Origin of the sequence: Aquimarina sp. BL5 (genome assembly GCF_003443675.1) — a bacterium.
GTDB lineage: Bacteria > Bacteroidota > Bacteroidia > Flavobacteriales > Flavobacteriaceae > Aquimarina.
Genome location: NZ_CP031963.1, coordinates 5,542,917 through 5,658,259, shown reverse-complemented (window position 1 = coordinate 5,658,259; position 115,343 = coordinate 5,542,917). Strand labels below are relative to the sequence as shown.

The 115,343-nt window shown below is 34.8% G+C and carries 88 protein-coding genes, 1 other RNA gene and 1 riboswitch (2 of these 90 cut by a window edge); of the genes, 37 read left to right on the top strand and 52 right to left on the bottom strand.

What is annotated here, in order from left to right:
- On the top strand, positions 1 to 37 hold the 3' end of the coding sequence (locus tag D1818_RS23735; RefSeq protein WP_118462557.1) for a DUF1572 family protein. 536 nt of this gene lie to the left of the window's left edge; 37 of the gene's 573 nt are visible here — the last part of the coding sequence; the start codon falls outside the window, past its left edge; its stop codon occupies positions 35 to 37.
- 95 nt (positions 38 to 132) lie between these two features.
- On the opposite strand, the gene D1818_RS23730 is transcribed toward D1818_RS23735, so the two are convergent.
- The gene (locus tag D1818_RS23730) at positions 133 to 1,104 is read right to left on the bottom strand and encodes a VPGUxxT family thioredoxin-like (seleno)protein, type 2 (protein WP_118462555.1); all 972 of its coding nucleotides are present in this window, start codon (positions 1,102 to 1,104) and stop codon (positions 133 to 135) included.
- A 362-nt stretch (positions 1,105 to 1,466) separates the two neighbouring features.
- Between D1818_RS23730 and dnaN the strand changes: the two genes are divergently transcribed.
- From dnaN to D1818_RS23715, 3 genes are all read left to right on the top strand, one after another.
- Positions 1,467 to 2,585, top strand: coding sequence for a DNA polymerase III subunit beta (dnaN, locus tag D1818_RS23725; RefSeq protein WP_118462553.1), 1,119 nt, complete (start codon positions 1,467 to 1,469; stop codon positions 2,583 to 2,585).
- A gap of 165 nt (positions 2,586 to 2,750) precedes the next feature.
- Positions 2,751 to 3,320, top strand: coding sequence for a Crp/Fnr family transcriptional regulator (locus D1818_RS23720; protein WP_118462551.1), 570 nt, complete (start codon positions 2,751 to 2,753; stop codon positions 3,318 to 3,320).
- Positions 3,321 to 3,417: 97 nt separating this feature from the next.
- Positions 3,418 to 4,209, top strand: a complete 792-nt coding sequence (locus D1818_RS23715) for a type 1 glutamine amidotransferase domain-containing protein (protein WP_118462549.1) — start codon at positions 3,418 to 3,420, stop codon at positions 4,207 to 4,209.
- 113 nt (positions 4,210 to 4,322) lie between these two features.
- Here D1818_RS23715 and D1818_RS23710 read toward each other — a convergent pair whose 3' ends face one another.
- Complete coding sequence (locus D1818_RS23710; protein ID WP_118462547.1) at positions 4,323 to 6,533, bottom strand: endonuclease; 2,211 nt, start codon at positions 6,531 to 6,533, stop codon at positions 4,323 to 4,325.
- Positions 6,534 to 6,904: 371 nt separating this feature from the next.
- On the opposite strand from D1818_RS23710, the gene D1818_RS23705 reads away from it, so the two are divergent.
- Both D1818_RS23705 and D1818_RS23700 read left to right on the top strand, forming a co-directional pair.
- The gene (locus D1818_RS23705; RefSeq protein ID WP_118462545.1) at positions 6,905 to 7,108 is read left to right on the top strand and encodes a hypothetical protein; all 204 of its coding nucleotides are present in this window, start codon (positions 6,905 to 6,907) and stop codon (positions 7,106 to 7,108) included.
- Between the two features lie 182 nt (positions 7,109 to 7,290).
- Positions 7,291 to 7,479, top strand: coding sequence for a hypothetical protein (locus D1818_RS23700; RefSeq protein ID WP_118462543.1), 189 nt, complete (start codon positions 7,291 to 7,293; stop codon positions 7,477 to 7,479).
- A gap of 262 nt (positions 7,480 to 7,741) precedes the next feature.
- Here D1818_RS23700 and D1818_RS23695 read toward each other — a convergent pair whose 3' ends face one another.
- From D1818_RS23695 to D1818_RS23675, 5 genes are all read right to left on the bottom strand, one after another.
- The gene (locus D1818_RS23695; protein ID WP_118462541.1) at positions 7,742 to 8,926 is read right to left on the bottom strand and encodes an acetate/propionate family kinase; all 1,185 of its coding nucleotides are present in this window, start codon (positions 8,924 to 8,926) and stop codon (positions 7,742 to 7,744) included.
- A 19-nt stretch (positions 8,927 to 8,945) separates the two neighbouring features.
- Entirely contained in the window at positions 8,946 to 11,039 is a 2,094-nt protein-coding gene (pta, locus tag D1818_RS23690) for a phosphate acetyltransferase (RefSeq protein WP_118462539.1), read from the bottom strand.
- Positions 11,040 to 11,360: 321 nt separating this feature from the next.
- Positions 11,361 to 12,461 (bottom strand): DUF2911 domain-containing protein, encoded by a 1,101-nt coding sequence (locus D1818_RS23685; protein WP_233558666.1) that lies wholly within the window; start codon positions 12,459 to 12,461, stop codon positions 11,361 to 11,363.
- A gap of 232 nt (positions 12,462 to 12,693) precedes the next feature.
- On the bottom strand, positions 12,694 to 13,920 hold the full coding sequence (locus tag D1818_RS23680; RefSeq protein WP_118462537.1) for a peroxiredoxin: 1,227 nt from the start codon (positions 13,918 to 13,920) through the stop codon (positions 12,694 to 12,696).
- Between the two features lie 98 nt (positions 13,921 to 14,018).
- Positions 14,019 to 14,393: a hypothetical protein gene (locus tag D1818_RS23675; RefSeq protein ID WP_118462535.1), complete on the bottom strand. Its 375-nt coding sequence runs from the start codon at positions 14,391 to 14,393 to the stop codon at positions 14,019 to 14,021.
- 233 nt (positions 14,394 to 14,626) lie between these two features.
- Here D1818_RS23675 and pheT point away from each other — a divergent pair, with 233 nt between their 5' ends.
- From pheT to D1818_RS23650, 5 genes are all read left to right on the top strand, one after another.
- On the top strand, positions 14,627 to 17,053 hold the full coding sequence (gene pheT / locus D1818_RS23670; RefSeq protein WP_118462533.1) for a phenylalanine--tRNA ligase subunit beta: 2,427 nt from the start codon (positions 14,627 to 14,629) through the stop codon (positions 17,051 to 17,053).
- 191 nt (positions 17,054 to 17,244) lie between these two features.
- Complete coding sequence (locus tag D1818_RS23665) at positions 17,245 to 19,023, top strand: serine hydrolase (RefSeq protein ID WP_118462531.1); 1,779 nt, start codon at positions 17,245 to 17,247, stop codon at positions 19,021 to 19,023.
- 144 nt (positions 19,024 to 19,167) lie between these two features.
- Positions 19,168 to 19,887, top strand: a complete 720-nt coding sequence (locus D1818_RS23660; RefSeq protein WP_118462529.1) for a hypothetical protein — start codon at positions 19,168 to 19,170, stop codon at positions 19,885 to 19,887.
- Between the two features lie 9 nt (positions 19,888 to 19,896).
- Entirely contained in the window at positions 19,897 to 20,124 is a 228-nt protein-coding gene (locus tag D1818_RS23655; protein WP_118462527.1) for a putative signal transducing protein, read from the top strand.
- Between the two features lie 5 nt (positions 20,125 to 20,129).
- Positions 20,130 to 20,339 carry a hypothetical protein gene (locus D1818_RS23650; RefSeq protein WP_118462524.1) on the top strand — a complete coding sequence of 70 codons (210 nt, stop codon included), beginning with the start codon at positions 20,130 to 20,132 and terminating at the stop codon, positions 20,337 to 20,339.
- On the opposite strand, the gene D1818_RS23645 is transcribed toward D1818_RS23650, so the two are convergent.
- Both D1818_RS23645 and D1818_RS23640 read right to left on the bottom strand, forming a co-directional pair.
- Positions 20,336 to 21,895, bottom strand: coding sequence for a GMC oxidoreductase (locus D1818_RS23645; protein ID WP_118462522.1), 1,560 nt, complete (start codon positions 21,893 to 21,895; stop codon positions 20,336 to 20,338). The genes D1818_RS23650 and D1818_RS23645 overlap by 4 nt on opposite strands.
- Positions 21,892 to 23,745, bottom strand: a complete 1,854-nt coding sequence (locus D1818_RS23640) for a fatty acid desaturase (RefSeq protein WP_118462520.1) — start codon at positions 23,743 to 23,745, stop codon at positions 21,892 to 21,894. The genes D1818_RS23645 and D1818_RS23640 overlap by 4 nt, the downstream gene beginning before the upstream one ends.
- Positions 23,746 to 23,831: 86 nt before the next feature.
- Between D1818_RS23640 and D1818_RS23635 the strand changes: the two genes are divergently transcribed.
- A complete protein-coding gene (locus tag D1818_RS23635; RefSeq protein ID WP_118462517.1) occupies positions 23,832 to 24,434 on the top strand; it encodes a TetR/AcrR family transcriptional regulator in 603 nt (200 codons plus the stop codon).
- A 64-nt stretch (positions 24,435 to 24,498) separates the two neighbouring features.
- Here D1818_RS23635 and D1818_RS23630 read toward each other — a convergent pair whose 3' ends face one another.
- Positions 24,499 to 26,127, bottom strand: a complete 1,629-nt coding sequence (locus D1818_RS23630; RefSeq protein WP_118462515.1) for an ABC-F family ATP-binding cassette domain-containing protein — start codon at positions 26,125 to 26,127, stop codon at positions 24,499 to 24,501.
- 295 nt (positions 26,128 to 26,422) lie between these two features.
- Between D1818_RS23630 and D1818_RS23625 the strand changes: the two genes are divergently transcribed.
- Positions 26,423 to 27,838, top strand: coding sequence for a hypothetical protein (locus D1818_RS23625; RefSeq protein ID WP_118462513.1), 1,416 nt, complete (start codon positions 26,423 to 26,425; stop codon positions 27,836 to 27,838).
- Positions 27,839 to 27,872: 34 nt separating this feature from the next.
- On the opposite strand, the gene fsa is transcribed toward D1818_RS23625, so the two are convergent.
- From fsa to ffs, 3 genes are all read right to left on the bottom strand, one after another.
- A complete protein-coding gene (fsa, locus tag D1818_RS23620; protein WP_118462510.1) occupies positions 27,873 to 28,526 on the bottom strand; it encodes a fructose-6-phosphate aldolase in 654 nt (217 codons plus the stop codon).
- A gap of 76 nt (positions 28,527 to 28,602) precedes the next feature.
- Positions 28,603 to 29,424, bottom strand: a complete 822-nt coding sequence (locus D1818_RS23615) for an SDR family oxidoreductase (protein WP_118462508.1) — start codon at positions 29,422 to 29,424, stop codon at positions 28,603 to 28,605.
- A gap of 123 nt (positions 29,425 to 29,547) precedes the next feature.
- Positions 29,548 to 29,646, bottom strand: an RNA gene (gene ffs, locus D1818_RS23610) — signal recognition particle sRNA small type.
- Positions 29,647 to 29,733: 87 nt separating this feature from the next.
- On the opposite strand from ffs, the gene D1818_RS23605 reads away from it, so the two are divergent.
- The 3 genes from D1818_RS23605 to D1818_RS23595 all read left to right on the top strand — a co-directional run bounded on the left by D1818_RS23605 (position 29,734) and on the right by D1818_RS23595 (position 33,550).
- Entirely contained in the window at positions 29,734 to 30,783 is a 1,050-nt protein-coding gene (locus D1818_RS23605; RefSeq protein ID WP_118462506.1) for a glutaminyl-peptide cyclotransferase, read from the top strand.
- Between the two features lie 117 nt (positions 30,784 to 30,900).
- Entirely contained in the window at positions 30,901 to 32,670 is a 1,770-nt protein-coding gene (locus D1818_RS23600) for a DEAD/DEAH box helicase (RefSeq protein ID WP_118462504.1), read from the top strand.
- A gap of 115 nt (positions 32,671 to 32,785) precedes the next feature.
- Positions 32,786 to 33,550: a carboxypeptidase-like regulatory domain-containing protein gene (locus D1818_RS23595; protein WP_118462502.1), complete on the top strand. Its 765-nt coding sequence runs from the start codon at positions 32,786 to 32,788 to the stop codon at positions 33,548 to 33,550.
- Between the two features lie 50 nt (positions 33,551 to 33,600).
- Here D1818_RS23595 and D1818_RS23590 read toward each other — a convergent pair whose 3' ends face one another.
- Positions 33,601 to 33,942, bottom strand: a complete 342-nt coding sequence (locus tag D1818_RS23590; protein ID WP_118462500.1) for a VOC family protein — start codon at positions 33,940 to 33,942, stop codon at positions 33,601 to 33,603.
- A gap of 125 nt (positions 33,943 to 34,067) precedes the next feature.
- Here D1818_RS23590 and D1818_RS23585 point away from each other — a divergent pair, with 125 nt between their 5' ends.
- On the top strand, positions 34,068 to 34,769 hold the full coding sequence (locus tag D1818_RS23585; protein ID WP_118462498.1) for a hypothetical protein: 702 nt from the start codon (positions 34,068 to 34,070) through the stop codon (positions 34,767 to 34,769).
- A gap of 98 nt (positions 34,770 to 34,867) precedes the next feature.
- Here the strand turns inward: D1818_RS23585 and D1818_RS25555 are convergent, their stop codons facing one another.
- From D1818_RS25555 to D1818_RS23550, 9 genes are all read right to left on the bottom strand, one after another.
- Positions 34,868 to 35,011, bottom strand: a complete 144-nt coding sequence (locus D1818_RS25555; RefSeq protein ID WP_158597053.1) for a hypothetical protein — start codon at positions 35,009 to 35,011, stop codon at positions 34,868 to 34,870.
- Between the two features lie 199 nt (positions 35,012 to 35,210).
- Positions 35,211 to 35,870, bottom strand: coding sequence for an RNA methyltransferase (locus D1818_RS23580; protein WP_118462495.1), 660 nt, complete (start codon positions 35,868 to 35,870; stop codon positions 35,211 to 35,213).
- A gap of 411 nt (positions 35,871 to 36,281) precedes the next feature.
- The gene (locus D1818_RS23575; protein WP_118462493.1) at positions 36,282 to 38,240 is read right to left on the bottom strand and encodes an OmpA family protein; all 1,959 of its coding nucleotides are present in this window, start codon (positions 38,238 to 38,240) and stop codon (positions 36,282 to 36,284) included.
- Between the two features lie 19 nt (positions 38,241 to 38,259).
- Positions 38,260 to 39,222, bottom strand: coding sequence for a type IX secretion system membrane protein PorP/SprF (locus D1818_RS23570; protein WP_118462491.1), 963 nt, complete (start codon positions 39,220 to 39,222; stop codon positions 38,260 to 38,262).
- Positions 39,223 to 39,292: 70 nt separating this feature from the next.
- On the bottom strand, positions 39,293 to 61,507 hold the full coding sequence (locus D1818_RS23565; RefSeq protein WP_118462489.1) for a gliding motility-associated C-terminal domain-containing protein: 22,215 nt from the start codon (positions 61,505 to 61,507) through the stop codon (positions 39,293 to 39,295).
- A 665-nt stretch (positions 61,508 to 62,172) separates the two neighbouring features.
- Entirely contained in the window at positions 62,173 to 62,340 is a 168-nt protein-coding gene (locus D1818_RS25550) for a hypothetical protein (RefSeq protein WP_162897303.1), read from the bottom strand.
- A 495-nt stretch (positions 62,341 to 62,835) separates the two neighbouring features.
- Entirely contained in the window at positions 62,836 to 63,507 is a 672-nt protein-coding gene (locus D1818_RS23560; RefSeq protein WP_118462487.1) for a response regulator, read from the bottom strand.
- Positions 63,508 to 63,617: 110 nt separating this feature from the next.
- Positions 63,618 to 65,561, bottom strand: a complete 1,944-nt coding sequence (locus tag D1818_RS23555) for an ATP-binding protein (RefSeq protein WP_162897302.1) — start codon at positions 65,559 to 65,561, stop codon at positions 63,618 to 63,620.
- A 1,544-nt stretch (positions 65,562 to 67,105) separates the two neighbouring features.
- Positions 67,106 to 67,843: a LytTR family DNA-binding domain-containing protein gene (locus D1818_RS23550; RefSeq protein WP_118462483.1), complete on the bottom strand. Its 738-nt coding sequence runs from the start codon at positions 67,841 to 67,843 to the stop codon at positions 67,106 to 67,108.
- Between the two features lie 682 nt (positions 67,844 to 68,525).
- Between D1818_RS23550 and D1818_RS23545 the strand changes: the two genes are divergently transcribed.
- The 3 genes from D1818_RS23545 (at position 68,526) to purB (ending at position 71,398) form a co-directional block, all read left to right on the top strand.
- Positions 68,526 to 69,206 (top strand): NAD-dependent deacylase, encoded by a 681-nt coding sequence (locus D1818_RS23545; RefSeq protein WP_118462481.1) that lies wholly within the window; start codon positions 68,526 to 68,528, stop codon positions 69,204 to 69,206.
- Between the two features lie 70 nt (positions 69,207 to 69,276).
- Positions 69,277 to 69,828 (top strand): adenylosuccinate lyase, encoded by a 552-nt coding sequence (locus D1818_RS23540; protein WP_118462479.1) that lies wholly within the window; start codon positions 69,277 to 69,279, stop codon positions 69,826 to 69,828.
- A gap of 226 nt (positions 69,829 to 70,054) precedes the next feature.
- Positions 70,055 to 71,398 (top strand): adenylosuccinate lyase, encoded by a 1,344-nt coding sequence (gene purB, locus D1818_RS23535; RefSeq protein ID WP_118462477.1) that lies wholly within the window; start codon positions 70,055 to 70,057, stop codon positions 71,396 to 71,398.
- Between the two features lie 105 nt (positions 71,399 to 71,503).
- Here purB and D1818_RS23530 read toward each other — a convergent pair whose 3' ends face one another.
- From D1818_RS23530 to D1818_RS23515, 4 genes are all read right to left on the bottom strand, one after another.
- Positions 71,504 to 72,046, bottom strand: a complete 543-nt coding sequence (locus D1818_RS23530) for a DUF4252 domain-containing protein (protein ID WP_118462475.1) — start codon at positions 72,044 to 72,046, stop codon at positions 71,504 to 71,506.
- Between the two features lie 114 nt (positions 72,047 to 72,160).
- Positions 72,161 to 72,694: a DUF4252 domain-containing protein gene (locus tag D1818_RS23525; protein WP_118464072.1), complete on the bottom strand. Its 534-nt coding sequence runs from the start codon at positions 72,692 to 72,694 to the stop codon at positions 72,161 to 72,163.
- Positions 72,695 to 72,744: 50 nt separating this feature from the next.
- Entirely contained in the window at positions 72,745 to 73,227 is a 483-nt protein-coding gene (locus tag D1818_RS23520) for a hypothetical protein (protein WP_118462473.1), read from the bottom strand.
- Entirely contained in the window at positions 73,214 to 73,723 is a 510-nt protein-coding gene (locus D1818_RS23515; protein WP_118462471.1) for an RNA polymerase sigma factor, read from the bottom strand. Before D1818_RS23515 ends, D1818_RS23520 begins: the two co-directional genes overlap by 14 nt.
- 229 nt (positions 73,724 to 73,952) lie before the next feature.
- Here D1818_RS23515 and D1818_RS23510 point away from each other — a divergent pair, with 229 nt between their 5' ends.
- Positions 73,953 to 75,401 (top strand): S41 family peptidase, encoded by a 1,449-nt coding sequence (locus D1818_RS23510; RefSeq protein ID WP_118462469.1) that lies wholly within the window; start codon positions 73,953 to 73,955, stop codon positions 75,399 to 75,401.
- Between the two features lie 80 nt (positions 75,402 to 75,481).
- Here D1818_RS23510 and D1818_RS23505 read toward each other — a convergent pair whose 3' ends face one another.
- The gene (locus D1818_RS23505) at positions 75,482 to 77,413 is read right to left on the bottom strand and encodes a TonB-dependent siderophore receptor (protein ID WP_118462467.1); all 1,932 of its coding nucleotides are present in this window, start codon (positions 77,411 to 77,413) and stop codon (positions 75,482 to 75,484) included.
- Between the two features lie 75 nt (positions 77,414 to 77,488).
- Positions 77,489 to 77,731, bottom strand: a riboswitch (cobalamin riboswitch).
- Between the two features lie 83 nt (positions 77,732 to 77,814).
- Here D1818_RS23505 and D1818_RS23500 point away from each other — a divergent pair.
- From D1818_RS23500 to cobC, 5 genes are read left to right on the top strand one after another with little or no spacing between them, the layout of a single operon-like run.
- The gene (locus tag D1818_RS23500) at positions 77,815 to 78,318 is read left to right on the top strand and encodes a bifunctional adenosylcobinamide kinase/adenosylcobinamide-phosphate guanylyltransferase (RefSeq protein ID WP_118462465.1); all 504 of its coding nucleotides are present in this window, start codon (positions 77,815 to 77,817) and stop codon (positions 78,316 to 78,318) included.
- Positions 78,319 to 79,353 carry a nicotinate-nucleotide--dimethylbenzimidazole phosphoribosyltransferase gene (gene cobT, locus D1818_RS23495; RefSeq protein ID WP_118462463.1) on the top strand — a complete coding sequence of 345 codons (1,035 nt, stop codon included), beginning with the start codon at positions 78,319 to 78,321 and terminating at the stop codon, positions 79,351 to 79,353. It abuts the gene before it with no gap.
- Between the two features lie 12 nt (positions 79,354 to 79,365).
- Positions 79,366 to 79,704, top strand: coding sequence for a hypothetical protein (locus D1818_RS23490; RefSeq protein ID WP_118462461.1), 339 nt, complete (start codon positions 79,366 to 79,368; stop codon positions 79,702 to 79,704).
- Positions 79,705 to 79,725: 21 nt separating this feature from the next.
- Positions 79,726 to 80,490, top strand: coding sequence for an adenosylcobinamide-GDP ribazoletransferase (locus D1818_RS23485; RefSeq protein WP_118462459.1), 765 nt, complete (start codon positions 79,726 to 79,728; stop codon positions 80,488 to 80,490).
- On the top strand, positions 80,472 to 80,990 hold the full coding sequence (gene cobC / locus D1818_RS23480) for an alpha-ribazole phosphatase (RefSeq protein WP_118462457.1): 519 nt from the start codon (positions 80,472 to 80,474) through the stop codon (positions 80,988 to 80,990). Before D1818_RS23485 ends, cobC begins: the two co-directional genes overlap by 19 nt.
- Here cobC and D1818_RS23475 read toward each other — a convergent pair.
- Positions 80,987 to 81,634: a diphthine--ammonia ligase gene (locus tag D1818_RS23475; protein WP_118464069.1), complete on the bottom strand. Its 648-nt coding sequence runs from the start codon at positions 81,632 to 81,634 to the stop codon at positions 80,987 to 80,989. The two genes, cobC and D1818_RS23475, sit on opposite strands and share 4 nt — an antisense overlap.
- An 87-nt stretch (positions 81,635 to 81,721) precedes the next feature.
- Here D1818_RS23475 and D1818_RS23470 point away from each other — a divergent pair, with 87 nt between their 5' ends.
- From D1818_RS23470 to D1818_RS23420, 11 genes are all read left to right on the top strand, one after another.
- Positions 81,722 to 82,861 carry an ABC transporter substrate-binding protein gene (locus D1818_RS23470; RefSeq protein WP_118462455.1) on the top strand — a complete coding sequence of 380 codons (1,140 nt, stop codon included), beginning with the start codon at positions 81,722 to 81,724 and terminating at the stop codon, positions 82,859 to 82,861.
- On the top strand, positions 82,862 to 83,893 hold the full coding sequence (locus D1818_RS23465; RefSeq protein ID WP_118462453.1) for an iron ABC transporter permease: 1,032 nt from the start codon (positions 82,862 to 82,864) through the stop codon (positions 83,891 to 83,893). It abuts the gene before it with no gap.
- 28 nt (positions 83,894 to 83,921) lie between these two features.
- Positions 83,922 to 84,731: an ABC transporter ATP-binding protein gene (locus D1818_RS23460; protein ID WP_118462451.1), complete on the top strand. Its 810-nt coding sequence runs from the start codon at positions 83,922 to 83,924 to the stop codon at positions 84,729 to 84,731.
- Between the two features lie 12 nt (positions 84,732 to 84,743).
- Complete coding sequence (locus tag D1818_RS23455) at positions 84,744 to 85,208, top strand: DUF5063 domain-containing protein (RefSeq protein WP_118462449.1); 465 nt, start codon at positions 84,744 to 84,746, stop codon at positions 85,206 to 85,208.
- 167 nt (positions 85,209 to 85,375) lie between these two features.
- Positions 85,376 to 86,773, top strand: coding sequence for a DNA recombination protein RmuC (gene rmuC, locus D1818_RS23450; protein WP_118462447.1), 1,398 nt, complete (start codon positions 85,376 to 85,378; stop codon positions 86,771 to 86,773).
- An 11-nt stretch (positions 86,774 to 86,784) separates the two neighbouring features.
- Positions 86,785 to 87,165 (top strand): hypothetical protein, encoded by a 381-nt coding sequence (locus tag D1818_RS23445; protein ID WP_118462445.1) that lies wholly within the window; start codon positions 86,785 to 86,787, stop codon positions 87,163 to 87,165.
- Positions 87,166 to 87,189: 24 nt separating this feature from the next.
- Positions 87,190 to 87,537, top strand: a complete 348-nt coding sequence (locus D1818_RS23440; RefSeq protein ID WP_118462443.1) for a hypothetical protein — start codon at positions 87,190 to 87,192, stop codon at positions 87,535 to 87,537.
- Between the two features lie 4 nt (positions 87,538 to 87,541).
- A complete protein-coding gene (locus tag D1818_RS23435; RefSeq protein WP_118462441.1) occupies positions 87,542 to 88,702 on the top strand; it encodes a serine hydrolase in 1,161 nt (386 codons plus the stop codon).
- A gap of 19 nt (positions 88,703 to 88,721) precedes the next feature.
- Entirely contained in the window at positions 88,722 to 89,087 is a 366-nt protein-coding gene (locus tag D1818_RS23430; protein ID WP_118462439.1) for a 6-phosphogluconate dehydrogenase, read from the top strand.
- 12 nt (positions 89,088 to 89,099) lie between these two features.
- A complete protein-coding gene (locus tag D1818_RS23425) occupies positions 89,100 to 89,642 on the top strand; it encodes an acyl-CoA thioesterase (RefSeq protein WP_118462437.1) in 543 nt (180 codons plus the stop codon).
- An 89-nt stretch (positions 89,643 to 89,731) separates the two neighbouring features.
- A complete protein-coding gene (locus D1818_RS23420; protein ID WP_118462435.1) occupies positions 89,732 to 90,115 on the top strand; it encodes a hypothetical protein in 384 nt (127 codons plus the stop codon).
- 6 nt (positions 90,116 to 90,121) lie between these two features.
- Here D1818_RS23420 and ilvA read toward each other — a convergent pair whose 3' ends face one another.
- The 23 genes from ilvA to D1818_RS23300 form a co-directional block, all read right to left on the bottom strand.
- Positions 90,122 to 91,387, bottom strand: coding sequence for a threonine ammonia-lyase (ilvA, locus tag D1818_RS23415; protein WP_118462433.1), 1,266 nt, complete (start codon positions 91,385 to 91,387; stop codon positions 90,122 to 90,124).
- Between the two features lie 8 nt (positions 91,388 to 91,395).
- Entirely contained in the window at positions 91,396 to 91,974 is a 579-nt protein-coding gene (locus tag D1818_RS23410; protein ID WP_118462431.1) for an O-methyltransferase, read from the bottom strand.
- Positions 91,975 to 92,118: 144 nt separating this feature from the next.
- Positions 92,119 to 93,594 carry a ketol-acid reductoisomerase gene (gene ilvC / locus D1818_RS23405; RefSeq protein WP_118462429.1) on the bottom strand — a complete coding sequence of 492 codons (1,476 nt, stop codon included), beginning with the start codon at positions 93,592 to 93,594 and terminating at the stop codon, positions 92,119 to 92,121.
- Positions 93,595 to 93,788: 194 nt separating this feature from the next.
- Positions 93,789 to 94,322: an acetolactate synthase small subunit gene (gene ilvN / locus D1818_RS23400; RefSeq protein WP_118462427.1), complete on the bottom strand. Its 534-nt coding sequence runs from the start codon at positions 94,320 to 94,322 to the stop codon at positions 93,789 to 93,791.
- A gap of 51 nt (positions 94,323 to 94,373) precedes the next feature.
- Entirely contained in the window at positions 94,374 to 96,107 is a 1,734-nt protein-coding gene (gene ilvB / locus D1818_RS23395; RefSeq protein ID WP_118462425.1) for a biosynthetic-type acetolactate synthase large subunit, read from the bottom strand.
- A gap of 110 nt (positions 96,108 to 96,217) precedes the next feature.
- The gene (gene ilvD, locus D1818_RS23390; protein ID WP_118462423.1) at positions 96,218 to 97,894 is read right to left on the bottom strand and encodes a dihydroxy-acid dehydratase; all 1,677 of its coding nucleotides are present in this window, start codon (positions 97,892 to 97,894) and stop codon (positions 96,218 to 96,220) included.
- A 580-nt stretch (positions 97,895 to 98,474) separates the two neighbouring features.
- On the bottom strand, positions 98,475 to 99,131 hold the full coding sequence (locus D1818_RS23385) for a response regulator transcription factor (protein WP_118462421.1): 657 nt from the start codon (positions 99,129 to 99,131) through the stop codon (positions 98,475 to 98,477).
- 16 nt (positions 99,132 to 99,147) lie between these two features.
- On the bottom strand, positions 99,148 to 99,936 hold the full coding sequence (locus D1818_RS23380) for a sensor histidine kinase (protein ID WP_118462418.1): 789 nt from the start codon (positions 99,934 to 99,936) through the stop codon (positions 99,148 to 99,150).
- Positions 99,937 to 100,603: 667 nt separating this feature from the next.
- Positions 100,604 to 101,005 carry a hypothetical protein gene (locus D1818_RS23370; protein ID WP_118462414.1) on the bottom strand — a complete coding sequence of 134 codons (402 nt, stop codon included), beginning with the start codon at positions 101,003 to 101,005 and terminating at the stop codon, positions 100,604 to 100,606.
- A 375-nt stretch (positions 101,006 to 101,380) separates the two neighbouring features.
- Entirely contained in the window at positions 101,381 to 102,244 is an 864-nt protein-coding gene (locus tag D1818_RS23365) for a biotin-dependent carboxyltransferase family protein (protein ID WP_118462412.1), read from the bottom strand.
- Positions 102,241 to 102,975, bottom strand: a complete 735-nt coding sequence (gene pxpB, locus D1818_RS23360; protein WP_118462410.1) for a 5-oxoprolinase subunit PxpB — start codon at positions 102,973 to 102,975, stop codon at positions 102,241 to 102,243. Before pxpB ends, D1818_RS23365 begins: the two co-directional genes overlap by 4 nt.
- Positions 102,972 to 103,688 (bottom strand): 5-oxoprolinase subunit PxpA, encoded by a 717-nt coding sequence (pxpA, locus tag D1818_RS23355; protein ID WP_205487260.1) that lies wholly within the window; start codon positions 103,686 to 103,688, stop codon positions 102,972 to 102,974. The genes pxpB and pxpA overlap by 4 nt, the downstream gene beginning before the upstream one ends.
- Before the next feature lie 42 nt (positions 103,689 to 103,730).
- On the bottom strand, positions 103,731 to 104,951 hold the full coding sequence (locus D1818_RS23350; protein ID WP_118462406.1) for an Nramp family divalent metal transporter: 1,221 nt from the start codon (positions 104,949 to 104,951) through the stop codon (positions 103,731 to 103,733).
- Positions 104,952 to 105,008: 57 nt separating this feature from the next.
- Complete coding sequence (locus D1818_RS23345; RefSeq protein ID WP_118462404.1) at positions 105,009 to 106,142, bottom strand: DUF2891 domain-containing protein; 1,134 nt, start codon at positions 106,140 to 106,142, stop codon at positions 105,009 to 105,011.
- A gap of 167 nt (positions 106,143 to 106,309) precedes the next feature.
- Positions 106,310 to 106,954: a hypothetical protein gene (locus D1818_RS23340; RefSeq protein WP_118462402.1), complete on the bottom strand. Its 645-nt coding sequence runs from the start codon at positions 106,952 to 106,954 to the stop codon at positions 106,310 to 106,312.
- 176 nt (positions 106,955 to 107,130) lie between these two features.
- Positions 107,131 to 107,949, bottom strand: coding sequence for a peptidoglycan-binding protein (locus D1818_RS23335; RefSeq protein WP_118462400.1), 819 nt, complete (start codon positions 107,947 to 107,949; stop codon positions 107,131 to 107,133).
- A gap of 153 nt (positions 107,950 to 108,102) precedes the next feature.
- Positions 108,103 to 109,161 (bottom strand): hypothetical protein, encoded by a 1,059-nt coding sequence (locus D1818_RS23330; protein ID WP_118462398.1) that lies wholly within the window; start codon positions 109,159 to 109,161, stop codon positions 108,103 to 108,105.
- A 7-nt stretch (positions 109,162 to 109,168) separates the two neighbouring features.
- Complete coding sequence (locus tag D1818_RS23325; protein WP_118462396.1) at positions 109,169 to 110,155, bottom strand: hypothetical protein; 987 nt, start codon at positions 110,153 to 110,155, stop codon at positions 109,169 to 109,171.
- A gap of 80 nt (positions 110,156 to 110,235) precedes the next feature.
- Positions 110,236 to 110,571: a hypothetical protein gene (locus D1818_RS23320; RefSeq protein ID WP_118462394.1), complete on the bottom strand. Its 336-nt coding sequence runs from the start codon at positions 110,569 to 110,571 to the stop codon at positions 110,236 to 110,238.
- A gap of 71 nt (positions 110,572 to 110,642) precedes the next feature.
- Complete coding sequence (locus D1818_RS23315) at positions 110,643 to 112,208, bottom strand: DUF4157 domain-containing protein (RefSeq protein ID WP_118462392.1); 1,566 nt, start codon at positions 112,206 to 112,208, stop codon at positions 110,643 to 110,645.
- Between the two features lie 24 nt (positions 112,209 to 112,232).
- Positions 112,233 to 113,585 (bottom strand): ATP-binding protein, encoded by a 1,353-nt coding sequence (locus D1818_RS23310; RefSeq protein ID WP_118462390.1) that lies wholly within the window; start codon positions 113,583 to 113,585, stop codon positions 112,233 to 112,235.
- Entirely contained in the window at positions 113,579 to 115,090 is a 1,512-nt protein-coding gene (locus D1818_RS23305; protein ID WP_118462388.1) for a contractile injection system tape measure protein, read from the bottom strand. The genes D1818_RS23310 and D1818_RS23305 overlap by 7 nt, the downstream gene beginning before the upstream one ends.
- A gap of 3 nt (positions 115,091 to 115,093) precedes the next feature.
- A protein-coding gene (locus D1818_RS23300) for a hypothetical protein (RefSeq protein WP_118462386.1) crosses the window boundary here: on the bottom strand, positions 115,094 to 115,343 show its 3' end. The gene runs 3,491 nt beyond the window's last position; only the last 250 of its 3,741 coding nucleotides appear in the window; its start codon lies off the right edge, out of view; the stop codon is at positions 115,094 to 115,096.

The following is a 115,343-nucleotide window of genomic DNA, read 5'->3' as shown; positions in this document are numbered from 1 at the left end:
AGCGCATTATACTGATAAACTTATAAAGGGTAAATAAGCACTTCTATTTCCCAATATGCACAAATAAAAATGACCTGCCGTAAAAAAGGGAATGACATAAACATCCAATTTATAACGCAATAAATATGAAAACTAAATAGTCTCTAATTCTTTATTTTTTTTCGTCCAAGCTTTGGTGAAATCCGTATTAAACAAAACTTCACTATTCTTTTTTATTTTTTTTAACCATTTCTGTTGTTTAGGACTCAAAAAATGTTTTGTTGGTTGGCCATTACCCAAAGCACTATTAATTTTTGTTTTCTGAAGTTCTGTAAGCGGCAAGTATATAAACTTAGTCTGTTGTAAATAATAATGAACATCTTTTGGCGAAGGTATAAAAGATTGTTTATTATCAATCAAGCCCATGTCATTAGATTTTGCATAAGCATCTAATGCTGCTTTGGTCATTTCTTTAGGGTTATATGTAACTTCTACCACTTCACTATGGTTAATAAAACCTGATTCGGTATTTAGCACTGCTGGTAATTTTCCCAATTCTTTTTCTCCAGTCCAGAAACAAGACATTTTATAATAGGCCTTATTGGGATTCGTTCCTAACAATTCCTGCTCCAATAAATTAATATATTCAGGTACAATCTGTCCTTTTGCTATCAAAGCTTGCTGTATACTTTTGCATAAGCGTAGTGCTGAATAATCATTCCCAATGCGATTTACCACATCATCACCGTGGCTATTAACAATACGAATTACAGGGTTATTCCAACTAGGCTCATTATACTTACGAAGTATTTGTGCATCTTTACCACCTTTATTATTAAATATGGCTAATGGCACAAATGAATTTTCTATAGCCTCTACTATAAGAGGATGGCTTAAAACATTATGGCCATAATTACGACAAGTACTACAACCTGGAACTTCCTGAAATAAGATGAGTACATCTTTATTTTCTTTTTTGGCAAGCGTCATAACATCATCATAGTTGCGCAACCATCGTACTTTTCCTAATTCCTCACTTTGGTTATCAGGATCAGTAGTTTTTTGAGCCAAGAGTAGATTACTCATCAACAATATGAATAGTGTAAGTTGAAAATTTGATGACATAATATTTGAATAAGGATTTTTCTCCAAATAGGTCGTGATCTTTTACAAAAACTAACACCAGTTTAGGCTTAGAAGTTAATCAATAAACCAAGAATACTATAACCGGTATGGTTTTTTTACATTAGATATATACACTTAATTAGAAGACTTAGTATTTATAAATGATCTATTTAGTAACATATAATAATTACATGTTAATCCTTATCCCTATATCTAATCAACTATAGTCAATAACTCCTAGCCGTTTGTTAATAACTAACGTTTTTAGCATAACGAAATCCTTGTAGATTACAATTATATTTGCGTAAGCTATTAAACGATAGCTACTGTAAAAACAGTACTAATCTAAAAAAATTAAACGGGTGAAATTCATAGTTTCCAGTTCGTATTTATTAAAACAACTTCAGGTATTGGGTGGAGTTATCAATAACAGTAATACTTTACCGATTTTAGATAACTTTTTATTCGAATTAGATAATAACTCCTTAACTGTTTCAGCTTCTGACTTAGAGACTACTATGTCGGCTAAATTAGAGGTAGAATCTTCTGATGAAGGAATTATTGCTGTACCTGCAAAGTTATTATTAGAAACATTAAAAACGTTTCCTGAACAACCTCTTACGTTTGTAGCGGGAGACAATAATACTATAGAAATAAGCTCTAATCACGGTAAATATGCGCTTGCATATGCAGATGGAGAAGAATTTCCTAAAGCGGTAGAATTAGAAGATCCAAGTTCGACTACACTTTTGGGAGATATTTTAGCAACAGCAATTAGTAAGACGATTTTTGCCACAGGGAATGATGATCTTAGACCTGTGATGAGTGGTGTGTTTTTTCAGTTCTCTACTGAGAGTTTAACTTTTGTGGCTACCGATGCTCATAAATTAGTAAAGTATTCTCGTGAGGATGTACAAGCTTCTCAAGCTGCTGAATTTATTATGCCGAAGAAACCACTAAACCTTCTTAAAGGTATCCTAGCAGGTAGTGACACAGATGTATTGATTGAATATAATGAATCTAATGCGAAATTCACTTTTGATGAAACGCAGTTGATCTGTAGATTAATTGATGGTAAATACCCTAATTACGAAGCCGTAATCCCTAAAGAGAATCCAAATAAATTAACTATTGCACGTAATCAGTTTCTGAACTCGGTTCGTAGAGTTTCTATTTTCTCTAATAAAACTACGCATCAAATCCGTTTAAAAATCGCAGGTGCCGAATTGAACATCTCTGCAGAAGATATCGATTATTCTAATAAAGCAGAAGAACGTCTGACTTGTGATTACCAAGGCGATGATATGCAGATAGGTTTTAATTCTCGTTTCTTAAGTGAGATGTTAAACAATCTTAATGCAGATGATGTACAATTAGAGATGTCTCTACCAAATCGAGCTGGAATTCTTACGCCAACAGATGGATTGGATGAAGGAGAAACCGTTACAATGTTGGTTATGCCTGTAATGTTAAACAATTAAGCATATATATTTAATTTACAAGAATATTAGAATCCAATTACAGAAATGTAATTGGGTTTTTTGATTATAAGAAATTCTTTTTAATACTTTTATACAACAAAAAACAAGTCCTATCTAAACGACACAAAGGTTTGTATAAAACTGTTGCTAAGTAATTATATCCATATGAACTTCGAAGAAATTTTTAAAGGTTTACTGCTAAGCAAAGAAGATAAAAAAATAATTAGCAGCAAGCTGAAAGAAACAAAGGTTACAAAAGGAGAAATCTTACTATATCCTAATGACACTGCTAATTTTCAATACTACGTTCAGCAGGGATGTTTACGTTCATTTTTCACAGACAAATCTTCAAAAGAACATACGATACAATTTGCAATCACAGATTGGTGGATTGGTGATTACACAGCGTTTTTCAAAAAGGAAAAAGCAATTCTCCAGATTGAATGTATCCAAGATGCATCTCTTTTAAGGCTTTCTAGAGAAGATATGATCGAGATTTTTGATGAAATCCCCAATATAGAACGTTACTTTAGAATCAAAACCGAATCTTACATTGGTTCTTTTCAGAAAAGAATTATAGGTGATCTATCTAAAACAGCTAAAGAGCAGTATATTGATTTTGTAAATACTTACCCGAATATAGAGCAACTGGTTAAAAATTACCATATCGCTTCATATCTAGGAATCACATCAGAAAGCCTGAGTAGAGTACGAAAAGAAATTGCCAGAAATTAATTCCTTTCTTATCATAGATCATTTTTTTACGTTTAAAGTTGGCTTAATTTTGATCCTGTAAATAATATAATACAAAGAATTAATTAAAGGATTATTAATGAAAAAAATCATAGGAATAGCTGCGGCTATTATACTATTAACTTCGTGCGGAAAAAACACAGAAGCTAAAAAAACAGAAACCAAAGAAATAATTAAAAAAACAGAAATCGTGAAGAAAGTATTATTCGTATTAACTAGTCATAGTGATTTAGGGAATACAGGAGAAAAAACAGGATTTTGGATAGAAGAATTTGCTTCGCCTTATTATTTTTTAAAGGATAAAGGTGTAGAGATAACGATTGCTTCTCCAAAAGGCGGACGACCACCAATTGACCCAAAAAGTGAATTGCCAGATTTCCAGACACCGGCTACTAAAAGATTTAACGAAGATCAAGAAACACAAACTATTCTTGCTAATACTGCCAAACTAGCTAATGTGAATCCTGATGATTACGATGCTGTTTTCTACCCAGGTGGTCACGGTCCTTTATGGGATTTAGCCGAAGACAAGAACTCTATTGCCTTAATTGAAGCCTTCTATAATCAAAATAAACCAGTAGGCGCAGTATGTCACGCACCGGCAATTTTTAAGAATACTAAGGGAACTAACGGAGAGCCTTTAGTAAAAGGGAAAAAAGTAACTGGATTTTCTAATACGGAAGAGGAAGCTGTTCAATTAACGAAGGTAGTACCTTTTCTTGTAGAAGACATGTTAATAGCTAATGGAGGTACATATTCTAAAGAAGCGGACTGGAGTCCATACGCTATAGAAGACGGATTATTAATTACTGGACAAAATCCTGCTTCGTCAGAACTTGTTGCGGAGAAGTTGTTACAACAACTGAAATAATACATTTACGATTAAATTAAAAGTATATAACACAAACTCGTATACATATTTTAAATTAAATCCAAAAGCGCAAAATTAACTAGCTTGCGCTCTTGGATTTGATTTTTCTTTGCTTATTTTTTTACAAACTTCTTACTCACGGTTCGTTTTCCGTCATTAACAGAGATAAAATACATACCCGATGGTAATCCATTAAGTTTAATTGGTTCTTTTATGACTTTTCCTACTTTTATAACTTGACCTATTTGATTTATTATTTTATAATCCGCTTTTTCTGTATTCTCTAATTGTATTATCACTTCTCCTATAACCGGATTAGGATAAAACCTAAAATTAAATACAGTAGGCTTCATTTCTTTTACAGTCGTTTCAGAAAAATTCCGTGATGCAGAACCTACACAGAAATTGTTACTATCTTGTGTTCCAAAAGATCCTCCAGAAACTAATATCGTTCCACTAGAAGAATCTGTTAAAGCATAAGAACCGTTGCCATAATTACAACAAATTCCGTCGCCATAAACATCTTTTACAATCAATGTATAACATCCTGTATCCAAAGTTCTTAATATATTGAGAGTCGAACCGTCCGCTTGAGCACCATAAGTACCACCAGAATATACTACTTGATTATTATTGTTTCTTATTTCCCAACTTGTTTCTTCTGGATAGTTATCAAAAGTAATTCTTAGGTTAACGTCAGTAGTAGTTGATCCACCACCGGTATTTCCCGAAGTAGAAAAATTGACAGCATCAACAGCCATATCCCCTTGCCAAGTGGTCCCTGTAATTCCATTAAAACGTAACTGCACTTTTTCACCCGCGTAAGAAGCTAAATCTATAGTGGCGGTCTTCCAAGAATTTCCTTGATTTCCGGATGTACTCCAGATTGATGTCCAAGTAGTTCCATCAAGGCTTGCCTCTAAGGTTAAACTTCCCATAGCTGAAGTACCATACATATGATATTTAAATGAAAAAGTAGCCAGACTTGCATTCGTAATATCGTAACAAGGTGAATACACTATTGCTCTCTTGTTAGAATAATTAGGAGTGGAAGATTCCATATAGATATAATATGAACCTGCATTTGCGGAACTTGGACCGGTATTAGAAGATGGTGTACTCCCAGAACGAATTGCCCAATTAAAATCATCTCCAGAGGTGGCTTGCTTCCAGGCCCCCAAGGTGTTTTCAAAACTTTCGGTATAAGGGAAAGAAGTTATTGTCGAATTACAAAGTGTATTTCCGCCCCCAGATGTATTTTCTGCTGTAACATTAATGGAACTACTAAATGCCGATACATTACCAGCAGCATCTTTCGCTCGTACAGAAAAACTATATGTTGTAGCTGCGGATAATCCGGTTACCGGATAATTTGTTGTAGTCGTTGAATTTAAAAATGATCCATTACGATATACATCATAGCCTGTAACTCCAATATTATCCGTAGAGGTATTCCAGGATAATTGAGTAGATGTTGTAGTTGTGTTAGATGCTACTAAAGCTGAAGGAATGCTTGGCGCTTGTGTATCACTTCCAGCTGTTCCAAAACGATCCTCTGCTTGTGGTCCTCCCCAAATCTGAGTGGCAAATGCAGGGTTATCAATAAAAGGATTTCTATTTCCTTGTAAATTCTCGATGATTGGATTTCGTTGTAACTCTAATTGAGAAACAGGATCATCAGCATTCCATTCCAGAAACAACTGAATCATATTAGTATCACCAGATACTGATGCTCCTATTCCTACATTAGAAGGTAGGCATCGATTACCATATCGTATGTACATAAACATCATCATTCGAGCTACATCACCTTTAAATTCATCTCCTGGATACCAATGTCCTTGCGAAGTCGTTCCAGAATTCCCAGAACCATCTGCAAATTTACGACTTCCTCTACTAGAGTTTCTTTGGACATCCGATGGCCTTAAATTATGTGCATCTGCACCCGCTCCTGTAGTTCCTAAATTAGGATTCGCTAAAGATTTTGGATATGTATGTTCTCTATTCCAATCGGTAGAACCTCCTCCATTATTATTGATTCCTCTTGTTCTATCAGTTGTAGAATTGCCATCTGTATCACTAAATCCGTAAATAAGAACAACTCTAGAAGAGTTGGTAGGATCAAGATCTGTTTGTTTTAAGGCATCCCAAACTCCTGGAGTATAGGATAATATATTTGTTTGGGTGTTTGTCACTTTAGTAGCTAATTCGCTTTTTAGAGATTGACCAGATAAAGAAAGATTAACATCATTATAATATGATGGTATCTGACCAAAACTAATAAGAGTGCAACCCATTACTAGTAATAGCAATAATTTTTTCATTGTGTGTTGTGAGTTAGTTTAGTAAATTTTAACGCTTTCGAAGCTAAAACTATTTTGTTAAATTTACTAGAAGTCTTCGTTATCAAATCGTTACCCAATATGTTGATAATGTAACAATTAGCTTGTTTTAAAAACATAAAACACTGATTTAAAAGCTTTTAAATAAATTCAATCTTGTTGATAAGTTGTTTCTTACAACACTATATAGGAATTGTACTTCAATACTGTTATATAGCTCTAAAAGAAACTTCAAAAACATATCATATTTTAGCAAAACATACTATAAACCCTTATTTCTTTAGCGTGTTTAACGTACTGAAATTAGGGAATTTTAACTTACATTTAAGCTATTAACTTAAACATCTTACACAATGAAAAAAATCTTAGAATTAAAAGGAGTTCAAGAGCTTAGTAAAGGACAGCAAAGATCTATTAAAGGAGCAAACACTTATATTTCTTGTTGCAATCCAAACCCTATAAATGGTAGCGGTAATAGATGTCGTATTAGTTTTCCAGGAGGAAGTTTCTGTGAACCAGGAAGATGTACTGGTTGGGGTGGATGTATTCTCTACTAAAATTCAACAATTAGAAAAAATCTAATATAAAAACTGTCTTTTCGGACAGTTTTTTCATCTTTTAAATGTTCTGATAGTAAACCTAAGTTGTTGAAATTTATAAATATCAAGTAAGTGAATTTGTATTTCAATTTGCTTTACGAGTATCTTGTAGAGATACATTAACTTTAAATATTTACACAATGAAAAAAATCTTAAACCTTAAAGGAATTCAGAAATTATCAAAACAACAACAACAGCAAATCACAGGTGCTTGGGGACGTCCTTTTGTATACTGCGGACCACCAAGAAAATGTTGCCAGATGTTTAATGGAATGGAATTTTGTGATTTTGGATATTGCCAGCCTAATGGAAGCTGTATCTGGGCGTAATAAATTCTAAAACCATTTTAAATACAAAAAGACTACCTAAAAATCTTGGTAGTCTTTTTTATATTACTGTTTACTGTATTTATACCAAGCTAGTTTAACTACGGTTTTAGACTAGGGTAAACAAACTATTATTAGAGATTTATTTTTTCATAAAGTTTTGTAATATCATTAAATAAAACGGTTAAAGCGTCAGTCAATTTATACACCTCTTCCTTTTTTAAAAGGTCTTAGCTAGCTAGATATACGAGTAAAAAAAACTATTCTACTCAGACAATTTCACTGATTGCTTAGCAATCTCCAATTCTTCGTTTGTAGGAATCACTAGTATTTTAACCCTAGAAGAAGCTTGGCTAATATCTCTAATTTCTTTAGATCTGATACTATTCTTTTCTCCATCCAGTTCAATACCTAAATACTCTAAATTGGTGCTAACCAATTTTCTCATTACATCAGAATTCTCTCCAATTCCGGCTGTAAATACAATGGCATCCAAACCATTCATCACGGCTGTATATGAACCTATAAACTTTTTAATACGATACGCATTCATTTCTAAAGCTTTCTGGCAATTGACATCTCCTTTTTCCGCATTAGATTCAATATCACGTAAATCACTGTATCCTGTTAAGCCGAGCATACCACTTTCTTTTTGTAATAAAGAGTTTACTTGATCTGGTGAATACCCCAAAGACTTAATCATATAAAAAATTACCGCTGGATCAATATCGCCAGATCGAGTTCCCATAATCAATCCATTCATAGGTGCAAATCCTAGGCTATGGTCAACACTCTTTCCATTTTTTATAGCTGTCATACTACATCCATTACCTAAATGAATTGTAATTATCTTAGAGCTTTGTTCTCCTAAAAACTCAATCGCTTTTTCTGAAACATATTTATGACTGGTACCATGAAAACCATATACTCTAATGTTATGATCTTCTAAAAATGTCTTTGGTATTGCATATTTATATGACTGAGCGGGAATTGTTTGATGAAAAGCTGTATCAAATACAGCTACTTGTTTAGCCTCATGAAAAATCTCTTCCGAAACTAAAATACCTTGTAAATTCGCTGGGTTATGTAATGGAGCTAGTGCAGAGAGTTTTTCTATCTCTTGCTTTACTTTCTCATTAATCTCTACTGTCTCAGCAAATGCACTTCCTCCGTGAACAACTCTATGACCAACAATATCAATATCGTGCACTGATTCTATTACACCAATTTTAGGATCTAATAAATATTCTGCTACTAACTCCAAACCTTCTTTATGATCAGCTATTCTTATGATATTTTTAATATCCTTATTGATTGTTTTATAATTGACCTTAGCATCTTCTAATCCTATTCGTTCTATCAATCCTGAACAAAGCACTTCCTCTGAGGGCATGCTAAATAATTGAAATTTAATCGAAGAACTCCCTGAGTTTAATACTAATACTTGCATCGTTATATATTATATTTTTTTATAATCCTTGCGCCTGAATTGCAGTAATAATCACTGTGTTATAGACATCATCTACAGTACAACCTCTACTTAAATCATTTACCGGCTTCTTTAACCCCTGCAACATAGGACCAATTGCTAATGCTCCCGTTTCTCTCTGCACAGCCTTATAGGTATTGTTCCCAGTATTAAGATCAGGAAATATCAAGACACTAGCTTGCCCAGCAACTTCAGAGTCTGGAAGCTTGCTCTTACCTACTCGCATATCTACTGCGGCATCATACTGTATGGGTCCTTCAATCTTAAGTTCTGGATGTTTTTCTTTCACTATTCTAGTCGCCTCTCTAACTGTCTCTACATCTTCACCTTTACCAGATGTACCAGAAGAATATGATAACATTGCTACTTTAGGTTCTATACCAAATGCAGCAGCTGATTGTGCTGAAGAAATTGTAATTTCTGCTAGTTGTTCTGCATTTGGATTCGGATTGATGGCGCAATCTCCAAACACAGAAACTCTATCATCCAAACACATAAAAAACACAGAAGACACAACTTTTACACCTGGTTTGGTTTTAATAAATTGTAATGCTGGCCTAATCGTATGCTGGGTCGTATGAACCGCTCCAGAAACCATTCCATCAGCGTGACCTTTATAAATCATCATGGTTCCAAAATAAGATACATCTGCCATCATATCCCTAGCCATATCCATATTCACATTCTTATGCTTTCGCAATTCATAAAATGTTTTTGCATAATCATCAAAATGCGGAGATTTTGTCGGTGACACGATGTTTACTTTACTAAAATCAATAGGAATATCTAACTTAGTAGCCTTACTTTTTATTTTCTTTTCTTCACCGATAAGTGTAATATCTACTACATTAGACGCTTGTAATCTAAATGTTGCTCTTAGAATTCTTTCGTCTGATCCTTCGGGTAAAACAATGTGTTTTTTATGTTTCAACGCTCGTTTTAAGAGATTATACTGAAACATGCTTGGAGTCAAACTATCAGATTCAAAAGTAATTAAAGGATCTACTAAACCATCTGCATCCACATACTGTTCGAATGTGCTAATCGAAGTGTTTATTTTTTGTAGGTTATCCGCGTATATTTTTGATCTAATAGCGCCTATCTTATTCGTAATCGAAAAAGTTCCTTGTGGGACTGATACAATTGGCACTGAAAGAGATACACCTTCTATTAATTTAAGGATTGGCTCCTCTGGTATGATTCCTCCTGTAAGAATAATACCAGATATTTTCGGATAGTTATCTGATATATTAGCTTGTAAAACCCCTAAAATAATATCAGCACGATCCCCAGGAGTAATTACTAAACTATTTTCCTTAAGATGTGTAAGATAATTACGTAATTGCATTGCACCAACACCAAAGCTTCCTGCCTGATTGTTTAGAAACTCTTTTCCGAAGAGAACGTTCCCATCTAATTCTTTTACTATCTCTCTGATTGTAGGATTAATTAAAGAGCCAATTTTAGGTATAATAATTTGTGTTACACCTTCTTCAAATTCCTCTGCTAGTTTTTCTGTTAGTTCTTTTTCACAACCATTAACAACTTTATTTGCAACCACTGCAACCACTTCCGCATCTTTACTAGTAAAAGTATCGTATGCTAGTTTGAGATTTCCGGCTATTTCTTCTTTTGTCTTATCTACACCACTAGCTACAATAATAGATGGAATTCCTAAGTTTTTTGCAATGATTATATTTATATCAAATTCGATGATACTACCTTCATCAGAAAAATCTGTTCCTTCTACCAGAATAAAATCGAATTTTTCTTCTAGATTTTTATATTTCTCTATAATGCCATCTATAATTGCTCCAGGCCTACCTTGATTGTACTTTTGGAGCACCTCACTTCTGGTAAAAGCATAGGTGTTTTTGAAGTTGATATCTAATTCAAAATGCGATATTACGGTATTAATATGGTTGTCTATTTCCCCTTCTTTAGGATCATCAATAATAGGTCTGAAGTATCCAACTCTAGCTACCTTTCCCAGTAACATTCTCATTAACCCTAAAACAACAATAGATTTACCACTATTAGGTTCAATAGTAGCAATATAAACAGCTTTACTCATGTATATAAATTTGGTAGTACAAAGATATGGCAATCGTGTTAAAATAATACACGGTAATATAACAAGAAATAGTTATTCTATTAAGATCAAAAAACATTAATCTTTTTATTTTCGTATAAACAAAAAATAGGATCAGTAAAATACTGATCCTCTTATAAACAATTGATATTTTTAATTACTCAAAGCCCATATTTTAAACCTACCTTACAGTTTAATTAAAATAAAAAATATCTATAAAATTCCAGATCCCGCTTTACAATGATAAGTTCGACCTACTAATTTAAATGTGTCTTGCGGTTTTTCAAAATAGGATTTGCTTATTTAATTTATATCCTCGCCTTTCTGAAGTTTTTCTAACTCCCCCGATAATCTTCCTTTAAATCTTTCTGGGGCATTGCTCATCGCACTATTCATTGATTTAATTGCATTCTTATAGTCTCCTGTTGCTGCATATGCTCTTGCCAACCCGTAATTAGAAGGCCAGGCGCCATTATTATTCTTTACATTATTTTTTAGAATCTCTAGAGCTTTATCTTTTTGCCCTTGACCAATAAGACCATTTCCTAATTGAAATATCTGAGTAGCATTACCCATAGTTGCTGCCTTATCAACCATTGTCATTGCTTCCTGAGTCTTGCCTTGTTTTGCTAAGATTCGAGATTTCAGAGAAAGATTGGCAAATGTTTCTTTACTGAAGAAATTACCGCTTATCGATCCATTTACCCATTCTAAAGCCTGATCCAGATCACCTGCATTAAATGCGTAGTTTGCAGCATTATCCCAGTTTGTTTGGGTAAATCCGGCATTACCTCTAAGATCATCTTTTATTCCTTTCATAACGATACCCGTTACGTCTACTTCTATTTTAAAAGGAATTTCCTTTTTCTCCCATCGCAAGGCCACAGTAGTTTTATCTGCTTCAAAAGAAGGGAATAAAAACATGAGTGTTTCTGTATATGGTACTTCTTTAGTTTTAACTTCTACACGCAATGCATCCTCTTTTTCATCATAAAAATAACTCCCCCAAGAGGTTGAATTTTTAGAAAATATAATCGTAGCGCCACCATCTTCTTTTAGTGCTATATGTAACCCATAAAGTCCAGCTTTTATATCCTTCCCTTCTACTTTTACGTCATGAGAAAATTCTATCGTTGTATTCTGGTTAGCTCCTGCCCTCCAAGGTGCGGCCGTAGATGTTCCAAATCCTAGATTATTATATCCATAGGGAACTAATTTTCCCCAAACTTCGCGTTCTTTTACACTTGGCCTTCCATAATCTATAGTAATATCTGTAATTCCTACTCTTTGCGTAACCTGAGCGCGTTGGCTAGCTTCAGGTGTTATGAGCTGAGCATTTAACTGGATTGTAAACAATATCATTGCACCAGCAACAAATGTCATCATTAGGTTGAATTGTTTCATCTGTAATTATTTTTACTTTTTTTAAAGGTCAGATGGAATTCACCAATAATGATTAAGAAAAGAATATACTTAACTATTATGGCGCATTTCATAACTGAATTGTTTGAATTTTTATTGAACTCTGTACGAAAGAAAAATCATACATTTCAAACAATATTAAGATGATATCCTCAATCCTAATGTTACCGTATTGTTAAAGTAAAAAAGTAAGTCCTAATAATTGTTAAATAGTTTATTCTTTTAACAGCTGGTTAACAAAACCTTCGAATTCCTTCTTAAAGTCTGTGTATTTCTGACCAGTTGCCGGACCATTAAAACCTGTATGAATTTTACGCACTTTTCCTTTTTTGTCTATGAAAATTGTAGTAGGATAAGACAATATATGATTAAGCATTGGGAGTTTTTCCTGAGCTTTTTCTTTATTAGATGTTCCATATTGCGCTAAAAGAATAGGATATTCTACTTTTAATTTAGAACGTAATCTCTCAATGGATTTAAATGCTTTTTCCGAAGTTTTAGCATATTCAAATGCCAATGCTACAAATTCGATATCCTTATCCTTGTTTTTATTGTAATAGTCTACATAATATTTGGTTTCATCCATGCAATTAGGACACCAAGTTCCCATAACCTGAACCATGGTAACTTTATTTTTGAAACGATCATCTTCAAGGGAAACCTGATTTCCGTTCGCATCAGGAAAACTAAACGCTAGTTTCTCGTATCCTTCTTTGATAAAAGTAAGTGAATCTGCAGAAGGTAGTTCATATACTTCGTTACGTTTTGCTGTAAAAGGCTCTTTCCAATGATTACCTGAATAAAAATGACCATTCATTGTGCTATCAGTAACCTCTGCAGTAAAAAGAAATGCATGAGCCCCATCAAATGCTGATAATTCTAGTTTGTCATTATTAAGTACTCCTTCTAAAAATCGATAATCGCCAGTTGTCGTCCGGAAAGTTCCAGTTACAATGTTGCCATTTTGTTTAAAAATCCCTTTAGCAATGTAACGGTCTTCTGGATTATCCTGACTAAAAACTGACTCCCAATTCCCTTGAACATTAGCTATAGGTTTTGAAACAATTTCAAATCTATCTTTTACTCCAAACGTTCCTTTAAAAGGAACAATTCTGTCGAGACTCTCTTTAATAAAGCTTCCAGAGAGCGTCATAGAATCTTGGAACTTTGCCGCTATATATCCTTCAAAAACAGGAAATTTAATAAAAATAGAATCCCCTTCGATCCTTACCTCATCTACATCTATGGTTTCTTCTGCATTAAAAATTCTCAAAGTTTGATCGTCAAAAACTTCGAATAGAAAAGGTAATTCCTTATCATCTTGTACTTTTAATGATGCTTTCCAAAGACCACTTTTGAAGAAAAATTCATTGTTTGATTTCTCTTCTTTACAAGAAAATAACACGAATGTAACTACAAGTAAGATTATGTATTTTTTCATAAATATGTGTGAATATAAAAACTGTCTAGTAAGATCGCTAAATCTTAGTAGACAGTTTTTGTTTTTATTAATGTGTTTTTATAGTTCGTAAAAATCAGTTAGTTATTACCTCTTTTAGAAGGAGTTTTCTTTTTTGTTTTATTAGCTTCAATAATTGCTGCTATTCTAGCGTCTCTTTTCTTCGCTGCCTGTTCAGCTGTAATGTTTCCTTTTCCGCTTTCTTTAGACTTTCTAGCAGTCAATGCTCTAGCTTCCTTTTCTTTCTTGGAATATAATTTAGCCGTCTCAGAGGTATTTACTATGTTAGTATTTTTTCCTTTTGTTTGTACCTTAGTCCTAGCTATTGACTTGGACTTCACCGAATTTGGCAGATATTGTTCTGGTGCATTCGTATTCGTTTGTTGGGCCGTAACTACTTGGCTTCCCAACACTAAGGAAAAAAACAGAAATAAAATTAATTTAAATGACTTCATTGGGGACTACTTTTAACTCAATATAGTCAAAATTACTGAATATTCTTGGTAAACTGTTATTATTAGAGGTTAAAATTCTAGTATAGTGAGAAAAATGTTAGCTTCAAATGTTCAAAACATATCTTCCTTATTTTAAATTAAATTTTGATTTTAAAATTATATATGGCCAAGTTCTAGTTTGTCAACTTTACTCAAAGTAGTATCTTTACCGACTAATTTCAGAATCATCATTAATGAAAATTTCATATAACTGGCTGAAGCAATTTATAAAGCTAGATTGGGAGGCGGAAAAAGCCGGAGAATTACTTACTGATTTAGGGCTTGAAGTAGAAGGAATAGAAACCTATCAAAGTGTAAAAGGAGGTTTAGAAGGTGTTATTGTTGGGCAAGTAATTAGCTGTGTACAACATTCCAATGCAGATAAACTAAAAGTTACAAGAGTAGATTTAGGCAATGGCGAGCCGGTGCAAATAGTTTGTGGTGCACCTAATGTAGCTGAGGGTCAAAAAGTGCCTGTCGCAACTATCGGAACAAAATTATATGATGAAAATGGTGAAGAATGGAAGATCAAAAAAGGTAAAATCCGTGGAGAAGAAAGCCATGGAATGATCTGTGCCGAAGATGAATTAGGTCTTGGCAAAAGTCATGACGGGATTATGATTCTTGATAAAGATATCGCCGTTGGTACACCGGCAGCTGATATTTTTGATATCGAAAATGATCACGTATTCGAAATAGGACTAACTCCTAACCGCGCAGACGCTATGAGTCATTGGGGTACTGCTCGTGATCTAAAAGCTGGTTTACAACAAAAGGATCTTAGTCTGGAGCTAATTACTCCATCTGTTAGTAATTTTAAAGTTGATAATCGATTACACAAATTCGATATCGATGTAAAAAATCCTGAATTAGCACCAAGATATTGTGGTGTTACAATATCTGGATTGAAAGTAACAGAATCTCCTTCTTGGTTACAGCATCGGTTAAAAGCTATAGGTATTGCACCAAAAAACAATGTAGTAGATGTTACCAATTATGTCTTACACGAACTTGGGCAACCTTTGCACGCATTTGATGCTCATTATATCGAAGGAAATAAAATTGAGGTAAAAACCTTAAAAGCTGGTACCAAGTTTATAACATTAGACGAAGTAGAACGTGAATTACACGAAGAAGATTTAATGATTTGTGATGCTAAAAAACCACTGTGTATCGCAGGAGTTTTCGGAGGGATTAACTCCGGAGTTACAGAAAATACTACTTCGGTTTTCTTAGAAAGTGCTTATTTTAATCCGGTAAGCGTTCGTAAAACTGCAAAACGTCACGGACTAAATACAGATGCGTCATTTAGATTTGAAAGAGGTATTGATCCTAACGCTACTGAATATGCCTTAAAAAGAGCCGCGTTGCTTATACAAGAATTAGCTGGTGGAGATATTACGAGTGATATTATTGATCTATACCCTAAAAAAACGGAAGATTTTCAAGTGTTTTTATCTTTTGCAAATACCGCAAAACTAATTGGGGAAGAACTCCCTCAAGAAACTATCAAAAGTATTTTGAGTTCTTTAGAGATTAAGGTAAATAATATAACCGAAAGTGGTCTTGGGCTAACCATTCCTGCTTATCGTAATGATGTTCAGAGAGAAGCAGATGTTATCGAAGAAATTCTTCGTGTATACGGATACAACAATATTCAATTTACTCAAAAATTAAACGCATCTATTTCTAATATCGATAAGTTTTCCGACCATAACATACAAAACACAATTTCTAACCAATTGGTTGGACAAGGTTTTAATGAAATGTTGGCTAACTCATTGACAGCTCCTGATTATATTTCATTATCAGAGCAATTAAAAGAAGAAAATAATGTGGAGATGCTAAATCCATTAAGTAATGATCTTGCGGTTATGCGACAATCTTTATTATTTTCTGGTTTGGAAGCTGTTTCCTATAACATCAATAGAAAACGTTCTGATCTTTCCTTTTTCGAATTTGGAAAAACATATCATAATTACGAAAGCGGAAGAATCGAAAATAAACATTTGAGCTTACTAATTACTGGAAATAAGACTAAGGAAAGCTGGAAAGTAACTCAGGCAAATAGTGATTTCTTTTATCTAAAGGGTGTCGTCGGAACTATATTAGGTCGTTTGGGAATCAAAATATCTAAAACATCTCCAATAAAAAATGACCTTTTTGCTGAAGGTGTTTCTTATAGTTTGGGCAAATCAAAGTTGGTAGAATTTGGGATCGTTAGAAAATCTGTTTTAAAACACTTTTCAATTTCTCAAGAAGTATTGTATGCCGATTTCAATTGGGATAACATATTGGAATTCGCAAGAAGAACTAAGATTAAATTCACTGACATTCCTAAGTTTCCGGAAGTAAGAAGAGACTTTGCTTTACTATTGGACAATACAGTAACTTTTGAAGAAATTCATACGATTGCAAAACAAACGGAAAAGCAACTACTAAAAGACATCAACTTATTTGATGTATATGAAGGTAAGAACTTACCTGAAGGCAAGAAATCGTATGCGGTAAGTTTTACATTGCAAGATGATCATAAAACACTAACAGATAAACAAATTGATAAGATCATGAATAAGCTTCAGTATAATTTTGAAAACAAATTAGGAGCTGAATTGAGATAAAAAAGTAATCTTCTTATAGATATTTTAAAAAATGCCTTTGAAATTTTCAAAGGCATTTTTTATGAAAGAAAACATATCTTTAACCTCAAAACCCCTATAAAAATAATAAATGACAGATAGGTGACACCTAAATGGCGTAACAAAGACCGAGCGCTATCCATAGCTTTGTCTTGTACAAAAAAAACAAAAACATGGAACATCAATCAATTTCAAAAAATCTATTGTATCAACGTAAATTAAAAGGATACACACAGGAAGAGTTATCAGATAGAACAAAGGTTGGGATACGAACCATCCAACGAATAGAAAAGGGAGAAGTAAATCCGCATTTACAAACAGTAAAACTATTAGCTACTGCATTAGATATCGAAGTAGATGATCTTCTTCCATTAGACAACCCTAAAGAAGAAACGATACAACAAAAATGGTTATTACTATTACATGCAACTCCTATACTTGGATTCGTAATTCCGTTATGTAACATTCTGTTGCCCATATTTCTTTGGATACATAAAAGAGAAGATAATAAAATCTATGACCGTCATGGGAGATTGATCATCAATTTTCAAATCACGATGACCATTTTATTTATTCTTTCATTTATAGCGTTAGTCACGTTACCGGGTCTAGGTTTTTTTCTATTCATAGCTGTTATTCCTTATAGCATTATTGTGATCGTAGTAAACATTATCTCTGTATTAAACTCTAAAAAGTGTTATTACCCCTTATCTATTCCTTTTCTGAGGAAAAATAAGACCGCAAAATACATAGGAATTCTTGCTACAATAATTTCTCTAAGCTCAATTAGCTGTTCCACTAACACATCAGAACATATAGTTAGATTAGACCGCTCTACTATCACAAAAGATTCTTTAACATCGAAAATAGAACAATTAGTTACCGATGCAAATGTACATGGTATGGCAGTTACTGTTTTTAATAAAAATAAGGCCGTTTACAAAAAAGTATTTGGATACAAAAATTACAAACAAAAGCAGTTATTAACAGACGTCACGAACTTTTATGGAGCATCTTTTAGTAAAGCGGTTTTTTCTGTCCTGGTAATGAAACTTGTAGAAGAAGGAGTTATTGATCTAGATACTCCATTAGAATCTTACCTTCCCAAAAAAATATATGAATACGAACCAAAAACCAGATGGCACGATGATTTTTCTGCTTTAAAAACAGATTCATTATATCATAAAATAACTGCTCGTATGTGTTTAGCACATACTACTGGATTTCATAATTATAGATGGTACGAATCTGACCAAAAGCTAAGAGTTAATTTCGAACCAGGCAGTCGTTACAGCTATTCTGGAGAAGGTTTCATTTATCTACAAGTAGTTCTCGAAAAATTATTAGGAAAAGGACTTGAAGAAATAGCGCAAGAAAAATTATTTAAACCATTAGAAATGAATCACTCTAGTTATCAGTGGAATGAAACATTTGAAAATGATTTTGCATATGGTCATACTGTTGAAGGAAATCTTTTTAAAAAAGACAAAGATAATGAGCCTAGAGGTGGTGGCACTCTAGAAACAACTTCTGGAGATTATACAAAATTTATTGAAGCTGTCTTACAAAGTGAAATTATTTCTAAAGATTCCTGGAACGAAATCTTCAAGCCGCAAATAAGAATCAGAACATTGGCGCAATTTGGTCCATTATCCTATAAAGAAGGATCGCTTAATGACAATATACAGCTTAGCTATGGATTAGGATGGGGAGTGTTGAAATCTCCTTATGGAATTGGAGTTTTTAAAGAAGGACATGGCGATGGTTTTCAGAACTACTCGATTGTATTTCCAGAAGCAGAAAAGGGAATTATGATTATGGCTAATAGTGATAATGGAGAAAGTATTTTTAAAGAATTATTGGAGGTTGCATTAGGAGATAAATACACCCCTTGGAAATGGCAAAACTATATACCTTACAATGTCCAGAAGAAATCTTTATCAAAAAATTAAAAACTTATAACTTCTTCTAAACTGATACCTCTTTCTTATGACAAAAACATGTATAACCTATTCATATTCAACAGTTGTTAAAAAGACATAATTCTTGTAATACCGATCGTAAATACTTAATTTAGTGATGCTAAAGAAAGAAAAATGATGATTCCTAAAACCAATATCGAAAAAAAGTTAACTCAACTACGCGATAAGCAATTTGACCCGGGAAGTTGGGAATTACAAGTTCAAGCTATTTTTAAAGAGGAAAACAAAAAGAATGATCGCATTATTAATACATTAGAAAACGGTGTTCCTGCAACAGAAAACCATTTTATTTTTGATTCCTTAAAAAGTGCTAACATCTATCACATTGATCAGATTAAAAAAATCTGTATAGATTACAGATTACGCTTTTTGGATTCTAAATATTTCAAAGGCAAACTTCCTGAGGAAGCGGTGTCTAAAGTAAAAGATTTAGAGAAAATCCATCAAATAGAATTAAAGGGTTTTAAGATTATTGCTCCGTCTAAACTATTTAAGCTAGCTAATGCAGATGATCCTTTACTTTTTGCTCCGATGGGGAATGACTACTACTATCTAATTCATAAATGGGGAGATGATCTCCATCCATTTCGCAAATTGATGATGTGGTTTTTTAAGAGTTTTGAAAATTTATTAATTCTCACTTTTTTAGTGAGTCTTTTAATTACCTTTATGGTCCCGCAAGGATTGTTTAGTAAAGAAAGTAATACCTCGGAATTTATAATGATATTTCTCTTTATGTTCAAATCTGTAGCGGCAGTTGTGCTGTTCTACGGGTTTGCTTTAGGTAAAAACTTTAATACTGCTATCTGGGATAGTAAATATTTTAACGCTTAACAACAATATATGTTTCCTGAAAGTGAATACGAAAGAGTGTATACCGGTAGTCTAATTAATATCCAATTTTTACAAAATCTGCTTCAGGATAGCGGTATTAATTCTATAACAAGAGATGATATGAAATCAGGTATGGCTGCTGGTTTTGGTGGTGGAATACCAGATCATATTCAGCTCTTTGTAAAAAAAACAGATATAGAAGAAGCGATTCCAATTATAGAAAAAAGTTTATCATAATCATTATGGAAGAAGAAGAGAATAGAAACCCCAGGAAAAATTGGGATTTTATGATTGGAATTGCACTAGTTTTATTCGGAAGTTTTAGACTATACCAGAGAACTCTTGCTGAATCCGGATGGGATTATAGAGCTATTCTTACTATTTTGTTTATTGCTTATGGTGGTTTTCTAATTTATAGGCATTTTCAGAATCAGGATTCTAACAAAAACTAAAGACCTTTATCAGGTATATTATTCATTGCTCTTTCTGTTATAGCTGTTATAGACAAGGATGGATTTACTCCTGGATTAGAGGATATCATGGATCCGTCGCAGATGTACATGTTTTTGTATCCAAATACTTTATTGTTCTTATCGATTACCCCTTCTTCTCTATTATCTGCCATCACAGCACCTCCCAAAATGTGAGCCGTAGAAGGAATTCCTGCTAATGGTTCTAATCCAAAAACGGTTTCTTTACCTCCGGTCAATTCTGCGTATTGTTTTGCCAAACTAATGGATTGTGGAATAAAAGCACTTGGTTTTTTTCCGTCTGTAACCTTAGTATTCATAAGTCCAAAAGAATTTATCTTAAACTTAAGTGTACTATCCAACGTTTGCATAAATAAAAGGATAGCGGTACTCTTGCCCCAATCTTTTGCTGTGTATAGCCTAAAATACGATAACGGATGTTTAATAAAACTAGTGATCATTTTCGTAATCCTTACTATTGTATTCTTACCATAAGTTAATGGCAAATGTGATAACCGCCAAAATCCTGAACCTTTAGCATATCGCACAATTTCTAAATGACTATTCTCATCAGTATTCAAAATAGAACCTATAGCGACCCCTTTAGACATATCTTTTTTACCATCCAGATTTGTAACGCTGATCAAACTTTCATTATTGGTCCGGATATCTGATCCTAAACGATTAGATAATCTCGGGAGAGATTTTCGCTTTAACTTAAGTAACAACTTCACTGTACCTAAAACACCTCCAGAAAAAACTATTCCCTTAGCTCTTACAGTTTTTTTTGACTTAAAAAAACGAGTAGATCTTTTAAACTTCACTTGGTATCCATCTGAATAGGGAACTACATCAAAAACTTCATTTTCTGCCAGAACATCAGCTCCAAGTTGTTGAGCTAAGTATAAATAGTTCTTATCCAATGTATTTTTTGCTCCAATTCTACACCCCGTCATACAACCTCCACAATAATTACAACCAGTTCGATCTGGTCCTTTTCCTTCAAAATAAGGATCAGGAACTGTTTTATTAGGTGTTCCAAAAAAAACGGCAACATCTGTAGCAGAAAAATCATCTTTTATGTTCAAGCTGTCTGCCAACTCTTTTAGTCCTTTATCTCCATCAAAAAGTAGAGGGTTTTTCTGGGCCCCCAACATTTTTAATGCAGTCTTATAAAATGGTGCTAATTCTGATTGCCAATCTGCCAGGTTTTTCCAACTACCAGAAGTAAAGAATTCTTCTTTTGGAACCGGAAGTGTGTTCGCATACACCAAAGAACCTCCCCCTACTCCTGTTCCAGAAATTACAACTACATGTTTAAAGAAGGACATCTTCATAATACCAAACCACCTAAAAAAAGGAACCCAAAGCCATTTCCTAAGATTCCAGTTTGATTTGGGAAAATCTTTTGGTTGATACCATTTCCCTTTTTCGATGACTAAAACTTTATATCCTTTTTCTGAAAGACGTAACGCGCTTACAGATCCACCAAAACCGCTTCCAATAATCACGTAATCATATTCTTCTTCAATTCTCATACCTCTATAGTTATATCGGTTTTTGGTGAGCACATACAAGTTAAAACATACCCCTGATCTATTTCATGGTCCAGAAGCACTATATCCTCTTTAGAATTCCAGGTAACATCTCCATCGATAAGTTTTGCTTTACAAGTTCCGCAATCTCCCATCATACAAGCGTGCGGCATTTTATTATCTGTTCTCAAAGCAGCTTCTAATATAGTTTCTGAACAATCTGCGTTAAAAGCAAGTTCTTTGTTATTTATGCTTGCATCGACTTGATATAGAATACCGGAAAGTTTTTTTGATTCTTGAGAAAACTCCTCCGCTCTAATCAAATTATCGGGAACACCAATCTTACTTAAGATGTCTTTAGAAACTTGCATCATTGGTGTAGGTCCACAGACATAACAATAGGTATCTATCTCAGTATCTATTACATATCGATATTGTCGATCAGCATCTAAAATTTCAAAACTTAGTAAATATGTAAATCGTTTAGAATACATATTAGAAAGATCTGTAAGTTCTCTAGAAAAAATAACATCTGCATTACTTCTACATCCATATAACAATTTGACCTTTTCTTCAGAAGCTCTAAGAACAAACTTAATCATGGATATTATTGGAGTAATACCACTTCCACCTGCGATAAAAAGAAATGGTTTATCAATATCACGAGGTAAAAGAAATTTTCCAAAGGGACCAGAAACTCTTAATGTATCTTTTTCTTTAACTTTTGTCACGAGATGACTAGACAACTTACCACCTTGAACACTTTTTACTGCAATCCCAAGTTTTCCTGTTACAGGATCTTCGCAAATGGAATAGCATCTGCTTACCAAACTATTATCTACATAATCAGCAACAACTACATATTGTCCCGATTTATATAAAAAACGATTGTATTCCAAATTCTTAAAAACAATCTTAACCACATTAGATGTTTCCTGAAAAACATTTTCTACTTCTAGAATATAACTCCAAGTTTTTCCGGATCGAATATCAACATAGGTGTTTTGTTTATCAAGTAACTTTAAATCTTGACTTCTGAAACCTTCTATAATTGATTGCTTTTCGAGAAGCTCTGATTCTATATCCAAAAAACAACTACGGTATTTATAAAATGGAACTCTGGGATACAAATGATGTATGAGATGATAACTCTGGTATAATGATAAGAATTCAAGTCCAGAAATAGTGATTACGCGAGTGTTATGATATTTACTTAAGTTATTATGAGGGTAATGTGGTAACCAATCAAAAGAAAAAGCCAGAATTGGTGCCGCAATAAGTGCAGACAATATAAAAACATAGAATAAAGCCTTACCATTTCCTGACAAAATCAAAATACCTAGAACAGCAACCAATACAAACACAAATACAACAGATTGATTTCTAACTGAATTCATTGCAGTATTCTTTTTACTATGCTTCCCTAAGGTTAATCCAAAATAGTGACTAATTAGCGTTAAACACCTAAAAAAAATAGTAAAAGGATTACTACCATTTACATAATGATCAGGATCATTAACTGGATCATTCGTATGAGCGTGATGACTAAGATGAATAACTACAAATGCTGAAAATGGAAACAACAGAAAAAAACTTGATAACCATCCTAAAACTTGTTCTAATTTCACAAATGACCGTACTCCTCCAGAAATGTTACCATGACTGGCTTCATGAGCAATCGTAAACATACCATAAGCCAATGCTGCTCCTATTAAGGAAGTCCACACTTCTGAAAGTCCGTTAGTGTAAAAATCCCATAGTAATATATACCCAATACATAAAAAACCAAATAATAGTACTGTAGGCCAAGCTAATTTTCCTGAATATTTTTGCCAAGCTGCTTTATTTTTCACGACTCAATTGGTTATGTTTGAAAAAACATATTTATTTTTTCGAACTATTAATTCAAATATAGTTCGATTTTAGTAAATTACCAAGTATGGGAAGAAAATCAATTAGCAGAGAAAGAAAAGATAAAAACAAAAAGGTTGAACAATGGACACAAGCACTTCTTTATGAACTAAGAACAACCGAACTTGGAGATCTTACTATGGATGATCTAGCAAGTTTAATGAACAAAAGCAAATCCACTATTTATCAATATTTTGTAACTAAAGAAGAAATTTTTGAATATATCACTCAGATTAGAGTTGATCATCTTAAAGCTTATAAAAATGAGATCTCTGGAGAACTATCTGGGCTAAATTACCAATATGAAACATTAGCTAAAATTCTTGCAGAAGGCGTAAAAGATATTTCGCCTTTTTATCTAAAACAGTTACAAATCCATTATCCTGATGCCTGGAATATTGTTGAAAAATTTTTAAAAGGTTTATTAAAAGATCTAAAGGATTTTTACATTTATGGGATTGAAAACAATATGTTTAAAGCTGTTTCTCCGGAACTATTAATCAAATTAGATGAGTATTTCATTATGCAACTCATTACGGACCATACTTTCTTTAATAATAATCAACAAACATTAGAATCTGCAATTACCGAATATATGTACATTAAGTTTGAAGGGTTGGTTGCGAAATAACGAAGCAAAAAAAATCCTGCAACTTGCAGGATTTTAAGAATTAACTATAATTTTTCTATTACGTTTACACATTCACTGCATACATTTTCTCACGTAATTCTTTAATTTTATTATCACTCATGTACTCATCAAAAGTAGTATAACGATCGATCACTCCATTTGGTGTTAACTCAATAACTCGATTCGCAACAGTCTGTGCAAACTCGTGATCATGTGTTGTAAAAAGAATAGTTCCTTTAAAGTTTTTTAAAGAATTATTAAATGCAGTAATTGATTCCAGGTCTAAATGGTTCGTAGGTTCATCAAGCATCAATACATTTGCTCTGGTCATCATCATTCTAGATAACATACATCGCACTTTCTCTCCTCCTGATAACACATTTGATTTTTTTAGTGCTTCTTCTCCACTAAAAATCATTTTTCCAAGAAACCCTCTAATAAATACTTCTTCTCTTTCTTCTTCCGTAGTTGCCCATTGGCGTAACCAATCTACCAGTGTTAAATCATTCTGAAAATATTCACTATTGTCTGCTGGAAGATAAGATTGTGTAGTTGTGATACCCCAAGCAAATTTACCATCATCTGCTTTTTGTTTATCATTAAGTATTTGATAAAAAGCTGTAGTTGCACGTGAATCTTTAGAAAAAACGACAACTTTATCCCCTTTTGCTAGGTTCACATCTACTCCTTTAAAAAGTATTTCTCCTTCAATACTTTTAGCCGCTAATCCTTCTGCATTTAGGATTTGATCACCTGCTTCTCTATCTCTTTCAAAAATTATTGCAGGGTAACGACGACTAGATGGTTTTATATCTTCTATATTAAGTTTCTCAATCATCTTTTTACGAGAGGTAGCCTGTTTTGACTTTGCAACATTTGCACTAAAACGAGCTATAAATTCTTGTAATTCTTTCTTCTTTTCTTCTGATTTTTTATTTTGTTGCGCACGTTGTTTTGCTGCTAACTGAGAAGACTCATACCAAAAAGTATAATTACCGCTATAATGATTAATTTTAGAGAAATCAATATCTGATATATGCGTACAAACAGAATCTAAAAAGTGACGGTCGTGAGAAACAACAATAACTGTATTATCAAAATTGGCTAAAAAGTTTTCTAACCAGGAAATTGTTTCGTAATCCAAATCATTGGTAGGCTCATCCATAATAAGTACATCTGGCTTCCCAAATAAACACTGAGCTATTAACACACGAACACGTTGTTTCGTGTCTAAGTCTGACATACTTGTATAATGCAAATCCTCTTTTATCCCTAAGCTAGAAAGCATAGTAGCGGCATTACTATCGGCATTCCATCCGTTCATTTCTTCAAACTGCACCTGAAGCTCTCCTATTTTCTCTGCATTTTCATCTGTATAATCTGCGTATAATGCATCAATCTCTTTTTTTACATTATATAATATTTTATTTCCCATTACAACGGTCTCTAAAACAGTAAACTCATCATAAGCATAATGATCTTGTGACAAAACAGACATTCGCTTACCTGTTTCTAGAATCACATGTCCTGAAGTTGGTTCCAAATCTCCTGCTAAAATTTTCAAGAAAGTAGATTTCCCTGCACCGTTTGCCCCGATAATACCGTAGCAATTACCCTGTACGAAACTCGTATTTACATCGTCGAATAAAACACGTTTACCGAATTGAACTGAAAGATTAGAAACTGATAACATAGCTATATTTTGTAAAAATTGTATTTTCGGCAAAAGTAGAAAAATGGATCCACAACCTGAAACAATATGATAGTATTTTAAATAGTAATTGATAAAACTTAACCGAACACAATTAATTTTTTATTTTTTTATATTCCTTATACATTAACTAATAATAACACAATTAACGAATTCTTAACAAGCGATAGCCACGTTTCCATTTATTTTTGAATGTTTGTCAGTATAAATAATAGCGCCCAAAATGTATTTCGTCAGGATAAAATATCTTATCGGCATAATTATTGTCAGTTTCTGTTTGTCTAATTGTGACTCTACTACAGAAGTTACAAATGATCATATCTATTTTGGTGGAGAAATTGTAAATCCAAATGCGGACTACATAGTTCTTTTTAAAGATAAAAAACATCCCGACACCATTTATTTGGATAAAAACAATCGATTTTCACATAAAATTGAAGATATAAAAGAAGGTTTGTATTCTTTTAGACATAACCCAGAATATCAGTTAGTACTTTTAGAAAAAGGAGATAGTATTTTAGTAAGATTAAATACTTTAGAATTTGATGAATCATTGGTTTTTACGGGTCGAGGTGCTAGAAAAAACAATTTTTTGATTGATATGTTTTTGCAAAATGAACTAGAAAGGGAAAACTTGCAAAAAAGAAGAATTAGACAAACTCCAAGACAGTTTAAAAAAGAACAGGATTCTTTGTTCGAGTTGAGAGAAAAAAGATTCAAATCTCTTACTAACAAATACGAACTAAGCGATCTTTCTAAAAAGATATGCAGATCCAGTTTTGAATACGATTTCTTTTCCAGATATGAAATGTTTTTGTATAAACAGCAATATTCTAGAATTAAGAATATTAATGCTACTGCAGAATATCCAAAAGATTTTTTTGACTATAGAGACAAAGGGGATTTTAATGATGATGATTTAATGAGATTATATTCTTACAACAGATTTCTAAATCATTATTTCACAAATTCATCGTATACAAAGTATATGAATCAAAAATCTTTCTCCAAAAGCAAGGTAGCATATACTGTGTACAAATTAGATCTTGTGGATAGTATGATACATCATTCGTATATTAAAAATAACCTCTTAAGAGGTATCACGACAAATTTTATTTTGGATAACAAAAATGATTATACTTCGCAAAAGGTATTAGATCATTATTTATCCATTAGTAGTGACAAGAAGTTTCAGACTGAACTCATAAAAATGGCGAAAGCTACTGCCAGGCTCAAACCTAATAATATTATTCCTGATCAGGATCTTATCTCTTCAAATGGAGAAATGACTAAGTTATCAGCTCTTTTCGAAAAGCCAGTTACAGCCTTGTACTTTTGGTCAATAGAAAGAAAAGATCATTATATCCAAGCTCATAAGAAAACTGATTATTTAAGTAAAGTATATCCTGATATTGATTTTATCGGAATCAATACTGACGACGAACAAACAGATAACTGGTTAAAAACTATAAAAAGACATCAATACAATTTAGATCGTGAGTACGAATTTAAATTCCCTAAATGTTCTTCTGACGAATTAGTAATCCACTATACAAATAAAGTAATTCTAGTTGACCGTGATGGGAAAATAATAAATCCTAATGCGGATCTATTTTCTTCTTTTTTCGAAAAACAACTAATGAGTTATAGCAGACTAGCTAGTTTAGAAAAACAAAAAACTGTTCTAGATTAAAGAACAGTTTTTTAATTTTTATGTTTTACGGTATTTAGTTTCCTTTTTTATAATCTGCTAAGAATTTTGCTAAACCGATATCTGTTAATGGATGCTTTAGCAATCCTTCTATAGAAGAAAGAGGTCCTGTCATAACATCTGCTCCTATTTTCGCACAATCGATAACATGCATTGTATGTCTTACAGAAGCTGCTAAGATTTGTGTATCAAAACCATAGTTGTCATACACCAATCGAATCTCTGCAATCAAATTTAATCCATCTGTAGAAATATCATCTAATCTACCAATAAAGGGAGAAACATAAGTTGCACCAGCTTTTGCAGCTAATAATGCTTGTCCGACAGAAAACACCAACGTGCAATTGGTTTTTATTCCTTTATCACTAAAATATTTTATTGCTTTTACACCTTCCTTGATCATTGGAACTTTTACTATAATCTGATCATGAAGTTTAGCCAGCTCTTCTCCTTCTTTAATGATTCCTTCAAAATCAGTAGAAATTACTTCGGCACTTACATCTCCGGTTACTATATCGCATATTTTTTTATAGTGCTCTATAATATTTTCTTTGCCTGTGATACCTTCTTTAGCCATTAATGATGGATTTGTAGTAACTCCATCAAGTACACCAAGATCCTGTGCTTCTTTAATCTGATCAAGGTTAGCAGTATCAATAAAAAACTTCATATTGTTGTGTTTAGATTTATGATTTATTTATTATGATTATTATTTATAATACGTTTTTTAAACAATGTGGTCAAAATTACAACTTATAATGATTCATTAGTAATTTCTCATATACTTTATCTGGTAAAATTCTTTTTAAAACAATAGAAAATTTTTGCATAAACGCACCTACTTTATAATGTACTTTAGGCTTAGTATTAAGTATAACTCCATAAACAGCTTTAGCCATTTTATCAGGATCCATGCCTTCATCTACGTGTTCATCCATCAATTGTAAAGATTTACCATAGGATTTCTCATAAGGAGAACCTTCTATAACAGGAGCGTGATATCGTCCAGCTGCAATATTGGTAGCAAAATCTCCAGGAGCTACATTGGTCATATTAATATTAAATGACTTCAACTCCATTCTCCAAGCTTCCGTAGTCATTTCTAAAGCTGCTTTAGAAGCACTATAAACTGCTCTATAAGGTAGCCCCATATATCCCGCTATCGAAGTAATATTAATAATCAAACCACTTCCTTGTTTCCTCATTAATGGCAAAACAGCTTTGGTCACATTAATAGGTCCAAAATAATTAGTAGTAAAGTTTTTAATAATTTCTTCTTCAGGAATTTCTTCTAGTGGTCCAGTGATTCCTGCTCCAGCGTTATTAATCAAAACATCTAGTCTTCCGTGTTTTTGTTCAATAGTCTTCACAGTAGACGCTATACTATTTTTATCAGCGACATCTAATTGCAACAAAGTAAAAGAATTGAAATCCGAAAAACGTGAAGGGTTTCTGCTTGTTCCGTATACGATATACCCTTTATTAGCAAGAAATACTCCTATAGATTTACCTATACCAGAGGAGCCTCCAGTTATTAAGACAATTTTAGAATTTTGATCTGTGTTCATATTTGCAAATATACAATTCCCAATTATGAATTACCATTTACGAATTACGCTTTTGAATGTATAAAATTTAAGATTAAGAATCTGATAAAAGAAAGTCTTCTTAAGGAAAGTATTGGGTACAAAAAAAGGCAAGCTACCTACATCACACTGCTACAACCGTTTACCTTTGCTGCGTTCCCGCCCTGGAGGATTCAACAGGAGCTAGTTGTGTAGGACTTGCCGGTGCAAAGATACAATCTTTAGTATATAAAACAATGATTTTTTAAACCCAATTAAAATAAATATCTTGCTCTAAATTTGACCAACATCATGAACAAACGTAACCTCTTCGTCATCATAACATTATGCGCTCTCATTTTTTCTTGTGGTAGTAATGCCGATACGAAAAAAAAACATTTTTCGATAAAAACCGATAACAATCAGAGCAAATTTAAACTAGGTGAAACTATAAAAGCCAGTATTGCTAACAACAAAAAAATTGAAATCGATTCTGTCGTATTCTTTCTAGGTGATATTAGATCAAATTCTAGTAGTGGATTTACTTATGAAGAGAAACTTGATAACGAAAGACTGGGTAAACACCTTCTTAAAGCCATTGTGTATTTTGATGGTGAAGAAGAAGATATTTATAAAAAAATCACCTTACTTAATAACATACCTCCTAAATTATATAAGTATAAGATTATAGCAGAATACCCTCACGATCAAAATGCCTTCACACAAGGACTCGAGTTTGTAGGTGATACCCTTTATGAAAGCACTGGTAAAAATGGTTTATCATCGTTAAGAAAAGTAAATTATAAAACAGGAGAAGTAATCGCGAAAAAAGATATTAATAGAAAATATTTTGCCGAAGGGATTACGATCGTTAAAGACAAAATAATTCAATTAACTTGGCAATCTAAAGAAGGGTTTATTTATAACCTAAATACGTTAGAAAAAACTGGAAATTTTGCTTATAACAAAAGTAAAGAAGGTTGGGGATTATGTAATGATGGCAAACAAATTTACAAGAGTGATGGGACTGAAAAAATCTGGATATTAGATCCTGAGACTTTAGCCGAAAAGTCTTATATAGAAGTTGCTACCCATAAGAAAGTAAAGTCAAAATTTAACGAATTAGAGTGGATAGAAGGGAAAATCTATGCAAACACCTGGCAAAAAGATGGGATTGCAGTTATTAATCCTAAAAATGGAGCGCTAGAAGCAGTTATCGATCTGTCTGGTCTAAGAGAAAAAGTAACCCAACATTCTGACCTAGATGTTTTAAACGGTATTGCGTATAAAAAAGAGACAAAACAATTATTTGTGACAGGCAAGAATTGGGACAAACTTTTTGAAATTGAGATTATTAGGTAATTTTTATTTTCATTTTACTGACTATTATTATTAATTATTTTGTAACATCAGAATAACTACTTCGTTATTATTATAGACAGATAATAAACCGTACCTTTGCGGCTTATTTTGAATTATATGAACAAATTTGAAGCATTAGGCCTCAGCGAAGCCATTATTAAGGCTGTGAATGAAATGGGGTTCGAAACCCCTAGTGAAGTACAGGAAAAGGCGATCCCTATTTTGCTTGATAACGAAACGGATATTGTTGCACTTGCACAAACCGGAACTGGAAAGACCGCAGCATTTGGTTTTCCACTAATTGAAAAAGTAGATAACGAAAGTAGAATTACGCAAGGATTGATATTATCTCCTACGCGTGAACTTTGTTTACAAATTACCAATGAACTAAAAAATTACTCCAAGTTTAGTAAAGGATTACGAACTGTAGCGATCTATGGAGGTGCCAGTATTCATGATCAGGCAAAAGAAATTAAGCGTGGTGCACAGATTATAGTTGCTACACCAGGACGAATGCAGGATATGATTAACCGTAAGATGGTAGACATCTCTAATATAGGTTATTGTGTTCTAGATGAAGCTGATGAAATGCTTAATATGGGATTCTATGAGGATATTACTGCTATCTTATCCCACACTCCAGAGGACAAAAGCACGTGGTTATTCTCTGCAACTATGCCAAGAGAAGTTTCTACTATTGCTAAGCGTTTTATGCATAATCCAGTAGAAATCACTGTAGGTCATAAAAATACCGGTTCCAAGAACGTATCTCATGAATATTATGTAGTTAATTCACGAGATCGTTATGCCGCTTTAAAAAGATTAGCAGATGCTAATCCTGATATTTTTTCTGTAATATTTTGCCGTACCAAAAGAGACACCCAAAAAGTTGCAGAAAGTCTTATCGAAGATGGATATAATGCTGCCGCTTTACACGGTGATCTTAGTCAAAATCAGAGAGATCTGGTTATGAAAAGTTTTAGAAATCGTCAGATCCAAATGTTAGTAGCTACAGATGTAGCTGCACGTGGTATCGATGTTGATGATATTACTCACGTAATTAATTATCAATTACCTGATGAGATTGAAACCTATACACATAGAAGCGGAAGAACAGGACGTGCAGGAAAAAATGGTGTTTCTATGGTTATTGTTTCTAAGAGTGAACTTAGAAAAATAAAGACGGTAGAGCGAATTATTAAACAGAAGTTCGAAGAAAAAGAAATCCCAAGTGGAGAAGAAATATGTCAAGTTCAATTATTTCATTTAGCTAATGATATTGCAAAAGCGGAAATAAATCACGAAATTGATAATTACCTGCCTTCTATAAATGAAGTATTAGAAGATTTTACTAAAGAAGAGCTTATTAAAAAGTTTTTTTCTGTAGAGTTCTCTCGTTTTCATAATTATTATAAAAAAGCTAAAGATCTTAATGCTGCTGGAGAAAGTAGAGGGGATTCTAGAGGAGGTCACGGAAGTACACGTTATTTTATCAACGTGGGTGAAAAAGATGGATTTGATTGGATGACTTTAAAAGACTTCCTTAAAGAAACATTAGATTTAGGAAGAGATGCTGTGAGTCGCGTGGATGTAAAAGAAAGTTTTTCTTTCTTTAATACAGACTCAGAACATCAGGACAATATTCTGGCAATTTTTGAAGATTTCAAGCTAGAAGGAAGAAAAGTAAACATAGAAATCTCTAAAGATTCTGGCCGCAGCAGAGGTGGTGGTAGACGTCGTAGAGATAGTAATGGAGGTGGTTTTAAAGGAAAACGCAGAAGCGAAGGCTTTACACCTAGAGGAAAAGGCCGTCGTGATAATGATAGTGGTGGTGATCGTGGTGGTAGCGGAAGAAGAGACCGAAGAAAACGTAGTGATCGTAGATAATTTTTTTCTGAATTAACTAAACTATATGATTTTTGGTCCGATTTTTATGTTATGTTCGTATAAATTGGTCGTCTTATATAATAGTTAATATAGAATTACTACAAAAAATAAACTTTTGAAAAGAATATTAATCTACATAATACTTGTTATAGGCATTGGTACATATGCTCAGGAAACTGAATCAGAAACAGTATCCGGAAAAGTACTTAATGCCTCTAATGATATCAAATTACAAAATGTTCACATTGTAAACCTTAGTCAGGTAATAGGTACCATTACCAACAATGAAGGTGATTTTGAAATTAAAGCTAAAGTAAATGACACCTTATATTTTACATATATAGGATATAAACCTCTGAGAGTTAGAGTAACCAATGACTGGAAAAAATTTGGTGATGTAAAAATCAAAATGACGGAACTTGGTATTGCATTGGAAGAAGTAGTTGTAGCGGATGTACAACTCACAGGATACTTAGAAATCGATGCTAAAAAAATTCCAGTATATAACAATTATAGATACAGTATCTCTGGATTAAATTCTGGATATGAAGGAGGCAGTAGACAACCCGGAGCAGTTAATAAAGTACTCGGAGCTATATTTAATCCAGCAGATTTCCTCTATAATATTTTCGGTAAGCGTTCTAATGAATTGCGGAAACTAAGAAAAATGAAGAAAGATGACGAAATCAGAAATCTTTTGGAAACAAAATTTGATAGAGCTACGCTCATGGCTCTGCTACAAGTAGAGCGCTTGGATATTGATGAAATACTACGAAATTGTAATTACTCTGCGGACTTTATAAAATTTGCCAATGATCTTCAGATTCTTGATGCCATTAGTGAATGCTACGAAGAATACAAAGTTTTAGATAGAAAATAATATTAAACCATTTCTAATTTAATTCCTATTTATAGGAATGCAATGCTATTCTATTTACCTTCAGAATCTATAAAATATCCCATATATCCGTTCTCTGGTGATATTTGTTTTTTACTAGACACTACTTTCCCTCCAGCCGCTTCTACTCTACTAATCTCGTTGGCTACATCTTCGCAGGAAAAATAAACCAAAACACCATCTTTACTAGGTTTATAATGTTCTCCTGCATCAATCAATGATCCTGTAGCAATACCGGATTCATTCTTGTTTGGAAACCATCCCATTTGTAATCCATCCATTTTGTGAACACCAATTTCTATATCAAAAACCTTTTCATAAAAAGCTTTAGCGCGATCCATATTTATAACAGGAATTTCAAACCAAGTAATCATATTTATTCATTTAAATTATACAAAATCGTTGTGAATTAGTTACAATATAGCAAAAAATTTAGCGTATATGTTAACCTAAAAAATCCTAACACACTAATGGATACAACTTAATTAACATTCATAAAATGAAAACATTAAAACTATTCGGCTTATTCTTTATTTCGCTAATCTTCTTTAACTGTTCAAACGATGATGATGAATTATTTCTTGAAGATGCATCCTTATCACAAAAAGGTAGTCTCCACTCTAATATTGACTGGACAGGAACCTGGAACTCAACATATGGTGCTTTGAGACTGGTAGAACGTGGAGAACTAATTTATGGAGACTATGATAATATTGGAGTAATTTATGGATATCGTCATTATATAAATAGTAAGGAATACTTTGAAGGTACTTTCGAAAACTACCAATTGAACAGAAAGGGTATTATTCGTTTTGAAATGAACGATCAGAATTACAACAACGTTTTCACTGGAAACTGGATTTGGAATAATGCTACTCGCTGGTATAACTGGAATGGTTCCAAAACATCAAAAAGAGAACCAGTACTGCAGAGTTTTTACAATGTAAAAGGTCGAATTATGGACAATAGTACTTTTCAGCAAATTCAGAACCCTATATCGGTTGAGGTCTTTCAGGATGGGATCAGGCATTTTTCTACACTATCAGAAAATGGACTGTATACTTTACAATTACCAAAAGGATTCTGGGAATTAAGAGTAACAGATCCTAGTTATAATAACTTTTCTAGAGTTATAGAAGTAAAAGAAAATTATGATTACAACAATTACTTTACCCAAAACATATTCTTAAACAGGAAATGAGTAGGATAACCTAATAATTAGACAACAGAGATCATCTAGTTCTTAAGAAAATATGACCTCTTTTTTAAAAAATAGTGTAAAAACTATAAAATTTAAAACTAAGAAGTACTTGTTCTTTTATGAAAGATATCGTGAACTACTTCTGATGGATAATTGATTACTGTTTTGTTTGATTTAAAGCCTGTTTTTACTTGCTTTAAAAGCATTTTTACTTTGTTGGTAGGTGACTGTTTTTTGCTCATGACAAAGGTGTTTTTAGGGAGTTAAAACGTTTAGTCCTTATCAAATATAGGAAATTAATTTTTAAAACCTTTGATTTAAGCACATTAACCTTTTACGTGTAAACCTTTATTTATAAGCAAATTACAATTAAAAAAGAACATTGTCGATTAGAATTTGTAGCTCATTATTCGTAATTCGTAATTGGTTATTTAGTATTTGTCATTTATTCTCTTCTTTATATCTCGCTATGATTTTTTCATGACTTTTAATAACTTTTTTAGACCAATCTAATCTTTTTTCTAGTTTCTCCTCTTCGGATAACCGCCAGTCAATATCTGAATTTCTGAGTAAAGAGGTAATATGCTGTAAAATAATAGCTGCAGAAACAGAAATATTAAGACTTTCTGTAAATCCAACCATTGGGATATGTAATTTTGTATCCGCCGCGCCCAGCACAGTATCACTTAATCCTTGCAGCTCTTGACCAAAGAAAAACGCTGAAGGTTTACTGATATCAAAATCCTTTAGCTCTACCGAATTATCATGTGGTGTAGTCGCTACTATCTGATATCCTTTATTTTTCAGAGAAGTAATACATTCTTTGGTGGTTGTATATCTATTAATATCAACCCATTTCTGAGCTCCCATAGCTATTTCTCGATCAATACGCTTCGCATTAATTTCTTCTATTACATGTACATTCTGAATACCAAAAATATCACAACTTCTTATGACTGCGCTAGTATTATGTAATTGATACACATCTTCTACCGCCACCGTAAAGTAATTGGTACGCTGCTCAATTACTTTTTTATACAAACCCTGTCTTCTTGGAGTGAGAAAAGATTCTAAATACTCTAATAGTTTATGATCTATCATAGACTGCTAAAATAGGAAACATTGGTTATTTAGAAAGGAAAAAAGTGATTTTGATACTATTAAGAATATGAAGTTTCTCTAGCAAGCAAACTTATAAATAACAAAAACATTTATAATAAATAATCTCTCGAAAAAATATACAATGAAATCTCTTATAATAAGGAAGACCTCTCTTTCGTTACCCATACGATTAGAGAGGTCTATACCAAAATAAGATCGAAAATTATTGTAAGAATTTGTTGCTTAACGTTTTTATTCCCATCGTCATATAAAAATAAAAAACACTTTCATTTCCGAAATTAAATCAGCTCCTATTAACAAATCATATTCTATTATTATTACTTCATTTTTCTATGATATTTTCTTTAGTATCCTAATAAACTTATTGACCATATAAAGTTTTATTACACATTATTCTAACAAAATAAACTCACTTCTTCTATTTTTTTGATGTTCTTGTTCATTACAGTTTACATCATTTTTACATTGATTCACTAAGGAAGATTCTCCATAACCTCTTCCTGAGAGCCTGGACTTATCAATCCCTCCTTTTCCCACAATATAGTTGATTGTACTTCTTGCACGGCGTTCACTCAAAGCCAAATTATAATCATCTGGGGCACGACTATCTGTATGAGAACGAACATCAATTTTTATCGTTGGATATTCTTTCATCGCAGCTATTATCTTTTGTAATTCTATTTCTGCATCTGGTCTTATAAAAGACTTATCTAAATCAAAGTAAATAATTTGAAGACCTAATACTTTTGCTAAATCATCTCCAGGAAGTACCTCTTTATTATTAAGACCTCCTTTAGATAATTGTAACGGTACTTTGTGGGTATATTCTAAGGCTGTATTGGTCAACAACATTTCTTCTGAAGGGTTATACCCATCTTTAAGCGCTCTAATAATATAGGATTTCTCACATTTTACTTCAAAAGAATAGACTCCATTATCATCACTTATCGTTTTATTGATTTCGTTACCATCACCATCCAATAAGATTACATCGGAATTGGCTAATATCTCACCCGTAGAATCCTCTGTTACTACTCCAGAAACATATTGCCTACAGGAAGTTATTAATTCATCTATTTGTTTAAAACTATAAATATCATCATTTCCTTTACCTCCTTGTCTATTACTAGAAAAATAACCTATTTTAGTTTCTTCATTTAATACAAAACTAAAATCATCTTCCGAACTATTTACAGGTCTTCCTATATTGTATGGTATAGAAAAAGCACCTTCTTCTGGAACTGTTACGAATATATCTAATCCACCTAGCCCAACGTGTCCATCACTCGCAAAATAAAGTCTTCCGGAATCACTTATATATGGAAAAGTTTCTCTTCCCTCTGTATTTATTTTATCTCCAAGATTGATAGGATCACCAAAATTACCATCCGGAAACACTTCTACTTTATACAAATCCGACAACCCTCTAGTACCAGGCATATCACTAGCAAAATATAAATATTTACCATCTGCGGTTAATGCTGGATGAGCCACGGAATACTCTTCACTATTAAATGGCAACTCTTCTATATCAACCCACTTACTACCTTCTAACCTTGCTCGATATAACTTTAAAAGAATAGTTCCATTAGCATCTGATTTAAGTTTCTTTTTTGTAAAATTATTTCTTGTAAAATACACTATTTGCCCATCAGAACTAAAAGAAGTGGAGGATTCGTGAAACTTAGTATTTATCTTACCTTTTATTTTTTTAACTGGTCCTAATACATTTTTATCAGTTTCGATATCAGACTTATAAAGGTCTAAAAAAGGCATTTCATTCCATTCGTGAATAACTTTTGACATAGAACTACGGTTTCCTCTTGAAGAAGCAAAAACAAGATTTCCAAGATTATCAAAACTAGGCGCATAATCTGAAAAGGTAGAATTAATACTTATTTTTTTCAGTGTAAACTTACCAGATTGCATTTCAATAAACCTAAGATAGTCACGAGTACTTACGAAATACACCGCTCGTTGATCCGTATTGGTTATGTTATAAAACGTTTCCATAATCTTATCAGCTTCGTCATACTTTTTGATACTTTTTAAACTTTGTGAATATCTAAACAGGTATTCTGTATCTAAATCATCGGGATACTCATTTATCAATTTCTCATACCATACGACAGATTTTTCCAGTTGTCCATTAAAGTAATAAGAATCTCCAAGCTTTTTTAATAAGTCAGCAGAAGTATATCCTTTTTCTGCTACATCCAAATAAATTTTACGAGCATCTACAAACGCATATCTATTAAAGTTTTCATCCGCTCTCAAGAGTCTTTTTTCTTGTGCAATCAAAACACACGAAAACATAAAAATTAAAAATGTAGAAATAATATATTTCATAAAGTTCATAATCATTTTTCTAAAAGAATCTAGGTGTTAGCATTCTATTATATTTTCTAAATAGTTCAAAACGTAACATAACTTCATAACTACCATCATTAAATTGTGTTCTCCCTAATTCTGTAGTCTCTTTGTCATAAGCAAAACCAATCATTAAAGAGTCTGACACCTGGAACCCAGCCATCGCGCTAAATGCAGCACTCCATCTATATCCAACTCCCAACGTTAATTTATCATACAATAAGAAATTAGCAGAAACATCTACCTGTAGCGGAGCTCCAAATACTAATTTACTTAGTACAGCTGGTTTAAATTTTACAGTATCACTAAGATCAAAAACATGTCCTGCTATTAAATAATAATTGACCCGTTCTTCTGCTATAAATGATGAATTACCATTATCATCTATCTCTGCTCCTTCATCAAAATGGTCTGTTTCTAATAAATTTGGGGCACTCAACCCTACATAAAATTTATCTGTATGATAATAAAACCCAACACCTACATTGGGACTAAATTTATTATCGATATTTCCATTACCAAAAAGAGGATCCCCTGTTTCAAACTGTGACAATCGATCAAAATCTACATTCAATAAATGTCCACCTGCTTTTAATCCAAAACTTAATTTTCCAGTATCCGAAGTAGGAATTGTATAAGAAAAATCAATATCAAAATATGTTTCATCAGTGGGTCCGATTTCATCATTTACAATTGATAATCCTAATCCAACTCGATTATTATCTCCTATGGGTGTATTTAGAGTTAACGTTTGAGTACGTGGAGCTCCGTCAAGCCCTACCCATTGACTTCGGTGTAAGCCCATTATACTCATAACTCCTCGACTACCTGCGTAAGCAGGATTTACACTAATTGTGTTATACATATACTGAGTATACTGAGCGTCTTGCTGAGCCCAACTACTTTGTTGTAGGACGAAACCTAAAAGAACCATAACAATTAGTATATATTTTTTTCTCATTAACTTTTATTTAAAAAATTCAAGTATAATCTTACAGGTTTTCACTGTAAATTTCTGTTATAAATATTGTTTACATATTGATATATAGAAAACCAGCCTTATTCATTGTTCGTCCTGTATCTGTGACATATTCCAATACATAATAATATGTCCCTACAGGTAATTTATTATTCTGTGAAATTGTAACTCTTCCATTACTTATTCCCTTAAACAATTCTACGCCTGGCTGTTCATAACCATCTTCTTCAAATACCTGAACTCCCCATCTGTTATAGATTCTCAATGTATTATTTGGAAAGTTTCTTAGCCCTATAATCCTGAAATCATCGTTAATTCCATCACCATTAGGAGTAATTCCAGTATATATTGTAATTGGATCATCAGAAAGGATTTCAATTACTGTTTCATCTTCTGCATCACCATCATTATCTAGATCTACATCTGTTGTGTCTGTAGGATCATCAGAAAGATCAATAACATCATCTCCATTCGGATCTTGACCAGTCACTGTAGCTTGATTTAATACCTCTCCTAAAAGAACATCCTCTGCTGTTAATACATACGTTGCAGTAAATGTTGTCATATCTATCTCACCAGCTGCTAAGTCTATTGGACCGCCTGTTACAACAATACCTGTTAATGGATCGGTAAGAACAATATTGGTTATATCAACATTCCCCGTATTCTCTACTGTAAATGTATATTGAATCTCATCACCTACATTAGGCAGGTCATCTCCATTAACATCTACGTAAATACCTGTCTTAGTTAAAGCTAAATTAGGTAGCTGTTCTATATCTGTAATTGTCTCATCATTTGTAGGATCATTGTCTCCATTATCATCCACAGTTTCATCTCCATTATCAGATACATCTATCACAATATCTCCATTCGGATCTTCACCCATTACCGTCGCACTATTTATAACTTCTCCGTTATTAATATCCGCTTGAGATATTGCATATTCTGCTGTTGCTAGACCTTGCTCTCCTGGAGCCAAAGTAGATGGTGTTACAGCCAAACTAATACTTCCTGTTAACATATCGTCTATCACAATGTTACTTACCACTACATTTCCGGTATTTGTTACTGTAAACGTATATGTGATAATATCACCAACATTAGATCCGCTAGTTATCCCTGTTTTAACTAATGTTAATTCAGGAACTGGTATAGTATAGTTTGTCTCATCATCCTCTACTGGTGTATCAGCATCTGGAGTGTTATCTGGCGTACTATCTGGGTCAACATTATCACTTGCTGTAATCTCAGCAAAATTAGTATAGTTACCCGTATCGGTTATTACCGCCGTATAGGTCAACACTAATGGAGTTGTTATTATTACATCTAAACTACTCCAACTAATAACACCTCCACTAAGAGTTCCCCCATTACTAATACTACCAATTGTAGTATATCCATCAGGAATAATATCTCCAACACCAACACCTGTAGCATCATTTGGACCATCATTACTAATTGTAATACTAAAAGTTACTGTATCTCCAACACTAATCACCGTGTTGGTATCTGCATCTATCGTCAATACTGCGCTTTTAGCTAAACTCAAATCACTGGTCTGACCTACCGTAGGCGTATTCGTGTTCTGATCATCTTCTGATTCTATATCATTCCCAGGCGTACTGTCTGGATCATTATTGGGACTCGTAGCAACCTGAGCCGTATTACCATAATCACCACTCGCATTCACCGTAGCGGTAATCTCTAAACTAACACTTGATCCATTAGCAATCGCTGGTAAGGTCCAAACGCCTGTACCACTTACATACGCACCGGATCCATTGTCAGATACATAGGTATATCCACTCGGTAACTGATCTATTACGGTAGCCCCTAATGGTAAATCATTAGGACCGTCATTAGTAACTGTCAAGGTGAAAACAACATCCTCTCCTACATTTGGAGTGCTATTATCAACTCCCTTAACCAAACTCAAATCACTGGTCTGACCTACCGTAGGCGTATTCGTGTTCTGATCATCTTCTGATTCTATATCATTCCCAGGCGTACTGTCTGGATCATTATTGGGACTCGTAGCAACCTGAGCCGTATTACCATAATCACCACTCGCATTTACCGTAGCGGTAATCTCTAAACTAACACTTGATCCATTAGCAATCGCTGGTAAGGTCCAAACGCCTGTACCACTTACATACGCACCGGATCCATTGTCAGATACATAGGTATATCCACTCGGTAACTGATCTATTACGGTAGCCCCTAATGGTAAATCATTAGGACCGTCATTAGTAACTGTCAAGGTGAAAACAACATTCTCTCCTACATTTGGAGTGCTATTATCAACTCCCTTAACCAAACTCAAATCACTGGTCTGACCTACCGTAGGCGTATTCGTGTTCTGATCATCTTCTGATTCTATATCATTCCCAGGCGTACTGTCTGGATCATTATTGGGACTCGTAGCAACCTGAGCCGTATTACCATAATCACCACTCGCATTCACCGTAGCGGTAATCTCTAAACTAACACTTGATCCATTAGCAATCGCTGGTAAGGTCCAAACGCCTGTACCACTTACATACGCACCGGATCCATTGTCAGATACATAGGTATATCCACTCGGTAACTGATCTATTACGGTAGCCCCTAATGGTAAATCATTAGGACCGTCATTAGTAACTGTCAAGGTGAAAACAACATTCTCTCCTACATTTGGAGTGCTATTATCAACTCCCTTAACCAAACTCAAATCACTGGTCTGACCTACCGTAGGCGTATTCGTGTTCTGATCATCTTCTGATTCTATATCATTCCCAGGCGTACTGTCTGGATCATTATTGGGACTCGTAGCAACCTGAGCCGTATTACCATAATCACCACTCGCATTTACCGTAGCGGTAATCTCTAAACTAACACTTGATCCATTAGCAATCGCTGGTAAGGTCCAAACGCCTGTACCACTTACATACGCACCGGATCCATTGTCAGATACATAGGTATATCCACTTGGTAACTGATCTATTACGGTAGCACCTAATGGTAAATCATTAGGACCGTCATTAGTAACTGTCAAGGTGAAAACAACATCCTCTCCTACATTTGGAGTGCTATTATCAACTCCCTTAACCAAACTCAAATCACTGGTCTGACCTACCGTAGGCGTATTCGTGTTCTGATCATCTTCTGATTCTATATCATTCCCAGGCGTACTGTCTGGATCATTATTGGGACTCGTAGCAACCTGAGCCGTATTACCATAATCACCACTCGCATTCACCGTAGCGGTAATCTCTAAACTAACACTTGATCCATTAGCAATCGCTGGTAAGGTCCAAACGCCTGTACCACTTACATACGCACCGGATCCATTGTCAGATACATAGGTATATCCACTCGGTAACTGATCTATTACGGTAGCCCCTAATGGTAAATCATTAGGACCGTCATTAGTAACTGTCAAGGTGAAAACAACATCCTCTCCTACATTTGGAGTGCTATTATCAACTCCCTTAACCAAACTCAAATCACTGGTCTGACCTACCGTAGGCGTATTCGTGTTCTGATCATCTTCTGATTCTATATCATTCCCAGGCGTACTGTCTGGATCATTATTGGGACTCGTAGCAACCTGAGCCGTATTACCATAATCACCACTCGCATTCACCGTAGCGGTAATCTCTAAACTAACACTTGATCCATTAGCAATCGCTGGTAAGGTCCAAACGCCTGTACCACTTACATACGCACCGGATCCATTGTCAGATACATAGGTATATCCACTTGGTAACTGATCTATTACGGTAGCACCTAATGGTAAATCATTAGGACCGTCATTAGTAACTGTCAAGGTGAAAACAACATCCTCTCCTACATTTGGAGTGCTATTATCAACTCCCTTAACCAAACTCAAATCACTGGTCTGACCTACCGTAGGCGTATTCGTGTTCTGATCATCTTCTGATTCTATATCATTCCCAGGCGTACTGTCTGGATCATTATTGGGACTCGTAGCAACCTGAGCCGTATTACCATAATCACCACTCGCATTCACCGTAGCGGTAATCTCTAAACTAACACTTGATCCATTAGCAATCGCTGGTAAGGTCCAAACGCCTGTACCACTTACATACGCACCGGATCCATTGTCAGATACATAGGTATATCCACTCGGTAACTGATCTATTACGGTAGCCCCTAATGGTAAATCATTAGGACCGTCATTAGTAACTGTCAAGGTGAAAACAACATTCTCTCCTACATTTGGAGTGCTATTATCAACTCCCTTAACCAAACTCAAATCACTGGTCTGACCTACCGTAGGCGTATTCGTGTTCTGATCATCTTCTGATTCTATATCATTCCCAGGCGTACTGTCTGGATCATTATTGGGACTCGTAGCAACCTGAGCCGTATTACCATAATCACCACTCGCATTCACCGTAGCGGTAATCTCTAAACTAACACTTGATCCATTAGCAATCGCTGGTAAGGTCCAAACGCCTGTACCACTTACATACGCACCGGATCCATTGTCAGATACATAGGTATATCCACTTGGTAACTGATCTATTACGGTAGCACCTAATGGTAAATCATTAGGACCGTCATTAGTAACTGTCAAGGTGAAAACAACATTCTCTCCTACATTTGGAGTGCTATTATCAACTCCCTTAACCAAACTCAAATCACTGGTCTGACCTACCGTAGGCGTATTCGTGTTCTGATCATCTTCTGATTCTATATCATTCCCAGGCGTACTGTCTGGATCATTATTGGGACTCGTAGCAACCTGAGCCGTATTACCATAATCACCACTCGCATTCACCGTAGCGGTAATCTCTAAACTAACACTTGATCCATTAGCAATCGCTGGTAAGGTCCAAACGCCTGTACCACTTACATACGCACCGGATCCATTGTCAGATACATAGGTATATCCACTCGGTAACTGATCTATTACGGTAGCCCCTAATGGTAAATCATTAGGACCGTCATTAGTAACTGTCAAGGTGAAAACAACATTCTCTCCTACATTTGGAGTGCTATTATCAACTCCCTTAACCAAACTCAAATCACTGGTCTGACCTACCGTAGGCGTATTCGTGTTCTGATCATCTTCTGATTCTATATCATTCCCAGGCGTACTGTCTGGATCATTATTGGGACTCGTAGCAACCTGAGCCGTATTACCATAATCACCACTCGCATTTACCGTAGCGGTAATCTCTAAACTAACACTTGATCCATTAGCAATCGCTGGTAAGGTCCAAACGCCTGTACCACTTACATACGCACCGGATCCATTGTCAGATACATAGGTATATCCACTCGGTAACTGATCTATTACGGTAGCCCCTAATGGTAAATCATTAGGGCCGTCATTAGTAACTGTCAAGGTGAAAACAACATCCTCTCCTACATTTGGAGTGCTATTATCAACTCCCTTAACCAAACTCAAATCACTGGTCTGACCTACCGTAGGCGTATTCGTGTTCTGATCATCTTCTGATTCTATATCATTCCCAGGCGTACTGTCTGGATCATTATTGGGACTCGTAGCAACCTGAGCCGTATTACCATAATCACCACTCGCATTTACCGTAGCGGTAATCTCTAAACTAACACTTGATCCATTAGCAATCGCTGGTAAGGTCCAAACGCCTGTACCACTTACATACGCACCGGATCCATTGTCAGATACATAGGTATATCCACTTGGTAACTGATCTATTACGGTAGCACCTAATGGTAAATCATTAGGACCGTCATTAGTAACTGTCAAGGTGAAAACAACATCCTCTCCTACATTTGGAGTGCTATTATCAACTCCCTTAACCAAACTCAAATCACTGGTCTGACCTACCGTAGGCGTATTCGTGTTCTGATCATCTTCTGATTCTATATCATTCCCAGGCGTACTGTCTGGATCATTATTGGGACTCGTAGCAACCTGAGCCGTATTACCATAATCACCACTCGCATTCACCGTAGCGGTAATCTCTAAACTAACACTTGATCCATTAGCAATCGCTGGTAAGGTCCAAACGCCTGTACCACTTACATACGCACCGGATCCATTGTCAGATACATAGGTATATCCACTTGGTAACTGATCTATTACGGTAGCACCTAATGGTAAATCATTAGGACCGTCATTAGTAACTGTCAAGGTGAAAACAACATTCTCTCCTACATTTGGAGTGCTATTATCAACTCCCTTAACCAAACTCAAATCACTGGTCTGACCTACCGTAGGCGTATTCGTGTTCTGATCATCTTCTGATTCTATATCATTCCCAGGCGTACTGTCTGGATCATTATTGGGACTCGTAGCAACCTGAGCCGTATTACCATAATCACCACTCGCATTCACCGTAGCGGTAATCTCTAAACTAACACTTGATCCATTAGCAATCGCTGGTAAGGTCCAAACGCCTGTACCACTTACATACGCACCGGAACCATTGTCAGATACATAGGTATATCCACTCGGTAACTGATCTATTACGGTAGCACCTAATGGTAAATCATTAGGACCGTCATTAGTAACTGTCAAGGTGAAAACAACATTCTCTCCTACATTTGGAGTGCTATTATCAACTCCCTTAACCAAACTCAAATCACTGGTCTGACCTACCGTAGGCGTATTCGTGTTCTGATCATCTTCTGATTCTATATCATTCCCAGGCGTACTGTCTGGATCATTATTGGGACTCGTAGCAACCTGAGCCGTATTACCATAATCACCACTCGCATTCACCGTAGCGGTAATCTCTAAACTAACACTTGATCCATTAGCAATCGCTGGTAAGGTCCAAACGCCTGTACCACTTACATACGCACCGGATCCATTGTCAAATACATAGGTATATCCACTCGGTAACTGATCTATTACGGTAGCACCTAATGGTAAATCATTAGGACCGTCATTAGTAACTGTCAAGGTGAAAACAACATCCTCTCCTACATTTGGAGTGCTATTATCAACTCCCTTAACCAAACTCAAATCACTGGTCTGACCTACCGTAGGCGTATTCGTGTTCTGATCATCTTCTGATTCTATATCATTCCCAGGCGTACTGTCTGGATCATTATTGGGACTCGTAGCAACCTGAGCCGTATTACCATAATCACCACTCGCATTCACCGTAGCGGTAATCTCTAAACTAACACTTGATCCATTAGCAATCGCTGGTAAGGTCCAAACGCCTGTACCACTTACATACGCACCGGATCCATTGTCAGATACATAGGTATATCCACTCGGTAACTGATCTATTACGGTAGCCCCTAATGGTAAATCATTAGGACCGTCATTAGTAACTGTCAAGGTGAAAACAACATCCTCTCCTACATTTGGAGTGCTATTATCAACTCCCTTAACCAAACTCAAATCACTGGTCTGACCTACCGTAGGCGTATTCGTGTTCTGATCATCTTCTGATTCTATATCATTCCCAGGCGTACTGTCTGGATCATTATTGGGACTCGTAGCAACCTGAGCCGTATTACCATAATCACCACTCGCATTTACCGTAGCGGTAATCTCTAAACTAACACTTGATCCATTAGCAATCGCTGGTAAGGTCCAAACGCCTGTACCACTTACATACGCACCGGATCCATTGTCAGATACATAGGTATATCCACTCGGTAACTGATCTATTACGGTAGCCCCTAATGGTAAATCATTAGGACCGTCATTAGTAACTGTCAAGGTGAAAACAACATTCTCTCCTACATTTGGAGTGCTATTATCAACTCCCTTAACCAAACTCAAATCACTGGTCTGACCTACCGTAGGCGTATTCGTGTTCTGATCATCTTCTGATTCTATATCATTCCCAGGCGTACTGTCTGGATCATTATTGGGACTCGTAGCAACCTGAGCCGTATTACCATAATCACCACTCGCATTCACCGTAGCGGTAATCTCTAAACTAACACTTGATCCATTAGCAATCGCTGGTAAGGTCCAAACGCCTGTACCACTTACATACGCACCGGATCCATTGTCAGATACATAGGTATATCCACTTGGTAACTGATCTATTACGGTAGCACCTAATGGTAAATCATTAGGACCGTCATTAGTAACTGTCAAGGTGAAAACAACATCCTCTCCTACATTTGGAGTGCTATTATCAACTCCCTTAACCAAACTCAAATCACTGGTCTGACCTACCGTAGGCGTATTCGTGTTCTGATCATCTTCTGATTCTATATCATTCCCAGGCGTACTGTCTGGATCATTATTGGGACTCGTAGCAACCTGAGCCGTATTACCATAATCACCACTCGCATTCACCGTAGCGGTAATCTCTAAACTAACACTTGATCCATTAGCAATCGCTGGTAAGGTCCAAACGCCTGTACCACTTACATACGCACCGGATCCATTGTCAGATACATAGGTATATCCACTCGGTAACTGATCTATTACGGTAGCCCCTAATGGTAAATCATTAGGACCGTCATTAGTAACTGTCAAGGTGAAAACAACATCCTCTCCTACATTTGGAGTGCTATTATCAACTCCCTTAACCAAACTCAAATCACTGGTCTGACCTACCGTAGGCGTATTCGTGTTCTGATCATCTTCTGATTCTATATCATTCCCAGGCGTACTGTCTGGATCATTATTGGGACTCGTAGCAACCTGAGCCGTATTACCATAATCACCACTCGCATTCACCGTAGCGGTAATCTCTAAACTAACACTTGATCCATTAGCAATCGCTGGTAAGGTCCAAACGCCTGTACCACTTACATACGCACCGGATCCATTGTCAGATACATAGGTATATCCACTTGGTAACTGATCTATTACGGTAGCACCTAATGGTAAATCATTAGGACCGTCATTAGTAACTGTCAAGGTGAAAACAACATCCTCTCCTACATTTGGAGTGCTATTATCAACTCCCTTAACCAAACTCAAATCACTGGTCTGACCTACCGTAGGCGTATTCGTGTTCTGATCATCTTCTGATTCTATATCATTCCCAGGCGTACTGTCTGGATCATTATTGGGACTCGTAGCAACCTGAGCCGTATTACCATAATCACCACTCGCATTCACCGTAGCGGTAATCTCTAAACTAACACTTGATCCATTAGCAATCGCTGGTAAGGTCCAAACGCCTGTACCACTTACATACGCACCGGAACCATTGTCAGATACATAGGTATATCCACTCGGTAACTGATCTATTACGGTAGCCCCTAATGGTAAATCATTAGGACCGTCATTAGTAACTGTCAAGGTGAAAACAACATCCTCTCCTACATTTGGAGTGCTATTATCAACTCCCTTAACCAAACTCAAATCACTGGTCTGACCTACCGTAGGCGTATTCGTGTTCTGATCATCTTCTGATTCTATATCATTCCCAGGCGTACTGTCTGGATCATTATTGGGACTCGTAGCAACCTGAGCCGTATTACCATAATCACCACTCGCATTCACCGTAGCGGTAATCTCTAAACTAACACTTGATCCATTAGCAATCGCTGGTAAGGTCCAAACGCCTGTACCACTTACATACGCACCGGATCCATTGTCAGATACATAGGTATATCCACTTGGTAACTGATCTATTACGGTAGCCCCTAATGGTAAATCATTAGGACCGTCATTAGTAACTGTCAAGGTGAAAACAACATTCTCTCCTACATTTGGAGTGCTATTATCAACTCCCTTAACCAAACTCAAATCACTGGTCTGACCTACCGTAGGCGTATTCGTGTTCTGATCATCTTCTGATTCTATATCATTCCCAGGCGTACTGTCTGGATCATTATTGGGACTCGTAGCAACCTGAGCCGTATTACCATAATCACCACTCGCATTTACCGTAGCGGTAATCTCTAAACTAACACTTGATCCATTAGCAATCGCTGGTAAGGTCCAAACGCCTGTACCACTTACATACGCACCGGAACCATTGTCAGATACATAGGTATATCCACTCGGTAACTGATCTATTACGGTAGCCCCTAATGGTAAATCATTAGGACCGTCATTAGTAACTGTCAAGGTGAAAACAACATTCTCTCCTACATTTGGAGTGCTATTATCAACTCCCTTAACCAAACTCAAATCACTGGTCTGACCTACCGTAGGCGTATTCGTGTTCTGATCATCTTCTGATTCTATATCATTCCCAGGCGTACTGTCTGGATCATTATTGGGACTCGTAGCAACCTGAGCCGTATTACCATAATCACCACTCGCATTCACCGTAGCGGTAATCTCTAAACTAACACTTGATCCATTAGCAATCGCTGGTAAGGTCCAAACGCCTGTACCACTTACATACGCACCGGATCCATTGTCAGATACATAGGTATATCCACTTGGTAACTGATCTATTACGGTAGCACCTAATGGTAAATCATTAGGACCGTCATTAGTAACTGTCAAGGTGAAAACAACATCCTCTCCTACATTTGGAGTGCTATTATCAACTCCCTTAACCAAACTCAAATCACTGGTCTGACCTACCGTAGGCGTATTCGTGTTCTGATCATCTTCTGATTCTATATCATTCCCAGGCGTACTGTCTGGATCATTATTGGGACTCGTAGCAACCTGAGCCGTATTACCATAATCACCACTCGCATTCACCGTAGCGGTAATCTCTAAACTAACACTTGATCCATTAGCAATCGCTGGTAAGGTCCAAACGCCTGTACCACTTACATACGCACCGGAACCATTGTCAGATACATAGGTATATCCACTCGGTAACTGATCTATTACGGTAGCCCCTAATGGTAAATCATTAGGACCGTCATTAGTAACTGTCAAGGTGAAAACAACATCCTCTCCTACATTTGGAGTGCTATTATCAACTCCCTTAACCAAACTCAAATCACTGGTCTGACCTACCGTAGGCGTATTCGTGTTCTGATCATCTTCTGATTCTATATCATTCCCAGGCGTACTGTCTGGATCATTATTGGGACTCGTAGCAACCTGAGCCGTATTACCATAATCACCACTCGCATTCACCGTAGCGGTAATCTCTAAACTAACACTTGATCCATTAGCAATCGCTGGTAAGGTCCAAACGCCTGTACCACTTACATACGCACCGGATCCATTGTCAGATACATAGGTATATCCACTTGGTAACTGATCTATTACGGTAGCACCTAATGGTAAATCATTAGGACCGTCATTAGTAACTGTCAAGGTGAAAACAACATCCTCTCCTACATTTGGAGTGCTATTATCAACTCCCTTAACCAAACTCAAATCACTGGTCTGACCTACCGTAGGCGTATTCGTGTTCTGATCATCTTCTGATTCTATATCATTCCCAGGCGTACTGTCTGGATCATTATTGGGACTCGTAGCAACCTGAGCCGTATTACCATAATCACCACTCGCATTCACCGTAGCGGTAATCTCTAAACTAACACTTGATCCATTAGCAATCGCTGGTAAGGTCCAAACGCCTGTACCACTTACATACGCACCGGATCCATTGTCAGATACATAGGTATATCCACTCGGTAACTGATCTATTACAGTAGCCCCTAATGGTAAATCATTAGGACCGTCATTAGTAACTGTCAAGGTGAAAACAACATTCTCTCCTACATTTGGAGTGCTATTATCAACTCCCTTAACCAAACTCAAATCACTGGTCTGACCTACCGTAGGCGTATTCGTGTTCTGATCATCTTCTGATTCTATATCATTCCCAGGCGTACTGTCTGGATCATTATTGGGACTCGTAGCAACCTGAGCCGTATTACCATAATCACCACTCGCATTTACCGTAGCGGTAATCTCTAAACTAACACTTGATCCATTAGCAATCGCTGGTAAGGTCCAAACGCCTGTACCACTTACATACGCACCGGAACCATTGTCAGATACATAGGTATATCCACTCGGTAACTGATCTATTACGGTAGCCCCTAATGGTAAATCATTAGGACCGTCATTAGTAACTGTCAAGGTGAAAACAACATTCTCTCCTACATTTGGAGTGCTATTATCAACTCCCTTAACCAAACTCAAATCACTGGTCTGACCTACCGTAGGCGTATTCGTGTTCTGATCATCTTCTGATTCTATATCATTCCCAGGCGTACTGTCTGGATCATTATTGGGACTCGTAGCAACCTGAGCCGTATTACCATAATCACCACTCGCATTTACCGTAGCGGTAATCTCTAAACTAACACTTGATCCATTAGCAATCGCTGGTAAGGTCCAAACGCCTGTACCACTTACATACGCACCGGAACCATTGTCAGATACATAGGTATATCCACTCGGTAACTGATCTATTACGGTAGCCCCTAATGGTAAATCATTAGGACCGTCATTAGTAACTGTCAAGGTGAAAACAACATTCTCTCCTACATTTGGAGTGCTATTATCAACTCCCTTAACCAAACTCAAATCACTGGTCTGACCTACCGTAGGCGTATTCGTGTTCTGATCATCTTCTGATTCTATATCATTCCCAGGCGTACTGTCTGGATCATTATTGGGACTCGTAGCAACCTGAGCCGTATTACCATAATCACCACTCGCATTCACCGTAGCGGTAATCTCTAAACTAACACTTGATCCATTAGCAATCGCTGGTAAGGTCCAAACGCCTGTACCACTTACATACGCACCGGAACCATTGTCAGATACATAGGTATATCCACTCGGTAACTGATCTATTACGGTAGCCCCTAATGGTAAATCATTAGGACCGTCATTAGTAACTGTCAAGGTGAAAACAACATCCTCTCCTACATTTGGAGTGCTATTATCAACTCCCTTAACCAAACTCAAATCACTGGTCTGACCTACCGTAGGCGTATTCGTGTTCTGATCATCTTCTGATTCTATATCATTCCCAGGCGTACTGTCTGGATCATTATTGGGACTCGTAGCAACCTGAGCCGTATTACCATAATCACCACTCGCATTCACCGTAGCGGTAATCTCTAAACTAACACTTGATCCATTAGCAATCGCTGGTAAGGTCCAAACGCCTGTACCACTTACATACGCACCGGATCCATTGTCAGATACATAGGTATATCCACTTGGTAACTGATCTATTACGGTAGCCCCTAATGGTAAATCATTAGGACCGTCATTAGTAACTGTCAAGGTGAAAACAACATTCTCTCCTACATTTGGAGTGCTATTATCAACTCCCTTAACCAAACTCAAATCACTGGTCTGACCTACCGTAGGCGTATTCGTGTTCTGATCATCTTCTGATTCTATATCATTCCCAGGCGTACTGTCTGGATCATTATTGGGACTCGTAGCAACCTGAGCCGTATTACCATAATCACCACTCGCATTTACCGTAGCGGTAATCTCTAAACTAACACTTGATCCATTAGCAATCGCTGGTAAGGTCCAAACGCCTGTACCACTTACATACGCACCGGAACCATTGTCAGATACATAGGTATATCCACTCGGTAACTGATCTATTACGGTAGCCCCTAATGGTAAATCATTAGGACCGTCATTAGTAACTGTCAAGGTGAAAACAACATTCTCTCCTACATTTGGAGTGCTATTATCAACTCCCTTAACCAAACTCAAATCACTGGTCTGACCTACCGTAGGCGTATTCGTGTTCTGATCATCTTCTGATTCTATATCATTCCCAGGCGTACTGTCTGGATCATTATTGGGACTCGTAGCAACCTGAGCCGTATTACCATAATCACCACTCGCATTCACCGTAGCGGTAATCTCTAAACTAACACTTGATCCATTAGCAATCGCTGGTAAGGTCCAAACGCCTGTACCACTTACATACGCACCGGATCCATTGTCAGATACATAGGTATATCCACTTGGTAACTGATCTATTACGGTAGCACCTAATGGTAAATCATTAGGACCGTCATTAGTAACTGTCAAGGTGAAAACAACATCCTCTCCTACATTTGGAGTGCTATTATCAACTCCCTTAACCAAACTCAAATCACTGGTCTGACCTACCGTAGGCGTATTCGTGTTCTGATCATCTTCTGATTCTATATCATTCCCAGGCGTACTGTCTGGATCATTATTGGGACTCGTAGCAACCTGAGCCGTATTACCATAATCACCACTCGCATTCACCGTAGCGGTAATCTCTAAACTAACACTTGATCCATTAGCAATCGCTGGTAAGGTCCAAACGCCTGTACCACTTACATACGCACCGGAACCATTGTCAGATACATAGGTATATCCACTCGGTAACTGATCTATTACGGTAGCCCCTAATGGTAAATCATTAGGACCGTCATTAGTAACTGTCAAGGTGAAAACAACATCCTCTCCTACATTTGGAGTGCTATTATCAACTCCCTTAACCAAACTCAAATCACTGGTCTGACCTACCGTAGGCGTATTCGTGTTCTGATCATCTTCTGATTCTATATCATTCCCAGGCGTACTGTCTGGATCATTATTGGGACTCGTAGCAACCTGAGCCGTATTACCATAATCACCACTCGCATTCACCGTAGCGGTAATCTCTAAACTAACACTTGATCCATTAGCAATCGCTGGTAAGGTCCAAACGCCTGTACCACTTACATACGCACCGGATCCATTGTCAGATACATAGGTATATCCACTTGGTAACTGATCTATTACGGTAGCACCTAATGGTAAATCATTAGGACCGTCATTAGTAACTGTCAAGGTGAAAACAACATCCTCTCCTACATTTGGAGTGCTATTATCAACTCCCTTAACCAAACTCAAATCACTGGTCTGACCTACCGTAGGCGTATTCGTGTTCTGATCATCTTCTGATTCTATATCATTCCCAGGCGTACTGTCTGGATCATTATTGGGACTCGTAGCAACCTGAGCCGTATTACCATAATCACCACTCGCATTCACCGTAGCGGTAATCTCTAAACTAACACTTGATCCATTAGCAATCGCTGGTAAGGTCCAAACGCCTGTACCACTTACATACGCACCGGATCCATTGTCAGATACATAGGTATATCCACTCGGTAACTGATCTATTACAGTAGCCCCTAATGGTAAATCATTAGGACCGTCATTAGTAACTGTCAAGGTGAAAACAACATTCTCTCCTACATTTGGAGTGCTATTATCAACTCCCTTAACCAAACTCAAATCACTGGTCTGACCTACCGTAGGCGTATTCGTGTTCTGATCATCTTCTGATTCTATATCATTCCCAGGCGTACTGTCTGGATCATTATTGGGACTCGTAGCAACCTGAGCCGTATTACCATAATCACCACTCGCATTTACCGTAGCGGTAATCTCTAAACTAACACTTGATCCATTAGCAATCGCTGGTAAGGTCCAAACGCCTGTACCACTTACATACGCACCGGAACCATTGTCAGATACATAGGTATATCCACTCGGTAACTGATCTATTACGGTAGCCCCTAATGGTAAATCATTAGGACCGTCATTAGTAACTGTCAAGGTGAAAACAACATTCTCTCCTACATTTGGAGTGCTATTATCAACTCCCTTAACCAAACTCAAATCACTGGTCTGACCTACCGTAGGCGTATTCGTGTTCTGATCATCTTCTGATTCTATATCATTCCCAGGCGTACTGTCTGGATCATTATTGGGACTCGTAGCAACCTGAGCCGTATTACCATAATCACCACTCGCATTTACCGTAGCGGTAATCTCTAAACTAACACTTGATCCATTAGCAATCGCTGGTAAGGTCCAAACGCCTGTACCACTTACATACGCACCGGAACCATTGTCAGATACATAGGTATATCCACTCGGTAACTGATCTATTACGGTAGCCCCTAATGGTAAATCATTAGGACCGTCATTAGTAACTGTCAAGGTGAAAACAACATTCTCTCCTACATTTGGAGTGCTATTATCAACTCCCTTAACCAAACTCAAATCACTGGTCTGACCTACCGTAGGCGTATTCGTGTTCTGATCATCTTCTGATTCTATATCATTCCCAGGCGTACTGTCTGGATCATTATTGGGACTCGTAGCAACCTGAGCCGTATTACCATAATCACCACTCGCATTCACCGTAGCGGTAATCTCTAAACTAACACTTGATCCATTAGCAATCGCTGGTAAGGTCCAAACGCCTGTACCACTTACATACGCACCGGATCCATTGTCAGATACATAGGTATATCCACTTGGTAACTGATCTATTACGGTAGCACCTAATGGTAAATCATTAGGACCGTCATTAGTAACTGTCAAGGTGAAAACAACATCCTCTCCTACATTTGGAGTGCTATTATCAACTCCCTTAACCAAACTCAAATCACTGGTCTGACCTACCGTAGGCGTATTCGTGTTCTGATCATCTTCTGATTCTATATCATTCCCAGGCGTACTGTCTGGATCATTATTGGGACTCGTAGCAACCTGAGCCGTATTACCATAATCACCACTCGCATTCACCGTAGCGGTAATCTCTAAACTAACACTTGATCCATTAGCAATCGCTGGTAAGGTCCAAACGCCTGTACCACTTACATACGCACCGGATCCATTGTCAGATCCATAGGTGTATCCACTCGGTAACTGATCTATTACGGTAGCACCTAATGGTAAATCATTAGGACCGTCATTAGTAACTGTCAAGGTGAAAACAACATTCTCTCCTACATTTGGAGTGCTATTATCAACTCCCTTAACCAAACTCAAATCACTGGTCTGACCTACCGTAGGCGTATTCGTGTTCTGATCATCTTCTGATTCTATATCATTCCCAGGCGTACTGTCTGGATCATTATTGGGACTCGTAGCAACCTGAGCCGTATTACCATAATCACCACTCGCATTTACCGTAGCGGTAATCTCTAAACTAACACTTGATCCATTAGCAATCGCTGGTAAGGTCCAAACGCCTGTACCACTTACATACGCACCGGAACCATTGTCAGATACATAGGTATATCCACTCGGTAACTGATCTATTACGGTAGCCCCTAATGGTAAATCATTAGGACCGTCATTAGTAACTGTCAAGGTGAAAACAACATTCTCTCCTACATTTGGAGTGCTATTATCAACTCCCTTAACCAAACTCAAATCACTGGTCTGACCTACCGTAGGCGTATTCGTGTTCTGATCATCTTCTGATTCTATATCATTCCCAGGCGTACTGTCTGGATCATTATTGGGACTCGTAGCAACCTGAGCCGTATTACCATAATCACCACTCGCATTCACCGTAGCGGTAATCTCTAAACTAACACTTGATCCATTAGCAATCGCTGGTAAGGTCCAAACGCCTGTACCACTTACATACGCACCGGATCCATTGTCAGATACATAGGTATATCCACTTGGTAACTGATCTATTACGGTAGCACCTAATGGTAAATCATTAGGACCGTCATTAGTAACTGTCAAGGTGAAAACAACATCCTCTCCTACATTTGGAGTGCTATTATCAACTCCCTTAACCAAACTCAAATCACTGGTCTGACCTACCGTAGGCGTATTCGTGTTCTGATCATCTTCTGATTCTATATCATTCCCAGGCGTACTGTCTGGATCATTATTGGGACTCGTAGCAACCTGAGCCGTATTACCATAATCACCACTCGCATTCACCGTAGCGGTAATCTCTAAACTAACACTTGATCCATTAGCAATCGCTGGTAAGGTCCAAACGCCTGTACCACTTACATACGCACCGGATCCATTGTCAGATACATAGGTATATCCACTTGGTAACTGATCTATTACGGTAGCACCTAATGGTAAATCATTAGGACCGTCATTAGTAACTGTCAAGGTGAAAACAACATCCTCTCCTACATTTGGAGTGCTATTATCAACTCCCTTAACCAAACTCAAATCACTGGTCTGACCTACCGTAGGCGTATTCGTGTTCTGATCATCTTCTGATTCTATATCATTCCCAGGCGTACTGTCTGGATCATTATTGGGACTCGTAGCAACCTGAGCCGTATTACCATAATCACCACTCGCATTCACCGTAGCGGTAATCTCTAAACTAACACTTGATCCATTAGCAATCGCTGGTAAGGTCCAAACGCCTGTACCACTTACATACGCACCGGATCCATTGTCAGATACATAGGTATATCCACTTGGTAACTGATCTATTACGGTAGCACCTAATGGTAAATCATTAGGACCGTCATTAGTAACTGTCAAGGTGAAAACAACATCCTCTCCTACATTTGGAGTGCTATTATCAACTCCCTTAACCAAACTCAAATCACTGGTCTGACCTACCGTAGGCGTATTCGTGTTCTGATCATCTTCTGATTCTATATCATTCCCAGGCGTACTGTCTGGATCATTATTGGGACTCGTAGCAACCTGAGCCGTATTACCATAATCACCACTCGCATTCACCGTAGCGGTAATCTCTAAACTAACACTTGATCCATTAGCAATCGCTGGTAAGGTCCAAACGCCTGTACCACTTACATACGCACCGGAACCATTGTCAGATACATAGGTATATCCACTCGGTAACTGATCTATTACGGTAGCCCCTAATGGTAAATCATTAGGACCGTCATTAGTAACTGTCAAGGTGAAAACAACATCCTCTCCTACATTTGGAGTGCTATTATCAACTCCCTTAACCAAACTCAAATCACTGGTCTGACCTACCGTAGGCGTATTCGTGTTCTGATCATCTTCTGATTCTATATCATTCCCAGGCGTACTGTCTGGATCATTATTGGGACTCGTAGCAACCTGAGCCGTATTACCATAATCACCACTCGCATTTACTGTGGCAGTAATCTCTAAACTAACACTTGATCCATTAGCAATCGCTGGTAAGGTCCAAACGCCTGTACCACTTACATACGCACCGGATCCATTGTCAGATACATAAGTATACCCACTTGGTAACTGATCTATTACGGTAGCACCTAATGGTAAATCATTAGGACCGTCATTAGTAACTGTCAAGGTGAAAACAACATCCTCTCCTACATTTGGAGTGCTATTATCAACTCCCTTAACCAAACTCAAATCACTGGTCGGATTTACCGTTAAAGAAGCATTATTTTGTTCATTAATACATACATTAGCAGGATGTGTAACGATCACGTTATACGTATTCCCATCTAGAGCTGTTGTTGGATTTGTGATTGTTAGGGTAGCTCCATTGAATCCACTATATACACCACCATCCGTAGTTCCATTAATATTTACTCCGTTTCTTTGCCATTGGTACACAATAGCTCCTGATACATCCGTAGCGGGAGGTACTGTATAATTTGGAGTGCCACTAGAGAATGTAGTAGTTGATTGAGCGGTAGCAACAACACTAAAAGTAGCAGTCTCTCCTGCATTTACGGTTTCGTTTGCAGGTGGAGTACCCACTGTTAATTGCGTAGCTACATATTCATTTCCTGTAATTCCATCATAACCTCCAGTACCACCGGTTACCAATCCATTTCCATCAAAACCGGTACCGTCTAATACTCCATCTACAGGAGTTGTATCCGTACCACCGGATTCTACCACGTCATCACAACCATCATTATCACTATCCAAGTCCTGTCCATTAGGATCTCCATCTCCATCTATATCAATATTACAGGATGGAGTTAGTAACAAATTAAACTGAAAACTACCAACAAAACCCAAATTGGTATATCTGATTTCTAATTGATCCCCTGATGTGACTGGAAAACTAAACGAATCATTTGGGGTACTCGTAGCTCCACAACAAAAAGCAGCAAAAACTTGTCTTGTTCCATTAATAAAAAGTTCAAATACATCATCAACACTAAATCCAGTACTACCAAAAGTTAATACCCCATCTATATCAGCTTCACGTTTAAATATTGTTTGATAATAAGGTTGAAAACCTACATCATCAATATTTGTACCTACATAACTAGGAGGTACTAAACCTGTACTCGTATTTGTATCAAAAACACCTGATGAAGTTTCTGCATAAGATCCTGACTCCGTAAAATTTAGAGAATTACCACCTACATAAGCCTCCCCAACAAAAGTGGGAGTACCTGGTGAACCATTTAATGTGCTGTTTTGGTTACTATTTCCAAATGTAGAACCTGTAATTGCAAAATGCCCACTATAATATTCAGTGTCCCAATACCCTACTCCAAAACTACCGTCTTCTACTCCATCTGGACTTCCTATAAGTACAGTACTTACATAACATTCATTTTCATCTAGTATACCGTCATTATCATCATCTAAATCAGTCCAATCCGGTTCTCCATCCATATCAGTATCTACAGCAGACCCATTAATCGTTATTATAAGATTAGCATCATCAATACTAAGAAGTGCATCTCGTAATTCATAAGGAATCGTGTCTGTAAGAGTTTGGCCTACCAATAAATTAGCCACGGCGGGGTTTGTGGTATCTACTGTATAGGTATATGTACCATCTGGATTAACAGTAATAAAACCATAGGTAGTTGCTACTGTGGTTGCACCAACAACAGGAATACCATTTATAGTTATCACCGTTACCCCATTATCTCCTTGCCAAAAAATGTCCGAAACACCTGCTATTTGTGCACTTGGATCGGCTGCAGTTGCATCCGGACCGTAATTGTATGACAACACTAATTGATCAATCGGTCCATCAAACGCTACATTAATATTACCTGTGGCATCTGATGGCACAGCATTTCCTACACCATAAAATGTATCACTACCTGTTTCCACTATACCCCCTGTTCTAGTAAACTGATAAGAAACAGGGGAACCTGACAAACTACCCTGAATTGTCATTTGATCTTGCCAAAAGCTTCCTTGTGAATAATCAATATCTGTTACTAAAAAACCAAGATTAAAGACTTGTTCCGAAAAGCCAATAATGATCTCGGTATCAGCAACGGGTTGAGATGGCGGATCTATACTAAATAACAAATATCCAGTATGTCCTCCATTTGTACCAGTATTCAATGAAATTAAGTTATTTGCATCTCCTATGCCATCTGGGTCCAGTTCTGTAAAACTTAACATTATGCCATCTACCGTTCTTGACAAACCATCTACGGCTTGACCGTTCATAAATTCATTCTCCCAAATTAACCTAGACAAAGGTCGATCTAATAAATCTTGACCTACTCCAGCACCATCACCATCAATTACGTTTCCAGTTGCTGTATTGTTAATATTAACGGTTACACTGTTAACATCATCAATAGCTAACGGAGGGTCATCAACTCCGTTAATAGTAATAGTGAGTATTCCATAATCGAACATTCCATCATCATCTTCTACCGTATATGATATGATGTCATCTAATGAAGTCCCGTTAATTAACCCTAGCACGGCTTCATCGTTATTATCAACCGTGTACGTATATGAACCATTCGAATTGATTGTGATTTCTCCATAAAGAGTTTGGTAAGTTGTTCCTACTGCAGCAGGAAACACATCAACTTCTGTAACCGTTAGAGCAGGAGTACCAGACGGTGGTGTATCATTACCTAATAAATTACCCGTAATATCAATAGTCGAATCAGCTGAAATTGAATTAGAATCGTCTGCAGCATATGTCTGTGTTGGGAATCGAACTATATTAATCCTAGTTTGCGACATTGATGACCCACCAGTAGTATCATTAACAGTGAAATCTATAAACCTAGAGCCAACTGAATAAGGATCTTGAAAATTTCTATAGAAGATTCCCAAAATAAAATCTTCGAAAACATCATTTGGTATTGGATTATTAGAAGTTTCTGAAATCGTAAAATTAGTTCCGACTTGCGATAATTGAATAACTATTGCACCTCCATTAAAACTATATGTAGCAGAATTTGTACCTCCTAAGGTGAAAAAATTAATTCCTCCCCCATCTGCGAAAAGAAAAATTTGTTCATTAGCATCTACATTGCCAGTAACAGTAAAAGTTCCTCCAGACACAAAACCATTATCCGAGGTAAGACTAACTCCTCTCCCTACTGTATATCCAAAACCTGGATCAGGAACCTGATTAAACTCAAAATCGGTACCTACGACCAAATTATCTAGATCAAGAACAGGAGGATCCAAAGGAGATCTTGAAAAAGAACTCTTTCTACTTATTATTTTGCCAAAATCATTATTTTGTTCTACTACATAATAGTTATTAGTAAATGTATCAACCGAACCATTATGATAATTTGGACCGTTATACACTTCAACTCTATCTTGAGCTTTTAGAAGCAATGGATTCATTAAGAAAACGCAACCAACAATTACCAAAATGTTATTTAACTTATAGTAAGAATTTTTGTCTGTAGTTCCATTGACTAATTTTTGAAAAAAAAATGATACTTGCTTGTAAATCTTTTGCATACTTGCAATTTTATTGAGTTTGTTTGAATTAATAGTTTATAACAGTAATGAGATTTTATTGAATTATGATCTGAAATCAATCTTTTCTTTTATTTCTTTTAAATTTTTATTAAGCATAGAAGTAATGAAGTAGTTTTTAACCATTATAATCAAGAGTATTATTTGATTTACAATTCTTTTTTTTAAACTATTAACGTTATTATTTTTCGAATTATCTCATTCAAAAAACAGAAAATCTAACGAAAAATTCCCTAATTATTTATCAATGCAAAACCTCAACCAAGTTGAGCACTTTTAAATTTAGGCATATTAAAAAAATAAAACCTGTTAAATAACCGCATTTTATATGCGTAAAAACCATACTTTTTATTTGTCTTTTTGACACAATATTTAATAAGACCAAATCATTAAACAATTGATTTTTAAATATTTATAAAAAATAAAAATAATTTATTTTTTTATATCAAACAAAAAAAGAGGGAATAATACACTTTTTAAAAAAGCATATTTCCCTCTTTTTTCTAATAAAAAAAGTTAAAAATCCCCTATTAGTAGTTGTGATTAAACACCGAAGAGAAATAGAAGTTAATTGTTAATTCAATTTATATACTAATTTTCTAAAAGGCAAAAAAACATACTTAATGGATATTTTTTGTTCTCACCAATTAATCAGGAGTTACACAGAAACATTCGCCAGTAAATATATTTGCTTCTACGGTGCCAGCACAATAATCTCTACAATCATTCATTAGCTCTCGTCCTCCTCCGTGAACGGTTTTTTGAGCTTTTTTACTTAATACACTTACTCCTTGTAAACTTGATAGCTTTTTCATAATTAAAATAAATTTGATTTTTCTGTAAACATTTTACGACACTTACAGATTATGTCGAAAATCATACTATAATATCCTTCCAGAAGATATTATCTATCTTGTGATTTTAGAAAAAGAAGCTGTAAAAAAGAGAGTTTGTGTGAAGTATTAAAATGTATTACCACTGTATTATATTATTGAGCAATACCTTTATAAAACATTGCTAAGCTACTGATAAACAGATATAAATGCATAATAAAAATTACGGGTAAACCTCATTTAACAAAACAATTAACATAAATTAGATAAAACACATTATAATTCTTAATTAAAAGTTAATTTTTTATAAAAATAAGGGAAAAATCCCCTGTTAAGAAATTAGATGATTCCATTTTTTTTATGTTCATTTCAGGATTTATTTAAGTATTTTACGCTCCATCCATAATTTATTAAACAAAAAAAGGACAGCTAATGCTGTCCTTTTAATCAATTTTACTTAAAAAAGTACTTTATGTTTTACACGAAACCTCTTTTACGAGCTTCTTCTAATAGTTTTTGGTCATCGGCTTTTGCAATAGAAAACATTTCTTTTATCTGATTTTTGCGTTTTTCTATAGCACTTAATGACAAGCTCACGTAATTAGGTAAATTCTTAGTTTTTACACCTCTAGATAGGTGATATAAAATCTTTAGATTTTTTTCATCTAGTGAGAAATTATTGGTCATCATTTTTCTGAAATGATTATTTACAGTAGCACTATAATAAGGAGTACCACTCACTATATTATTAAACGCCAGCAACAATTCACTAGAAGTAAGGTCACTTTTTATTAAAAATCCTGAAGGATTAATATTCTTTAATATATTATGGATTCTATGATCTTCTCTATGCATTGTTAGGATAATAATCTTAGCCTTAGGTAACAGCTCCTTTGCATGTTTTGCCAAATCTTCTCCAGATGTGATGGTTCCATCAGAAGAAGGTGGTAATTTAATATCTACAAAAAGCATGTCATAAGGAGTAGTTTTAGAAGATTTCAGAATACTGTCATACGCATCATCGCAATTAGATGCGATATCAATTTTGATCTGATATTCTTTTTGGTTTTCTCCTAATAAGGTGTTCTTGTATCCCTCGATAATCATAGGATGATCATCAATCATAAGAACTTTTAGCTTTTTCTTCATCTTTAAAAATTTGTGTGTCAGTTGTTATCCTATCGGCTCTATATAGTAGTAACTATAATCATCACCTTTTTATTATACGGAGACCGGATTTGATAACATTTTTACATTAATTAAATTGGTATACCTACAGATACTTTAGTACCTGAATCTTGATTACTAATAAAATCTACTACACCGTTCATTTGGGTAACTCTGGATGTAATATTTTTTAAACCAATTCCTCTTTTTACCTTACTGCTTTTGAATCCTATTCCATCATCTAAAATAGTAAGATTTATTTTATCATCCACATAATCGAAGCTTATTTTTACACTTTCTGCCTTTGCATGTTTAAATATATTCTGCAAAGACTCCTGTATAATACGGAACAGGTTTACTTTTTTCTGATCATCTATAGTCTCCCAATCAATATTTTCATCATTCGCAAACTCAAAATCCATTTTATGCACCGTACACAGATCACTTACTAAACTCTCTACCACATCTACATAAGCTACATCAGGCTTTAAGGTATCTGTACCTAAATCATGAGATATCAATCTAATTTCTTTTTCTATAGATTTAAGCTCATCAATAAACACATTTCTGGATTCTGTAAATCCATCATTAGCTCGCTGATTAATCCCATCCAGACTTAATCGAACTCCAAATAGTCTACCCAGCACGCCATCATGTAATTCTTCAGACATACGATGCTGTTCCATCTTACGTCCTTCTTCTAGCTTAAGTTGCTGACTAAGAAGTAAACGATAAATCTCCTGGTTAGATTGCTGCTGCTTTTGCTCGAATAGTAGTTCTTTATTACTCTGTTGTTGTCTAAAGATTACATACCCTAATAGAAACAATACCGATAATCCTAATATGGCAAAAATGAGTAATTGGTTTTCGCGACTAATGGCTGCAATTTCTTGTACTTTTTCTTCAGTTTCGAACTGTATACGAGCAAACTTATTTACATAGGATCGCTCTTCTTTGATTAAGCTATCATTCAACTTAATATGTTTTTGAGCGTAAGCTAATCCAGTTTCACTATCCGAAACCTCAGATAATAATTGATATGACTGAAGTAGTTCCACATTATTATTAACAATTGGAGCCACTTCTTCCACTTTTAAAGCATATTCCTTAGCTAAACTATCATTTCCTTTTGATTGATAATATTCAGCTAAATGTAAATTATTAGTTGAAAGCCCAACTAAATCATTAAGACTATCCCTTATTTTTAATGTCTTATAAAACAATTCCAAAACACCATCATCGTTACCAGAGAGAAACTGTACATATGCCAAATTGTCTAATAATCTAGCATACCTCTTCGGGCTTTTGCTCAAAAAACTTTTATAAGACAAAGCTTTCTTGTAATATTCTTCCGCTTTGTCATATTCCTTTTTTGTTTTATATACTGCACCGATGTTGTTATTACCTAAAGATGCATACAGAGTTTCTTTCTCGGTATTTTTTGCATACTCAATTACCCTTGAATAATAATCAACTGCATCATCATAGCGCTCCATATGTTTCGCTACAATCCCTAAATTATTATAAGATAATGGGACATATTTTAAATCACCTGATAATTCGAATTTTTCAATTGCTCGTATTGTTAAATCCTCACTTTGACTATAATCTTTTACTTTCCTTGACAATTTCGCCAAATCAATTAATACCGATCCATGATCAAACGCATAATTAGAAATATCTTTTTTTGTGTTTTTATCAAAAGCAGAATAAATCTTGTTAGCTTCATAAAAAAAGTTAAATGCACTATCTATTTTTATATCTCTATAATACATGCCTAAGTAATTATAAGATTTAGCCATAGAAATTGAATCAAGTAGCTTTTTGGACATAAGTAATGACCGTTCATTTATCTTTTTAAAATTTTCATAGTCTTTTAAACCATAGTACTTAGCAGCTATGTTTAACAATTTAGATGTTTTATCATTATCATCTTTTAAAGTTGTTGTAACTCCATACGCAATGTTTAATTTTTCTTTTCGTTCTGCTATCGTTTTAGACTTGTCATTAGAATCCTCTATATTTGACTCTATCATCTTATATTTCAACCCTTTATTCTCTATTTCTTCATTACTTTGGTTGCAACCAAAAAGTAACATGACAGAAAAAACAATACAACAATATTTGAAGGGAAAATTCATAAAAAATTAAAATCTAGCTTAGTGAATAAAAAAATTATAACTAAAAAAGAGAAGTTAATTACTTAACTTCTCTTTTCAAAATTTTTATTAAAAATTTATTATGATTATGTAGTTTGAGGTGATGTTTCATCGTCTTCATCCTCTCCTGCGTTTAGTTCAAAATCAACTTCATCAATTCCCACTTCGTCATTAACATTATCAGCTTCACAAGCGATGAACATTGAACTTACAAATAATACTGCGAAAATAGTTTTTATAGCTTTCATAACGGTTTATCTTTAATATTTATATTTTATTTTGGTATAATCAGTTTATTAATAATTGTTTTCCTTTTTCAAGACTTTTTTTGTCTAGTTAGAATAAACTTTCGTTTATTCAGTTTCAATTTGTAAGGATTTTGCTGGCCAGCAATACTCCGATTTCTCTTTGTATATCCTTTTAGTAAATGTGTAATAGGTTGATAACCTTAATTGTACACTACAAATGTAGGGAGATTGCCCCCTCGCGCCTAATATATTAAGGTGGGTTTAGTGGATGGGTACCTTTAGGAAGTAGATTGATAGATTACACGAGTGGATGACCCGATTTTAAAAACTCTAAATTATGTAGGAATTGGATTACCAATTCAATTACCGTAAATAAACTATAAAAAAAACTTAAAAAAAATAAAAATTTAATAAAAAGAGCTATCTAACCACTTCGCTACCCTAAACCCTTTATTTACTGAATAAGAGCTGATTATAGATATTCCCCAAACTTTGATAAGAAAATTCCCTCAAAAAAACGTAAGTCACTCATTTCAAAATGAATATAAAAAATCCCCAAACTCAAAAAACATAGTATACTATTATATATGTTTTTCGAATAGGGGAAAATTGATTTCGTAAGTTATGTAAATTACACGAAACTACCTTTGAGCCTAAACAAAAATATTGAATTACAAAAGAAGGCAACTACTACAAATCGACACTGGGGAATATTTAGACTCTACATTTTAATACATCCACTAAGTTTAGATTAAAAAAACTATTAGAAAAAGACACTATATTACATAGTATACTATATATAGTAAATACAAAAACCTCCTCGCTGTGGCGAGGAGGTTTCGACTTGCGTTTTTATTATACAAATGATTTTGTGTGAATAGTATAAAATAAAACAATCGGCTGCCCTGATACACATTTACTAGATATTTACAAACAGCATCCTATTATTTCTCATTTTTAACGCAAGTATTCTATCTATATAGATTTTCAAAACAAATACCAGCCTGCACTTCGACAGACTCAGTGTGAGGACACTTCGACAACTTATCCGCCTCTGCTGGCGGAAGCTCAGTGTGGCAACTCAGTACGGAGACTCCCTGTGATATGCTGAGATGTGACTAGACTACTAATTGTTTTGAATTTGTTGCTACGCAACTTTTCTAAACAAAGTCACTACACATAAAGAAAGCTATTCTTAGCTAGCGTATCTTTAATCTCTTCTACATTTGTTTTATATGATTTGGAGAAAGGAATCATATCACTGGTATTCTTAATAGCACATTTTGCTTTACCAAAATGTATTCTAGATACATACTTGGTATTAATAATATAACTATTATGAATACGCACAAAATGATCCGGCAATAGATTCTGAAAATGTTTCAGTGTTTTAAATGCCTCTACTTTATTACCGTTACTCATCATAAAGTCCGTCGTATTATTATCTGCTTTTAGATATAACACTTCGTCAATATTCACAAAACGATAATCTCCATATGACTTAAAACATAAGGTATTATCCATAACTTCTCCAAAGTCTTTCTCAAACCTATGCAAGGTTTTAGTCAAGTCACTCTTAGATAATGGCTTAAGGATATAATCCAAAACACTGTTACGTATACCTTCTATAGCATAATCAGTTGTTTTTGTAATAATTACAAACTCTGGTAGATTTGTCATATACTTAGTAAGTTCTGACATTAAGTTATACTGGGTTTTAGAAGATTGAACTCCCGAAACTTCAGGCTCTAGAAAAACCAATCTTGGTTTTCTTTCTAAAATTAAGTCCAATGCCTCCTGCTCATTTTTAGCAATTCCAGTACAGATGTAATCATTGTGATCTTCTAATGCGATCTGAATTGTGCGTGCAGAATTCTGATCATTATCAATAATGATATAAGGGTATTTCATGAGGTAAACAATTAAAGGTTAGCGTTGGTTATTAAATACTGTTAGTATTCTAAAAAAATTGTACACATTTACTGATTACAAGTTATACTTTTTAGCAATATCTGTGTTACGGTAAAACCACAATATTAATACGGAACCGCATTATTTACAGGGGTTTGAAGTGTTTCTTTGATCGAGTTAAATTGCATGTTATCGGTTTATGGGGTTAAGATTCTCTAAACGACAAAAGATACATCTTAGTATATTTAATTAAAAAAAGAGATTCGAAACTCTTTCTGAACATAAAAATCCAGATAATCACTTATAAACTTTACACCTCCGTTCTAGATTCTGGTCTACATCAGAATGACAGATATTAATTTACTATTCCAGTCCTTAGACTTGGCTCAGGATCAACTAAAGACTGGAGTGAGGGTGTCTGAAAAGTATTAGAAATTCTGGATTGTCAGTCTGAGCCTGTCGAAGACATTTTGAGAATCAAGACATTAAAAACTTCGACAGGCTCAGTTTGACAGGAATACAATACTTTTCAGACAGCCTCCTTTCTTTTTTTGATTTACAAGCAGTATGCTGTTATTTAATTTTAAAACGCAACTATCAATTAAAATATTTTAAATAGTTTTAGAGAAAATAATAAATAACCTATTATTCATTTTGACATTTCAATATTAAAAACAAACAAATGAAAAAAGTAGTTGTACTTACCGGTGCTGGAATTAGTGCAGAAAGTGGAATTAACACTTTCAGGGATGCCGACGGACTATGGGAAGGTCACGATATTATGGAAGTCGCCTCTCCTATCGGATGGAACAATGACCCGGCACTGGTACTAGATTTTTACAATAAAAGACGAAGTCAATTACACACTGTAGTTCCTAATCCGGCACATCACGCTCTTGTCGCTTTAGAGAAAACGCATCAGGTTACCATTGTTACCCAAAATGTAGATGATCTCCATGAACGCGCCGGAAGTAGTAACGTAGTTCATCTACACGGAGAATTACTAAAAGTAAGAAGCCAGTTTGATGAAGATCTGGTATTAGACTGGAAAACAAATCTTAATCTAGGAGATCTCTGTGAGCACAATTCTCAATTACGCCCACATATTGTTTGGTTTGGAGAAGAAGTACCCATGTTAGATAAGGCAATAAAGATTACCGAACAAGCGGATATCCTTATAATTATTGGCACATCTATGCAGGTATATCCTGCCGCAAGTCTTGTGCAATTTGTTTCTAATGACACTCCTATATATTTTATAGATCCTAAACCAGCCATTTCACCTAAAGAAAATCTGACCATCATAGCAGAAAAAGCTACTGTTGGAGTTCCGAAGGTAGTTACGGAGTTAGTAGATAGTTGATAGGGAAATTACAAAATTTGAAAAACTCAAAAACTCAAAACAATCGAAAAATAAAAATATATAAACCAAGATGATCAATCTAGAAGAGGAAATTAGAAACACCAATCACTCTAGAGAAAAACGGAATTATTTTGCCAATCTGATTTTACAAAATCCAGAGCTGCTACCTCAACTACTAAACATATGTCATCAGGTGGATGACGAAATTTCTTGTAAAGCTTCCTGGGGGTTAGAATTTTTGTGTAAAAATAGTCTAGAAACCATTTTACCATATTTAGATTCATTCGTGAAATTACTTCCGCACGTATATCAAGACCCTGCTGTAAGGCCTACTGCTAAAATATGCGAATATCTGATCCTAGCTTATTATAAAAACAAAAATACTGAAGTACGCAAATACCTTACCTCTACATATAGAGAAAAAATAACTGAAGCATGTTTTGATTGGTTGATCTCTGATCAGAAAGTAGCTCCAAAGGCTTATTCTATTACTAATTTATATCTACTAGGCACAGAATTCGATTGGGTACATCCAGAACTTAAAATTATTTTAGAGAATAACTATCACAATAGCAGTGCTGCCTACAAGGCAAGATCCAGAATGATATTGAAGAAACTATGATTAGTTGATGGTTGATGGTTGATGGTTGATGGAAATTATTAAATCTGAAAAAAGTCAGGAGTTGGAAGTTAGAAGTGAAATTATTAAAATCGAAAAACTCAAAAACTCAAAAACTCAAAAACTCACCTCTCAACCACTAACCTATATTTCATCAAAAAATCATTCTTCGTACTTCGTAATTCGTGATTAAATAAATTATCTTTGCAGCTTTCAAAAAAACAACACTATGTCATTATCTCCTTTGCAAGCTATTTCACCTATAGATGGTCGCTATGCTTCTAAAACACAATCATTAAGTGCTTATTTTAGTGAAGAAGCCTTAATAAAATATCGTGTACTGGTAGAAATAGAATATTTTATCGCTTTATGCGAAATACCACTACCACAATTAAAGAGTATTGACACATCAATTTTTGGAAAATTACGAGAAATCTATACTCAGTTTTCTACTGAAGATGCACAAGCTATAAAGGATATTGAAAAAGTAACTAACCATGATGTAAAAGCAGTTGAGTATTTTATCAAGGAGAAGTTTGATATCCTTGGTTTACAAGAGTATAAAGAGTTTATTCATTTTGGACTAACCTCTCAGGATATAAACAATACGGCTATCCCTTTAAGTATTAAAGAAGCTGTTGGCGATGTATACATTCCTCAATATTTAGAATTAAAGGATAAATTAAAATCTTTAGTAGAAGAATGGTCTGAAATTTCGATGTTAGCACGCACACACGGACAACCTGCTTCTCCTACCCGATTAGGAAAAGAGTTTCAGGTTTATGTGACGCGGTTAGAAGCACAATTTGATTTGCTAAATGACATTCCAAGTGCTGCAAAATTTGGTGGAGCTACAGGAAACTACAATGCGCATAAAGTTGCGTATCCTACTATCGATTGGAAAGCGTTTGGAACTCGTTTTGTACAAGAAAAATTGGGTTTACATCATTCTTTTCCAACGACTCAAATAGAGCACTATGATCATATGGCCGCTTTATTTGATGGATTAAAACGTATAAATACGATTATCTTAGATTTGGATCGTGATGTATGGACATACGTTTCTATGGATTACTTTAAACAAAAAATCAAAAAAGGTGAAGTTGGATCTTCTGCGATGCCACATAAGGTAAATCCTATTGATTTTGAAAATAGTGAAGGAAATATTGGTATTGCCAATGCCTTATTCGAACACTTATCTGCAAAACTTCCTGTAAGTCGATTACAGCGTGATCTTACGGATAGCACTGTACTAAGAAATGTGGGAGTTCCTTTCGGACATACTTTGATTGCATTTCAAGCAACACTAAAAGGGTTGAACAAATTATTATTGAATGAAGAGAAGTTTGCTCAGGATCTTGAGAATAATTGGGCGGTAGTAGCAGAAGCTATTCAGACGATACTAAGAAGAGAAGGATATCCTAATCCTTATGAAGCACTAAAAGGATTAACTAGAACGAACGCTACGATAAACCAAAATTCTATTGCCGAGTTTATAGAAACACTAGAAGTTTCAGATGCTATCAAATCAGAACTAAAAACTATTACACCCTCTAACTATACAGGGATATAGTTGACGGAATATATTTTACAGTGATTAAACAAAAAAGCTTCGACTGGTATTAGTCGAAGCTTTTTTGTTTTCTATCTTTTTAGATCACTTTTAGTACAGCATATATTAGTCTATATTGATATTCCCAATTATATTCTTAAAAGCATCCATATCCACGTCTCCTTTATCAATGGCATTCATTAATTTGGCAACATTTTCCGGTTTCATATCATCTCCTAAAACTCTTACTAATGCTAAACCTCTTTCTTTATTAGAAGCAAATACAATCATTTCATCAATATTATCTTCATCTCCTTGAAATTTAAGTACCGCTTTTGTTCCATTAGAACCAAACCTCATTAAGGTTTCATACTTATCGGAATTGAGTATCGTATTGATAGTCGTTTTTTCTTCTTCATACCTGGCTTTGGTTTTATCTTTAAGTGGCAATGCTAAAAAATTGACTTTCTTAATACTCTCCAATGCTTCTTTCTCTTCTTTAGAAAGCGCTACTTTATCGGTATCCAAAAGACTTGTAGCTACATCTACCGCTACAAAATCCGAATCGTCTTGATGATCTACAAAATATTTTTGTAATGAAGCTCCATTATTACAACTCATTAGTAACATTACACAGGCTACGCCTACTAGTTTTATTATATTTTTCATTTTAATTGGTTTTGATCCGCCTAGGGCAGACTAAGGTTGATTGATTGATGATAAGCTTCCTCAGATCATTACATCTGAAGAAGCTTGGGTGTAACTTAAACTAAATATAAAAGCTTAATTTTTCTTTTTCACTTTCTTTAGCTCCTGTCCTCCAGGAACATTAAGGTGATCGGCAATTTTGGACACTTGTCTTAAGTCAATATCACCAGTTATTGTTAGTACTACTGTATTAGGTCCTCCATCATTTTCCATTCCTTCCATGAACATAAACAGTTCTGTTACAAAATTGTCATTTTTACCCGGCTTAGAATAAAACTTCACATTTTTACCATCACTCTTTACTCGCATCAGCTCATCTAACGAAGTACTTTTTAGGTATTTCTGCACATCCGCTTTCATCTTCTGACCGATTTCATTGTTTTCTGTAGCAAAAACTTTAATATTTTTAATATTCTCTACTAAGTTTATATACTCCTTCACTTCGGGATCATTGCTTTCCAGATCCATTTTGCTTAATAGTTTAAACATTTTACTGGTTACCACAACAGATGACACATCGTTCATGTCTTCATATTTATCAAAATTACTCTGAGCAACAGACAGATATGGTACTAATGCTACTAATATTACGATTGCAAACTTTTTCATAATTAAATCATTTTTAAAGACTCCCATATTCGGGAAAATAATATTCGTTTTTATTTTATCAATTTATTTTTAGCACTTTCGAACTCATTTAGATACACCAATTCTTTTTTAGCCGTATCAAACTCATTCAGGTATACTAGATCCTTTTTACCCTCATTCATTAATTTAGCAACCAAATTAAGGGCTTCTTTGGTTTTTTGTAATGCTATTTCAGGATCGTCATAGGTACCATAAACTCCTTCTGGATCAACTCCCGGCGGAACATCTTTTATAAATAGCCCCACAATTAAAGCTATTGATGCTGCTACACCTATCCAGGTATACCAAGGTACTCGATTGGTACTTAACGTAACCTCTGAAGTAGCGGTTACTTGACTTTCATCAGAAAAAAACTGAAATAAATCTTTGTATCTCTCTAAGTGTGACGGCACGCTTTCTCCGGTAAAATAAACCTTTAATTCTTTTTCTTCAGAAAGGGTCGTTTCTCCTTCAAAATACTTTTCCAGTAATTTCTCTATGTTAGACAACTCCATAATTGTGTTTTTTTAATAATTCTTTTCGTATTGTTTTTCTTCCTCTGGATAATGCCACTCGCACTGCTGTTTCGTTCATTTCTAGCATTTCCGCTATTTCTGCATTATCATATTGTTCTATATCTCTAAGCTGGACAATCATTCGCTGTTGTTCAGGCAATCCGTCCATGATCTTACCTACCCAATCCAGACTATCTCTTGCCTCTACTGATCTCTGTAATGAAGGCTGCTCATCTTTATAATTACTATGTACAATCTTTAAATTTCCAGTTTCTTTTGCCTTTAACTTATCATAGCAATAGTTTTTGGTCATTGTCATCGCGAATGCTTCCACATTTTTATACTCTGCCATTTTGGTTTTATTCCTCCATAGCTTTAACAGTACTTCTTGGGTAGCGTCCTCTGCTTCCTCATTACTTACCAACAATCTTTTAGCCAACCTATATAGCTTGTCTTTAAAACCATTAGTAAGTGTTATAAATGCTCTTTCTTTCATCTGTTCAGTCTATTTTTTCCCAATTGACAGATGGAATTCGCTAACAACACTTTATAATTAATATTTAATTCTTCGTTATAGCTCATTTCATATTTGTTGGTTGGTTGTTACAAAACTAACTTGTTAGCTTTATATAAGGGAGACGACTACATCTGTAATTTGTTACATCATTTTTTTGAAATTATAATAAAGTCCCTATTTTTAGGGTTATATAAAATAAAAAAAGTCTATGAAATTCCTGAAGTATTTTGCATTACTCCTTTTATCCATGAGTATGTTCACTAGTTGTTTTGAGGATAATGATGATGTATTAAGAATATCAGGGGTACAGGAAATTAATGATTTTATCTGGAAAGGCATGAATGCTTTTTATGTCTACAAAGCTGATGTAGCAGATCTAGCAAACGATCGCTTTTCTTCTAATAAAGAGTATGGTGATTTTCTTAATAGTTTCTCTTCTCCCGAAGCTATTTTTGAAGGATTAAGAACCCAGGAAACGGTAACTGTAGGCTCGGAACAAATAAAAGTGGATGATTTCAGTTTTATGGTCGATGATTATATTGCATTAGAACAAGCTCTTGATGGAATCACCAGAAATAATGGAATGGAGTTCGGCTTGGCTAGGTATCCTAATAATGCATCTAATGTATTTGGATATGTACGCTATATACTTCCTGGAACCGATGCAGAGACAAAAGGAATTGAGAGAGGTGTTATTTTTAATACGATAGATGGCACTCAGATTACCGAACAGAATTTCAGACAACTATTAGCTCCAGATACGTATACAATTGGTCTTGCTACTTTTGATGGAAATGATGTAACTCCGACAGGTACATCCATTTCCCTTACCAAAACACAGTATACAGAAAACCCTGTTTTTCTTGCAAAAACCTTAGATGTAGATGGAAATCCAGTTGGATATTTAATGTATAATGAATTCACAGGGGATTTTGATGCTCAATTAAATACTGCTTTTGGGCAGTTTGCGTCTGATAATGTTACAGACCTTATATTAGATTTACGATACAATGGTGGAGGCTCTGTTATTACTGCAATTGACTTATCTAGCATGATTACAGGACAATTTAATGGACGAATATTTACTACAGAAGAATGGAATGTAGATCGACAAGAACAATTTGGCGATACCAATCGTTTCGATAATCAAATCAGAACTGGTGCTGGTATTAATAGCTTAAACCTAAATAGAGTCTATGTATTAACAACCAGAAGTTCTGCATCGGCGAGTGAACTAGTAATTAATGGACTAGACCCTTATATCAATGTAATTCAGGTTGGTTCCACTACTAGAGGAAAATTTCAGGCTTCAAGAACTATATATGATTCAAATAATTTTGGACGAAATGGGGCCAATACAGGACACACCTATGCACTACAACCTTTGGTTCTTAGATCTATAAATTCTGTAGGATTTACAGATTATTTTGGTGGTTTTACTCCAGAAATTGAAGTTGCTGAAGATTTCTCGAACCTAGGAATATTAGGTGATCCTAATGAACCATTATTAAAAGCAGCTATTGATAATATTTTAGGTAACAGATCTCCATCACAATATAACACTCTCGAATTAGAAATTATAGGTGAAAGTAAGATGAGCAAACCTAATTATCTAAGAATGTATAAAGACACAGATTTTTCTGAATTACAAAAATAATTTTCCAGTAAAAACTAATCTAATAAAAAACGCCTAAACTGCTAGTTTAGGCGTTTTTACTTTTCTATATAAAAATAACTCTAGAATTTCAGGTTAACCCCTATTCTAGCATTTCTTCCTCTGGTACTAAATCCAAATATCTCTTGATACTCTTCGTTTGTAATATTGTTCATAGCAGCAAAAACTGTCATATTACTCAAAAGTTGATGACTAATATAAAAATCTAATATCCCATAACTATCTAATGGAACAGGTGTTGGCGCAAATGTAACGGGGTCAAAATTAGTATCCGTACGTTCGCCATTATATTGATAACTTAAAGAAGTATACGTTTTACCCGATAATTGATATCCAATATTAGCCTGGATGCTATGTTCAGGAATTCTAATATCATTTTCTAATCTTGAAATATTGGTGTAGGTATAATTACCGCCAAAAGATAACTTATCCTCTAATAGTTTTGCATTAAACTCTAATTCTACACCATCAACTTTAATGTCATTTGGTGAATTGAAATTTACAAAAGTGTTAGGATCAAAAGTGATAAAATTTTCTGATTTTCTATTAAAGTATACTACACTTATGGTAGCTCTTTTTTCGTGAGATAGTTCTATCCCTCCTTCTATGGTTCTACTTTCTTCTGGCTCTAAATCAGGATTTCCACTAAAAAAAGCAGTATCAAACAATTGAAATAATGACGGTGTAATATAGGCTGTACTATACGATGCTAATGCTTTGATATAATTCCCTCCGAAAGTATATGTAAACGATGGATTAATATTATAAACTAAATGGTTACCATAAGCACTATGAATATTTAGTCTTCCTCCTGCATTAACATTCAACCCAAATTTAGATACATATACTAAATTGATATAGGGATCAATAATATCAAAATCCGCTTCATTATCATTAATCGTTTGTACTAAATCATCACTTCCAAAAGGAATACTAAAAAGATTAAAGTCACTATAAGAACCATTTGCACCAACTACAGTGTATAATGTATTATTAAAGTTATACTTATTATAAGCATCAAACGTATAAATCTTACTTTCATATCTGGAAGGAAAACCAGACATAAATTCTCTTTCTAATAATGCATAACTATCTACAAAGGTGAAGCTTCCATTAGGGTATTTTGCTTCCCAAAATGACCCACCTCTTAATTGACGGCTATCAAACTGGTTATCTGCATCAAATCCTGCGCCTCCATCAAAATCGGTCTTATATTGATCTAAGTTTCCAAAAAAATGAAACTTAAAATTCTTGCTCCACTGATATCCCAATTTGGCCGAGACATTAAATTTATTGTAAGCATCACTTTCCGCTCCTTCAGCCTCTGCTGCCGATAGACCATCCGTTGATTGATGAGCAAGACTTCCTAAATAACTTACTTTACCTATGGTTCCGTTGATAGATGCTGAGTTTACAAACTCATTTATGTCATAGTCCTGATCATCCTGTGATTGATTGGTACCGATACTAGAAGAAAATTGTCCTGATATTGCATCTTTTCCTTCAGACTTTGTAGTAATATTAATTACTGCTGCCGCGGCTCCAGAACCATATAATGTACTAGAAGCTCCTTTTAGAATCTCTATAGATTCGATTTGGCTAGTAGATAATAATCGAAGATCATAATCCCCCGCTGACGTAGAGGGATCACTTACGGTAACTCCATCAATTCTAATCACTACCTGTCGATTTCGCCCACCACGCACATAAACTCCCAATGGTTCTCCTGCCGCATTATTACTCCCGTTTACATAAACTCCCGCTACTCTATTTAAAACTGTGGCTACAGATTGTCCCTGACTGCGTTCTAATTCTTCAGAGGTAATTTTGGTAATTACCTTACCACTTTGTTCTCTTTTTAGTTTAAATTTAGAATCAGAAAGTACCACCTCCTCTAATTCGTTTACTTTTTCTTCTTTTATTGAATCTTGCGCCGAAACAACCTGAGCCCCTAACATAATTAGTGTAGCCCCAAAAAACACTTTTTTGTTCATTTCCTAAATGACTTAATTTTACAATTACCGGAAAAAAGTATGCAGTTTACCCATACCTAAACTTCTATCCCGAAAGTTTAACATAATGAATTAGGCAGGTCTCCTGGCTTGCGTCTTGTTATTTACCTTCCCATCCGCCAGAGGCGTACAGTGGTTATAAAGAATTAATAACAAACATCCGTCATAGACGAACACAGCTTACAGTTGCGGGAACAGCTCAGGATTTATTAATTCTAAATTCAGAATTCATTCACCTGATTCCCTTTTAATCCTTCACACTATGAAAAGTGTGTCAGAACCAAAATTCTGCGCGAATGTATCATATTTCTTCGAAAATGCATTCGCTTTACCGAATAAATTACTTTTACTAGTATCTTTGCGCTCTTTAAAACCTATTACATATGTTGTATTACATTACTGGTGGAGAGCGTTCAGGCAAAAGCAGCTATGCTCAGAATCTTGCCTTAGAACTTTCAGACAGTCCAACATACATAGCTACATCAAGGGTTTGGGATGGCAATCATCGAAAACGTATTGATCGGCATATTGCAGATCGCGATAGTAGGTGGACCTCCATTGAGGAAGAAAAAAAACTATCTAAAGTAATAAAAAAAGATGCGGTTGTCGTTATCGATTGTGTAACGCTATGGCTTACCAATTTTTTTGTGGATACTAAAAATGATATTGAACTTTCTCTATCTCAAGCAAAAACAGAATTTAATCAACTTCTGAAAATCAATGCAACTGTTATCATCATATCCAATGAAATCGGAATGGGTGTTCACGCAACCACTGAAATAGGCAGAAAGTTTACCGAATTACAAGGCTGGATGAATCAGCATATTGCTAAGCAAGCTGATCAAGCAATACTAATGGTATCCGGAATACCAGTAAAAATAAAATAAATGAGTTTTGATATTACTCCATTAGACAAATCGTTAGAGAATACAATTCAACATAAGATTAACCTAAAAACCAAACCTCTTGGTTCTTTAGGTATATTAGAAAAAATTGCATTACAAATAGGACTAATTCAAAATACTAAGCATCCTATATTACAAAAACCGAGCATACTTGTTTTTGTAGGTGATCATGGTATTGCCGAAAAAGGCGAAGTCAATCCTTATCCTCAGATAGTGACGCAGCAAATGGTCTATAATTTCCTTAGCGGTGGAGCCGCTATTAATTCATTGTGCGATCAGAATAATATTAATCTAAGAATCATAGATGCTGGTGTCAATCACAATTTTAATAATATAAAAGGACTCATTGATGCTAAAGTAGCTTATGGCACTAAAAACTATCAGACAGAACCTGCAATGTCGATTGATCAGTGTAATACAGCTATTGATAAAGGGGCTACCATCGTTTTAGAAACATTTCAAAATGGATGTAACGTTATAGGATTTGGCGAGATGGGAATTGGAAATTCATCTGCAGCTGCATTATTAATGGCACATTTTACCAAAACACCTATAATCGAATGCGTTGGTGCAGGAACAGGGGCTCAAGGAGAAGCAATAAAAATAAAGCAAAATATTCTGGAAACCGTTTTTAAGAAACACTTTCCAAATACGCCAGTAGAAGCCTTAGCTAGTTTTGGTGGCTTTGAAATTGCTATGATTACTGGAGCAATACTAAAGGCGGCAGCATTAAAAATGACTGTTATCATTGATGGTTTTATAGTTACAGCTGCGCTTTTATCAGCATATGCAATCAATGAAAATGTACTGGACTATTGTATTTTTGCCCATACATCCGAAGAACAAGGTCATCAAAAAATGCTAAACTTCCTCGGAAAGAAACCTCTATTATCTCTAGGCATGCGACTAGGTGAAGGTACTGGAGTAGCAGTTGCTTATCCTATTCTAGAATCTGCAGTTACATTCTTAAATAATATGGCAAGTTTTGAAGAAGCCGAAGTAGCTACCAATGAATAATTAATCATTACAATGAAAAAAGGTGTCTTATCCATATTAATTTCTACAATAGGTTTTTTCTTTGTGTATAAATACAATACATTACTTCACGAAATATACTATAACGTAATTGTTGGAAAAGAGATTCAATTTGTTTTTATTAATGATTTAGTTTCGTTTAAAAAACTATTCAAGATTGTTTTAGTCTGTATTTCACTGTTGAGTTTTTATCTGGGTATTATATCCTTTTTAAAGAAAAGCAAAATAGGATTAGCAGGAATGGCCGTAGCAATTGTTTTATGTATTACTGCTTTTATCCCTTTTTGGAAATATACTATTGAAGACTCGGGTTTAGATATCCTAATTAATTAAATTTTTAGAGAGCTTGTATTCATGAAAAAAGAGATTCATATATTTTTTACTGCTCTTATGTTTTTTACTCGAATTCCTTGTCCGAAGTGGGTAAATCACGATCCACAATATTTGCGTAAAAGCTCGAAATATTTTCCGTTAGTAGGCATACTTGTTGGAAGTATTGGTGCCAGTTTTTTTTATGGATTCTCTTATATCTTTTCCATAGAAATTGCTTTACTACTTTCTATGTTTGCTACAATTTATACAACCGGAGCTTTTCATGAAGATGGGTTTGCCGATGTCTGTGATGGTTTTGGTGGTGGATGGACCAAAGAGAAGATTCTATTTATCATGAAAGATTCTAGACTAGGAACCTATGGTACTGTCGGAATTCTATTAATACTTGCCATCAAGTTTTTAGCATTACGAGAAGTAGAAGTCTTTTATATTCCTATAGTGATAATTGCTGGGCACAGTCTCAGTCGATTTATAGCAACCACGCTTATATTCACACATCCGTATGTGCGCGACACAGACGATAGCAAAGCGAAACCTGCTGCAAAAAGCATGAGTATTTCTATGCTTTTGATGAGTGGTTTCTTCGGAATTGTTCCTCTGTTTTTATTCCTAAACCCATTCATATTTTTAACACTAATACCGATGTATCTATCTAAAATGTTTTTAGCTGCAAAATTCAAAAAATGGATCGGTGGTCAAACAGGTGATTGCGCTGGAGCAGTGCAGCAGCTTAGTGAAGTAATATTTTATCTTAGTATCATCGCTTTATGGAAATATATCTGGTAAGACACACCACTCCTAATATCGAAAAAGGAATTTGTTACGGGCAGAGTGATCTGGGTATAACAGATACTTTTGGATCTGAAGTTATAAAAATCCATAACCAAATTCCAATAAAAGAAATTTCAAAAATATACTGTAGTCCTTTACAACGTTGTAAACTATTAGCAGAAACCTTTGACATCCCAATCACTTTTGACAACAGACTTAAAGAACTTGATTTTGGCGATTGGGAACTAAAAACGTGGAATGATATTTCTCCATTAACGCTAAACCCCTGGATGGAAGACTTTGTAAATGTACAGGTTCCTAACGGCGAATCTTATGTGATGCTACAGGAAAGAATGTTGGAGTTTTATAATTCTCTAGATCATTCTTCTTCAGAAAAAATTATAATTATCGCTCATGCAGGACCAATACGGGCATTGCTTTCTTATATTCGGCAAATAGCGCTCAAAGACTCCTTTAGCATCAAAATAAATTATGGAGATGTCATTAAAATCTAATCAATCCTTAGCGAAGCAAAATTGTAGTTAGAGGATGTTTCCTTACCAATTACTTGGACATTTAATCGTTGCGAAAAAAGCGGAGCATTTGTTACCAATGTATGATATTCTCCATTTTCTCCACAAGCATCTACATCTAGCGCTTCTAAATCTTTAATAAGCTCCTGATCAATTGTTCTTCCCAAGAAATCCGGTCCTAAGGTTTTATTGCAGGAAACTATGATGGCTTCAATCCCATAATCAATCATATCCAATACCAATTGTTTTCTGGATTGTTGCCAGATAGGTAGTATCGCCTTTAGACCAGCTGCCATAGACACTTTTTCTTCCCATTCTCTATGTGACTGAATATCGATATCTCCAAATACAGCAGATTTCAAATTATACATATTGGTTAATGATTTTAAATTCTTAATGTATAATTTTTCATAATCATTCCAGGTACTTTCAAAAAAGTGAATTGGTAATTTCATAGAATCTGCCTGAGTTTCCAGTATAACTTTCGGTATTCCGTGAGAACGAGACCGATCTCCGTATTCATTTAACACGTTTAATAAAACAGAAGGTTTATACCCTTTATCCAAAGCCATATGCATAGCATAACAACTATCTTTTCCCCCACTCCAAGAACATAAAAATGACATATCGCTATATTTAAAAACACAAATTAACGGTAAATCATAGTAGGTTTTCAAAAAAATATCGAAGTTTGACAAATATTCAAAAATCATATGAAGAATTATATAATTCTATTATTACTAGTTGCTTCTATTCTATCCTGTAAACAAGAGAAGAAAGTAGTTATTCCTATAAGTGTTGAGAAACTTGAAGATCAAAAGATTGACTACGCTACTGGTTTTACTATTCAAAATCATAAAACTTATAAAGAAATTAGCATTACATCCCCTTGGCCTGATGCTAAAAGTACTTTCACATATATTTTACATCCTAAAGGATCAGAAAAACCAACTATAAACGGTAAGGCTTCTTTTATAGAAGTCCCGGTAGATAAAACTGTGGTTACTTCTACCACTGATATACCTATGTTAGAGTATCTGGGATTAGAAAACAAACTCATCGGTTTTCCTCATTGTGATTATATTTCTTCAGAAAAAACCAGAACTTTGGTTGATAATGGAACCATTATAGAATTAGGAAATAATGGTCATTTAAACACAGAACTTACGCTAGAACTAGCGCCAGAGCTAATTATTGGATATTCTGCTACAGGAGATATAAAAACATATGATCTTCTTGAAAAAACAGGAATTCCGGTAGTTATGAATGGTTCTTGGATGGAGCAGCATCCATTAGGGCGTGCCGAGTGGATAAAATTTGTTGGTGCTTTTTATAATAAAGAACAACAAGCGGATAGTATTTTTAAAAAAATTGAGAAAGACTATAACGATGCTGCTACCTTAGCTAACAATGCTACAACAACCCCTACTGTTTTATCAGGTAATATGTTTAAAGATGTTTGGCATGTACCCGGAGGAGATAGTTATGTTGCTAAATTTTTAAAAGATGCCAACACAAATTATTTATGGGCAGAAACTAAAAAAACAGGAAGTATTGGATTAAATTTTGAAAGTGTATTAGAAAAAGCTCAAAATGCCCAATTTTGGATTGGTTCAGGGTCTTCTACGTCACTAGAGGAACTAAAAGGAAAGAACAATCGATATACCTTTTTTGAAGCATTTAAAAATAAAACCGTATATTCTTCAACATTAAAAACTGGTGCAAAGGGTGGGTTGATGTACTATGAATTAGGTCCCATGCGTCCGGATTTGATTCTTAAAGATATCATCCAAATTGCACATCCCGAACTATTAACAGATTACGAACCTTATTTTTTCGAAAAACTAAACTAGTTGACCCCAAACAAATCATATAAAAGTGTATTTATCGTCATTATCATAGTATTGTTACTATGTTTTGTTACGAACATTAGTTTAGGATCTGTACTTATTCCTTGGCTTGATACCATAAAAAGTTTAGTTGGAGCCACTGTCGAAAAAGAATCCTGGAGACATATTATTATAGATTATCGATTACCTAAAGCAATCACAGCAATCATCGTAGGAAGTGGTTTAGGGGTATCGGGACTATTAATGCAAACATTATTCAGAAACCCATTAGCGGGGCCTTTTGTTTTAGGAATTAGTTCTGGAGCAAGTCTTGGTGTTGCTTTACTAATTCTAGGAAGCGCTTTAATCGGTGGTTCTACAGCATTGTTTTTAGTATCCAATTGGGGTCTAGTTATTGCCGCCAGTATGGGCAGTGTTTTAGTCCTTTTTATGGTAATGTTGGTTTCTTCTCGAGTACGAGACACTATGGCAATCCTAATTATTGGTTTAATGTTCGGTAGTATCACTGCCGCTATAGTAAGTGTACTCTCCTACTTTGCTCCTGCAGAACAATTACAACGTTATGTTTTTTGGGGATTTGGAAGTTTAGGAAATTTATCCTGGACCGATTTATTGATATTTTCTGTGATCGCAATAATCGGAATGATACTAGCGATATTTGCTATAAAACCTTTAAATACATTATTGTTAGGAGAAAATTATGCGCGTAGCTTAGGGTTGAATATCAAAAAAAGTCGTTTACTGATTATACTTGCTACCGGTTTGTTAGCAGGAAGTATTACTGCTTTTGCGGGTCCAATTGCTTTTATAGGATTAGCTGTACCTCATTTAACAAGACAATTATTTCACACATCGGATCATAAAACATTAATTCCGGCAGTTATATTATTCGGAAGTATTATCATGTTAGTTTGTGATACCATTTCCCAATTACCTGGCACAGAATATACCTTACCTATTAATGCTATTACTTCATTGATTGGTGCTCCAGTAGTGATTTGGTTATTAGTAAGAAAGCGAAAAATGTTGTTTTAGAAAATAACACTAAGTACTAAACAGAATTATGGAAATAGAGCCATTAGATACTGAAAATCAAAATGTCGTTCTTAGAACTGAAGATCTCTCGATCGGTTATCGCCATAAAAACAATTTAGAGGTTGTTGCGGCGGATATCAATCTGAAATTATATGAAGGAGAACTGGTAGGATTGGTCGGTGCTAATGGAATTGGAAAATCTACCTTGCTCCGTACGTTATCCAAAGTACAACCGGCACTTCGTGGAGATATATTTTTATCTGATAAAGAAATCAAAACTTATAAAACTTCTGAATTAGCTTCTCAATTAAGTATTGTTCTTACGGAGCAAATTGCTTCAAAAAACCTAACAGTACAAGAACTTGTTGCTCTAGGAAGACAACCTTATACCAATTGGGTTGGGAAATTGCTAGAAGAGGACATAGAAAAAGTCCGTAAAGCTATAGAAGTTACACATATCACTGAATTAGTAGATAGACGATGTTTTGAGTTAAGTGATGGACAGTTACAAAAAGTTCTCATCGCTCGTGCGATTGCTCAGGACACACCTTTTATTATGCTAGATGAGCCAACCACACATCTAGATGTCTATCATAAGGCATACATTCTAAAACTCTTAAAACGTTTAGCTTTCGAAACACAAAAAACTATTTTATTCTCTACACACGAAATTGACTTTGCGATACAGTTATGTGATAAAATGATTGTGATGAATACCGAAGGTTTTGAGTTTGGTCGTCCTAAAGAATTGATACAATGTCGGGCTTTTTCTTCTTTGTTCCCAGAAGACCTGATTTTGTTCGATCCAGAAACCGGAAGTTACAAAGTGAGGCATTAAACAAAATTTATAATGAATACATTATTAGGAATCATAGAGCCTATTATCCAATGGGGAGCCACTCCAAAACTCCCTATTAAAAACAAAGAACTTGTTTTAAAAAAATCATTGATATCATTATATCAGGAATACCTAGCTTTAGAAGGAAATGTTCCAATTGATGAAGAAGAATATCCTGAAGCTCCCGAATTTAATTTCGAAAAAATATCAAATACCATTCGTTCTAATTTTCCGAAATTAGGATTTTACCAAACGGTATTAGATCCTTTTGATATGATAAAACCAGATAATGGACTCGGTGATGCGAATGATGATTTATCTGATATCATTAAAGATTTAATGGAAGTACAATGGCGATTCCAAAACACTAGCGAAGTTGATGCTATTTGGTATTTTGAATTTATCATGCGTAACCACTCCGAAAGGCATTTAGTAAATATTCTGAAAACGCTAAAAGATCTGGAGGAACAATTATAATTTAATTATTTAGAAGTGCTTCTCATCGAGTAATACTGAGTAAATTTTTATCTTTGAAGCAATAACCCTTGAGGTGGATTTCTAAGCAATTAAAGGAAGTTAATTTTTAACCTCGAGGAAAATCTCTAAAAACTAAAATCTCGATAATCGAGTAAACAAAAAATTACATGTCAGAATACATATTGCTTCTTGTGGCGGTGGCTGCAATCATCATCGGTTTTTTTATTGGCAAATACGTAGCTTCGCTGAAAAACAAAAGTGATCAGAGTGCATTAAACGAACGAGCCAATCAACTACAACTACAGTTTGATGAAGCTAAAAAAGCAGCGGATCAGCAATTGGAATTTACCAAACAACAACAAGAAGCCTATAAACAATCCTTAGAAAAACAACTTTCTGACATTTCTAAAGAAAGAGAAGAAATCCGAAGAGAAAAAGATTTCCTCAATACAGAATTGACTCGTCGTAATGCAGAGTTTGAAAACCTACAACTCAAAAACCAGGAACAAAAAGACGAAGTAGAAAAATTACAGGAAAAGTTCACTAAAGAATTCGAAAATCTGGCAAATAAAATTCTGGATGAGAAATCTAATAAATTCACTGAACAGAATAAAGAAAATATAAAAAACATCCTCAATCCGCTTCAGGAAAAGATCAATATGTTTGAGAAAAAAGTAGAACAAACTCATAAAGAAAGTATCGATTATCACGCGGCTTTGCGTCAGCAAATTTTAGGGTTAAAAGATCTTAATGAACAAATGAGCAAGGAGGCTACTAATCTTACAAAAGCTTTAAAAGGTGATAGTAAGATGCAAGGAAACTGGGGAGAATTGGTCTTAGAACGCGTCTTAGAAAAATCCGGACTGGAGAAGGACCGAGAATATTTTGTCCAGCAAAGCTTTACTACTGCCGATGGTCAACGTGTATTACCGGATGTTGTAATTCACTTACCCGATAGTAAGAAAATGGTGATCGATTCTAAAGTAACACTAACAGCTTATGAACGTTATGTAAATGAAGATGATGAAGATCTTAGAACAACATATCTAAAAGAACATATCACTTCTTTAAAACGTCATATAGATCAACTTTCTGAGAAAAATTATCAGGATTTATACGATATAGAATCTCCTGATTTTGTATTGCTTTTTGTACCGATAGAACCAGCATTTGCTATTGCTATTAATGAAGACAGTAAATTATACAATCAAGCTTTTGAGAAAAACATAGTCATTGTAACTCCTGCTACACTTTTGGCCACCTTGAGAACCATCGATACGATGTGGAACAATGAAAAACAACAACGAAACGCTATCGAAATTGCCAGACAAGCAGGAGCGTTATATGATAAATTCGAAGGGTTGGTAAAGGACCTAACGGGAGTTGGTAAAAAGATTGATGACGCTAAAAAGGATTATTCTTCTGCCATGAACAAACTAGTAGATGGACGAGGAAATCTAATTACGAGTGTAGAAAAACTTAAAAAGATGGGAGCCAAAGCTAAAAAATCCCTTCCTGAAGCCATTATAAAACGAGCTTCAGAAGATAATACAAATAACATATAATCTAAATACTTATGGAATCAGATGTCGCTCCAGTTATAATTCAATTATTGACAGGACTATTTTATGCAATACCGACAATAATATTTATTGTGATCAGTATTTATTATTTAATGAAAATAGGTTCCAAAACAGATGGAGTTTTGATACTGATCGGAAATATTATTCTTTTTCTATCCATTGTTGTTAACCAGATATTATTTATTCAACTTTCTGTTTACCAAAGTTGGGATGGTTATTACTATTCTTATATATCTACAGCTCTTTCCATCTTATCATTTATTGGTTCCATATTATTTGTGATAGGAGTATTTCTTTTGATGAAGAAGGTCATAAAAACAAAATCATTAACGGGAACAATTATAGACAGTGTTACAGAAGATACCACATCATAAATCAATAGAACAAACTACAGATCCATGGAACAAGCATATCCTGATTTTTTAGAAATCATAAAATATCTCATCATTGGAGTTTTTAGTTCAATTACTCAAATTTTTATTTTTGTAGTTAGTATATATTTCTATCGAAAAATGGGTTCTAGTATAGAAAGAATCCTATTATTGATAGGTAGTTTATTAATGACACTATGCACTATTCTATCTAGTTCTTCAATAGCATTTTATGTATTTTTAGGAGCAGAGCAGTATGCGACTATATTATACATATTGCAAATAGGTTCATTTTTAGGCACCCTATTATTTGCTATAGGTTTTCTGATTACTGTAAGAAAAGTAGTTAAAAATAAAATGATCACTCAAAACTGATGAAATGAAAAACCAATTTTTAAAGACTTGCATATTACTATTCCTTTTTGGAATTGCTTTTCATTTTGCAAATGCCCAACAAACCTATTTTCCCGAACGTGGAAACTGGGACGAAAAAAGCCCTTCGGAATTTAAGATAAATACTACTAAACTTAACGAAGCTGTCCAGTATGCTAAAGGCAATGAATATTCAGGATCTAAAGATTTGCGCCTAGCCATACTAAAAGGTTTTGCAAGAGAGCCTTATCATAAAATATTAGGCCCCACTAAAAAAAGAGGTGCTCCTGCCGGTTTGATTCTAAAAGATGGATATATCATTGCCAAATGGGGAGATGTAGATCGTGTAGATATGACTTTTAGTGTTACTAAAAGTTATTTATCAACTGTTGCTGGATTAGCCATTGACGAAAAATTGATCAATTCTGTAGATGATTTTGCCTATAATTATGTCTGGGATCACACCTATGATGGTGCTCACAATAAAAAAATAAACTGGCGTCACTTGTTAACACAATCTTCGGATTGGTCAGGACAATTATGGGGAGGATATGATTGGGCTGATCGTCCGCCAAAAGAAGGAGGCATCAACGATTGGAAATTCAGGAAATTAAATGAACCAGGAACCGTTTTCGAATACAATGATGTTCGGGTAAACGTATTGGCATATTCGTTGCTAAATGTTTGGAGGAAGCCCTTACCAAAAGTTCTTAAAGAAAAAATTATGGATCCCATCGGAGCGTCAACGACATGGCGATGGTACGGTTATGATAATTCCTGGGGCACTATTGATGGCACTAAAATGCAATCAGTAAGTGGTGGTGGACATTCTGGAGGAGGATTATTTATAAACACCAAAGATCAAGCACGTTTTGGGTTATTGTTTATGAATAATGGAACATGGAAAAATCAGGAGTTGATTTCTAAAAACTGGATAACGGAAGCTACCAAATCTTCTAAAGCTAATGCTAATTATGGATTTATGTGGTGGTTAAACCAAAAAGGGACTCGCCATTGGCAAGGTTTACCAGAACATCTATTCTATGCTGCAGGTTTTGGTGGTAACTTTATTGTAATTGATCAAAAACAAAATCTGGTTATTGTAACTAGATGGTTAGAACCCAGCCAAATTGACGAATTTGTAACCAAAGTATATGAAGCTTTCTAAAAACATCAACTAAGTACGTATGAAAAAAATATTAGCCCTAATAATTTTAGCCATTACTATCCTTTTTGGTATTTGGTATGCCACCGTATATTTTGCTACTTATAGTGAAGGTGTACGAAGTGGAGAACTCATTAAGTTTAGTAATAAAGGTTTGATGTTTAAAACCTGGGAAGGTGAAATCAGTCAAGGAATATCAGGAGCTCAGATATTTAGTTTTTCTGTTGAAGGTAAAAATGAAGAAGTCATCAAAAAACTGGAAGAATTCCAAGGGAGATATGTGAAATTGAAATACAAAGAACGTTTTGCAACGATTACTTGGTTAGGAGATTCTAAGTATTTTGTCACTGATGTAGAAGAAGAAGAATCACCACATTTTAGAAAATAATAAATATAGCTCATGAAAAAATATAAAACCGCCAGACAATCCAGAGTTGTCATTTCAGAATTAATGCTTCCTTCTCATTCTAATTTTAGCGGAAAAATACATGGGGGTTATATCCTTTCTTTAATGGATCAAATTGCATTTGCCTGCGCATCTAAACATTCTGAAACCTATTGTGTCACCGCCAGTGTAGATAAAGTAGATTTTCTAAAACCAATAGAAGTTGGTGAACTGGTGACTATGAAAGCTTCTATAAACAACGTAGGTACTACTTCTATGGTAGTTGGAGTGCGTGTAGAATCAGAAAATATTATGACTGGCAAAGTTAAGCATTGTAATTCTAGTTATTTTAGCATGGTTGCGAAAGACTCTGAAGGAAAAAGTGTTCCTGTTCCAGGTTTAGTTTTAGAAAATGAAACAGCCGTACGTCGTTTTGTAAGAAGTATCAATCGTAAAGAAGATGTTAAAGCCAGAAGAGATCGTTTTAAAGCATCAGAATTTAAACTTGAAGATCATCTGGAACTATTAAAGGAATACAATGTTCAGCTTGCACTATAATTTATCAATAATCTTTTCGTTATAGTTGTGAAATAAGCAGCTTACTCATTCCAATGAATATTTGCTATATTAAAAAAAACAAAAGAACTATGAAATCCCCAACAACACTGCTATTGTTATCGTTATTTACAATTGTTTTATTAAGCTGCGGTGGCAGTGATGATAGTCCAACAGAACCTGAAGTAATTGTAGATCCAGACCCGATTCCAGGACAAACCTCTACCTATACTGCTCATGTAAAAACCATAATAGACTCTAATTGTATCGAGTGTCACGGAGATCCTCTAGATCAAGGTGCCATTATGATGTTATTGACATATGATCAAGTTGTAGATGCAGTAAATAACCGAGGATTGTTTAATAGAATCGCTACAACAAACGCTTTTAACGTGATGCCTGAATCAGGAAGAATGCCGCAAGCTACTATAGATATTGTAGAAGATTGGATTGCTGATGGACTTCTGGAACAATAAAACTCATCAAACCAAAAACTGAAAAAGATCCGGTTTATCATTAAGATAATCCCCAAAGAAGTTATGCTTTTTCATACGAGAAATAAGTGGTTGTAGATCATTTTTATCTTTAAGCTCTATACCAACGACGGCAGGGCCATTTTCTCTGCTTGATTTTTTAGAATATTCAAAATGTGTAATATCGTCATTAGGGCCTAAAATTTCTCCAACAAACTGTTTCAGCGCTCCTGCTCTTTGTGGAAAACGAACAATGAAATAATGTTTTAGGTCTGCAAATAGCAATGCTCGTTCTTTAATTTCGGCAGTACGAGTGATATCGTTATTACTTCCACTAACAATGCAAACCACATTTTTACCTTTTATTTTATCCTTGTAAGCTGCTAAAGCTGCCAGCGTTAAAGCTCCGGCCGGTTCTACCACAATAGCATCTCTATTATATAAGTCTAAAATAGTTTGACACACCAACCCTTCTGGCACTGTGATCATATCGGACAAGTGAGATTTACAAATATCAAAATTTAAATCTCCTACTTTTTGCACTGCTGCTCCATCAATAAACTTATCGATATCGAAAATCTCTGTATTCTTATTTCGCTGAATCGAAGTCAGCATAGAAGGCGCTCCTTTTGGTTCTACACCAATAATTTTAGTTTTAGGAGATAATGCTTTCATTGCTCCACATAATCCCGAAGCGAGGCCTCCTCCTCCAATTGCTACAAAAATGTAATCAATCGGATCATCAGTTTGCTTAAAAATCTCCAATCCTATCGTTCCTTGCCCTTCGATAGTTTTAGGATCATCAAACGGATGAACAAAGGTTTTTCCTTCTTTAATACATAATTCTTTTGCAGCTTTGGACGCATCATCAAAGGTATCCCCTTCTAGAACAATTTTCACATATTCTCCACCAAACATTTGGGTCTGTTCTACCTTTTGTTTTGGTGTTACAGATGGCATATAAATAGTACCTTGTATTTCTAAATGATGACAAGCAAAAGCGACACCTTGGGCATGATTTCCTGCACTAGCACATACAACACCCTTAGCAAATTGCTTTTTAGTTAGAGAACTAATCTTATTAAAAGCCCCTCTAATTTTATAAGACCTAACTCGTTGTAGATCTTCTCTTTTTAATAGTACATTAGCACCGTACATTCTGGAATAACGAATACTATTCATTAAGGGAGTAACCATAGAAACCTCCTTTATAGTAGAGGCAGCCTTTTGTATATCTTCTAATTCCGGAAAATATGTAGTTACTTCTGTATTCATTTTTCTTATTACTTTTTTACTGCGATAACTAATCCAGTAGACCAATTCATTTTAGTCAAAAAAATATCTTCTCTTCCTTCTAAATATCCTATTAATTGATCTACATTTTTCTGGTGTCCATCTGGCCAATTTTCCTGAGCACTCATATCATCAACCACATAAAAACCACCAATTTTGATCAATTCCAGCGCTTCATCTATCTCACTATATTTACCCGGCCACGCATCAGCAAAAACCAAATCAAATTTGTTTCCTTTGTATGTTCGCAACCATTTTGTTCCATCTTCACAAACAATGGATACTCTATGATCGTTACCAAAAAAATCCTGAGCAATACTTATTAAAGTCGGATCATTATCTATTGTTATCAGTTTTGATTCTGAATCCATTCCATCAATCATCCAAGACAATGACAAACCAATTCCAGTTCCTAATTCTAATATATTAGATTTAGGTTTTGAAGATATTAATGTTTTCAACAAAGATCCAACATAAAGATCGGATGGCATGGTAAAACCGATCTCTCTAGACTTTTCTTCTATTAAATTATAAATGGCGGGCTTATAAGCCACAACAAGATCATTCATTTCATATGACTTTTAAAAACAATCACCACAAATAGTATACAAAAAAAGTGATCAACAATTTCTCTAGTCTGAGTCCATCAAAGATTACACAATACACATCTCAAAAAAACTTCGACAGACCCAGCTAGACAAATAAATTATAAATTACACTATTGGCTTCATGGCCGTCATAGAAGCTCTTAATCTTGCCCCTACTATTTCTATAGGATGATTTCTTAATGCTGCATTTACTTCAATTAACTTTGCATTATCTACTCCATTACTTTTACCTACATCATAAGATTTACCGATCACATCTGTATCAATCTTTTTCATAAAATCACCTAATAAAGGTTTACACGCATGATCAAACAAATAACATCCATACTCTGCAGTATCCGAAATTACTCTGTTCATTTCGAATAACTTCTTACGTGCAATCGTATTAGCTATGAGTGGAGTTTCATGTAAGGATTCATAATAAGCAGATTCTTCGATAATACCGGATGAAGTCATTGCTTCAAAAGCAAGTTCTACTCCTGCTCTTACCATAGCAACCATTAATACTCCATTATCATAAAATTCCTGTTCAGAAATTTCTACGTTACCAGCTGGTGTTTTTTCAAATGCTGTTTCACCGGTTGCGGCTCTCCAGGACAACAAGTTTTTATCATCGTTTGCCCAATCTTCCATCATCGTTTTAGAAAAATGACCACCGATAATATCATCCATATGCTTTTGGAACAATGGACGCATAATATCTTTTAACTCTTCAGAAAGCTCGAATGCTTTTATTTTCGAAGGATTTGATAATCTATCCATCATATTTGTAATACCTCCATATTTCAATCCTTCTGTAATGGTTTCCCATCCATATTGAATTAATTTAGAAGCGTATCCTGCATCGATTCCCTTTTCTACCATCTTATCAAAACAAAGAATAGAACCTGTCTGTAAAAGCCCACAAAGAATTGTTTGCTCACCCATAAGATCAGATTTCACTTCTGCAACAAAAGAAGACTCTAATACTCCTGCTCTATCACCACCAGTTCCTACTGCATATGCCTTTGCCTGAGCTAATCCGTGACCTTGAGGATCATTCTCTGGATGTACTGCTATAAGCGTTGGTACTCCAAACCCTCTTTTGTACTCTTCTCTAACCTCAGAACCAGGACATTTTGGTGCTACCATAATTACAGTAAGATCCTCTCTAACCTGCATTCCTTCTTCTACAATATTAAATCCATGCGAATACGATAATGTTGCTCCTTTTTTCATTAAAGGCATCACCGTGTTTACTACCTGAGTATGTTGCTTATCCGGTGTAAGGTTGATCACTACATCTGCATTAGGGACTAATTCTTCATAAGTTCCCACAGCAAAACCATTATCAGTAGCATTCTTATAAGATTGTCTTTGTTCTTTGATCGCAGCTTCACGAAGTGTATATGAAATATCCAATCCAGAATCTCTCATATTCAATCCTTGATTCAGTCCTTGTGCTCCGCAACCTACTATGACAATTTTTTTCCCTTTAAGTGCTTCAACTCCGTCCGTAAACTCAGAGGAGTCCATAAATCTACATTTTCCTAATTGTGTTAATTGATCTCTTAATGATAGCGTATTAAAATAATTTGCCATTTCCTTCTTAATTTGTGGTTACTTCCGTTTACACGGAAATCTATTTAATTTTGATTTTAGTTGTTTATTTTTCTTTTGGTGTATTCCGCCTGAGGCGGATCGGGCTATTCACTATATCTTTTCTACTGGTTCTCGATACATCCGCCTTGGGCGGACACTCGAACTGACGTAGAAAAAGATGCCGTTACTATCCCTTACACAGTCTCTACTCCAAAACTTTCTATTATTTTTGATATATGCATTTTTTCTTTTGTAACAGCAATTCTTCCTGAGCGTACAAATTGCATTAACCCATAAGGTTCTAATTTATCATACAACTCTTCCACCTCTTTACGTCTTCCTGTTTTTTCCAAAACAAAAAACTCTGGGGTTACCGTGACAATGTTTGAATTACTTTCTTTTATAACATTTTGTATTTGCCTTTCTTCAAACAGAAGTTTTGATGCTACTTTAAACAAAGCAGTTTCCTGATAAATCGTTTCATCATCTTTATGATAAAACGCTTTAATAACCTCGATTTGCTTTTCTATCTGACCTACCAATTTCTTAACCTGTTCTTCGGTTATTTTTACTACAATTGTAAATCGAAAAACATCTTTAATTTCTGAAACAGATGCTGTCATACTATCTAAATTAATATGACGTTTCAGGAAGATTGCTGATATTCTATTCAACAATCCTATATTATTTTCAGTATATACTGATATGGTATAACATTCTCTCTCCATTTTTATATCATTTTATAGATTCTAGCCTACACTAGAATGGCAACCTTCTTATTACTCTAATCTTATATCCGAAACCGATGCCCCTGTAGGTATCATCGGAAACACGTTATTTTCTTTTTCTACACATACTTCTAAAAAATATGGTTCTTTTGAAGCTATCATTTCTGCAATAGCACCTGGCAAGTCTTCTCTTTTTGTTACTTTTTTGGCTTCTATATGATATCCCTTTGCAATCATTACAAAATCTGGATTCACCATTTCTGTAGATGCATATCGCTTATCAAAAAACAATTGTTGCCATTGACGTACCATTCCTAGGAAATCATTATTAAGAACTACAATCTTTACAGGAACTCTAGTCTGAAAAATAGTTCCCAATTCTTGTATGGTCATTTGATATCCACCATCGCCAATAATAGCTACAACTTCTCTCTCTGGGGCTCCCATTTTCGCTCCAATCGCAGCAGGTAATGCAAATCCCATGGTTCCTAAACCACCAGAAGTAACGTTACTTTTAGATTTTATAAACTCAGCATACCTACAGGCTATCATTTGGTGTTGTCCAACATCAGAAACAATAACAGCATCTCCTTTTGTTTCCTCATTAATACCTCTAAGCACCTCTCCCATAGAAAGACCTTCTTTAGAAGGATATAACTCCTCTTTGATCACCTTATCATATTCTATAGTGTCAAAATCTTTAAACTCTTGTAACCAAGCGTTGTGATTACTAGACTCAACCATCGGAAGTATTTCTGCGAGTGTATTTTTTACATCACCCATAACTGCTACATCCGCCTTCACATTTTTATTTACTTCTGCAGGGTCAATTTCAAAATGAATTACTTTAGCCTGTTTTGCGTACGTTTCTAAATTACCCGTTACACGATCATCGAAACGCATTCCTATCGCTAAGAGGAGGTCGCATTCATTCGTAAGTTTATTAGGCCCATAATTACCGTGCATCCCCACCATACCCACATTAAGTGGATGTGCAGTTGGTAATGCTGATAACCCTAAAATTGTCCAAGCAGATGGAATTTTAGTTTTCTCAATAAAGTTTTTTAATTCTTCCTCTGCTTCGCCAAGAATAACTCCTTGACCAAAAACAATCATTGGTTTTTTTGCATTGTTAATCAAACTAGCAGCTTGCTCTAATGTTTTAGGATCAGTTTCAGGAACTGGTTTATAGCTTCTTACTCCCTTACATTTTACATATTTAAAATCAAGCTCACCAAACTGAGCGTCTTTTGTTATATCGATTAAAACCGGACCAGGACGACCAGAACGCGCAATATAAAATGCTTTGGCTAACACAGTAGGAATATCTTCTGCTTTGGTTACCTGATGATTCCATTTAGTGATTGGTGTAGAAATTCCAATAATATCTGTTTCTTGAAAAGCATCAGATCCTAATAAATGAGAACCTACTTGCCCTGTAATACATACCATAGGGGTAGAATCGATCTGAGCATCCGCTATTCCTGTAACGAAATTCGTCGCTCCTGGTCCAGATGTTGCAATTGCTACACCGACTTTACCACTTGTTCTGGCATATCCTTGCGCAGCATGTGTCGCTCCTTGTTCATGTCTAGTAAGTACATGCTGTAATTTATCCTGAAACTTATAAAGCTCATCATAAACGGGCATGATCGCTCCACCGGGATATCCATAAATAAGATCCACACCTTCTGCTAACAGACAATGTATTACAGCTTCTGCTCCAGTCATAATACCGGTAGTTTCTTTTGCTTCCTTTTCTATTGTTTGCGTTTGTGTTTCCATTACGCTATATTTTTTTATATTCCAGTTATTTACTGGAATGTTCTTAGATTCCTGTTTTCACCAGAATGACGAATTATTGACTTCAAATACTTTATATACCGAAGTTCTTACTAAAATTCATCTGTCACGCATCCTTGTGATGCTGATGAAACTGTATTTGCATATTTATATAAAACTCCTTTACTGAATTTCAATGGTGGTTGAACCCAAGAAGCTTTTCTTCTTTTAATTTCTTCTTCCTCTATCGCAACTGTAATAGAATTTGTTTCGGCATCAATGGTAATGATATCTCCATCTTCTACCAATCCTATCAAACCTCCTTCTTGCGCTTCTGGAGTGATATGTCCTACCACAAACCCGTGAGTTCCTCCAGAGAATCTACCGTCTGTAATTAGTGCAACCTCTTTACCAAGGCCCGCTCCCATGATTGCCGCTGTTGGTTTTAACATTTCTGGCATTCCGGGACCTCCTTTAGGACCTTCGTACCTAATGACGACAACATTCCCTTTTTCTACTTTACCATCTCTAATTCCATCATTAGCATCATATTCGCTATTAAAAACTATTGCTTTTCCTTGAAAACGAAGTCCTTCTTTTCCTGTTATTTTTGCTACACAACCATCTTCTGCTAGGTTCCCAAACATGATTCTGAGATGTCCCGTAGGCTTAATCGGATTTTCTAAAGATTTTATTACGTCTTGTCCTTCAGAAAGATCCGGCACATCCAATAAATTTTCTGCAAGTGTATTTCCAGTAACTGTCAGACAATCTCCGTGCAATAATCCTTTTTTTAGTAAATATTTAAGCACAGCTGGAATTCCACCTACTTCGTGTACATCTTCCATCAAGTATTTCCCACTAGGCTTTAGATCGGCTAAAAATGGTGTTTCATCACTTATTCTCTGAAAGTCTGCTAAGGTGAATTCTACATCCGCAGCTCTGGCAATTGCCAAAAAGTGTAACACGGCATTGGTAGAGCCTCCTAATATAGTAACCAATCGTATGGCATTCTCTAGAGACTTTTTAGTAACTATATCTAAAGGCTTAATATCTTTTTCTAAAAGTGTTCGCATTGCGCGTCCTGCCGCGATACTCTCTTCTTCTTTATTGTTACTAATTGCGGGATTAGATGAGTTATACGGCAAAGACATTCCTAAAGCCTCTATAGCAGAGGCCATTGTGTTTGCTGTATACATACCACCGCAAGCACCCGCTCCAGGACATGCTTTTTCGATTACATTTTTATACTCGTTTTGTGTGATGGTTCCAGCTACTTTTTCTCCCCAGGCTTCAAAAGCTGAAACTACATCCAGTTTCTTTCCTGCATGCAATCCAGAAGCAATCGTACCTCCATACACTAAAATCGACGGTCGATTTAATCTGATCATTGCCATTAAAGCACCTGGCATATTTTTATCACAGCCTACTACTGTTACCATTCCATCATAAGACATGGCTTGGACAACAGTTTCCATAGAATCTGCTATTACATCTCTAGATGGTAATGAGAAACGCATTCCTGGTGTTCCCATAGAAATACCATCGCTAACACCAATCGTATTAAATATCAATCCTACTACATCCGCTTCTTTCGTTCCTTGCTTTACTAGCTTTGCTAAATCATTAAGATGCATATTACAGGGATTCCCTTCATAACCTGTACTGGCGATACCAACTAATGGTTTTTTAAAGTCCTCATCAGTTAAACCTATCGCATGAAGCATTGCTTGTGCTGCTGGTTGCGTATCGTCTTGTGTAACTTGCTTACTATATTTATTAATGCTCATTCTTTCTGAATGTGAATTTTTTATTAATTTCTTAAAATTTTAACCGTTTTTTTGATAAATCCATGATCAATCAAACAAACTACAGTATAAAACTATTTCGTAATGACTAAACTGTTGATTTTTATTCAATAAGCTTACAACATCCAACCACTACCAAACACATCTTATTTGCTGATTTACAATTACTTACACTTGTTTCATTTACAATCACTATTTGTTAATTTTTGTTACACATTATTTTTTTGACATAAAAAAACTCCCTTCAAATTAGAAGGGAGCTTAGTATATAAATTATATCAATATCCCTCAGCGTAGTGAAATAATCACGACAATACTAATGACATTGATACTATTATTTTTTATTGCTTTCATTATAAACTTAACATATGGGTTAAAAAAAAATCCCTTTACTTACGCAAAGGGATTTTAATATATTATATATCAACAACACCCTTTATCAAGACGAAATAATCACCTCGATACTAATGACATTATTAATATTTATGTTTTTACTTTTCATATATTTTGTAAATATAGCTAATAATTTTTCTTGAAAACAAATTCTGTTTTTAAAAGGTTTTTAATCTAACTTGAATAAATTATTTTTCATACAATATATAACAAGTCCAACTCTGGTTTTTACCTGTAATTTTTTAAAAACAGATTCTCTATAGTTTTCTATAGTCTTGGGACTTAAATGCATCTCACCAGCAATGCTTTTATATGTAAGTTCTGAACAAGCAAATTTCAGAAATGTCCATTCTCTATCTGTTAATTTGTCAGAAAGACTTTGGATAATATCTGCGTCGGGCTTTTCAGAAAATTTTAGCGCAGTCTCTATCTTACTAGAATAGTAAAATCCTTGCTCAATAACCATTTTCATAGCGAACTCAAAATTCTCGGGATGAATATCCTTTAGCAAATATCCTCTAGCTCCAGCTCTAAGCATTTTTATAATGGTCTCTTCATCATCTTCCATGGTCAACGCCAACACCTTCTGTTCCGGTTGGTTTTCTTTTAACCATTGCATGGTCTGGATACCATCCATAACCGGCATTTTTACATCTAGTAAAACTAGCTCGGGTTTTTTTCTTTTATGTAAATAGTATTGTGTAAGCTCTTTCCCGTTCTTAAGGATTGCCAATACCTCATAGCCTTCTAGATTTGTGATAAGACTTTCTAAAGATTGCGCAAAGAGAAGATGATCATCTACAATAACAACAGTTTTTTTCTTCATTTTGATTTAAATTTCATTATATCTTATCCTCATATTTAAATGGATACCGCAAGGTAAGCAATACTCCTTTACCTGGTTCGGATACACAATCTAAATTTGCATTAATCAAAGCTGCTCTACTTTTCATATTTAACAAACCAGAATTAGCCTGTACAGATTCCATATCATACCCTATACCATCATCCTGAACGACGATTGTAAGATCATCTGGTGTATATTTTAATTTCACCAATAAGTGAGATGCTTCTGCATGTTTAATCGTATTGGAGAAAAACTCCTGAATAATACGATAAATAATAATCTCATCTTTAGGATTAATGACCAATTCTTCTCCAGTTACTATAAACTCAGGTGTTAGAAAATTGAGTTTTTTAAAACGATCTAATTCTACTTGTATGGATTTCTCCAACCCTATATTCTGGATTACCTCGTGATTGAGGGTTTTAGATAGGTTTCTTATTTCCTGTAAACTATCACCTACCAATCCTCTTATATCTTGTACAGATTCTTTGATTTTTGGTTCTAGATTGGTGCTTAAAATATTGATTTGCATAACTGCAGTAGATAATAATTGACCAATATTATCGTGCAACTCCCAACTTACATTTTTTAGTGTTTGCTCTTGGATTTCTAGTTTGGAGTTTTGTAATTCTTCGTCAAAACGTTGCTGAGCTTTGAATCGTTCTAAAAGCAATTTATTCTTTCGTCGCTGAAAAGCTACAAAAAATATTATCGCAAAAGTGACCAAAAAAAGAATCACAACAATAAAATAAACTATTAATAAGATTTGTTCTTTTTGAAGCATACTAAAAACCCTATGGTAAAACAAGTATACATAAAAATAATAGAGGTATAAAGAATTGTTTTGTGAATTTGAACAAATTCTGGACTTATATCATCGTGAAAATATCTAAAATAGATAAAAAGAGGAGTTATACAAAGGTGAAAAATAGAAGCACCAACACCTACATAAAAAACAAAATCCTTATTGAATTCTAATATTTTTTCACTTTTTAACATTTCAAAAAAATAAAAGAAAACACTTATTAAAATTAGAAAGGTTCCAAAAACCATTACATAAGAAGATTGTCTAACAAAAAACACATCTGTAATTATCAAATTTACAATAGAAGACAACAAGAATACAAGCAAAAGAATATTTAAGATATTTTTCAGATACCTTGACTTCAAATAATACTTAAAATAGCAGACATAAAACAGAATACTTATAATTGTATATATATTATAAAACCAAGCATTCTTAGCCAACAAAGTATTATTTAAAAAATCTAGACTTTCATTATTTTTAATTAAAGTAGGAAGTTCTCCGAGTAATTCAACAAAAAAACTGAAGCATAAAAAATACACAAAGTACCGTGTTGCATTATCCACACGGTACTTATATATATATATAATTCCCACTAAAGCTGCTAAAAATTCAGCCGCTGTAAAACTAAACTCTAAAATTTTCATTAATAATCATTTGGCGGATGCCCGCTATTACCGTGATTAAAAGCGGGAATATCATAATTATTTTCTACAATACCTCCATCTTTTCCTGATGCTCCTGGTCGTGAACCAGTAGCCGAGAAAAATAAAGTGGAATATCCTCGTCCCATTTTACATTTAGACTTTGGATACGCACCTAAGTAAACCCTAATACCTGGATCCTGAATCCCTTGTTCTTCTGATTCCTGTTTTACATATGCTAGATACTCTTCTAACTCAGCTACAGACCAGTGAAACTCACGAGCATCTTCGAATCCAAGTTTTTTATGAAGTCGTTTCCCTCGTTTCTTACACCAATTATTATGAAGTTCTCTTGCTTCCTCTACCTTAATACACTTCTGAGGTTTTTGTACTTTTTTTGCCATAACTTTAAATATTTTTTGGGTTAACAATTGCTAATATATCCAAAAATCCGAGTTTTACACAAATGCCCCAACCCTTTTACTTAATCTATTTACGGTAAAACCCCACACTTAAACAATTTAAAATCAAATATTTAACACTATAATATAGATTTGCAAAAAAACACACTTAGGGGGTTTTCCCCCTAGGCACAAAGGGTGGATTTACCCCCTACTTACAAATCAATTATCACCTTTTTAACTAATAAAAACAACTATTACAAATAAATAACAAACTCATTCGCTTCTTAAAAACAACACAGATTTAGCAGAAAAACATGTAACTTATTTCTCATAATATCTAAAAAAAATATTACGAGAAAAAACATTAACAAACCATTATTCTAAAGTCTTTTTTAACTTAAACTTTATTTGCTCACCCATCCTTTTTTGAGCTATATGATTAATAGCATCTTTTGTTAATTGCAAAATTCTAGGATACCCTCCAGTAGTTTGGCAGTCTCTCATCAAAATGATCAATTTACCTGATGGAGTCAACTGAACAGTTCCTGGTAAAACCGGAGAAGTTAACATTGATTCAAAATCATTTTCTAAAGATTCATCCAAAGGAATTCCCATCCGATTTCTATCCTTGGAAATCGTTAAATTCATATGTAATAAATCACCCTTTTGACTTTCCGATAAAAGATCAAATTCTGGACCTTTAAAAGCATGGATTATACTACATTCATTCCAAAAAACCGGTACATGAATGGAAGAATTCGATGCTGAAAAATCGATACAATTATTATAAAAAATAGTGTCATTTTTACGAAGTACGGATGAAGCTGTTACCATATTATATTGAGATCTACTACCTAAACACAATTCTGATTGAAATCCATATCTAATTCCTACAAATCCATATACACCATTTATAACACTTTTAAGTTTTAAAACGTCGCCCTTCCTGACCTGTAATTGACAGTTCATTCTATGTTCAACATCATTCAAAAACGGAATACAAACTGCTCCAGTAACAGCAATAATTGTATCACCTTCAAATTCCAAAACCGGAGGAATCATGGTCCATTCTATAACCGCACAATTTTCATCATTATTTAAAACTGCGTTGGCCAAAGAAAATGACTGAAAATCCATAGCACCACTTTTAGGAACTCCATATTTAGAATACCCAAAACGTCCTCGATCTTGAATCGTAGTATACAAACCTGAAGAAATAATTTTAACTGATGAAATCATAAAATCTTGCTTTCAGGTATACTATTACTAGTATTCACCAATAAACCTATATCGTTATATTGTTCTTCTGTAATCGATATAAACTGAATCTTATCTCCCGGAGAGGCAAAACAACAATTATCAGCATTTATATCAAAAAATCTCACTGGTGTTTTACCTATTACGTGCCAACCACCAGGACTATCACAAGGATAAATCCCTGTTTGATTTCCACCAATAGCAACAGACCCATGTTCCAATTTTTGACTTGGTGTAGATTTTCTAGGCGCAAATAACTTCTCATCCAATCCACCCAAGTATAAAAACCCAGGTAAAAAACCTATAAAATAAACAGTATATAACGGAGTAGTGTGTAACGAAATCACCTCATCAATTTCCATAGATTTATTCACAGCAAAAGAAGAGAGCTCTGGAGCGAGAGAATTTGAGTAACATACTGGCACTTTCCACAAACGTTTTTTTGACGCCTGATTCTCAAACTCATCAGAAAACAAAGATTTAAGTGTTAAAACTTCATCATAGACATTCTCTATAGTAGACGCATAATAAATTAAAAGCGAGTTATATGATAAGATTACTTCAATAATTAGTTTACCATAAAATTTTTCGATTGATTTTTTATAAAAAAGAAGGTTTTCCAGCAAAGTTTCGTCAATTTTTGACGGCCCTTGAATCAAAATTGCATGCTCACTGTAGCGTTTGTATTGAAATTTGGTATTAGATTTTTTCATTTCAACACAAAATTTCGTTTCAAAAACTCCTTATATAGATACTCTAAAATCTCAACCGATTTTGGATTATCTCCATGTACACAAATCGTGTCAAAATAAATTGACACCTCCTCACCTTTTATCGTTTTCACTTTTCCGTCAGAAACCATTCTAAACACATGATCAAAAACTTTTTTCGGCTCCGTAAGCACTGCTTTTTTTTCAGAACGCGAAACCAAGGTTAAATCTTCATTGTAATTTCGATCAGCAAAAACCTCATGCTTCACTTCAATATTTCCTTTGCAAATATAAGAAATTAATGAATCTTTAGGGGTTATAATAATTAAACTTTTATCGATATTTTTAACAGAATCAACAATTGAATTTGCTACCTCTTCATTTTTCACAGCTTCGTTATACAATGCACCATGAGGTTTCACATGATGTAACTGTCCTCCCATTTTTTCTGTATAATATTTCACTTTTTGAATTTGATCTATCAAAGTTGCTACAAGTTCATCGTATGAAATATCCATCACCATTCTTCCGAAATTTTCTCTATCGGGATATGATGGATGCGCTCCAATTTTCACTTGATACTCCAGTGCTAAATCAATTGTTTTTTGAATCACTTGATCATTGCCTGCATGAACTCCGCATGCAATATTGCACCATGATATATACGGCATGATCCGCTCATCAAAACCAGCCTCTTCTCCAACATCAGAATTCAATAATATTTTTTTAAACATTCCTACTCTTAATAAAGATTTTTCTCACAAACTTATTATAACTTTCCAAACACCTCTAAACCCCAAAAAACAAGTAATAAATACAATCAAAAAACCGAGTATGTTTTGTTTTATAGAATTAGTAAAATTCCCCAAAATATTTTTCTGATTCATTACCCATAAAAGAAAGATTGCTATGATCGGTAAAAGAAGTCCATTTGCCACTTGTGCAAATCGGATAATTACTATAGATTTAATTCCTAAAGAAGAAAACAAAACACCTAGAAAAAGGATAAACATCCATACACTTCTAAAGGATTTACTTTTCAATCCATCTTGCCATCCCATACATCCTTTTACCACATACGCTGCAGCCAAAGGTGAAGTAATTGCCGAAGTAATTCCGGCTGCAAATAACCCCAATGACAATACATATTTTGCCATAGACCCAAAAACTGGCTCTAGCCCTTTTGCCAAATCAGCAGCATTATTTACTTCTGTTTGCTGGATAGCTGCTCCTGCTATGATGATTGCCATTGAGACCAATCCTCCTAACACTATTGCTACAATAGTATCTTTTCTGGCAGCAGGGAGATCTTCTTTAGTCTTCCATTTTTCACTCACTATCGATGCATGAAGAAACAAATTATATGGTACAACTGTTGTTCCTATCAATCCCACAATAGTAAGTATTTTATCCGCTGAAAGGTCAGGTACAAAACCTTTGAATAACAAAGAGAGGTCTGGTTTTGTGACAATAGCAGTTATAATAAACGCAATACTCATAAATAATACGAGTACTACTAGACTACGTTCTAATACTTTATAATTACCAATATACAATAGTATAAAGGCTATTATCCCAATAGTGATACTCATATAATTAATCGAGAAAGCTCCTATCTTTATGATTGGTGATCCTAAAATAGTAGACAACCCTAATACACCTCCGCTAATATTGCCCGCTTCATATGCCGCATTCCCTATAAAAATGGCTGAAAGAATAACTCCAATCAGTATCCATCTTACTATTTTGTTATCGAATTGTGATTTTACTACTTCACTCAAACCTTTTTGAGTAATTATTCCTAAACGTGCCGACATCTCTTGTAAAACGATACAAGCTAGTATCGATAACACTAACGCCCATAGTAAAGAATACCCAAATTGCACACCAGCCAAGGTACAGACAGTAACCGTTCCAGGACCAATAAACGCTGCAGTAACTAATGTTCCAGGACCGATGTTAGAAAACCACTTTTTCACATGTTTACTTTTAAATTATTATGTATGTAAAAACCTCTTCGGATCTGATTGATCTAATTATTGAGATCGATCTTCAAGTGCATAAATTGCAAAAGATCCCAGCCAATGTCCTCCCTCATAACTGTCCCCAACAAGATTAGGTAATGAATATTGTACGTGTTGATTTGCTAAAGCGATGAGATGTTCATATTCTGGATATTGACTTGCTAATCCATACAATACCCATGCTCTGCTAAAATTAAGACCATCCAGATGTACCAACTTTCCATCACTACGATCCGAAACCTCTCCTAGCTCAATCTTAAAATCATGCCTTTTGAGTTGTAGCATAAAATCACTAATCCAAGTGTTAAAAGATGCTTTATCTAATACTTTACGCATTAAATCCACTTCTTCTAAACAAGGTGATAAGAAATCATACCCACTAGGTTCCCACCCTATTGGGCAATTCGCATCCTTACTATAAAAATCTTTTGCTCTAGAGGCAATGATGTTTTTAAGCTTTTCATCTTTAAGAGTGTTTGCATAATCCAATGCAAAGGACAGCCCAAATGCAGTATTGGTATGCTCACCTACTCGAATCGGATACTTCAGTTTTGGCAAAAAATCTATATATCGCTGCACTATCAAATCCGTCAATGGTTGTAAGTTTTGTTCCAGATCTCTTGCTATTGGATCCTCCCAGGCATGAATTTCTTCCGCTAGTTTTAACAACCAAGCCCAACCATAGGTTCGTTCATAGGATGTACTATGTTTTCTATTAAAGTATGCTATTTCTGCTTCTATATTTTCTTTGGAGATACTTTGGGTAAGCTTTGTTTTTATCTCAGTGGCTTTTTCTAGTTCTGGAAAAGATTTTAGTAGCTTTACCAATGACCAATGTCCATGAACCGCAGAGTGCCAATCAAAACATCCATAAAACGCAGGATGCAGGGCTTTAGGTTCTCCCAAATCTTCTTTACTTCCTATAGTTTGTCCTAATTTATTTGGATACTCTGTATGGATACAAGCTAATGGTAATGCTGCCAAAGTATTCGCTTGGTTTTTTGTCAGTTTTAGAGGCTTTTCTATAACAACTTTAGGAGTATTCTCTTTGACTAAAGACGGTTCTGCTTTCTTACTAGCGTTCTTTTCTGAAGTATTACAGGCCACAATACCCATAAGAAATAACAAAACAGTTAATCGATTCATATATCAATATTTTTAAACTTTATTCATCCAGAAAGATGATTCCTTTTTAAAAATATTGATTTCCCGGTGTTAATCTATATGATTGTTAATAACATAGGTAAATAGTTTATAACCTCTTAAATTAGCATTATATGGTAACCATTTTACCTTCTTTGAGGTATTCTTTTTTAATTACCATGTGGAACCGTATCCGCTATTTTTTTAATAGCAGTTTTGTACATGTTCTCTAAACGTATTATTTGTTTTGGATCTACAGTAGGTTCTTTCTTTAAGGTTTCTATATTTTGTTTTACTTTTAATGCAGTCCGTCTTTTATTTATTTGATCAGGCAGTGTTTTTATCATATTTTGAGTAACCGCTGCTTTTTTTAATGTCTTTGCTGTTAGGTTCGTAGTATCTTCTGAAAGTATTTTATCTGAGTATGAAATTAACTTATCTTCATCTCCTAAAAGTAAATATGCTTTGCCTATTTTTTCTAAATCTTCGGGCTTTTCAACGCTATGATCATGCTCTTCGTAAGTCTTTAATTTTTGTTGTAGCTCTTTTTTAATGACTTCGTTATCTGGGCATTCTTGCAAAGCATTTGATAATACCATAAGCTGCGATAATTCTTGTTCTTTTTTATATTTAAAAATTCCTGCAACATCTGCTTCTTTGATCACTGAAAATCCCATCATTAAAAATGACAATACCAAAAACCAAATAATCTTAATAAATGGTTTATCTTTTTTAAATAGCAATACCATCATAATAATAGAAAACAAGAACAATACACTACCTAGCGCTAATAAAACAATTTCGGTGGTTTTCATATCTAACTAATTTAAATTCAATATCATTTTTACTCGATAATCGAGATTTAAATGCTCCAAGGCTTGCATCTAAAATTATTTTCAATCAAATGCATAATGGGCTTGCCATGAGGTAGTTTACTTTCTTTTCAGGGTCTATTTCCTTTTTACATTAATTATAGATAATTGAGTAATTATCACACCAAGGGTTCAATAGAAAATACATCTATTTTAGATCTTCTCAAACTTCTAGTTCTCTTCATAACCGCTACACCATTTCTAGATCCCTGATGATTTGTATTTCCTTCTACCGTTTCGATAACATCACCTTCTACAGCTATTATTACACCAGTATGCGTCCAATCTAGACGTGATTTCTGAATTAGGAAAATATCACCTTGTTTTAATAGAGAAGGATCTCTTCTTATTTTTTGATACCTGGATAGCAAGCCTTTTTCTAAACCTGTATTACCAACTGTATCACAACTGTAAGTAAGTGGCATTAATGCTTTAAAATTTTTATCAATAGCACTTGAAGCTTGATCAAGTATTGTTTGTGCAAATCCCATACACCAAAACCAAGGAGATCCATCATGACCATCCATATAACTCCGAACCCAAGGACCACTATTAGATTGTCCTTGTATTTCCAGTTCGAAAGGATGTTGTTTTAAGTGGTTTTCTGCAACTTCTATCATCAAAGATCTTAGATTATTACCAACCAATGGTTTTTCAAAAGCTTCTTTTAAGTTGGATGAAAGTTTATCGAAGAGCTCTTGATCAACAATACCTGTTTTTGTTAGGCTATTAAAACTCTGAAAATTTTTTACAGCCCTTTCTGTAGCAGGGCCAAAATCTCCGTCGATACCAGTTGCGGTTCCGCTATCTGGATTCCTCATAGAGAAAAGGGTGAGCCAGGATTGAATTTTCATGACATCTCTTTTGTTATTATCAGTTCCTTCCCTTTTTTGAGTAGCCTTGATTGCTAATTCTTTCTGATATGCTGTTTTTTTCATCATTGATCGCTTTAGAACTTAAATTTACTCTTATTTAACTGATTTTCAATAAGGTAAAAAACTATTCTTTCTAGGGGTGTTTTCCTGTTATCGTGCATAAAGGCGTTCTTTGCAGCAAAAACTATAACATATCTATTTTAAATAGATTAAATATCATATTGGTCTAGCCCTTGGTAATTGTCTTGCTTCTTGTATTACTGCGTTCAGATTTGGTGTTGGCATTTGTTCCCTATTTGCTTCATTATTTAAGAAGTTATACAATTCTATGGCATAATTATATAATTTTGCTTGCTGACCAATAAAACTACCCTGAAACACGGTGTAACCTTCAGCATAAAATTCTTGTGAACTTGTCATAGAATACCCCGTTCGCGAACCTTGAGAAAATGCTAACTCTCTGCGAGGAACTCTTCTTCTATAATTTTGAAACATCCGATCAAAAGTCATTCTTGTGGGTCTTCGCGCCCCTATTCTGTCTATATTTTGCCTTCTACTAGTTTCTGACAAATAATTTCCCGGATTAAGAATTAACCTTCTTCTTCTTCTCGAGTTCAGGTTTTCTAGTCTTACCAAATTACGCCTTGGTATTATCCTAATATGATCCCAAGCATGAGCCATTTCATGAGTTAACCAAGCGGTATTAATAGTTTCTCTTAGAAAAATAGTTCTAATACCTCGAACATAAGAAGCTGACCCACCTCTAGAGTTAATTTGAACTACTCCTTCAAAAACGGAAGGCACACTCCCATGTGTCCAGATACGAAGCCCGGCTCTTGACATTTTACTTAATTGCCTTAGCGAAAATCTGCACATAGAAATTTTGATTACCCTTTCTACACTAGAATTTACTCCCGTAAGGCCTCGAATAAACCCCTCATAAATAGATTGCCTTTGTGCTTCTTCACTAGTTGTAAAAGTTCTATTACATAATTGGCTTAGCGCCATTTGTTGATTTGCATCCCTATTTCCTTGTCGAGTGATCGGTTCCTCTTCCTGTTTTTGAATAATTGGTTCGATAGTTTTCGACAGAGGTTTCATTTGCAACTCTTCTTCTTCACATTTTGCGCATTTAAGTTGTAAGCTAGGAATTTGAGAAGTTGACATTTTCATTACCTGATCTGCCACTTGATCCGCCTCTTGTTCATATCGATCATTGGGCTGGCCAATAGTAAGCTTAGGTTGTATTCTACTTTTATTCGCTATTGTAAACATATCTCTTTCATTTAAATCCCCAACTTTTCGGAAGTATTTTCCCTACATTCACACCTATCATTACTTGTTCTACCTTAGGAGCATTATCAGAGGCTGAAGGAACAATTTTTTTCATATCCATACTTGTATATGTGACTGATACTGGTGTTCCTGGAATTGGAATTGCTACACCGCTTAGAGGATCTAATAAAGATAATCTATCTTCCCTTGGCATTACTAACAAACCTGCTACGGTACCTCCCGCCAGGGTTACTGCACCACTAATAACACCTACTTTACCTCCTGTAGACAACCCATTATAGGTGTTTTCTGCATATTTTTCTGCAGTTGCTTGTATCTCCTCTAGTTTAGTTTTAATGACTGGAATTCCCATAATAGCTTTTACAATATCTCCCGGGCTTCCTTTTCTTGGTTTTACGTCTTTTGGTTCTGGTTTTTTTGGGGTTGTTAATGGCGGTATATTTGGGATTAACGATGGGATATAAGATGGTGTTGGGGGCAGCAATTGAGGATTATAAGCCGGTGGCAATTGAAGACCATACGTTGGTGGTAGCTGAGGACCATAAACTGTATTAATTTTTGGAGCTTGTTGTTTAAGTAAGTCTATGGATAACATTCTTCTTATTTCCATCATCTTTATTTCGAATGCTATTTTAGGATCTAATTTTAATTCAGGAATACCGAAACTCAGATTAGGTTTATAGGATAAACTACTACCTATTTCTGGCATGGTTAATTGGTACGGATGATCATTTTCATCCTCATCTTGTTTTTGAATCATTACATCAGTAGTACTCTGTAATGGCTTCATTTGTAATTCATCATCACATTCATTACATTTTCTCTGGATAGCCCCTTCTCCAGATGAATTTACTTTTATTACATCATTAGCAATTTGATCTGCCTTCTTTTCATGTATATCATTAGGTACTCCAATCTTTAATTTTGATTGTAGCTCCTTTTCTTTTTTTGATATGAAAGTTGGTGATCCCATTATTTACATATTTATATTTCTATTCCTTTTTTACGTTATTGCATTTCACATTTACCCGATGATTTGAGAAAAATTATTTACTATTTTGCTAATTGAATAGATTCTATAGTAATAAAGCAAGGTATATTAACTGATATAGGTTGATTTTCTAATGAAGGTGGTGAAAGAGAAGTATTCTCTTTAATAACACCAGTAACTTCTACTTTTTTTCCTTCAAAACTTTGAACCTCTTCTTTTGGCCTTACAGATTCCTTACTATATGGAGGTAATAATATTACTTCCTTTAAGTCATCTGTAATTATTTTATAATGACCTATATGATCTCCCTGCTCTCTTTTAGATATTGTACTTTTGACATATATACCGGTTAAGGTTATACTTTTATTAAATTCAAAATCAGTGCTAATATGTTCCATCTTCTTTGATGACGTTTTTGAGTTACATGCTATAAACAACAAGATTATACTAGTATAAATAATTTTTTGTATCATTTTTTCTCAATGGTCATGGTAGTAGGTTTATCACCATGTTGTTTTGTGTCATGATGTTGCTCGTGAAAAGTCTGTCCTTTTTTTGCTGCGGTTCCATACATAGCAAAATCCCATCTTTCATTTTCTACATTTCCAGGCACCGCATAATTTTCTAATGTTATAGTATCTTTCTGATCATCGCTTTTCATAACTACACCTCCCCAATGAAAATTCCAGGTCCTTTCTCCCGGATAATTAGTACCTCCTGAAGACATTGTATAACCTTGTCCTACATTTGGGTTTGCATATTTATTTATTTTTAAATACTTATCAATTTCTTCCCGTTTTGATTCAGATTGTTTATTATAGTAAGACATCATAATATCTCCATACTCCTCTACTTTTGCCCAATATATATCTCCTTTCATCTCTTTTTCTGCATCTGAAACCGCTGCTAAAAAATCTGCCTTAGCTACATTAACTTCTAATAGTTTAGCATTTGCTTTAGTTAATGTTTCGATTATTTTAGTTTTTGTCAATACAGATGTTGATGCCATTGTTAGCCATTTATTTAGTAGTTTTTTTATTATTTCGGCTTTCATTAAAGCCGGACTTGTTGCAGCCGTTTTAGAATTAGCTCCTGTCATGGCATCCCTATGTAAAGCAGTTCGACTAGTACTTCCTACTACAACAGAGCAACTTGTTCCACAATCATCCGAGATTTTCATAGTATTTCCTGAGGTAGTATTCTGTTTATTTTTGGGACTTACCTTCTTTAAGGTTCTTGTTCTACCTTTACTTGACACTTGAAAGGTTTTACTTTCTTCTATGAGTTCGATTCCTGATCCAACACTTGCTAATTTGGTATTAGCCGGTGCTACTTTTCCCGCTTTAGCATATAAATCATGATTCGGATAGCCAACTTTAACTGCAGTAGTCAAATCATCTGATATCCTATAGGAATGACCTATTGCTGATCCTTTAGTTCCATGAGCATCGATATATCTTTGAATTACATCATTTTGTTTTTTTCCTTGTTTTTCACTTCCTCCCTGCTGTACCACATGCGTCAACTCATGTGCCAACAAATGTTTCCCTTCAGAGCTTTGAGGGTTATACTGCCCCTTATTAAAATAAATATCATTCCCATTGGTAAATGCCTTAGCACCTAAGGATTGATTCATTTGGATAGCTGAATCATTTGTATGAATCTTTACATTAGAAAAATCCGCACCAATACCTTTATTCATAAAGGATTGAGTAGATTCATCCATATTCTGACCGCCACCCTTACTTTTTGCCAAAGATTGGGATATATTTGATGGCGCAACTACCCCACTATCATTCGCTTGTTTCTGAATAATAGAAGAAATAGATACAGCTAATGGCTTCATTTGTAATTCTTCCTCCTTACATTTATCATATTTACGTTCAATAGAAGCATTTTGATTCACTGGCATTTTCATCACCTGATCAGCAACACGATCTGCCTCCTGTTCATATTGATCATTAGGTTTCCCAATGGTTAGCTTTGCTTGTATCATTGGGTTTTTATTTTCAATTAAAGATCCTGTAAAAGCCATCACTATTGTTTTTATCTTTTATACTTATATCGTTCTACCGTTTTTATGATATTCTCTTTTTATACCTTGCAAAATATCTCCCATCATAATCTCACTACTTGATTTATCTAATGTCATTAAGGATGCATATTGAACTGCATTAATAATAGAACCACCAGCTAATTCGTATGTATTTGCTAGTTGACAGAGGTCCACTTTTTTTCCTAACGTACATTTTTCTGAAAAGGCCTTCTGCCATAAATCATGTCTTTCTTTTGCAGAAGGAACTGGAAAACGAACCACCGTCTGAAATCTTCTTAAAAAGGCATCATCAATATTACTTTTAAGGTTAGATGCTAAAATGACTAAACCATCATATTCTTCGATTCTCTGCAATAAATAAGATACTTGTTGATTAGCATATCTATCATGAGCATCTTTTGTTGCCGTTCTTTTACCAAACAGCGCATCCGCCTCATCAAAAAACAAAATCCAATTTTTACTTTCTGCTTTATCGAAAACTTTAGCTAAGTTCTTTTCGGTTTCTCCGATAAACTTAGAAACTGTTTGAGATAAATCGATTCTATAGACATCAAAACCCAATTTCTCACCCAACAAACTAGCAGTCAAGGTTTTTCCTGTTCCTGGAGGTCCATAAAAAAGTGTTTTATAGCCAGGTTGTAATTTTTTTTCCATATTCCAATCCATCATCAATTGGTGATGATGTTTTAGCCATATTTCAATTTCTTTAAGTTGAAATAGCGTTTTTTGCTCCAATATCAGGTCTTCCCATTTCATGTTAGTCTCTAAAAGTCTAGCAGGAAATTCACTGCTAAAAGTAGGTTTTTTAACTTCTCCAGTTGTAATCAGATCTAATACTTCCTGAGAAATGCATAGTTGTCCATTTAAAAAGCTTACTTGATTAGAAACTTCTGTCAACCATACTATTTGCTCTTTTGCAAATGGATGATCCCCTTCAAAGGGTTTTATTAGGGCAAATCTTCTTGCTAAATCATTGGCTGCCAAAATGAACATTATAGTTTCTCCAGTAGGCAAAAAGCCTGAATGTTGCTCACTGATTTTTCCTCCAAATTCTGTGTACAACTGATTTGTAGTCTTATTCTTTTGGATAAACACATCTAATAGTTCTGGTTTAATATAAGGAACAGCAGAAAGAATAATAATAAAACGTTCGACAAAACCAAATTCATAATCCCTAATTAACTCAGCGTACCCAGATATACTTTCTGATATATCTGGAGGATTGATATCAAAAACATCTTTCTCCGGAATCTCCTCATTAACATTAAGAGCAGATCGGATCTTCAGAATTTGTTTTAACCAATTCAGTTCATTAGTTATATCAATAGCGTTTCTATTTATTTTGTCTGTTACCATTCTGTATGAATCATATAATTATTCCAAGGCAATTTAACTACTGAAATAGACCAGGTTAACCTATCCAATAAAATATCAAATGTTTTTCTTTCTATTTTCAGCATCCACCCATTATCATTTTTCATCAACAAACCTTCTCGCATTAAGAACGTACTTCTTAGACTGTCTGGACTTGTCTTTTTTAATGCTGACCAATTATTGATAAGGGCCTTTAATAAGTTATCACACTCTTCTTTCTCTTCAGTACTTAACTTCATTTTTTCAGGAACAAAATCGGTTATTTCTATACCACAAAGAAGCTTGTTGAGTATCCATTCTGTTTCATTACTTTCCTCCGACTGGAAAACTAAATAATGTAATAAATGGATTGCTTTGGTGGTTTTCTGATCATCCAAAAATGTTTTTTCTCGCATAAGATCGAGTCCAGTAAAAAATGATTGTAGGTAGGGCCAAACTAAAATTAGTCCGGCATTTTTAACTATTATACTTTCGCCAACTTCTACTCTTTGTTTTGAACTTACCCGTTTTGGTTTTATCTTTTGTTTAGAATCATTTACACTACTCTTTACATTTACTATTTTTTTAGCATTCTTTTCCTTTCTTAAACTTTCTATAAACAAAAGTTCGTCTTTAGTAAATTTATGTAGCTTCTTCCATTCTATATTATTAAACAGTATCTGTAATTTCTGATAATATTTTTTTGGTAATACATCAATAAGGTATGTTGTTTTTTCTAAAAAAATAGCAGAAGACGAATGATTAGAAGAAATCGAATCAATCAATTGTCTTATCATTGTATCATACACTTCTTTTTTTGGTTTACATACTTCTAAAAGAGGTTTTATTTTGATTAAAATTGATTCATTTCTAACTGGAACATTTGTAATACTATTTAATGTGTCCAATATCTTTTTTAAAATTGCAAACTCAATTAATACATTCTTTTGCCCCTTACTTAATTTTTCCATAAGAAAAGAATGTAATTTTTCTTCTTCAAAAAAATGAATGGTCCTGATTATACTAATTGCATTACTAAAAACCTGATCAAGTTTATAAGTGGTATTAATCTTTTTATTAGAAAACTCTGATTTCAGTTTTATAAAATCTCCATCATAATACCAGGGAATTACACCTGTCCGCAAATATTCTAATAAGGCATTTTCTTTATTCTCCTGATCTTTTATTGTTTTAACAGCACCATTTGATCGAACAATTTCATTTCTGATTTCTTTAAAAAGTGCTTCTTTTATAGATTTCCGAACAGCTTTTGGAAAATCCAAAGCTAACCTGTCATATCTTAAACGACCAATATCTATAACTAAAGAATCAATTTTAACTACTTTATTAGCAGGAATCAAATCATTACATATTTCCTCTAAAATAGCTTCTATATTACGTTTATAAATTTCAGAAACAACATTAGATATGTCTTCCTGATCTTTTAAATTAGAAATGGTAAGATCAAGTATCTGTTGTTTAATAATATGTTTGGCGGTATCTATCAATTATTATATTTTGAAATTGTTTCTAATAACATTCGTGATCTTATTACCTATTAACTTATCCTTGGTTGCAAACCATTTCTTCATTTCACCCTTCATATTTACTTCATTCGAATTAATTAACTTTGCCGTTTCACTTAATGTCTTTTTACTTACAGTACTTAATCCTTTAGGCTCTGTAAGAATCAACCGATCTAGATAGGCTGTAGTCATTGTTTTAAGACCTTCAGTTTTCATTTTTTTAGATGCCCCGGTT

Coding starts and splice junctions, on each gene's coding strand:
- D1818_RS23730 (WP_118462555.1), bottom strand. CDS start 1,104: ATGTCATCAAATTTTCAACTTACACTATTCATATTGTTGATGAGTAAT.
- D1818_RS23720 (WP_118462551.1), top strand. CDS start 2,751: ATGAACTTCGAAGAAATTTTTAAAGGTTTACTGCTAAGCAAAGAAGAT.
- D1818_RS23715 (WP_118462549.1), top strand. CDS start 3,418: ATGAAAAAAATCATAGGAATAGCTGCGGCTATTATACTATTAACTTCG.
- D1818_RS23710 (WP_118462547.1), bottom strand. CDS start 6,533: ATGAAAAAATTATTGCTATTACTAGTAATGGGTTGCACTCTTATTAGT.
- D1818_RS23705 (WP_118462545.1), top strand. CDS start 6,905: ATGAAAAAAATCTTAGAATTAAAAGGAGTTCAAGAGCTTAGTAAAGGA.
- D1818_RS23700 (WP_118462543.1), top strand. CDS start 7,291: ATGAAAAAAATCTTAAACCTTAAAGGAATTCAGAAATTATCAAAACAA.
- D1818_RS23695 (WP_118462541.1), bottom strand. CDS start 8,926: ATGCAAGTATTAGTATTAAACTCAGGGAGTTCTTCGATTAAATTTCAA.
- pta (WP_118462539.1), bottom strand. CDS start 11,039: ATGAGTAAAGCTGTTTATATTGCTACTATTGAACCTAATAGTGGTAAA.
- D1818_RS23685 (WP_233558666.1), bottom strand. CDS start 12,461: ATGAAACAATTCAACCTAATGATGACATTTGTTGCTGGTGCAATGATA.
- D1818_RS23680 (WP_118462537.1), bottom strand. CDS start 13,920: ATGAAAAAATACATAATCTTACTTGTAGTTACATTCGTGTTATTTTCT.
- D1818_RS23675 (WP_118462535.1), bottom strand. CDS start 14,393: ATGAAGTCATTTAAATTAATTTTATTTCTGTTTTTTTCCTTAGTGTTG.
- pheT (WP_118462533.1), top strand. CDS start 14,627: ATGAAAATTTCATATAACTGGCTGAAGCAATTTATAAAGCTAGATTGG.
- D1818_RS23665 (WP_118462531.1), top strand. CDS start 17,245: ATGGAACATCAATCAATTTCAAAAAATCTATTGTATCAACGTAAATTA.
- D1818_RS23660 (WP_118462529.1), top strand. CDS start 19,168: ATGATGATTCCTAAAACCAATATCGAAAAAAAGTTAACTCAACTACGC.
- D1818_RS23655 (WP_118462527.1), top strand. CDS start 19,897: ATGTTTCCTGAAAGTGAATACGAAAGAGTGTATACCGGTAGTCTAATT.
- D1818_RS23650 (WP_118462524.1), top strand. CDS start 20,130: ATGGAAGAAGAAGAGAATAGAAACCCCAGGAAAAATTGGGATTTTATG.
- D1818_RS23645 (WP_118462522.1), bottom strand. CDS start 21,895: ATGAGAATTGAAGAAGAATATGATTACGTGATTATTGGAAGCGGTTTT.
- D1818_RS23635 (WP_118462517.1), top strand. CDS start 23,832: ATGGGAAGAAAATCAATTAGCAGAGAAAGAAAAGATAAAAACAAAAAG.
- D1818_RS23630 (WP_118462515.1), bottom strand. CDS start 26,127: ATGTTATCAGTTTCTAATCTTTCAGTTCAATTCGGTAAACGTGTTTTA.
- fsa (WP_118462510.1), bottom strand. CDS start 28,526: ATGAAGTTTTTTATTGATACTGCTAACCTTGATCAGATTAAAGAAGCA.
- D1818_RS23615 (WP_118462508.1), bottom strand. CDS start 29,424: ATGAACACAGATCAAAATTCTAAAATTGTCTTAATAACTGGAGGCTCC.
- D1818_RS23605 (WP_118462506.1), top strand. CDS start 29,734: ATGAACAAACGTAACCTCTTCGTCATCATAACATTATGCGCTCTCATT.
- D1818_RS23600 (WP_118462504.1), top strand. CDS start 30,901: ATGAACAAATTTGAAGCATTAGGCCTCAGCGAAGCCATTATTAAGGCT.
- D1818_RS23590 (WP_118462500.1), bottom strand. CDS start 33,942: ATGATTACTTGGTTTGAAATTCCTGTTATAAATATGGATCGCGCTAAA.
- D1818_RS23585 (WP_118462498.1), top strand. CDS start 34,068: ATGAAAACATTAAAACTATTCGGCTTATTCTTTATTTCGCTAATCTTC.
- D1818_RS25555 (WP_158597053.1), bottom strand. CDS start 35,011: ATGAGCAAAAAACAGTCACCTACCAACAAAGTAAAAATGCTTTTAAAG.
- D1818_RS23580 (WP_118462495.1), bottom strand. CDS start 35,870: ATGATAGATCATAAACTATTAGAGTATTTAGAATCTTTTCTCACTCCA.
- D1818_RS23575 (WP_118462493.1), bottom strand. CDS start 38,240: ATGAAATATATTATTTCTACATTTTTAATTTTTATGTTTTCGTGTGTT.
- D1818_RS23570 (WP_118462491.1), bottom strand. CDS start 39,222: ATGAGAAAAAAATATATACTAATTGTTATGGTTCTTTTAGGTTTCGTC.
- D1818_RS23565 (WP_118462489.1), bottom strand. CDS start 61,507: ATGCAAAAGATTTACAAGCAAGTATCATTTTTTTTTCAAAAATTAGTC.
- D1818_RS25550 (WP_162897303.1), bottom strand. CDS start 62,340: ATGAAAAAGCTATCAAGTTTACAAGGAGTAAGTGTATTAAGTAAAAAA.
- D1818_RS23560 (WP_118462487.1), bottom strand. CDS start 63,507: ATGAAGAAAAAGCTAAAAGTTCTTATGATTGATGATCATCCTATGATT.
- D1818_RS23555 (WP_162897302.1), bottom strand. CDS start 65,561: ATGATAGAGTCAAATATAGAGGATTCTAATGACAAGTCTAAAACGATA.
- D1818_RS23550 (WP_118462483.1), bottom strand. CDS start 67,843: ATGAAATACCCTTATATCATTATTGATAATGATCAGAATTCTGCACGC.
- D1818_RS23545 (WP_118462481.1), top strand. CDS start 68,526: ATGAAAAAAGTAGTTGTACTTACCGGTGCTGGAATTAGTGCAGAAAGT.
- D1818_RS23540 (WP_118462479.1), top strand. CDS start 69,277: ATGATCAATCTAGAAGAGGAAATTAGAAACACCAATCACTCTAGAGAA.
- purB (WP_118462477.1), top strand. CDS start 70,055: ATGTCATTATCTCCTTTGCAAGCTATTTCACCTATAGATGGTCGCTAT.
- D1818_RS23530 (WP_118462475.1), bottom strand. CDS start 72,046: ATGAAAAATATAATAAAACTAGTAGGCGTAGCCTGTGTAATGTTACTA.
- D1818_RS23525 (WP_118464072.1), bottom strand. CDS start 72,694: ATGAAAAAGTTTGCAATCGTAATATTAGTAGCATTAGTACCATATCTG.
- D1818_RS23520 (WP_118462473.1), bottom strand. CDS start 73,227: ATGGAGTTGTCTAACATAGAGAAATTACTGGAAAAGTATTTTGAAGGA.
- D1818_RS23515 (WP_118462471.1), bottom strand. CDS start 73,723: ATGAAAGAAAGAGCATTTATAACACTTACTAATGGTTTTAAAGACAAG.
- D1818_RS23510 (WP_118462469.1), top strand. CDS start 73,953: ATGAAATTCCTGAAGTATTTTGCATTACTCCTTTTATCCATGAGTATG.
- D1818_RS23505 (WP_118462467.1), bottom strand. CDS start 77,413: ATGAACAAAAAAGTGTTTTTTGGGGCTACACTAATTATGTTAGGGGCT.
- D1818_RS23500 (WP_118462465.1), top strand. CDS start 77,815: ATGTTGTATTACATTACTGGTGGAGAGCGTTCAGGCAAAAGCAGCTAT.
- cobT (WP_118462463.1), top strand. CDS start 78,319: ATGAGTTTTGATATTACTCCATTAGACAAATCGTTAGAGAATACAATT.
- D1818_RS23490 (WP_118462461.1), top strand. CDS start 79,366: ATGAAAAAAGGTGTCTTATCCATATTAATTTCTACAATAGGTTTTTTC.
- D1818_RS23485 (WP_118462459.1), top strand. CDS start 79,726: ATGAAAAAAGAGATTCATATATTTTTTACTGCTCTTATGTTTTTTACT.
- cobC (WP_118462457.1), top strand. CDS start 80,472: ATGGAAATATATCTGGTAAGACACACCACTCCTAATATCGAAAAAGGA.
- D1818_RS23475 (WP_118464069.1), bottom strand. CDS start 81,634: ATGTCATTTTTATGTTCTTGGAGTGGGGGAAAAGATAGTTGTTATGCT.
- D1818_RS23470 (WP_118462455.1), top strand. CDS start 81,722: ATGAAGAATTATATAATTCTATTATTACTAGTTGCTTCTATTCTATCC.
- D1818_RS23460 (WP_118462451.1), top strand. CDS start 83,922: ATGGAAATAGAGCCATTAGATACTGAAAATCAAAATGTCGTTCTTAGA.
- D1818_RS23455 (WP_118462449.1), top strand. CDS start 84,744: ATGAATACATTATTAGGAATCATAGAGCCTATTATCCAATGGGGAGCC.
- rmuC (WP_118462447.1), top strand. CDS start 85,376: ATGTCAGAATACATATTGCTTCTTGTGGCGGTGGCTGCAATCATCATC.
- D1818_RS23445 (WP_118462445.1), top strand. CDS start 86,785: ATGGAATCAGATGTCGCTCCAGTTATAATTCAATTATTGACAGGACTA.
- D1818_RS23440 (WP_118462443.1), top strand. CDS start 87,190: ATGGAACAAGCATATCCTGATTTTTTAGAAATCATAAAATATCTCATC.
- D1818_RS23435 (WP_118462441.1), top strand. CDS start 87,542: ATGAAAAACCAATTTTTAAAGACTTGCATATTACTATTCCTTTTTGGA.
- D1818_RS23430 (WP_118462439.1), top strand. CDS start 88,722: ATGAAAAAAATATTAGCCCTAATAATTTTAGCCATTACTATCCTTTTT.
- D1818_RS23425 (WP_118462437.1), top strand. CDS start 89,100: ATGAAAAAATATAAAACCGCCAGACAATCCAGAGTTGTCATTTCAGAA.
- D1818_RS23420 (WP_118462435.1), top strand. CDS start 89,732: ATGAAATCCCCAACAACACTGCTATTGTTATCGTTATTTACAATTGTT.
- ilvA (WP_118462433.1), bottom strand. CDS start 91,387: ATGAATACAGAAGTAACTACATATTTTCCGGAATTAGAAGATATACAA.
- D1818_RS23410 (WP_118462431.1), bottom strand. CDS start 91,974: ATGAATGATCTTGTTGTGGCTTATAAGCCCGCCATTTATAATTTAATA.
- ilvC (WP_118462429.1), bottom strand. CDS start 93,594: ATGGCAAATTATTTTAATACGCTATCATTAAGAGATCAATTAACACAA.
- ilvN (WP_118462427.1), bottom strand. CDS start 94,322: ATGGAGAGAGAATGTTATACCATATCAGTATATACTGAAAATAATATA.
- ilvB (WP_118462425.1), bottom strand. CDS start 96,107: ATGGAAACACAAACGCAAACAATAGAAAAGGAAGCAAAAGAAACTACC.
- ilvD (WP_118462423.1), bottom strand. CDS start 97,894: ATGAGCATTAATAAATATAGTAAGCAAGTTACACAAGACGATACGCAA.
- D1818_RS23385 (WP_118462421.1), bottom strand. CDS start 99,131: ATGAAGAAAAAAACTGTTGTTATTGTAGATGATCATCTTCTCTTTGCG.
- D1818_RS23380 (WP_118462418.1), bottom strand. CDS start 99,936: ATGCTTCAAAAAGAACAAATCTTATTAATAGTTTATTTTATTGTTGTG.
- D1818_RS23370 (WP_118462414.1), bottom strand. CDS start 101,005: ATGGCAAAAAAAGTACAAAAACCTCAGAAGTGTATTAAGGTAGAGGAA.
- D1818_RS23365 (WP_118462412.1), bottom strand. CDS start 102,244: ATGATTTCATCAGTTAAAATTATTTCTTCAGGTTTGTATACTACGATT.
- pxpB (WP_118462410.1), bottom strand. CDS start 102,975: ATGAAAAAATCTAATACCAAATTTCAATACAAACGCTACAGTGAGCAT.
- D1818_RS23345 (WP_118462404.1), bottom strand. CDS start 106,142: ATGAATCGATTAACTGTTTTGTTATTTCTTATGGGTATTGTGGCCTGT.
- D1818_RS23340 (WP_118462402.1), bottom strand. CDS start 106,954: ATGAAAACCACCGAAATTGTTTTATTAGCGCTAGGTAGTGTATTGTTC.
- D1818_RS23335 (WP_118462400.1), bottom strand. CDS start 107,949: ATGAAAAAAACAGCATATCAGAAAGAATTAGCAATCAAGGCTACTCAA.
- D1818_RS23330 (WP_118462398.1), bottom strand. CDS start 109,161: ATGTTTACAATAGCGAATAAAAGTAGAATACAACCTAAGCTTACTATT.
- D1818_RS23325 (WP_118462396.1), bottom strand. CDS start 110,155: ATGGGATCACCAACTTTCATATCAAAAAAAGAAAAGGAGCTACAATCA.
- D1818_RS23320 (WP_118462394.1), bottom strand. CDS start 110,571: ATGGAACATATTAGCACTGATTTTGAATTTAATAAAAGTATAACCTTA.
- D1818_RS23315 (WP_118462392.1), bottom strand. CDS start 112,208: ATGGCTTTTACAGGATCTTTAATTGAAAATAAAAACCCAATGATACAA.
- D1818_RS23310 (WP_118462390.1), bottom strand. CDS start 113,585: ATGGTAACAGACAAAATAAATAGAAACGCTATTGATATAACTAATGAA.